Raw genomic sequence first — 115,343 nt, 5'->3', positions numbered from 1 at the left:
GGATTGGGCTGTTTCGTACTGAAATGCTGTTTATGGACCGCGACAGCGCACCTGATGAGCAAGAACAGTTTGAAGCCTACCAGCAGGTCTTACTGGCCGCGGGCGACAAGCCGGTTATCTTTCGCACCATGGATATCGGCGGCGATAAGAACATCCGCTATCTTAATATTCCGCAGGAAGAGAATCCGTTCCTGGGCTATCGCGCGGTGCGGATTTATCCGGAGTTTGCCGGGCTTTTTCGCACTCAGTTGCGCGCGATTTTACGGGCGGCGACCTTCGGCAATGCGCAACTGATGATCCCGATGGTGCACAGCCTCGACCAGATTTTATGGGTAAAAAGCGAACTGCAAAAAGCGTTGGTGGCGCTGAAAGCGGACGGCTTACGTCATGCTCCGACAATCTCATTGGGGATTATGGTTGAAGTCCCTTCGGTGTGTTACATCATCGACCATTTCTGTGATGAGGTGGATTTCTTCAGTATTGGCTCAAATGACATGACCCAGTACTTGTACGCCGTTGATCGCAATAACCCGCGCGTTTCGCCGCTGTACAACCCGATTACGCCGTCGTTCCTGCGCATGTTACAGCAGATTGTTCGCGTGGCGCACGAACGCGGTAAATGGGTGGGTATTTGCGGCGAACTGGGCGGTGAAGGACGTTATTTACCGCTGCTTCTGGGCCTCGGGCTGGACGAGCTGAGCATGAGCAGCCCACGTATTCCGGCGGTAAAAAGCCAGCTTCGTCAACTGGACGGTCGGGCATGTCGTGAGCTCGCCATGCAGGCCTGCGAATGCCGTAGCGCTCAGGAGATAGAAGATCTGCTAAACCAGTTTGCACCGCAGAAAGATGTGCGTCCGCTGCTGGCGCTGGAGAACATCTTTGTCGGCGAATCTCTGAGTAACAAAGAGCAGGTGATCCAGTTCCTGTGCGGCAATCTTGGCGTTAATGGACGGACTGAACATCCGTTTGAACTGGAAGAGGATGTCTGGCAGCGCGAAGAGATCGTCACCACCGCCGTCGGCTTCGGCGTGGCTATTCCGCACACGAAATCCCAGTGGATCCGCCATTCCAGCATCAGCATTGCCCGGCTTCTGCAGCCCGTTGACTGGCAGTCTGATATGGGTGATGTGGAACTGGTGATCATGCTGACGCTGGGTGCTGATGAAGGCATAAACCACGTGAAGGTCTTCTCGCAGCTGGCGCGCAAGCTGGTGAACAAGCAGTTCCGCCAGTCGTTGTTTGCCGCTGAAAATGCTGAGAGCATTCTTGAGCTGCTGGAGGCAGAACTGACGTTTTAAGTTTGACAGCAAGAGTGGATAAGAGGGGCAGAAAGGGAAATTATCAATCAGAGAACGGTAGTTTCCCGGCCCTCAACAACGTCATCTCTTGTTTGCAGAGCAGAACTACCGCCTGGCGACCTTTAACACGGCGGGAGGTCAGGGCTCTTTTCACGGTCCGACGATCCGCACCTGATTCCAGCATCTGAAAACACATCAGGGAGAGTGCACGTCTGTTCTTCATCGTATATTCACTTTATTGAGTAAGCCTGCAGGGTTTAGCTAAAGGCCGTTATTTTACAACGATCCTGGCTGAGATTACGAATCGTACAATAAATGACCGCTGCTGATATAATTTAAGAGCGGCCATGCGCGTAATCAACCTAAGGAGGTGCGCAATGGACAAAGCAGAAGTGAAGTCATTTGGTCTTCCAGACGAAGTTCGTGAGTTCCCTCACGGGCGACTGGAGCTTCTCGATGTGGGAGGTGCAATCGTCGGCCGTGCTGTCCTGGAGCCAGGCTGGCGGTGGTCTACGTCAGTTCAACCTATCGCTGGAACGAAGAGTTGCGAAGCCCCTCATTTTCAGTACCACGTTTCCGGTGTGCTGCGGGTAAAAATGGATGATGGCAGCGAATTTGATTGTAAGCCCGGTGAGCTGTCGCGCATTCCTCCAGGCCATGATGCCTGGGTGGTTGGCGATGAATCCGTGGTGATTGTTGATTTCCAGGGAATGGTCAATTGGGCTAAACACACAGACATCGGCTGTAACGACTCACCATAAAGCAAAGATGCGGCGGCCCTGGCAGGTGTTGATATAATCAACGCGCTGACTGAAAACGCGCGCCGTACTCTCCCGGCGTCAGGCCAAACTGACGCCGGAACAGGCGGCAGAAATAATCACTGTCATGGTATCCACACCGCTGTGCGACTTCGCTAATCGACAGATGGTATTTCTGCAAGATAATGCGCGCCTTCGCCATTCTTACCCACCGCAGATACTCGACGAACCCCATAGTGCCGTGCTGGGCAAACACTTTTGACAGGTGATTGGGTGTGATATTAAAAAACTGCGCCACGCTTTCGCGAGTCAGCGGCTGGGCATAGTTATCTTGTATCCAATTACACATACTATGATAGAGAAATTCAGCGCGTGGGCGCTCTGTGTCTGGGCGGGTATTCACCACGCTACGACACAGATGCAGCAGACTAAGCACCAACGGCTGAATGATATCCTGGGCCAGAGGAGAGCGGCTTAAATGCGTCAATGCGGTGAGCATCGCCTCGCCTTCGCCGCGCTGTGGATGGGGTAACTCAATACGGCGTACCGGACGAAGCAGCGATGCGGTTCGATTATCGTAAAAAGAGAGTCCCAGCCATGCCGGAGAAAAAACCAGGCTCAGCAGCATCACGGGTTTGTCGCCGCCGGGCAGATTGGCCGCTTTCGCCGGGATAAACAGCATGTCGCCTTCTGCCAGGCTATGCTGCTGTTTTTGCAGTTGGTTGCTGTATTCCCCACGTAGCACGATATCAAGGCGCGGAAGATCAATACATAAACTGCCGGTCGGTAACGTGGTGGGCTGGGTTGCGAACCACACGTGCCCCAGACGCTGTGGGTTTAACACCAGGCCACTGAACAGATCGGCGAAAAACTGTTGGTCTGCGGGAAGGCCTGGCTCTTTCATCGCTCTTTCTCTGCGCTATAAGTGCATTAACTGTCTGAACTCTTTCACTTTACTCCGACTAACCGGGATTTCAAATTCCAGATCTTTTAAGCGCAAAATATAGGTATTGTTAAACCAGGGTTCGATCTCGCGGATTTTATTCAGATTCACACAGAACGAGCGGTGGCAGCGGAAGAAATGCGAAGCCGGCAGTTTGCTGCAAAATTCGGTGATGTTCATCGGCATCACGTACGATTCGCGCCGGGTGTAGACAAACGTCATCTTTTCATGGGCTTCTGCGTAGTAGATGTCGTTGATCGGGGTCACGATGATCCGCTCATCTTTGAGCAGGTTGATCGTATCGTTTTCGCGGGCCACCGGACTGGCGGGCGAAGTTCCAGTTTGCTGCTGTTGCCAGGCGGCTTCCAGCTTTTGCAGCATGCTGACAATGCGTGATTCCTGGTACGGCTTCAGAATGTAGTCAAAAGCTTCCAGTTCGAAGGCTTCAACGGCGTGTTCTTTCCACGCGGTAATAAACACAATAAAGGGTTTATGCGCGAACTGGCTGATATTTTGTGCCAGCAATACGCCGTCCAGCGAGGGAATATTAATATCCAGAAAAATGGCGTCAACGCGGTTGTGCTGGAGATATTTCAGCACGTCCAGACCATCGTCAAACGTGCCGACAATCTCCATCTGGCTGTGCTCTTTTATCAGCCAGCTCAGTTCCTGTTGGGCCAGGAATTCATCTTCAACAATGATGACTTTCACGACTTCACTCCTGGTTAAAGCAACAATGTGGCCGGTGCGGCTGCGGGCGAATGCTGATTCGGTACATAAAAGGCAATCTCAGTGCCTGGCTCCAGACGGCGGATATGTAATCCCTCACCGTAGAGCAGCTTAACGCGATGGTGCACATTCAACAGACCAATTTTATTGCCCGGCATTTCATTGGATTCGACCCGTTCAATCACTTTTGGATCGATACCGTGGCCCGTATCCCGCACGGCTATCCGTACCCGGTTACCACACTCCGCCACGCTGATGGTGACCACACCTTTCCCTTTGCAGGGCTGAATCCCATGGACGATAGCGTTTTCTACCAGCGGCTGAATCAGCAGGCTGGGAATATAACAGCTTACCTCTTCATCGATATCATAAATAACCGTTAGTTTGTCGCCAAAACGCGCTTGTTCGATGGCGATGTAATCCTTGATTTGATACAGCTCTTTTTTGATATCGATCTGCTCATCGTCTTTTAATTCGATATTGTAGCGAAGATAACGCGACAAATTAAAAATGAGCTGGCGTGCGGTGTCCGGGTTAAGTCGTACCGAGGATGAAATCGCGTTCAGGGCGTTAAACAGGAAATGAGGATTTATTTTACTTTGTAGTGCGCGTAGCTCTGCCTTATTTGCCATTTCGCGTAGCTGTTCCGCTCGGGAAACTTCAAGCTGAGTCGAGATAATTTGCGACAGACCAATAGCCATTTCCTGCAGCGAGGAGGTTATCTGGTGGGCGTGACAGTAGTAGATTTTTAGCGTACCGGTGACAACACCTTTCTCCCACAGCGGGATCACCAGCATGGAGTGTATTTCCGGTGTGCGATGCGCTTCATCATTGTTTTTAATGATGATTTTTCCGTAATTGATCGCCTGCTGCGTGGTAGGACTGACGAAATCATCGTTATCACGGTAGTTAAGTTCCCCCACGCCAACGTAGGCCAGAACGTGCTGGGTATTGGTAATTGCGACGGCGTCCGCATGGATGTCATGGCGAATAATTTCGCATACCTGGCGGAGCGACTCGCTGTTAACCTGCCGAAAAAGCGGCAAGGTTTTGTTGGCAATATCCAGCGCCAGCTTAGCCTGCTTCGCAGCGCTGGCCTCTTTCTCACCCTCCACGCTTTGCACTAGCATGACGATAAAGCCAATGCAGACGCTGCCCAGGATCATTGGGATACCGATTTTTGAGACAATATCCAGCCCCAGTGCGGTAGAGGGGGCCCAGACGACGACGAGGATCATCGTCAGGGATTCGCACAGCATTCCGCCTAAAATGCCCGCTCGCCAGTGCTGTGCTTTAGGGATCTTACGGTTGATCCACCCGGCAATACAGCCTGCCAGAATACTGGTGATAAAACAGGGCAGGGCGGTGACGCCGCCGATGTCGATAAGATAGCGGTGGGTACCTGCGATGAGGCCCGTAATGATACCGACCCACGGACCAAACAGAATCCCCCCTGACATGACCGCGATAATACGCACGTTAACCAGTGAGCCTTCAACCGGTACGCCGGACCAGGTACTGAACAGGGCAAACATTGAGAAAATCGCGGTAACGGCGAGCAGCTCTTTTGGGGAGTGGGCTGATTTGTGCAACAGTTCGCGGAACAGGCGGATACGAATCAGGAAAAACAGACAGAACAGCATCAGTGCTGCCCGGTCAAATACCGCCAGCAGCATATTGAATATTTCGTGCACGGGTGACTCTTGCGCAAGGGTTAAACCTCTATGATAGGTAACCTGGGCCAGGATGACCAGCACCCACGCAGCCTGTGCCTAATGAGGAAAAACCATAACATTAAAAGGGGATTGTTGCATGATTGTTGTATTTACAATACCTGTCCTGTCAGCGCTGCATTCAAGGTAATGTATTTAACAACAAAATGTTAAATGATGGTAATTTTAAGCGGATTGTGAAAATGAATATTTCCTCATTTTACTATGTTGTTCCTCTTTTTTGTCAGGAAAAAATATTTTGTTTTGCCTCTCGACAGAAGGAAATTATTCAGGCTATTTTCTAAACGTGCCACCATCGTGGCAGCGTCGCTCGGACGGTCCGGGCGCTAACGTTAATCTGAGGATATTATGGCTGACTCCCGCCCTGAACGTCGCTTTACGCGTATTGATCGCCTTCCCCCGTACGTTTTTAACATCACGGCTGAACTGAAGATGGCTGCGCGTCGGCGCGGCGAAGATATTATCGACTTCAGCATGGGGAACCCGGATGGGGCCACGCCTCCTCACATTGTTGAAAAACTGTGTACCGTGGCTCAGCGCCCGGATACGCACGGTTATTCCACCTCTCGCGGTATTCCGCGTCTGCGTCGGGCGATTTCCCGCTGGTACCAGGAACGCTATGACGTTGAGATCGATCCTGAATCCGAAGCCATTGTGACCATCGGTTCCAAAGAGGGACTTGCGCACCTGATGCTGGCAACGCTCGATCACGGTGATACGGTCCTCGTACCCAACCCAAGTTATCCCATCCATATTTATGGCGCGGTGATTGCCGGCGCGCAGGTACGATCTGTGCCGCTGGTCGAAGGCGTCGATTTCTTTAATGAGCTGGAGCGCGCGATTCGCGAAAGCTATCCGAAACCGAAGATGATGATCTTAGGTTTCCCGTCGAACCCGACGGCACAATGCGTTGAGCTGGAGTTCTTCGAAAAAGTTGTGGCTCTGGCTAAACGCTATGACGTGCTGGTGGTTCACGACCTGGCCTACGCTGATATTGTTTATGACGGCTGGAAAGCGCCATCGATAATGCAGGTACCGGGCGCTCGCGATGTCGCAGTTGAATTTTTCACCCTGTCGAAAAGCTACAACATGGCGGGCTGGCGTATCGGTTTTATGGTGGGCAATAAAACGTTGGTAAACGCGCTGGCGCGAATTAAGAGCTATCACGATTACGGAACCTTTACACCGTTACAGGTTGCGGCCATCGCCGCGCTGGAAGGCGATCAGCAGTGCGTGCGAGATATTGCAGAGCAATATAAACGTCGTCGTGATGTGCTGGTCAAAGGGCTGCATGAAGCTGGCTGGATGGTCGAGGTGCCAAAAGCCTCGATGTACGTTTGGGCGAAAATTCCAGAGCAATACGCCGGGATGGGGTCACTTGAGTTTGCCAAGAAACTGCTGAACGAAGCGAAGGTATGCGTTTCACCGGGGATTGGGTTTGGTGATTATGGTGATACGCATGTGCGTTTTGCGTTGATTGAAAACCGTGACCGTACCCGCCAGGCTATTCGCGGTATCAAAGCAATGTTCCGCGCAGATGGCCTGTTACCGACCAGTGCAAAATCGACTTCTGAAAGTACCGACTGACCGAATGTTCCCCCAAAATGCAAACAGGAGCCTTATGGCTCCTGTTTTTTGCTGCGTCTTTTAATTTAGATCATCAGGGCGAAAGTACCGGCCCAAACGATGACCATAAAAGAAATGCCCATAAAGAAATATTTCACTTTTCATCTCTCCGCATACCTTGGGTATGTCTAAATGAACATATGCTTACCTGACAGAGAGCTGATGCACGCATAAACGAAATGGAGAATTCCCCTCGTTTACTTGGCTGCATCACCTCAGAATTCTGAGCTTTAATGCTCCAGACGGCGCTAATGTACGCCTAAAAATGAGGTGAGACAAGAGGCATTTTTTTATTTAATTTTAATAACTTACAAGTGTCGTGATTCGGCGACAGTTTAATTTCTTTCGGTAATAAATTGCTATTGAGCGACGGAATGCTTACTCGGATAGTTCTCATATCGCCATGATGTTAATGCGGTTAATTTTTCGCGGAATTTAATAATGAAAAGGTTAAAAATGACCAGGTTAATGATGTTAGCACTCGCTCTTACGCCGTTGACGTCGATGGCGGCCTCGCCGCTGGCGTTCAATTTCAGCTGCGCAAGTATTGGTGGTGTGAATAGTGATGGTAAAGGCAATGTCTGGATCGATGGCGCGAAGGCGACGGTGAAGGCTTTCAATAAAAACTATTGGGAGGCGACAAGTGGTAAAAATACCGTTTCTATCTCCCGCAAAGATGACGGAAATCCGGACGTATCCTGGACTGGACCTAATCGTAAGCACGGGGTTTGCCTGCCGGAGGATAATATTGATTATTCTCCAGCGAAAAAATCGACCAACGCTGGTCCGTCTTACTCCTGCTCTGCTGTTCAAAAGGGAAGTGCGGAAGATATTATTTGCCAGAGCCCATCGCTCTCTGCAATGGATCTGAAATTGAACGAAATTTTTAAACAGGCACTGGCTAAATCGAAGAATGATCCGATGTTAAAAGCAGAGCAGCGCGGTTGGATCAAAGGACGCAACGAGTGCTGGAAGGAGAAGGATGATGAGCCAGCCTGCATTGCCCGAAGCTATAACGAACGAATGACTGAACTCCACAATAAATGGGGCGTGAAGTAATTCAGCCGTAGAAAAAAAGAAAGGCCTTGCGGCCTTTCTTTTCAGATATACAACGAGGCTTCACCCATCGGGCGCGTTTTGAAGCGACGGTGGATCCAGAGATACTGCTCGGGGGCGCGCATGATCTCTTTTTCGATAATTTTATTCATATAGGCCGCTGCCTGGCACTCATCAGCCGGGTAACCTTCCATTTCAGGCGTGATGAACAGGCGATAACCTGAGTTATCTGCTTTTCTCACCATGGTTACGGTCAGCATCGCTGCACCCGACAAACGCGACAGCACATAAGTACCGTTGGTGGTTGCCACATCTTTGACGGCAAAGAAGGGGGCAAACGAGCTTCCTTTACGACCGTAGTCCTGATCGGGGGCAAACCATACGGCTTCTCCTTTTTTGAGAGCGCCGACAATACCACGCAGATTATTTCTGCCGATCATCGCCTTGTTGGAGCGCATACGACCACGGGTTTGGATCCACTCCATCAACTTATTGTTGTGCGGGCGATAGGTCGCCATCATTGGCTGACAAAGCCCCATTACGCGGCCACCCAACTCAAGCGACATAAAGTGTACGCCGACAACCATCACGCCACGATTTTGCAACTGGGCGCGCTTCAGGTTGTCCAGTCCTTCTACATCAAACCATTTACGCACCCGACGGTCCGGCCAGAACCAGGCCATACCTGTTTCAAGTAGCCCCATGCCGAGTGAACGGAAATTCTCATCGACCAGTTTGTCTCTTTCTTCCTGCGACAAATTTGGGAAACAGAGTTCGAGATTTTTACGTGCAATAGATTCACGGCGTTTTAAAAATGGACGAGCCAGCGTTCCTGTACGGGTACCAAGAAAACACAATACGGGATAGGGAAGCTGTACCAGTAACCAGAGCACTCCAACACCAAACCACGTGAGCCAGTAGCGCGGATGCAAAAACGCGCGTGAAAATTTACATTGGGGGAACATAAGCACCTGTTGTTGATACGAAATAGATGTATCGCGAAGATTCTTTGTCTTTCGCTTTACACTCTGTACTGATCGTTAGGCCGCCATGAACGACATTGGTTCCTGTAAAGAGTGTAAAACTGAGTCAGGACAAAACCACGAGGGGGCATGAATGATCGGACGCACAATGTACACCCGAAAATTAATGTCAGCCAGAAATAATTACTCAAGATTCGTAAATGTTTTTAAGGCGATTAAGAACAAAAATTAACCTATATATAATCCGTTGTTTTTATGCAGATTAAATAAATGTCTGCCCGAGAGAGTAATAGTATGCAGGTGAAGGATTTTTGTAACTAAGATGTTGCTGAAATTGCACGAGGATAGGAATTGTCTTAGAATATAAAGTTAAGGGAGTGTAAGGACTTACGTTAAGTTTACGGCAAACAGGAGGTATCGCTATGCTCTATTTCTGGATCTTTCTCGCTCTGAGCATTTTGTGCGTCAGTTGCTATATCTGGCAGGTTATGGGCGCTGCGGCGTCAATCAGCGCTTTTCTCGGCATGGCCATCCTTACGGCATTAATTTACTTTTTTACTATGCGATTGACCAATGGTAACGAAATGGTAACCGGGTTATTCCTGTTTCTTGCTCCTGCTTGCGGTTTGATTATTCGCTTTATGGTGGGTTACGGTAAGCAATAATTTGGAATGTTACGTTTAGCAATAAATTATCACGTTGAGCTTTTTTATTTATCTGAGTTATTGAAGTGCCAGCATCGCTGGCACTTTTTTGTGAGAGCGAAATGAATTACCGGGCATCCGCCAACTGGAGTGAGGCTTCCTCTTGCTGAGCATTTTTTCGCTGCTGTTCGAGCTCCAGCGCGCCACGATGAGAGAGGTAGCAAAACAGGATGCAGCAGACAATCCCACCCATCAACAGATAGAATCCGCCATGCCATCCCATTTTGTCGACCATTACGCCAAACAGGCTGGTTCCCAGCGACGCGCCAAAAATGTAGCTCATAAATCCGCGTAAACCTACCGCTGACCCCACTGCGAAGCTGGGGACGATTTCCATCGTCTGAACAGAAGCGAGGAACTGTGGAACATAGATCAGGCAACCCACAATGGCGGCAAAAATAGTGACCATCAGCAGGGATTCACTTTTCCAGTAGCCGATCAAACAGACGAAAATCAGCGCCATACAAATCATGGCCAGCGGCATGCGACGGCCTTTAAACAGTTTATCGGTAAGCCAACCCGCCAGTAATGTGGAAGGGATTGCCGCCCATTCAAAAAACAGAAAAGCGATGCTCATTTGCTCTTTCGAAAAATGTTTTTCGGTTAACAGATAAATAGGCAACCAGCTAATCATGCCAAAACGCACCATATAGACGAAGACATCTACCAGTGATACATACCAGGCATTCTTATTACGCAGCACATAGGTGCAGAAGATCTGGAAGGCACTCATATTTTCTGGCGCCTGGACAGTGTGTCGGGAATTTAATACGACTTTTTCTTCCGGCATCATTTGTTCCAGAGCCGGTAAGCCTTCCTGGCGTGGTGAACCTTTCCCGAGCATTAGCACAATAAAAGCGAACAGGACGGCCACACCGGCCGGAACAATATAGCTAGCACTTTGCCAGTGCTCGCTCCCCAAAATGGCAAATGCGGCACCCACGATCGGGGCAACAATACCACCGCCAACATTGTGAGAGATATTCCAGAATGCGCCAACGCGTCCACGTTCTTTACGCGGAAACCAGTTGGCAATGGTAATAAATGAAGGGCCAACGCCCATACCCTGGAACAAACCATTGAAAACGACCAGAGCGGCAAAAATCCAGAATCCGGTACTGAATCCTAAACCGACGTTTACAATGGCGCACAGAATCAGGCCGCATGCCATAAAGACCTTAGGGCTGGCCTTGTCTGCCAGGCTGCTCATAATGCCTTTACTGATCCCATAAGCAATAAGCATGCAGCTGCTGAGTAGACCAATTTGTGTGGCACTGAGATCCAGATGTTCCTTCAGGTATGGTGTTGAGAGCGTGAAGTTATTGCGCACAATATAGTACGCAAGATAGCCAAGAAATACGCTGAGTAATGCCTGAATGCGGTATCGGCCATACGTTTCCTGGACTTTCTCCGCCGGGACTTTATTTGCCGCTGGCCCTGCTTTAAATATTGATAACATATCATCACCTAAATTTATATTGATGTGAGTATCAGGATTTTTCGCAGTGAAGAGTGAAATAGACGGCAGAGAAACTCAAGTTGATGAAATGAGTCACTATTGACACAATTTGTGGATTGCGTGGCTGATTTTGACTCTTTTTAAATAATGGATTTTCAATTCTATTCTTTTACGGACGTTTTTATCATCGGCGTGTGCGGATATTAACAAATTCAGGCTGCATTTTCGGGTATTCTTTACCGATGCCGTCACTTTCCGTTTGGTTATTCTACGAATAACCTTATTCTTCACTCTGGCAGTGATAAACGGGTAAGTTTTGTCTCAATATTATTTTTTGCACATGTTGGTATTTATGAACGGGATCACAAACAGACTTTTGGACCGGGGGCGTTGTTGGGCGATCTCGCTCTGTTTTATGTCGCTGTCGGTGAGTTGTCTGGCGCAGGGTAAAGAGCTGGTAATGGCAACAACCTTTTCACCGGGGGCAACGGCCTGGATTATTCAGCGTTGGCAGACGGAACCGGGGTCGGTGATGATTCGCACATTAAACCGGACCAGCAGTTCACTGGAACAACTGCTTGATACTGCCAATGCGGAGAACGTCGATTTGATTTTGACCTCGTCGCCCATGCTGTTGCAGCATCTTCAGGAGCATCAGAAGCTGGCGCCCTTCGATAATGTGCTGCCGGAAAGCCAGCGGCTGGTGCCGGACTCGATTCGTTCTACCTCCGTGGCTGTTGCGATATCTGGTTTTGGCCTGTTGATTAACCGTTCTGCGCTGGCGGCGCGTCATTTGTCGCCTCCTGCTGACTGGGGGGATTTAACGCATCCTAAATATCAGAACGCTTTGTTAATGAGTAGCCCATCGCGTTCCGATACCAACCATCTGATGGTTGAATCGTTGCTACAGCAAAAAGGGTGGGAAGAGGGCTGGGCGACATTACTGGCGAGTGCTGGAAATTTGGTGACGATTTCATCACGCAGTTTTGGCGTAGCCGACAAAATTAAGAGCGGCCTTGGCGTTGCGGGGCCGGTCATTGATAATTATGCCAACTTGCTGCTTAACGATCCTCACCTGGCATTTACCTATTTTCCACGCTCGGCGGTATCGCCAACCTATGTTGCTGTTCTCAATAACAGCCAGCACCCCAATGAAGCGCGTCGTTTTATCCGCTATTTGTTAAGCCCGGAGGGACAGCGGATCCTTGCGGATGCGAATACGGGGAAATACCCGGTAACGCAGCTCGCATCTGATAATCCCCGCGCCGCTCAGCAGGCCATTTTAATGAACCAGCCTGCGCTTAACTATCGGCTGATCCTTAAGCGGCAACAGTTGGTGCAGCGGATGTTTGATACCGCCATCAGTTTTCGTCTTGCGCAACTAAAGGATGCATGGCGGGCGCTATACAGTGCGGAAGCTCGCCTGAAACGCCCGCTACCCGAAATCAGAGCCTTACTGACCAGCGTTCCGATAGATGCCAAAAGTAGTGAAGATGAAGCCTGGCTTGCGCAGTTTGATAATAAAAGCGTTGCCGAACAGCAGATGATGGAGTGGCAGCTCTGGTTTCTTAAAAATCAGCGTCAGGCGATATCAAAACTGGAAGAATTAAAATGAAAGGTGGATCGATACTGCACCGTCTGCGTCAGCTCAGCATCAGCAGCAGTCTGCGAGGAGCCTTTCTGACGGGTGCATTACTGACGTTGAGCGTAAGCTGCGTCAGTCTGTATTCCTGGCATGAGCAGAGCTCGCAGATACGCTATTCGCTTGATGATTACTTCCCGCGCGTGCATTCCGCTTTTTTGATTGAAGGGAATCTCAACCTGGTTGTGGACCAGCTTAATGAATTCCTGCTGGCTCCCAATACGACTGTAAGGCTGCAACTGCGCAATCAGATAATCTCGCATCTGGATAAAATCGAAGTGCTGAGCAGGGGGTTGCAACCAGCAGAACAGCAGCAACTGGCGGTGATTTTGCAAGACAGCCGGGCGCTGATGGCGGAACTGGATCGGGTGCTCTACAACATGTTCCTAGTACGCGAAAAAGTGAGCGAACTTTCCGCGCGCATTGATTGGCTACATGATGATTTTACTACTGAGCTGAATTCACTGGTGCAGGATTTTACCTGGCAGCAGGGGACGTTGCTGGATCAAATCGAGGCCAAAAATGGTGATGCGGCGCTGTATCTCAAACGTGCCCGAGAGGTGCAAAACGAGCAGCAGCAGGTTTACACCCTGGCAAGAATTGAAAACCAGATCGTTGATGATTTACGCGACAGGCTTAATGAACTGAAATCGGGCAGCGACGACGGAATGCTGGTGGAGAATCACATCCGCTACCTGGAAAATCTGAAGAAAACGGCGGATGAAAATATCCGTACCCTTGATGACTGGCCCAGCACTATCACACTGCGACAAACTATCGATGAGCTGCTGGAAATCGGGATGATGAAAAATAAAATGCCCGATACCATGCGCGATTATGTCGCCGCGCAAAAAGCGCTCGTTGATGCCAGCCATGCCAGAGAGGCCACACTTGGGCGCTTTCGAACACTGCTTGAAGCGCAACTGGGGAGTAGCCATCAGCAAATGCAGACGTTTAATCAACGGCTGGAACAGATTGTTCGTGTCAGCGGTGGACTTATCCTGCTGGCGACGCTGCTGGCGCTACTTCTCGCCTGGGGGCTTAATCACTACTTCATTCGTTCGCGTCTGGTGAAACGTTTTACTGCGCTCAACCAGGCCGTGGTGCAAATTGGTCTTGGCAGAACGGATGCCACTATCCCGGTATATGGACGCGATGAACTGGGGCGTATCGCAGGCTTGCTGCGCCATACTCTGGGCCAGTTGAGCGCGCAAAAAAATCAGCTGGAGCAGGAAGTGACTGAGCGCAAAGAGATTGAATCCGATCTTCGCGCAACGCAGGATGAGCTGATCCAAACCGCAAAACTGGCGGTGGTCGGCCAGACTATGACCACGCTGGCGCACGAGATTAATCAACCGCTGAATGCGCTGTCGATGTACCTGTTTACGGCGGGGAGGGCAATTGAACAGGGGCAATCCGCTCAGGCCAAAAGCACATTAACCAAAGCGGAGGGACTGATTACTCGCATTGATGCCATTATCCGTTCGCTGCGTCAGTTTGCGCGCCGGGCCGAGCCAGGTACGCCTCTGCATCCGGTCGATCTCCGACAAACGTTCAACGCTGCCTGGGAACTGTTGTCCATGCGGCATAAGCCACAGCAGGGTACTCTGACGCTCCCAGACCGTAGCGTGTGGGTGGCTGGTGATGAAGTGCGTATTCAGCAGGTGCTGGTAAACGTCCTGGCAAATGCGCTGGATGCCTGTCCGGTAGTGGCGAAAATAGATGTTCACTGGCAGGCCGAAGGCAGCCGGTTGTGCGTATTTATCAGCGATAACGGCCCCGGCTGGCCTGGGGCATTATTACCATCACTGTTAAAACCGTTTACCACCAGTAAGGATGTTGGCCTCGGTATTGGCTTATCGATTTGTGTATCGTTAATGATGCAAATGAACGGCGAACTGCGCCTGGCGTCAACCCCGGGGCACAATGCCTGCGTCGTTCTGCAATTTAATCTGACGGATGTAAACGATGTTGAGTGATGAATATTCTGTTCTGCTTATTGATGATGATGCCGATGTTCTCGACGCTTACACCCTGTTGCTTGAACAGGAGGGATATCATGTATTCGCATGCAGTAACCCTTTTGATGCCCGAAATTGGTTGCAGGCCGACTGGCCAGGGATTGTCCTGAGCGATGTGTGTATGCCTGGCTGTAATGGAATCGACCTGATGACGTTGTTTCATCAGGATGACAATCAGCTTCCGATCCTGTTGATCACCGGGCATGGCGATGTTCCGATGGCGGTGGACGCGGTGAAGAAAGGGGCGTGGGACTTTCTGCAAAAACCGGTTGATCCTGGCAAACTGCTGGTGTTGGTAGAGGATGCGTTGCGTCAGAGAAAATCTGTGATTGCACGTCGTCACTATTGCCAGCAAAAGCTACAAGTTGAACTGGTCGGCTACAGTGACTGGGTTAATCAGTATCGCCAGCGTTTACGGCAACTGGCGGAAACGGATATTGCCGTCTGGTTTTATGGCGAGCCGGGAACCGGGCGTATGACCGGGGCCCGTTATTTACATCAACTTGGGCGCAGCGCTGAAGGCGCGTTTATTCGCGGTGAATTGACGCCCGGGAACTCTGAACAACTCAATGACCTTATTGCCCAGGCGCAAGGGGGAACGCTGGTTCTGAGCCATATTGAGTGCCTGACGCGTGAACTGCAGCACCATCTGGTGCATTTGCAAAGCCAGGAGCGACGTCCGTTTCGCTTAATTGGCATTGGCGCCACTTCGTTGGTGGAACTGGCGGCAACCAACCAGATTGTGGCCGAACTCTATTACTGTTTTGCGATGACGCAAATTGGTTGCCAGCCGTTGTCTCAGCGCCCGGATGATGTTGAACCGCTGTTTCGCCATTATCTGCAGAAAGCCTGTCTGCGTCTGAACCATCCTGTGCCTGAGATTGACGGGGAATTACTAAAAGGTATGCGGCGTCGCGTGTGGTTAAGCAATGTTCGGGAACTGGCCAATGCCGCCGAGCTTTTTGCCGTTGGGCTATTGCCACTGGCTGAAACCGCGAATCCGCAACTGCATTTGCCTCAACCGACACCGCTCGATCGTCGGGTCGACGAGTACGAGCGGCAGATCATTACTGAAGCGCTAAATATCCATCAGGGGCGTATTAATGAAGTCGCGGAGTATCTACAAATCCCGCGTAAAAAACTCTATTTACGCATGAGAAAATACGGACTGAGCAAAGAACACTATAAGTTTTAGCAGGCGGAATGTGGGGATGAAGAGACGTTGACAGTATTTCGGTGGCGGCGTGAGCGTTCACCGAAATATGTGACGAAATTCCGGGTGATTATTGAGGGGGGGGGCTTACCACATCAGATCATCAGGAATGACAAAATCAGCATACGGATCGTCTTCATCCTTAGCTTCCTGGCTCAGTTCGCAATTAAGCACGATATAGCTTGCATCGCGCTGGGCAATCTTGTCGGCGACGACTGCCGGAATGATGGCGTATTCGCTCTCGCTACCACTTTCAGCCGTCAGACGGGCAATAGCCAGACGGCCCTTGATCAACTGAGACTGAGTCACCTTATCAACATAGACTTTTTTGATCAGATTATTGTCAGTAAAGTTGTAACCAATATCGCCACGGGTAATGGTGATTTTATTCATTTCAATTAGTTGCTTGATCTGCGCTTTATACTCTTTAGACAACGTGGCCTGCTTCTGTTGTTCGCTGAGTTGCTTATCACGCTCGATCTGCGCTTTTTTATTCTCTTCAACCGCTTCTCTGGCTTCACGAGCCTGAACGCGCGATTTTTTCGCCGTTCTCTGCACTTTCGCCATTTTTTTGCTGCTGACCAGACCCGCTTTAAGCATCTGTTCTTGTAGGGTAAGTTTTGTCATTGTCGCTTCTAATCCAAAAAATCATTGTAAGGATTATAACCTTAACGTTCGGTGGGACGCCAGAATGATGGCCGCAGTCACGGCTGTTATCTCGGCTGCTATCACTGTCCTGAGTCTCTCTCCCTTGCTGAATCAGTTGATGATTACCTGATTTTTTTAATAAAAAATAATATGCCGAATAAGTTAATAAGATGGAGCATAGGTTTGCAGATTCACATTAGACAGCGTTTTATTCTGATTGAAGTAATTAAATAGAGTTATCCTGGTAAATATTTAATCTAAAAAACAAACAGTTGCCCATTGCTCAAATTTAAAGAGCCGCTTCTTTACGCCGATAACCATAATGAAAATATGGACAATGGAGGGAAGTGGCATGTGGTGGGTTTATCGAATGCCGATGAAAATGAAGTTAATAATCGCGCTACAACCACTATTACTGGCGTTGTGTTGGTTTGCAGGTTCAGGAATATTGACGCGTATTGAGACAGAACGGCAGATGGAGAATATTGCCCAACTGACAGCGCTCGCACGCAGTGCCGGAAATGTGGTGCATGAACTGCAAAAAGAACGGGGAATGAGTGTCGGATTTCTGGGGGCTGCAGGGACTACGTTCAAAGATGAGTTAAACGCGCAGCGGGCTTTGACCGATCGCGAGATCGAGGTATTCGTGCGCTCGTTGTCCGATACTGCATTACCGGAAGGGGATGTTGCTACCTCTGTCGCTGCGTTTAAGAAAAACATTCTTTCACTCGCCACCATCCGGGAAAATGTCACGCAGTTGGGGCTTCCGGCCGCAGATGTGGTTAAGTTTTACACCAACGTCATTGCTGATGTGCTGAGTTTTGTCGGCAAGTTGGGGCAGTTGACGGATTCTGGCGAAATGGCAAACGCATTTGCCGCCTACTACAATCTGCTGAATTTGAAAGAACAAGCGGGTATTGAACGGGCACTGTTATCAAATATCTTTTCCTCCGGTCATTTCGCCGACGGACAGTTACATCAGCTCAGTGATGTCGTCAGTAAACAGAACGTCTGGCTGGCACAATCGTTGCGCCTGAGCTCGCCGGAACAGGCGGCCATGTTGAAAAATCGCTTACAATCTGCAGAAGCGTCAAAAGCCCTCTCATTTCGTGAAACCGCGTTTAATCATGTCGAGAACGGTGGATTTGGTGTCGCTCCTACTACCTGGTTCAAAGTACAAACTCAGCGTATTGAAGTGATGCGGCAGATAGAAAATGTGACGGCGAATCTTCTGTTGGCGAATGCAGAAAAACTCGCGCAGGATGCACGAAAAAACTGGCAAATATATATGGTCGTCAGCTTGTTAGCGCTACTGGCATCATTGACCTTCGCGGGAGCCATCGCAATCAATATGCATCGCCAATTCAGCGACACGCTGCGCAAGATTGCGGGGATGAATGGCGATCTGACTCAACGTCTGGCGACGCCGGGTAAAGATGAGCTTTCCTCACTTAATCGTGCTTATAACACGATGCTGGAAAGTATTCAGCATATCGTACAGGAGATTAAACAAGGCGCCGTGGTTTTGTCCGATGCCAGCAGCAGTATTACGGTGGGAAATCAGGATTTGGCTCAACGTACAGATGAACAGGCTGCATCAATAGTACAAGCCGTGGCCAGTATGGAGCAGTTATCAACTGCGATTACGCAAACAGCGGATAATGCCCGCGAAGCGGAGCATCTGACAATCAGGTTGGAAAAAGAGGTCCGACAGGCCAGTAACGTTGCCAGTGCGGCGAACCAGAGTATGGGGGATATTCGCGCTTCCAGTGAGAAAATATCGAATATTGTGACCTCAATTGATGATATCTCGTTTCAGACTAACTTACTGGCGCTGAATGCGGCAGTGGAAGCTGCGCGGGCAGGAGAGATGGGCAGGGGGTTTGCGGTTGTGGCCAGTGAAGTGCGGAATCTTTCGCAGCGTTGCGCCAAAGAAGCTAACCAGATCCGCGAGCTGGTTGCGCAGAACATGGTTAAAATTAGTGAGGGCGTTGAGCGGGTCACGGCATCAGCTACCGCGCTGGAAGCGGCAGCGGACAATACCACCAGTATGAAGCAATATATTGCGGATATCGCGCGCGTGGCGACGGAACAGTCGCAAGGGGTAACCCAGATAAACCAGGCTCTGCGACCGATGGAGCAGGTTACGCAGCAAAATGCGGCGCTGGTTTCTCAGGCCGCGAGCGACAGCCAGCGGCTGGACAATCTGTCGGTCACCATGAAGGGGCTGGTCAATCGTTTTGTTGTCTGACATGACGCCGCTGTACCGATCCGGTAAACGCGCCGGATCGGTCAGTTGTCGTCATCTTAGTGTGATGGTATGAAGCAAATATTGGGCGGGTTAAGCAAAGATTCCTGACATAGCAATCTTGTCGCTGGTAAAGTGAACAACCGATACCGAGATGTGGCCAGAAGGGAATTCCGTGTGACTGAACGTATTGATTATGAGACTGAAAAATACAGCTTTACTGAGGCGACTGAGAGTTCCCGCCTTACCGGCCAGTGGGCTGATGTTATTACTGAATGTCGCGAATTGAAGGCGGGACCGCAAGAGCGTCTGCGTATTGCTTTATTGAATGTGGACTACGTGACCAGTTTTGAGTTGCCTTTCCGCCTGTTATTACTCCGTACCCCGCAACTGATTGCCAGCGTGCGTGAAGAGCTGCAGCTTAGTCAGAAAAACGTCATCTTTAACGGCAAACGCTTTGGCTGTGTTTACAGCCTGAAAGCGAGTCTCGGTGGGATACCGGATGAATTTCAGTACCGCCTGTCGCATCGAATCCGGCGCATTAGTCCTGCAGGTTCAAGCGAAGCGCCATATCAGCAGATTGCTAAAACAGTAAAAGCACCACGCGAACGTCTGAAGCTGGCACTTGAATCGGGCCTTGATGTCACTGCGCTGGATGGGCTTTTCTGGTTTGGCAGCCAGCGTATTGCCGCTGATGTGTTGAGGCTGAGAAAAGCAGGGATGCGGATAGCTACCAAGCAGACAATGGTGTCCGACAATCTTACTGCAACAGTGAGGAATGTGCCGTTCTACCGCCTGGCCCAGTGATGAACTGGCTGGTAATTGATTGGATTTAAACAGGATGCATTAATTTCAGAGTGTCCCCTGCAGGAATCGAACCTGCAACTAGCCCTTAGGAGGGGCTCGTTATATCCATTTAACTAAGGGGACGAAGCGGCACGAGTATAGCGTTTTTTACTCACAACGGTAAGTCTCAGGCCGCCCGACTGCTCAAACAGTCACCATTCAGGCCTGTTTTTTCTGGTTTTTCTGCGTTTGCTCATCACGCTTTGCTTGTAACCGGGCTTCTTCCTTGCGTTTGTTGCTCATATCATTGCGGATCTGCGCATGGCTCATCAGCGCGAAAATAAACGTTCCGCCACAGATATTCCCGGCGAGCGTTGGTAGCGCAAAGGGCCAGAAAAAATCACTCCAGTGCAGCGTGCCATTAAAGACCAGATAGAGAATTTCCACCGAGCCAACGACGATATGCGTGGTATCGCCTAACGCAATCAGCCAGGTCATCAGAATAATGACCACAATTTTTGCCGCCCCGGCGGCGGGGAACATCCACACCATCGTGGCAATTAACCAGCCAGAAATGATGGCGTTGGAAAACATCTCCACAGGAGAGTTTTTCATCACATCCATGCCAATCTTGACGAAAGCATCGCGGGTCTCTTCATCAAAAATCGGCATATGTTCAAACGCCCATGCTGCAACCCCGGTGCCAATAATATTACCCAGCAGTACCACGCTCCACAGGCGCATCAACAGGCCAAAATTGCCGAGGGTAGGGTTTTGCATCACCGGCAGTACGGCGGTGACGGTATTTTCGGTAAAGAGTTGTTGGCGGGCCATAATGACAATAATAAAGCCGAAGGTATAACCGAGGTTCTCGAGTAAAAATCCCCCTGGCACACCTTCCAGCTGTACGTGAAAAATCCCTTTAGCCAGTAGCGAGGCGCCCATCGACAGTCCTGCTGCGATGGCTGACCACAGCAGGGCCATTGCGTCGCGCTCCATCTCTTTCTCCCCATCCTGGCGAATATGTTCATGGATCGCCATGGCGCGGGAGGGGAGTCTGTCCTCATCAAGCTCTATCTTTTTCCCTGTTAGTTTTTCATCGCTTTCCACTTCGAGTTCGTCGCTGTGTCGATCAATCTTATCTTTCTTGATGTCATTCATGGCCGAATCCTGAATAAGCACGTATTGCTAAAGCGTAGCGGCTTTTCTCTGAAAATCAGCGGGAGAAAGTCTGAGATAGCAAAAATAGTAACGTTTGTTTTTATCGGGTTAGTTAGAATAGAACCGCCGCGGAGTGCGTATTACCAGGCTATGATCAAATCAGTAAGACAGGGTATATAGACATCATTTGACGTGCTGTTACAATCGCTCACATCTAAACAGGCGGATACGTCATCGTTCCGTCATGGATGGCAATCAGCGATAGCCATAAAACACAGGGAGATACTTATGAAGCTTCGCCTGTCGGCGCTTGCGCTGGGAACCACACTTTTGGTGGGGTGTGCGAGCTCCGGTACTGAACAGCAGGGGCGTTCGGACCCATTTGAAGGGTTCAACCGTACCATGTACAACTTCAACTTTAACGTGTTGGATCCCTATGTTGTTCGACCGGTAGCAGTGGCCTGGCGTGATTATGTTCCGCAGCCGGCGCGTAATGGTTTAAGCAACTTTACGGGGAACCTTGAAGAACCGGCCGTCATGGTCAACTATTTCCTGCAAGGCGATCCTTATCAGGGGATGGTGCACTTTACCCGTTTCTTCCTGAATACCCTGTTAGGTATGGGCGGCTTTATCGATGTGGCAGGTATGGCTAATCCGAAGTTGCAGCGCGTTGAACCACACCGCTTTGGCAGTACGTTAGGCCACTATGACGTGGGTTACGGGCCGTATATGCAGCTTCCGTTCTACGGTAGTTTCACACTGCGTGATGACGGCGGCGATATGGTCGATACCCTGTATCCGGTACTGTCCTGGCTGACCTGGCCGTTGTCGATAGGCAAATGGACGGTTGAAGGGATTGAAACTCGCGCGCAATTGCTCGACTCTGACGGTCTGCTGCGTCAGTCTTCCGATCCTTACATTATGGTGCGTGAAGCTTACTTCCAGCGTCATGACTTTATTGCGAATGGTGGGAAACTCAAACCAGAAGAAAACCCGAACGCGAAAGACATTCAGGACGATTTAAAAGAGATCGATTCTGAGTAAGGAATTGGGCAAATAAAAAGGTGAGCTAAAAAGCTCACCTTTTTTACGTCTGAAGAAAATCAGAATGCGTAGTTGAAGTTTGTACCAAACAGCCAGGCTTTACCTTCAGAGTCGAAAGTATACGGGCCTTCTTTAACGGTCACTTTCTGGCCGTGCATATAAGAAACGCCGACGTCAATGGATGCGTCATCATTGAATGCGTAAGTCGTACCCGCACTCAGCCACAGACGATCCTGGTCCGGAATGGAGATGGAACGCTTGCTTGCTGGAACCGGGCTATCGTCATAAGCAATACCGGTACGGAACGTCCAGCTTTTATCCATATAGTAAGTTGTACCCAATGCAATGCGGTAAGAATCTTTGAAGCCTTCTTCTTTATAGAACAGTGTCTGTCCATTGGAACCTGTGGCTTTCAGCTCCTGGAACTGACTCCAACTGGTATAGGCCATGCTGTAGTGGATAGCCCACTGTGGTGCAATACGGTTATAACCTGACAATTCCCACATTTCAGGCAGGTTAAGTGTCAGAGAACCCGGGACGGTGGCATTGGTCGTTCCCCATGGGAATGTAGTGCCAGCGCCAGGTATGGCGTTCGCTTGGGTACGGATGCCACTCTTATAATCGCCATCAAAATCAATTTTAACTTCAGAACGGTACGTTAAACCATAACGGTTATTTTTATCCAGTTCGTACAAAATCCCGGCGTTCCAGCCGTAGCCCCATTCGTCCCCTTTCAGGCTGGCAATTTTGTTGCTGACCTTCGGTAATGCAGCCGTTTGCTCACCAGAATAACGTTCAATTTTTGCATCAGCATAAACGGCGTTAAAACCGAGACCGAAGCTCCAGCTATCATTCAGACGGTAGGCACCGCTCAGGTTAAGGTTGACCGTTTTAAGGTCGGTCTTACCGCCGTATTCACCAACGATGTAGCTGTCGTTAAATTCGGTAGCCAGACCATAGTTTGAGGTAACGGAAGCACCCCAACCAAACTGTTCGTTGATAGGCATCACGAAGTGAGCATTGGGAACCCACGCCGTAGGCGCGATGTTGTCCGCATCAGTGCTGCGTCCGGTGTATGGCGATTTACCGGAAATATTAACGTCTGGATCGATATACACCGCACCTGCTGAGAAAGTAGGGCGATCGAACATCATAATCAGTGCCGGGTTACGACTGGCGTTTCCTGCATCATCCGCAATTGCGCCTTCACCCGAATATGCCCGGCCAAGGCCAGAGGAAGAAAATTCGTTTAACTGAAAGCCTGCAGACCAGGCCTGTGTGGAGATAATTGCCACTGCGACTGCGAGAGCAGACTTTGTAAACAGGGTTTTCTGGCTCATGACCATAACCTCATAGATTTATTTTTATACAAACAATGTTACATACCGTAACAGGAGCGCGAAGTGTAGGGTCTGAGGTACGACTTAGAAATCAGACCAGTGGCGTGAGTATAGGTCGGACCAGCTGGAATGTTGCAAGTATGTTTATAAATATTTTCAAATTTGATCAGAGAAACGCGATCCAGCTGGCAAAATTGCGGAGGTGCGCACTCACCTGTTTGGGCGATTTTTGTTTTAGATCATTTTTAAGTGTGATTTCGGTCACTTATCGCATTTCGTACAATTAACGACTGGAGAGGCGAATAATGGGAGCGTAAAATATCCCTATCGTTTATCTGGCACCTCAGGTGCGAATACAGAGGAAATCTACAATGAGTAAATGCAGTGCTGATGAAACCCCGGTTTGCTGCTGTATGGATGTTGGCACCATCATGGACAACTCCGATTGCACCGCGTCCTACAGCCGTGTGTTCGCGAATCGCGCAGAGGCAGAAGAAACACTGGCCGCTCTGACTGAAAAGGCACGTGGTGTGGAATCTGAGCCTTGCCAAATCACTTCGACCTTTACTGAAGAGTCAGAAGGTGTGCGTCTGGATATCGACTTTGTTTTTGCCTGTGAAGCTGAAACGCTGATTTTCCAGCTGGGCCTGCGTTAATCCCCCCTCTGCAAAAGCCCTTGCTATCAGATAGCAAGGGCTTTTTCGTAACTGTCAGTGATTATTCACTGTGTCTTAGCTCCCACTTTCTTTTCTCCCCGCTTGGCTAAATGTAAAAAATTGGTTAAGACTATGATCAGGTCAGACCACTTATTTTATTTTTTACAGGGGAGTGTTATGAGTCAGGCTTTACCGCTGGTTACCCGCCAGGGCGACCGTATTGCCATTGTAAGTGGATTGCGTACGCCATTTGCTCGTCAGGCTACCGCGTTTCATGGCATTCCCGCCGTTGATTTAGGAAAAATGGTCGTCGGTGAGCTGCTGGCGCGCAGCGAAATTCCTGCCGATGTGATCGAGCAACTGGTTTTTGGTCAGGTGGTGCAAATGCCTGAAGCACCAAATATTGCTCGTGAGATTGTGCTGGGAACCGGCATGAATGTACATACCGATGCATACAGCGTGAGCAGGGCCTGCGCGACCAGTTTCCAGGCGGTGGCGAATGTCGCGGAAAGCCTGATGGCGGGGTCTATTCGTGCTGGAATTGCGGGGGGTGCGGACTCCTCGTCAGTCTTGCCTATTGGCGTTAGTAAAAAGCTGGCGCGGGTGCTGGTGGATGTCAATAAGGCCCGGACAACCGGTCAACGCCTTAAACTCTTTTCCCGATTGCGCTTACGTGACCTGATGCCTGTGCCGCCGGCCGTCGCCGAGTATTCCACCGGTTTGCGTATGGGGGATACGGCTGAGCAAATGGCCAAAACCTATGGTATTACCCGAGAGCAGCAGGATGCTCTGGCGCACCGCTCTCATCAGCGTGCCGCTCAGGCATGGGCTGAAGGAAAGCTGGCAGATGAGGTAATGACTACCTACGCGCCACCGTTTAAAGATCCTTTTTCAGAAGATAACAACATTCGCGGTAACTCTACGCTGGCCGATTACGCCAAACTACGTCCGGCGTTTGACCGCAAGCACGGCACCGTCACCGCGGCAAACAGTACCCCGCTAACGGACGGCGCTGCCGCCGTGATCATGATGACGGAGTCGCGTGCGAAAGAGTTGGGGCTGGTGCCGCTGGGGTACTTGCGTAGTTTTGCTTTTACCGCCATCGATGTCTGGCAGGACATGCTGCTGGGACCGGCGTGGTCAACACCGCTTGCCCTGGAGAGAGCCGGTCTGACGATGGCAGATTTAACCCTGATCGATATGCATGAAGCCTTTGCCGCGCAAACGCTGGCGAATCTTCAGCTGTTGGGTAGCGAACGTTTTGCCCGCGACGTGCTGGGCAGGAGGCATGCCACTGGCGAGGTTGATGACAGTAAATTTAACGTGCTGGGCGGATCGATTGCCTATGGACACCCCTTTGCTGCCACCGGTGCGCGCATGATCACTCAAACCCTCCATGAGCTGCGTCGTCGTGGCGGCGGTTTTGGTTTAGTGACAGCCTGTGCAGCTGGTGGTCTGGGTGCGGCAATGGTTCTGGAGGCGGAATAATGGAAATGACATCGGCTTTTACACTAAACGTACGTCTGGATAACGTTGCTGTTGTCACCATTGATGTGCCCGGAGAGAAAATGAACACCCTGAAAGCAGAGTTTGCTTCTCAGGTGCGGGCCATTCTGAAACAAATCCGCGATAACAAAGCATTGCGTGGTGTGGTGTTTATTTCGGCTAAACCCGATAACTTCATTGCCGGGGCGGATATCAACATGATTGGTAGCTGTCGCAGCGCGCAGGAAGCCGAAACGCTGGCCCGTCAGGGGCAGCAGATGATGGCGGAAATTAATGCTTTACCGATCCCGGTTATCGCCGCGATTCATGGTGCATGCCTCGGCGGTGGCCTGGAGATGGCGCTGGCGTGCCACAACCGTATTTGTACCGATGATGCTAAAACCGTACTGGGTTTACCGGAAGTACAACTTGGCTTGTTGCCCGGCTCCGGTGGTACGCAGCGGCTGCCGCGCCTGATTGGCGTCAGTACCGCACTGGATATGATCCTCACCGGAAAACAATTACGCGCAAAACAGGCGCTGAAAGTTGGTTTAGTGGATGAAGTTGTACCGCATTCCATTTTGCTGGAAGCGGCCGTTGAACTGGCTAAAAAGGACAGTTCTGCGCAACGAACACTGCCCGTGAGAGAGCGAGTGTTGGCGGGGCCGCTGGGGCGGGCGCTGTTGTTCCGCATGGCCAGTAAAAAGACGGCGCAAAAAACGCAAGGTAACTACCCTGCAACAGAACGTATCCTTGAGGTCATCGAAACCGGGCTAGCGCAAGGCAGCAGTAGTGGTTACGACGCAGAGGCCCGCGCGTTTGGTGAGCTGGCGATGACATCCCAGTCTCAGGCGCTACGGCACATCTTTTTTGCCAACACCGACGTGAAAAAGGATCCGGGAAGCGATGCGAAGCCCGGTCCGCTGGACAGCGTTGGCATTTTGGGCGGCGGTCTGATGGGGGGCGGTATTGCTTATGTGACGGCCTGTAAAGGCGGCTTGCCTGTGCGAATCAAAGATATAAACGCTAAGGGAATCAACCATGCGCTGAAGTATAGCTGGGATCAGCTTGAAACGAAGGTTCGCCGCCGTCATATCAAAGCCAGCGAACGCGATAAACAACTGGCGCTGATTTCGGGATCGATCGACTACCGTGGCTTTGCGCATCGCGATTTGATTATTGAAGCCGTGTTTGAAGATTTGTCGCTAAAACAACGGATGGTGGCAGAAGTTGAGCAAAATTGCGCACCTCATACCGTTTTTGCTTCTAACACCTCATCTTTGCCCATTGGCGATATTGCTGCGAATGCTACCAGGCCTGAACAAGTGATTGGTTTACACTTTTTTAGTCCGGTGGAAAAAATGCCGTTGGTCGAAGTGATCCCACATGCCACGACCTCCGAGCAGACGATTGCAACTACCGTTAAGTTAGCGAAAAAACAGGGCAAAACACCGATAGTGGTCAGAGATAAGGCCGGCTTTTACGTTAACCGCATTTTAGCGCCTTACATTAACGAAGCGATTCGTATGTTGACCGAGGGCGAGCGGGTCGAAACCATAGACGCCGCGCTGGTTAAGTTTGGTTTTCCAGTTGGGCCAATCCAACTTTTGGATGAGGTCGGAATTGATACGGGCACTAAAATTATACCAGTGCTTGAGGCTGCATATGGAGAACGTTTTAGCGCGCCTGCAAATGTTGTTGCTTCAATTTTGAATGACGATCGCAAAGGTAGAAAAAATGGTCGGGGTTTCTATCTTTATGGTGTGAAAGGGCGTAAAAGCAAAAAACAGGTCGACCCTGCAATTTATACGCTTATTGGCGTTCAGGGTCAGGGACGACTTACCGCTACACAGGTAGCAGAGCGGTGCGTCATGTTAATGCTCAATGAAGCTGCTCGTTGTTTCGACGAGAAGATAGTCCGTAGCGCACGTGATGGCGACATCGGCGCTGTATTTGGTATTGGTTTTCCGCCATTCCTCGGCGGCCCGTTCCGGTATATGGATTCACTCGGCGCGGGAGAAGTGGTTGCGACTCTGCAACGGCTGACCACGCAATACGGCTCGCGGTTTGCGCCGTGTGAACAGTTATTGCAGATGGCGGCACACAGTGAAAAATTCTGGAATATTGGGGAAACTGACCTGAATTCATGAGGTCAAAGGTAGGATGAATCCGCACTGAATGTATGGCTCGCGCTCAAAATGTAAACAGAGATTGACTATACTTACGCCGTTGAGGTAAAAAACAGCGTTTCATTCGGTGAATGGATAAGGCACAATGCCGGCCACCATATCGTTAGCACGGCCAATAGGGGCTGTGAATAAAGGTATTGGTGATTCTGGTTAACAAAAGCGGTGCAATATGCAAGTTTTTATCATGCGTCACGGCGACGCGGCCCTCGATGCCGCCAGTGATTCGGTTCGTCCCTTAACCTCCTGTGGTTGTGACGAATCTCGCCTGATGGCGAACTGGCTGAAAGGTCAAAAAGTGGATATCGAACGTGTTCTGGTGAGCCCGTTCCTACGAGCCGAACAAACGCTGGATGTGGTGGGGGAGTGTATGAACCTGCCAACCGGTGTGGATGTTTTGCCGGAGTTGACTCCTTGCGGCGATGTCGGTCTGGTCAGTGCCTATTTACAGGCTCTGGCCAATGAAGGTATCGCCACGGCACTGGTTATCTCTCACTTGCCTTTAGTGGGGTATCTGGTGTCTGAGCTTTGCCCAGGTGAAACACCGCCGATGTTTACCACATCAGCGATTGCCAGCGTAACGCTTGATGAGAGCGGGAAGGGGACTTTTAACTGGCAGATGAGCCCGTGTAACCTGAAAATGGCAAAAGCGATTTAAAAAGGTTGGTATCGGATAAGGCGCAGCCGTCATCCGAAAATGCAAAGAGCCGCAAACGCGGCTCTTTCTGTTTTTCTGCATCACGGAAGTTCGGGCGGTAGCCACTCTTCTACTTCAATTAGCACCAGCAGCGCGGCGTCGCCACCGTACTCTTTCGGTGCCTGATGAAAAGCCATCACGTGCGGATGCTGGGCCAGCCAAAGCGGCGTTTGCTGTTTCAAAATATGTTTTCCGTGGCCATGCATCACGCAGGCGCAAAATACATGCTCACGACGACAGGCGGCAATCAGCGCGCCTAACTCTTGTTTGGCCTGCTGCTGGGTCAGCCCATGCAGATCGAGAAACAGCTCCGGAGAGTAATCGCCACGGCGCATTTTCTTCAGTTCGAAATGGCTGACGTCGGCACGCAAGTATCTTACCGGGCCGTCCGTATTCAGCAGCGGCTGAAACTCATCCGAGAAATAGTGGCTGGCATCAGCCTGCTCCTGTAGCAGTCTTTTAACCGGAACCTCGGCAATTTTTTTACGTGGAGGTCGGTGAACAATGGTGTCCTGTTTAATTTTACGCGTGCCGGTCATCAGCTGGCGAAACAGCGTCTGATCCTCCTCGCTGAGCGATGTTTTCTTTTTCATTCGAGAGTCTCAACTTTTATTTTCCATTAGTTTAACCCGACTCGGCGGGCATCCGATCGCTTAAAACGCAATTTTCGCGCTCAGGCCCTGTGTGAATGCTGATTTATCGCCGTCTTCGTGGCAAACTAGCCGCCGAAATTAATACGAGCATGCCCTGGAGGAATACGTGGATAAAATTTTCGTCGATGAAGCAGTGAGTGAACTGCATACCATTCAGGACATGTTGCGTTGGGCGGTCAGCCGTTTTAGCGCGGCGAACATCTGGTATGGCCATGGCACGGATAACCCATGGGACGAGGCCGTACAACTGGTGCTGCCGTCACTTTATTTGCCGTTGGATATTCCGGAAGACATGCGTACCGCGCGTCTGACCTCGAGTGAGCGTCATCGTATTGTTGAACGCGTGATTCGCCGCGTCAACGAGCGCATTCCGGTTGCTTATCTGACCAACAAAGCCTGGTTTTGCGGGCATGAGTTTTATGTTGATGAACGCGTGCTGGTTCCGCGTTCACCGATTGGCGAGCTTATCAATAACCGCTTTGCGGGCCTTATTAATGAGCAGCCGCAGCATATCCTCGATATGTGTACCGGCAGCGGTTGTATTGCCATTGCCTGCGCGTATGCCTTCCCGGAAGCCGAAGTTGATGCGGTGGATATCTCCACTGACGCGCTGGCGGTGACCGAACACAATATTGAAGAACACGGCCTGATCCATCACGTCACGCCGATCCGTTCCGATCTGTTCCGCGATCTGCTGAAAGTCCAGTATGACCTGATTGTGACCAACCCGCCGTATGTCGATGCGGAAGATATGTCCGATCTGCCAAACGAATATCGTCACGAACCTGAGCTGGGTCTGGCGTCCGGCAGTGATGGGCTGAAACTTACCCGCCGCATCCTGGGGAACGCCCCAGACTACCTGTCAGATAACGGTATTCTGATTTGTGAAGTCGGAAACAGCATGGTACATCTGATAGAGCAATATCCGGATGTACCGTTCACCTGGCTGGAGTTCGACAACGGCGGTGACGGCGTATTCATGCTGACCAAAGAGCAGTTAGTTGCTGCTCGTGAGCACTTCAGCATTTATAAAGACTAATTACACGCGCACATACACAACACTCATAACGGAGCCGTGATGGCAGGAAACACAATTGGGCAACTCTTTCGCGTAACCACTTTCGGCGAATCACACGGGCTGGCGCTCGGTTGTATTGTCGATGGTGTTCCGCCGGGCATTTCTCTGACAGAAGCTGACCTGCAGCACGATCTCGACAGACGGCGTCCAGGCACATCGCGATACACTACGCAGCGTCGTGAGCCGGATCAGGTGAAAATCCTCTCCGGGGTGTTCGAGGGCGTTACCACTGGCACCAGCATTGGCCTGCTGATCGAAAATACCGATCAGCGTTCACAGGATTACGGCGCGATTAAGGACGTTTTTCGTCCAGGACACGCCGACTATACCTATGAGCAGAAATATGGCCTGCGCGACTACCGTGGTGGCGGGCGTTCGTCCGCACGTGAAACAGCGATGCGCGTGGCGGCCGGAGCGATTGCCAAAAAATATCTGGCGGAAAAGTTCGGCGTTGAGATTCGCGGTTGCCTGACGCAGATGGGTGATATTCCGCTGGAGATAAAAGACTGGTCCCAGGTGGAACTTAACCCGTTCTTTTGTCCGGACCCGGATAAACTCGAAGCGCTGGACGAACTGATGCGCGGGCTGAAGAAAGAGGGCGATTCCATCGGGGCGAAGGTGACCGTTGTTGCAAGCGGTGTGCCTGCGGGTCTTGGCGAACCTGTATTCGACCGCCTGGATGCCGACATCGCCCATGCGCTGATGAGCATTAACGCCGTTAAGGGCGTTGAGATTGGCGACGGATTTGACGTTGTTGCGCTGCGTGGCAGCCAGAACCGAGATGAAATCACCAAAGAAGGTTTCCAGAGTAACCATGCGGGCGGCATTCTGGGTGGGATCAGCAGCGGGCAACAAATCATTGCTCATATGGCGCTGAAACCGACGTCCAGTATTACCGTTCCAGGGCGCACCATTAACCGCTTTGGTGAAGAAGTCGAAATGATCACTAAAGGTCGTCACGATCCGTGCGTTGGGATCCGCGCCGTACCGATCGCCGAGGCGATGCTGGCGATCGTATTGATGGATCACCTGCTGCGTCAGCGGGCGCAAAATGCGGACGTGAAGACCGATATTCCACGCTGGTAAGAGATGAAAAAAACGGCACTTGCGGCGCTGGCTCTGTTTGCCAGTACCGCCTGTCTGGCGGCGACGCCCTGGCAGAAAATTACCCATCCGGTTGCGGGCAGCGCGCAGTCTATCGGCGCGTTTTCCAATGGCTGTATTGTTGGCGCAGATACGCTGCCTGTACAGTCAGAACATTATCAGGTGATGCGCACCGATCAGCGTCGTTACTTTGGCCATCCGGATCTGGTGAGGTTTATCCAGCGTCTGAGTAATCAGGCTAATAGTCAGGGGCTGGGCACGGTGTTAATCGGCGATATGGGTATGCCGGCCGGTGGGCGATTCAATGGCGGTCACGCCAGCCACCAGACGGGACTGGATGTGGATATTTTCCTGCAACTGCCGAAAACGCGCTGGACCCAGTCGCAACTGCTGCGGCCGCAGGCGTTAGATCTGGTCTCACAGGACGGCAAACGTGTTGTGCCATCACTGTGGAAACCGGAGATTTTTAGCCTGGTAAGGCTGGCTGCAAAAGATAATGAAGTAACGCGTATTTTCGTGAATCCGGCGATTAAGCAACAACTTTGTCTGGATGCAGGGACCGACAGGGACTGGTTGCGTAAAGTGCGGCCATGGTTCCAGCATCGTGCGCATATGCACGTGCGGTTACGTTGCCCTGCCGACAGCCTTGAGTGTGAAGATCAACCGTTACCGCCACCGGGTGACGGCTGTGGCGCAGAGCTGCAAAGCTGGTTCGAACCTCCAAAACCTGGAACCACCAAGCCTGAGAAGAAGACACCGCCGCCGTTGCCGCCTTCCTGCCAGGCGCTACTGGACGAGCATGTACTCTAATGGATCATTTTGCCTCTCTGTTTATGGTGTCGCCACTGCTGCTAGGTGTGCTGTTTTTTGTGGCGATGCTGGCAGGTTTTATTGATTCTCTGGCCGGAGGCGGTGGTCTACTCACCATCCCGGCATTGATGGCGGCCGGGATGCCACCTGCGCAAGCGCTGGCGACCAATAAGTTGCAGGCCTGTGGGGGATCTATCTCTTCCTCCCTCTATTTTATTCGTCGTGGCGTGGTTAATCTGGCGGATCAGAAGCTCAATATCTTCATGACGTTTGTCGGATCAATGAGCGGGGCGCTATTGGTTCAGCACGTGCAGTCAGATGTTCTGCGCCAGATCCTGCCGGTTCTGGTTATATGTATTGGCCTTTACTTTCTGTTGATGCCGAAAGTGGGGGAAGAGGACCGACAGCGTCGATTGCACGGTTTACCTTTCGCGCTGGTGGCGGGAGGCTGCGTCGGTTTTTACGATGGCTTTTTTGGTCCGGCGGCAGGGTCGTTCTACGCGCTGGCCTTTGTCATGCTGTGCGGATACAACCTGGCGAAATCGACGGCCCACGCCAAAGTATTAAATGCCACATCGAATATCGGTGGGTTGTTGTTGTTTGCCCTCGGCGGCAAAGTGATTTGGGCGACAGGTTTTGTGATGCTCATTGGCCAGTTTATTGGCGCACGGATGGGCTCTCGACTGGTGCTCAGCAAAGGACAAAAACTCATTCGGCCAATGATCGTTATTGTCTCCGCCGTGATGAGCGCCAAGCTACTTTATGATAATCATGGACAGGAGATTCTCCACTGGCTGGGGATGAACTAATGAATAATACGCATCACTACGAACAGTTAATTGAGATTTTTAACGGCTGCTTTGCCGATGAATTTAATACCCGTCTGATTAAAGGCGACGACGAACCGATCTATCTTCCTGCGGATGCGGAATTACCGTATCACCGTATCGTTTTTGCGCATGGTTATTACGCCAGTGCGTTACACGAAATTTCACACTGGTGCATCGCCGGTAAAGCCCGTCGTGAGCTGGTCGATTTTGGTTACTGGTACTGCCCGGACGGACGCGACGCGAAGACACAATGCCAGTTTGAAGATGTGGAAGTGAAGCCGCAGGCGTTTGACTGGTTGTTTTGCATGGCGGCGGGGTACCCGTTTAACGTCAGTTGCGACAACCTCGAAGGGGACTTTGAACCAGACCGCGTGGTATTCCAGCGCCGTGTTCATGCTCAGGTAATGGAGTACCTGGAAAAGGGGATCCCTGAACGTCCGGCGCGTTTTATTAACGCGTTACAGAATTATTATCACACGCCTGAACTTACGGCGGAACAATTCCCGTGGCCCGAAGCGCTCAACTGAAGCTGCTGCCACGTTTACAATGAGGAAAGAAGATGATCGCGGAGTTTGAATCACGCATTCTGGCATTAATCGACGATATGGTAGAGCACGCCAGCGATGATGAGTTGTTTGCCAGTGGCTATTTGCGTGGACACCTGACGCTGGCTGTGGCTGAGTTGGATGCTGGCGAGGACCATTCCGCTGAGGCATTGTACGCCAATGTGACCAGCAGCCTGGAAAAAGCCATCAGCGCAGGCGAACTCTCGCCGCGTGACCAGGCGTTAGTGAAAGAGATGTGGGACACTTTATTTCAAAAGGCAACGCAATAATAATTGCAGTGGATTGTGCCGGATGGCGACGCGAAGGCGTCTTATCCGGCCTACGTGGACGGGGATTGTTGGCCTGATAAGCGTAGCGCCATCAGGCAATGATGAGATGGTATCTTATTTCACCGCTTTACCCTTCAATAACTTCCTTACCCACAGACGATTCGGATTCAGCGCAGCCAGCGTGCTGGCATCCATAGGGATAGGTTCATCGCTCATTTGCGATGCCAGAATTTCTGCACACAGCGGGGCAGTACACAGCCCGCGCGAGCCCAGCGCACCCAACATAAATAAATCGGAATAAACCGGGGCGTTTACGGCGTGCTCTCTGTCTTCGGCAAGAGTGGCATACTGGCTGAGCGTGGCGTCATAATCCGCGACGTTGCCGACCATCGGCATGTGATCGCGCGTGGCGCAGCGCACTCCACAACGTGCGGCATTGCCACTAACGTCTACTTCTTTTGCCCACGCGGCATTCGGGAAACAATCTATTAAGCGCTGACGGTTTTGCTGCTGATCGTCAGCACGATACACCGTTTCTTCACTTCCGCGATGATAGCTGGCACCAATGCAGTGCTGCTGGTTTTGCGGGTTGTGCGGCGTGAGGTAGCCGTCATAGCACAGCACCTGACGCAGCGCTGAAAGCGAAGGCGTAGTAGGAATGTGACTCACCTGACCGCCTACAGAGTACACCGGTAGCGACTGCGTCTGTTCAACGCTGTTAATGCGATGCCCGTTAGCCAGAACTACCGCAGCGTGAGTGGCGGTTGCTCCACTGGCAAACGCCAATTTCCAGTTTTCTGTCTGTCGAGACAGTGAGGCCAGCGTATGTTGATACCGGGTGCGTAATCCCAGCGTTGCGGCATAGTCGAATACGGCGGCGGTTAACTGTGCCGGACATAGCCATCCTCCGGCGGGGTACTGAATCCCGCCGCATCCGGTTTTTACGCCTGTCGTTTGTAAAACCTGCTCTGCGTCAACCCCGACGGCGAGCGCATCGGGCAATTCAAGGGACAACATTTGGTCGATTTTTTGCTGGCTTTTCTCATCCCACGCCAGTTGCGTCACGCCGCACCAGTCATGCGCGAACTCAACGGGGAGGGCGTCATACAGCCGGCGGGCGAAGGTAAACGCGGTGGGGAAAAAGAGATTAATGGCCGCGTCATGTTTGCTCAGTAGCGGATAAAGAGCGCCCTGGCGATTGCCGGATGCACCCCCGGCTGGGTTATCGTCGGCGCAATAGAGCGTGACCTGCCAGCCGCGGCGCAGTAACGCCAACGACAGCAATGCGCTGGCAATCCCCCCGCCAATAATGGCGGCTTCGCGTTTATCTGTTCCGGTACGTGCAAACCAGGGTGCCGAGGAGGGGAGCGCCAGCGTCTTATCCATTACGCCACAAAGCATTTCTCGTTTGCGACCAAAGCCTTTGCATTTTTGCATCGTAAACCCGGCTTCCTGCAATCCCCGACGCACAAAGCCTGCTGAGGTGAAGGTCGCCAGCGTGCCGCCGGGGCGAGCCAGACGGGCCATTGCGTTAAACAGCGTTGGCGTCCACATATCCGGATTTTTTGCCGGCGCGAAACCGTCCAGAAACCAGGCATCCACTTTTTGATTCAGGGAGTCATCGAGCTTGCTGGTCAGTTCATTAATATCACCAAACCACAGATCCAGCGTGACGCGTCCTTCATCAAGGAGCAGGCGATGGCATCCCGCTAACGGCAGCGGCCATTGCTCTTGTAGCGCCGTGGCCCACGGAGCAAGTTCTGGCCAGTGCTGATGGGCTAAGGTCAGATCTTCACGCGTCAGCGGAAATTTTTCAAAACTGATGAAATGTAATCTTTCCAGGGTAGCGTCAGGGTGGGTATCGCGGAATTCGGCAAATGCCTGCCAGAGTGTCAGGAAGTTAAGTCCGGTGCCAAACCCGCTTTCTGCCACCACGAAGAGGGGACGTGAATGCGCAGGGAATCGCTGGGCGAGATGATTCCCGCCGAGAAAGACGTAACGTGTCTCTTCCAGCCCGTTATCATTAGAAAAATAGACATCGTCAAAATCTCGGGAAACAGGTGTACCCTCAGCGTTGAATTCAAGGTTGGCAGGTTGTATAGCGTATTGTTTCACGTAAGTTACTCGTCTGGCAGGCTGTGCCCCGATCTTAGCGATGAGTGCCTGGCTGCGCAAATTTCCACATTAAATGGCTGATCGGACTTGTTCGGCGTACAAGTGTACGCTATTGTGCCACTCGAAACTTTAAAATAGTGCGACTTACAGAGGTATTGAATGAAACGTGCAGTGATTACTGGCTTGGGCATCGTTTCCAGCATCGGTAATAACCAGCAGGAAGTCCTGGCATCTCTGCGTGAAGGACGTTCAGGGATCACTTTCTCTCAGGAGCTGAAGGACTCCGGCATGCGTAGCCACGTTTGGGGCAACGTAAAACTGGATACCACTGGCCTCATTGACCGCAAAGTAGTGCGCTTCATGAGCGACGCATCCATCTATGCATTCCTTTCTATGGAACAGGCTGTGGCTGATGCCGGCCTTGCAGCAGAAGATTACCAGAACAACCCGCGCGTTGGCCTGATTGCAGGTTCCGGCGGCGGCTCCCCGCGTTTTCAGGTGTTTGGTGCTGACGCAATGCGTAGCCCGCGTGGCCTGAAAGCGGTTGGCCCGTATGTGGTCACCAAAGCGATGGCGTCCGGCGTTTCTGCCTGCCTCGCAACGCCGTTCAAAATCCACGGCGTAAACTACTCTATCAGCTCTGCCTGTGCGACATCTGCGCACTGTATCGGCAACGCAGTAGAACAAATTCAGCTGGGCAAACAAGACATCGTTTTCGCTGGCGGCGGCGAAGAGCTGTGCTGGGAAATGGCGTGTGAATTCGACGCCATGGGCGCGCTGTCTACCAAATATAACGACGATCCATCCAAAGCTTCCCGTACCTATGACGCACACCGTGACGGTTTCGTTATTGCTGGCGGCGGCGGTATGGTCGTGGTCGAAGAGCTGGAACACGCTCTGGCACGTGGCGCGCACATCTATGCGGAAATCGTCGGTTATGGCGCAACGTCCGATGGCGCAGACATGGTTGCTCCGTCTGGCGAAGGCGCAGTACGTTGCATGCAGATGGCGATGCACGGCGTAGACACGCCGATCGACTACCTGAACTCCCACGGTACTTCTACTCCGGTAGGCGACGTGAAAGAGCTGGGTGCGATTCGTGAAGTGTTTGGCGACAACAGCCCGGCAATCTCCGCAACCAAAGCCATGACCGGTCACTCACTGGGCGCGGCTGGCGTTCAGGAAGCTATCTACTCTCTGCTGATGCTGGAACACGGCTTTATCGCGCCAAGCATCAACATTGAAGAACTGGACGAGCAGGCGGCAGGTCTGAACATCGTGACCAAACCGACCGAGCAGGCGCTGACGACTGTTATGTCTAACAGCTTCGGTTTTGGCGGCACCAACGCTACGCTGGTTATGCGTAAGCTGTAAGCGTAAGACTGAAAGATTGTGCAAGAGGGGAGCCTGATGGCTCCCTTTTTTATATCGTTGACAACCGCTCTGGTTTACAGGCAGACTCCAGCTTCAACATTATCCTCTTGATAATGCGTAAGCGTTTAACGTTATCCAACGCACCTTAATCCTGATAGTCAGGTAGAGGGGGCGTGGGCATTCCTCGCCTTACTCTGCATTTTGGAGTAACGCATGACAGCTGTAACCCAACAAGAAAAAACACCTTCGGCGAACGTTTCGCTGTTTCGCATCGCTTTTGCGGTTTTCCTGACCTATATGACGGTCGGTTTACCTTTGCCCGTCATTCCTCTGTTTGTGCACCAGGAGCTGGGCTATGGCAATACCATGGTCGGCATCGCCGTCGGCGTACAGTTTCTGGCGACGGTATTAACACGCGGCTACGCCGGGCGGTTAGCCGATCAATATGGTGCCAAACGCTCGGCGCTACAGGGGATGTTTGCCTGTGGGCTGGCGGGTGCGGCGTGGCTTTTAGCCGCGCTATTACCTGTTTCTGTTCCCGTAAAATTTGCGTTGCTAATCGTCGGTCGTTTGATCCTCGGTTTTGGCGAAAGCCAACTGCTCACCGGAACGTTGACCTGGGGGCTGGGGCTGGTCGGCCCAACACGCTCCGGTAAGGTGATGTCATGGAACGGAATGGCGATTTACGGCGCGCTGGCCGCCGGTGCACCGTTGGGCCTGTTGATCCACAGCCACTTTGGCTTCGCGGCGCTGGCGGGAACCACGATGGTATTACCGCTGCTGGCATGGGTATTCAACGGCACCGTGCGTAAAGTGCCTGCACATGCAGGAGAACGCCCTTCGTTATGGAGCGTGGTAGGGCTTATCTGGAAACCGGGCCTGGGCCTGGCGCTGCAGGGCGTTGGCTTTGCGGTGATCGGTACATTTATTTCACTCTATTTTGTCAGCAACGGCTGGACGATGGCGGGGTTCACCCTGACCGCGTTTGGCGGGGCGTTTGTGCTGATGCGCATTCTGTTTGGCTGGATGCCGGACCGGTTTGGCGGCGTGAAGGTTGCCGTTGTCTCTTTGCTGGTGGAAACCGCAGGACTGATTCTGCTGTGGCAGGCCCCAACAGCCTGGGTTGCACTGCTTGGAGCGGCATTAACCGGGGCCGGGTGTTCGCTTATCTTCCCGGCCTTGGGCGTCGAGGTGGTGAAGCGAGTACCCGCGCAGGTTCGCGGTACGGCGCTTGGCGGTTACGCCGCATTTCAGGATATCTCCTACGGCATAAGCGGGCCGGTCGCCGGGGTGCTGGCCACCGCGTACGGTTATCCCTCAGTGTTCCTTGCCGGGGCGATATCCGCCGTGGTGGGGATTATTGTAACGTTGCTTACGCTGCGTAAAGGTTAAGCGACCAGCCAGAAAATGGCTAACGCAATCATCAATGCAACAAACAACAGTCCCGGTCGTGCCGACAGAGATTTAACCGTTTCAATCATCGGCGCGAACGGGCTGTAAATGGGCTGCAGATGACGCGGATCGCTGAGCTCGCGTTCTCGTTCCACGCGACGCAGGAAAATTTGATTGAGCAAGTCCTGCACCTGCACCGTGGTCAGAATCGATTGTGGTTGGATCTGATACGTCTGCTGCGCGTACTCTTTTATTGCTGTCAGCTCATTCGGCTCTAATGGCAACTTCAGCGCAGCCTGGAGCGTTTGTAGCGTCGGGGCGCTTTGCAGGCTGAGCGTCTGGCGCGCCTGCAGCCAGGTGACCAGGTGCGTAAACTGTTTGGCAGGGATCAGCTCACCGCTTTTTACGCCAGACAACTCCAGCATCGACTGCCAGATCATCTTGCCGGATTCCCCGGTAGCCGCCGCCAGTTTAGTCACCAACTGGTTCAGCGTATTGTGCTCTGCGGGGAGCAACGGGCGATCGGTTGCCGGGCGCTGCTGCGGCTGTGGTATCGACAGCTGCCCTTGTTGCAGCAGCGTGAGCACGTTTTTCAACTGCTCAGGCGTGAGCTGGCTGAGCGCCGTTTGCCCATACTGCTGACGGATAAAATCACTCACCGCCTGGCGATTATTTCCCTGGCTCAGTAATTCAGTGAGCTGCGAAAGCACCTGACGATTAACATGATTTTGCTGAGCAACTCCCAGCCGTTGGTTAAGGTTTTGCTCAGCGGCTGGAAAGTGACGTGACTGCAGCGGAGTATCACTTTTGACGCCCAGATCGTGCTTCATTCCGGCCCACACCTCAGCACTTTGCTGCTGGGTGAGTGAAATCAAACGGGTAATTAGTCGTTCCAACACAGTACGTTGTTGCGTGGATAACGGTTGTTCACCCGCAGCGGAAGGGGCATTTTGGCCTTCGCCGGGAGGGCGTGCGGGCGTACCTGAAATGGGCTGCATCATCTCTGTTCCTTAAATCTGTGCTGACCAGGTCTCGCAGTATGCCTGGCGGCGAGATTATGGCACACTTGCCCGGTTAACTCTCGTTCTCAAACAGGTGCGAAAGACGTGAAAATCCTCGTTGATGAAAATATGCCCTATGCCCGCGAACTGTTCAGTCGTTTGGGGGAGGTCAAAGCGGTTCCCGGTCGTCCGATTCCCGTTGCTGAACTGGATGATGCGGATGCTTTAATGGTGCGCTCGGTGACGAAAGTAAATGAATCACTGCTTGGAGGAAAACCGGTTAAATTTGTCGGTACGGCAACCGCTGGCACAGACCATGTGGATGACGCCTGGCTTGCGCAGGCTGGGATCGGTTTTTCCGCCGCGCCCGGTTGTAACGCGATAGCGGTCGTAGAATATGTTTTTTCAGCGTTGCTGATGCTGGCGGAGCGTGACGGGTTTGCGTTACGCGATCGCACCGTAGGCATTGTGGGTGTGGGCAACGTGGGTGGGCGTTTGCAGGCGCGTCTGGAAGCGCTGGGGATCCGCACGCTGCTGTGCGATCCACCGCGAGCCGATCGCGGTGACGAGGGTGATTTCCGCTCGCTGGACGAACTGGTAGAGCAAGCCGATGTGCTGACTTTCCATACGCCACTGTTTAAAGACGGACCCTACAAAACGCTGCACATGGCGGATGATGCGCTGATTAGCCGACTGAAGCCGGGCACTATTCTGATCAATGCCTGCCGTGGGCCGGTCATCGACAATACAGCATTGCTGAACCGGTTGAATGCCGGTCAGTCGCTGAGCGTTGTGCTGGATGTCTGGGAAGGAGAGCCGGATCTCAATGTGGCGTTGCTGGAGAAAGCCGATATCGGCACGGCGCACATTGCCGGGTATACCCTCGAAGGAAAAGCGCGTGGCACCACGCAGGTCTTTGAGGCCTATAGTAAGTTTATTGGTCACGAGCAGCACGTTGCGCTCAGTACCCTGTTACCCGCGCCGGAATTTGGTCGTATCACCCTGCATGGCCCGTTAGATCAGCCAACGCTGAAAAGGCTGGTGCATTTAGTGTATGATGTGCGCCGCGATGATGCGCCGCTGCGTAAAGTCGCTGGAATTCCGGGTGAGTTTGATAAACTGCGTAAAAATTACCTTGAGCGTCGTGAATGGTCGTCTTTATATGTGATGTGTGACGACGCAACGACTGCTGCCTTATTGTGTAAGCTGGGTTTTAACGCTGTTCATCATCCGGCACATTAATGTCTTCTTAATGCTCCCTGTCGAATAATGCGACAGGGACGCTTACGTATTTCTTGGAGTAAATCACCATGTCTGAAGGCTGGAATATTGCCATTCTGGGCGCAACGGGCGCCGTAGGCGAAGCCCTGCTCGATACGCTGGCTGAACGCCAGTTCCCGGTCGGTGAAATTTATGCGCTGGCGCGTAATGAAAGCGCCGGTGAGCATCTGCGTTTTAACGGTAAATCGGTCATAGTGCAGGACGTTGCAGAATTTGACTGGACGCAGGCACAGTTGGCATTTTTTGTTGCGGGCACTGAAGCCACCGCCGCATGGGTAGAAGAAGCAACAAATGCGGGTTGCCTGGTGATTGACAGCAGCGGTCTGTTCGCGCTTGAGCCAGACGTTCCGCTGGTGGTTCCGGACGTTAACCCGTTCGTGCTGGCGGATTACCGTAACCGCAATGTGATTGCGGTACCAAACAGCCTGACAAGCCAGTTGCTGTCAGCGCTGAAACCATTGATTGATGACGGCGGGCTGTCACGGATTACGGTGACCAATATTATTTCGGCTTCCGCTCACGGCAAAAAAGCCGTAGACGCACTGGCCGGACAAAGCGCGAAATTGCTTAACGGCATCCCGATTGACGAAGATGATTTCTTTGGTCGCCAGCTGGCGTTCAATATGCTGCCGCTGCTGCCCGATCGCGAAGGCAGCGTGCGTGAAGAGCGTCGTATTGTTGATGAAGTGCGCAAAATTATGCAGGATGACGGTCTGCTTATCTCAGCCAGCATCGTGCAGTCCCCGGTGTTTTATGGCCATGCGCAGATGGTGAATTTTGAAGCCCTGCGCCCGTTGGCGGCGGAAGAAGCACGTGATGCGTTTTCACGCGGCGAAGATGTGGTGTTGTCGGAAGAGACCGACTTCCCGACTCAGGTTGGCGACGCGTCAGGTACTCCGCACCTTTCTATTGGCTGCGTGCATAACGATTACGGTATGCCGGAGCAAGTTCAGTTCTGGTCTGTGGCAGACAACGTACGCTTTGGCGGCGCGTTAATGGCGGTGAAAATTGCGGAAAAACTGGTGCAGGAGTACCTGTACTAATGTCTGACCAGCAACAGCCGTCAACCCATAAAATTGCGCTGGGCATTGAGTATGACGGCAGCAAATATTATGGCTGGCAGCGCCAGAACGAAGTGCGTAGCGTTCAGGAAAAACTGGAAAAAGCGCTTTCTCAGGTGGCGAACGAACGCATTAATGTTTTTTGTGCAGGTCGCACGGATGCGGGCGTTCATGGCACTGGGCAGGTCGTGCATTTTGAAACCACTGCCCAGCGTAAAGATGCGGCCTGGACACTGGGGGTAAATGCGAATTTACCTGGTGACATCGCCGTGCGCTGGGTGAAAGCTGTACCTGATGATTTTCATGCCAGATTTAGCGCTACGGCTCGCCGTTATCGCTACATCATCTACAATCATCGGTTGCGCCCTGCGGTTTTGGGTAAAGGGGTAACCCATTATTATGAACCGCTGGACGCTGAGCGTATGCATCGTGCAGCCCAGTGTCTGATTGGCGAAAATGATTTTACCTCGTTCCGTGCGGTACAGTGCCAGTCGCGCACACCGTGGCGTAACGTGATGCACATTAACGTCGAACGTTTCGGTGCATATGTGGTGGTGGATATTAAAGCGAATGCCTTTGTACATCATATGGTCAGGAATATTGTCGGCAGCCTGATGGAAGTTGGCGCCAACAACCAGCCGGAGAGCTGGATAGCAGAACTGTTAGCGGCAAAGGACAGAACGCTGGCAGCGGCAACGGCGAAAGCGGAAGGACTGTATCTGGTTGCAGTAGATTACCCGGACCGGTTCGACCTGCCAAAACCGCCTATGGGCCCGCTATTTCTGGCGGACTAATTTGAGTCGTATAAAGGCATAACTATGGACCTGATTTACTTTCTTATTGATTTTATCCTGCACATTGATGTGCACCTGGCGGAGCTGGTCGCGGAATACGGTATCTGGGTATACGCCATTCTGTTTCTGATCCTGTTCTGTGAAACCGGGCTGGTGGTGACACCGTTCCTGCCGGGAGACTCGCTGCTGTTTGTTGCTGGTGCGCTTTCTGCGCTGCCGACCAATGATCTCAATGTTCATCTGATGGTGGCGCTGATGATTGTGGCGGCGATTGTGGGCGATGCAGTGAACTACACGATTGGCCGATTGTTCGGGGAAAAACTTTTCAGTAACCCGAACTCCAAAATTTTCCGTCGCAGCTACCTGGATAAAACCCATGCGTTCTACGAGCGTCATGGCGGTAAGACGATTATCCTGGCGCGTTTCGTGCCTATCGTGCGCACATTTGCGCCGTTTGTTGCCGGTATGGGACATATGTCCTACCGTCACTTTGCGATGTATAACGTCGTAGGTGCATTGCTGTGGGTATTGTTGTTCACCTACGCAGGCTACCTGTTCGGCGATCTGCCGATTGTCCAGGAAAACCTGAAATTACTGATTGTGGCGATTATCGTCCTTTCCGTATTGCCGGGGGTGATTGAAGTAATTCGCCATAAACGTGCTGCGTCACGGGCTGCAAAATAGAAAGTAACTCAGCGGTTCGACCACTTTTTTATCCAAAGTTTCGGGCTGTTATGTTTTAATGTGCAACATTCATGGTCTGTTAGGGGCAAAAATGGCATTATGCGCCCCTTATAACAAAGCTGACTAGGGTTCAGGCAGAAAGGTCACCAATGAGCTGGATTGAACGAATTAAAAGCAACATTACTCCCACCCGCAAGGCAAGCATTCCTGAAGGGGTGTGGACCAAGTGTGATAGCTGCGGTCAGGTTTTATACCGTGCTGAGCTGGAACGTAATCTTGAGGTCTGTCCGAAGTGTGACCATCATATGCGCATGTCGGCGCGCAATCGCCTGCATAGCCTGTTAGATGAAGGTTCTCTTGTGGAACTGGGTAGCGAGCTTGAGCCGAAAGACGTGCTGAAGTTTCGTGACTCCAAAAAATACAAAGACAGACTGGCTTCTGCGCAGAAAGAAACCGGCGAGAAAGATGCGCTGGTGGTGATGAAAGGCACGCTGCATGGTATGCCGGTCGTCGCTGCGGCATTCGAGTTCGCGTTTATGGGCGGCTCCATGGGCTCTGTGGTCGGTGCGCGTTTTGTCCGTGCCGTTGAGCAGGCACTGGAAGACAACTGTCCGCTGATCTGCTTCTCCGCTTCTGGCGGGGCGCGTATGCAGGAAGCGCTGATGTCTCTGATGCAGATGGCAAAAACCTCTGCTGCGCTGGCGAAAATGCAGGAACGCGGTTTACCGTATATTTCTGTACTGACCGACCCAACAATGGGTGGTGTTTCCGCAAGCTTCGCGATGCTGGGCGATCTCAATATTGCAGAACCGAAAGCACTGATCGGCTTCGCGGGTCCGCGTGTTATCGAGCAAACCGTACGTGAGAAACTGCCGCCGGGATTCCAGCGCAGCGAGTTCCTGATTGAAAAAGGCGCTATCGATATGATCGTCCGCCGTCCGGAAATGCGCCTGAAACTGGCAAGCATCCTGGCGAAGCTGATGAATCTTCCTGCGCCGAATCCGGATGAGCCGCGTGAAGGCGAGGTGGTATCTCCGGTACCCGATCAGGAATCAGAAGCCTGATAACTTACTCTATGGATTTCGAGTTGCAGGAAGACGGCAAGAGAGTGAACCCTGATGAGCTTGCACGGGCAAGTGATTCGGGTGAGCGAGAGCAGCCAACACACCTGCAGCTTGAAAGACGACGAGTAAAAAAGGGCAGGGCCAACTGGCGCTGCCTTTTGCTTTAATCTACGTAATAAAATTACAGGCATCATGGACAATAAACGTATTCCTCAAGCCGCGTCGCCCCTGGCGTCGTGGCTTTCTTATCTGGAAAACCTGCACAGTAAAACCATCGATCTTGGCCTTGAACGCGTAAGCCAGGTAGCGCGCAAACTGGGTGTATTGAAACCCGCGCCATTTGTGTTTACGGTGGCTGGAACCAACGGAAAAGGCACGACCTGTCGTACGCTGGAATCTGTGCTGACTGCGGCAGGATATAAAGTTGGGGTATATAGTTCGCCTCATCTGGTGCGCTACACGGAACGCGTACGCGTGCAGGGGGGGGAACTGCCGGAATCAGCCCATACCGCCTCGTTTGCTGAGATTGAAGACGCTCGTGGTGATATTTCCCTGACTTACTTTGAATACGGTACGTTATCGGCACTCTGGCTGTTTAAACAGGCCCAACTGGATGTCGTTATTCTGGAAGTGGGATTAGGCGGCCGCCTTGACGCCACCAATATCGTCGATGCCGATGTCGCTGTAGTCACCAGTATTGCGCTTGACCATACTGACTGGCTGGGCCCGGATCGTGAAAGTATTGGTCGTGAGAAGGCGGGCATTTTCCGTGCAGAGAAACCGGCTATCGTCGGCGAGCCTGAAATGCCTTACACCATCGCGGATGTCGCGCAAGAGTGCGGGGCGATTTTGCAACGCTGCGGCGTAGACTGGCGCTATGCGGTTACTGAGAACGACTGGTCGTTTACGGATGCTCATGGAACGTTGGCGCATTTGCCGTTGCCGCAGGTGCCACAACCTAATGCTGCTACCGCGCTGGCCGCGCTGCGCGCAAGCGGGCTGAACGTTAGCGAGCAGGCGATTCGTGACGGCATCGAACGCGCGATTTTACCGGGGCGCTTCCAGATTGTGAGCGAGTCGCCGCGAGTGATTTTCGATGTGGCCCATAACCCGCATGCGGCAGAGTATCTGACCGGACGTCTGAAAAAGTTAGTGAAAAGCGGGCGTGTACTTGCGGTTATCGGTATGCTACATGATAAAGATATTGCCGGTACGTTAGCCTGGTTAAAAAGCGTGGTTGACGTCTGGTACTGTGCGCCCCTGGAAGGGCCGCGTGGCGCAACGGCAGAACAACTGCTGGAGCACCTGGGCAAAGGCAACGCTTATGACAGCGTGGCGCAGGCATGGTCTGCAGCACTTGCTGAGGCGAAGCCAGAAGATACCGTGTTGGTGTGTGGATCCTTTCACACTGTCGCACATGTCATGGAAGTAATAGACGTGGGGAGAAGCGGTGGCGAGTAAGTTTCAGAATCGATTAGTCGGCACAATTGTGCTAGTCGCGCTCGGGGTAATTGTGCTTCCCGGGCTGCTTGACGGGCAGAAAAAGCATTATCAGGATGAATTTGCAGCGATCCCACTGGTGCCTAAACCCGGTGATCGCGATGAACCAGACATGATGCCTGCAGCAACGCAGGCGCTGCCGACTCAGCCGCCGGAAGGGGCGGCAGAAGAGGTGCGTGCGGGTGATGCTGCCGCGCCATCGTTGGATCCGTCACGTTTGACGACGGCAAACAGCGTGGAATTAGATCCTGTCCCTGCGCCTGTGGAACCACCGAAACCTAAACCGAAACCGCAGCCTGTTGCCGTTGCTCCGACGCCTGCGCCGAAACCGGCCGCTGAAGAAGCGCCAGCCCCAACCGGCAAAGCGTACGTTGTACAGCTCGGTGCACTGAAAAATGCGGATAAGGTCAATGAGATCGTGGGTAAACTTCGTGGCGCGGGCTTCCGGGTATATACTTCCCCGTCAACGCCGGTGCAGGGTAAAATAACCCGCATTCTCGTCGGGCCGGACGCCTCCAAAGATAAGCTAAAGAACTCGCTGGGCGAGCTGCAAAAGATCTCTGGTCTGAGTGGCGTCGTGATGGGGTACACCCCTAATTAAGGGATTGCGCTGTTTACGGCGCAGCTCTGATTCAGGCCGGATACGGTGTTTTTACCGCTATCCGGTAGTGCCCGAAGAGGCATAAAACGGTATGGCGTTGAAGATTTTTTCAGCGCCATTTTTATTTACGCGTGGAAAGGAAATCCCTACGCAAACGTTTTCTTTTTCTGTTAGAATGCGCCCCGAACAGGACGACAGGGCGTAAAATCGTGGGACACATATGGTCTGGATTGATTACGCCATTATCGCGGTGATTGGTTTTTCCTGTCTGGTTAGCCTGATCCGTGGCTTTGTTCGTGAAGCATTATCGTTGGTGACTTGGGGTTGTGCTTTCTTTGTCGCCAGCCATTACTACACTTACCTGTCTGTCTGGTTTACGGGCTTTGAAGACGAACTGGTTCGAAATGGGATTGCTATCGCGATACTGTTCATCGCGACACTTATCGTCGGCGCTATCGTTAACTTTGTGATAGGCCAACTGGTAGAGAAAACAGGACTGTCGGGTACCGACAGGGTGTTGGGGATCTGCTTCGGTGCTTTGCGTGGAGCGTTGATCGTTGCCGCCATACTGTTCTTTCTCGATACCTTTACCGGTCTGTCGAAAAGTGAAGACTGGGGTAAGTCGCAGCTGATTCCGCAGTTCAGTTTCATCATCAGATGGTTCTTTGACTATCTGCAAAGCTCGTCAAGTTTCTTGCCCAAAGTATAAACTTTGGGTCGTTGCTGAACGAGGAAAAGACGTATGTGCGGTATTGTCGGTATCGCCGGTGTTATGCCGGTAAACCAGTCGATTTATGACGCGTTAACGGTGCTCCAGCATCGTGGTCAGGATGCTGCGGGCATCATCACCATTGATGCCAACAACTGCTTCCGCTTGCGTAAAGCAAACGGAATGGTGAGCGATATTTTTGAAGCGCGCCATATGCAGCGTTTGCAGGGCAATATGGGCATCGGTCATGTGCGTTACCCAACGGCTGGCAGCTCCAGCGCCTCCGAAGCTCAACCTTTTTACGTCAACTCACCGTATGGCATCACTCTTGCCCACAATGGCAACCTGACCAACGCGCATGAGTTGCGTAAAAAGCTGTTTGAAGAAAAGCGCCGCCACATCAATACCACTTCAGATTCTGAAATTCTGCTGAATATTTTCGCCAGCGAGCTGGATAACTTCCGCCATTACCCGCTGGAGGCCGACAATATTTTTGCTGCCATTGCGGCTACCAACCGCCAGATTCGCGGCGCCTATGCCTGCGTGGCGATGATTATCGGTCACGGTATGGTTGCCTTCCGCGACCCTAACGGTATCCGTCCGCTGGTAATGGGCAAACGCGATATTGGCGATGGCCGTACCGAGTACATGGTGGCGTCTGAGAGCGTAGCGCTGGACACGTTGGGCTTTGAATTCCTGCGCGACGTAGCTCCTGGCGAAGCGGTGTATATCACCGAAAAAGGCCAGCTGTTTACCCGTCAGTGTGCTGATAACCCGGTGAGCAATCCGTGTCTGTTTGAATACGTATACTTCGCTCGTCCTGACTCCTTTATCGACAAGATTTCCGTCTACAGCGCCCGTGTGAATATGGGGACTAAGCTTGGCGAAAAAATTGCCCGTGAGTGGGAAGATCTGGACATCGACGTAGTAATCCCAATCCCGGAAACCTCCTGCGATATCGCGCTGGAAATTGCCCGTATTCTCGGTAAGCCGTACCGTCAGGGGTTTGTGAAAAACCGCTATGTGGGACGCACCTTTATCATGCCGGGCCAGCAGTTGCGCCGTAAATCAGTGCGCCGTAAGCTGAACGCTAACCGTGCGGAATTCCGTGATAAAAACGTGCTGCTGGTGGATGACTCCATCGTGCGCGGCACCACTTCAGAACAGATTATCGAGATGGCGCGTGAAGCCGGAGCGAAGAAGGTGTATCTGGCCTCTGCCGCCCCGGAAATTCGCTTCCCGAACGTTTATGGCATCGATATGCCTACGGCGACGGAGCTGATTGCGCATGGTCGTGAAGTGGACGAGATTCGCCAGATAATCGGCGCAGATGGTCTGATCTTCCAGGACCTGAACGATCTGATTGAAGCTGTCCGTGCTGAGAATCCGGATATTCAGCAGTTTGAATGTTCAGTGTTTAACGGTGTGTACGTCACCAAAGACGTCGACCAGCAATATCTCGATTTCCTCGACTCCCTGCGTAATGATGATGCTAAAGCGGTATTGCGTCAGAACGAAGCGGAAAACCTTGAAATGCACAACGAAGGTTAATGTTTGCTCGCAAGCAAGGGCGCAACCTGCACCCTTGCTTGCAACTCACCGTAATTTCCTGCAAAGTCGGCCCTGAGCAAGTAAGGGCTATTACACATGAAACGACTCATCATTGGTATTTCTGGCGCAAGCGGGGCAATTTACGGCGTGCGCCTGCTGCAGGTTTTGCGTGACGTTACCGATGTGGAAACCCATCTGGTGATGAGTGCCGCTGCCCGGCAGACGCTGGCACTGGAAACGGACCTCTCTGTGCGCGACGTGCAGGCGCTGGCAAATGTGAATCATGATACGCGCGATATCGCCGCCAGTATCTCCTCCGGCTCTTTTCAGACCGCCGGCATGGTTATCCTGCCGTGTTCAATCAAAACCCTTTCCGGCATTGTCCACAGTTACACCGATGGGTTGCTTACCCGTGCGGCAGATGTGGTGTTGAAAGAACGTCGTCCGCTGGTGCTGTGTGTACGCGAAACGCCGCTGCATCTGGGGCATCTGCGCCTCATGACCCAGGCGGCAGAAATTGGCGCAGTGATTATGCCACCAGTCCCGGCGTTCTATCATCGTCCACAAACGCTCGATGATGTGATTAATCAAACGGTTAATCGCGTGCTTGACCAGTTTGATATTACCCTTCCGCAGGACCTGTTCACCCGCTGGCAAGGGGCGTAAGCCGTTCCATCAGCGTGCAAAGAAACATCCGTTGCCCTGTTTCAGGGCAATTTTGTAACCGCGATCATATCCTCAACATTTAATTCGTTAAAACTCAACGAAACGCTGCGGTTCGACCGTCAGACCTGCTATCTTCAAAATCAGGACATTATTGCAACGTTTTATTAACATATTTAACGTCGAATATCCTCATCGACGCGAAAATGGCATAAGACCTGCATGAAAAAGTCTGCAAACACACAACACAACGTAAAACATAATAAAATTACGCCACTTGAGGGTTATGTATGAAGAAGACGGTTCTTGCTTTGTCTTTGCTGGTAGGACTCTCCGCCACCGCGGCCAGCTACGCAGCACTTCCGCAGACGGTTCGTATTGGTACAGATACAACGTACGCACCTTTTTCCTCTAAAGATGCCAAAGGCGACTTTGTCGGCTTTGATATCGATCTGGGAAATGAGATGTGTAAGCGCATGCAGATCAAATGTACCTGGGTTGCCAGCGACTTTGATGCGCTGATCCCGTCGCTGAAAGCGAAAAAAATTGATGCCATTATCTCCTCGCTTTCTATCACCGAGAAGCGTCAGCAAGAGATTGCATTCTCAGACAAACTTTACGCAGCAGACTCACGGCTGATCGCCGCGAAAGGTTCCCCAATTAAACCGACTCTGGACTCCCTCAAGGGTAAACACGTTGGCGTGCTGCAAGGCTCTACTCAGGAAGCCTATGCCAATGACAACTGGCGTAGCAAAGGCGTGGATGTGGTGGCCTATGCGAACCAGGATCTTATCTATTCTGACCTGACGGCGGGTCGTCTCGACGCAGCGCTGCAGGATGAAGTCGCGGCCAGCGAAGGCTTCCTGAAGCAACCTGCCGGTAAGGACTACGACTTTGCAGGTCCTTCGGTGAAAGATAAAAAATACTTTGGCGACGGAACCGGGATTGGTTTGCGCAAAGATGACACCGAGCTGAAAGCCGCTTTTGATAAAGCGCTGGGTGAACTGCGCAAAGACGGCACCTACGACAAAATGGCGAGCAAATATTTTAATTTTAATGTCTACGGCGATTAATACAGCGGCGTGGGGAATTGACTGCACCATTGCGGGTAACCATTACGGTGCATAATACATTCAGTGCACTGTTTTGGTGCTTTTATCGCTGACTTAATAAGCATGAGTGCATACTTAAGCGCTTTTCATGCAAATAAATACCGCCGGCAGGGTAGAATACTTTGCCTTGTCGGCCTGATTAATGGCACGATAACTGCACCTGGTCCTGTAAAGATCCCCTATAAAAGACAGTCTGTTGAGGATAGTTATGAAAAAACTGGTGTTGTCTCTTTCTCTGGTTCTGGCTTTCTCCAGTGCTACCGCAGCATTTGCAGCCATTCCGCAAAAAATTCGTATCGGTACCGATCCTACTTATGCGCCGTTCGAATCTAAAAATGCACAGGGTGAATTAGTCGGTTTTGATATCGATCTGGCTAAAGAGCTGTGCAAACGTATTAATACGCAATGTACTTTCGTGGAAAACCCGCTGGACGCGCTGATCCCTTCGTTAAAAGCGAAGAAAATCGATGCCATCATGTCCTCGCTTTCCATTACTGAAAAACGTCAGCAGGAAATCGCTTTTACTGACAAGCTTTATGCAGCCGACTCGCGTCTGGTTGTCGCTAAAGATTCAGCTATTCAGCCGACCATTGAGTCGCTGAAAGGTAAACGTGTTGGTGTGCTGCAGGGCACCACCCAGGAAACGTTCGGCAACGAACACTGGGCGCCAAAAGGTATTGAGATTGTCTCTTATCAGGGGCAGGACAATATCTATTCTGACCTGACTGCCGGGCGTATTGACGCCGCGTTCCAGGATGAAGTCGCGGCCAGCGAAGGCTTCCTGAAACAGCCAGTCGGTAAAGATTACAAATTCGGCGGTCCGTCTGTGAAAGACGAGAAGTTGTTCGGCGTGGGTACCGGGATGGGGCTGCGCAAAGACGATAACGAGCTGCGCGAAGCGCTGAACAAAGCCTTTGCCGAAATGCGAGCTGATGGGACTTACGAGAAGCTGGCGAAAAAGTACTTCGATTTTGATGTTTACGGCGGTTAATTACCGCAGGTGCTGATAAAGCCCGTAGATTTTTGATCGACTTATTGCCTGATGGCGGCTGCGCCTTATCAGGCCTACGACGAAAGCTTGTAGGCCTGATAAACGAAGCGCCATCAGGCATAAAGTGACGAGACAAAATATCAAAAGAGGCTTACTACTCCACCACACACGACAGGACAGGCAGCATGTTGTATGGCTTTTCAGGTGTTATTTTACAGGGCGCAATTGTTACGCTGGAGCTGGCACTCAGCTCGGTGGTACTGGCGGTTCTGATAGGTCTTGTCGGCGCGGGAGCTAAGCTGTCGCAAAGCCGGGCAATGGGGCTTATTTTCGAAGGGTACACAACCCTAATCCGCGGCGTGCCCGATCTGGTCTTAATGCTGCTCATCTTCTACGGATTACAAATCGCGCTGAATACCATTACCGATGCCATCGGTATCGGCCAGATTGATATCGATCCGATGGTTGCGGGCATTATCACCCTTGGATTTATCTACGGCGCCTACTTTACCGAAACTTTTCGCGGTGCGTTTATGGCTGTACCAAAAGGCCATATTGAAGCCGCGACGGCGTTTGGCTTTACCAGCTCACAAATATTTCGTCGCATTATGTTCCCGGCGATGATGCGTTATGCCTTACCGGGAATCGGTAATAACTGGCAGGTTATTCTTAAGGCCACGGCACTGGTGTCGCTGCTCGGCCTGGAAGACGTGGTGAAAGCGACCCAGCTTGCCGGGAAGAGTACCTGGGAGCCGTTCTATTTTGCCGTGGTGTGCGGGGTCATCTATCTGGTGTTTACCACTGTTTCTAATGGTGTGCTGCTGTACCTTGAGCGCCGCTATTCCGTGGGTGTGAAGAGGGCTGACCTGTGATCGAGATTATTCAGGAATACTGGAAGTCCCTGCTGTGGACCGACGGATATCGCTACACTGGCGTCGCTATCACCCTGTGGCTTTTGATTTCGTCAGTAGTGATGGGCGGAATACTTGCGCTCTTTTTGGCTATTGGCCGCGTTTCCAGTAATAAATTTATCCAGTTCCCTATCTGGCTGTTCACCTATATTTTTCGTGGCACGCCGCTGTACGTTCAGCTACTGGTGTTTTATTCCGGAATGTATACGCTGGAGATAGTCAAAGGCACGGACTTCCTCAACGCGTTTTTCCGCAGCGGGTTGAATTGCACCGTGCTGGCACTGACGCTGAATACCTGCGCCTATACCACTGAGATTTTCGCCGGGGCTATCCGTTCCGTGCCTCACGGTGAGATTGAGGCTGCTCGCGCATACGGTTTCTCGTCATTCAAACTGTATCGATGCATTATTTTACCTTCCGCGCTGCGTATTGCGCTGCCGGCTTACAGCAATGAAGTCATTTTAATGCTGCACTCCACGGCGCTGGCGTTTACCGCAACGGTACCTGACCTGTTGAAAATCGCCCGCGATATCAACTCGGCAACGTATCAGCCGTTTACCGCCTTCGGTATTGCCGCTGTACTGTATTTGATTATTTCGTATTTCCTGATCAGTCTGTTCCGTAAAGCGGAAAAACGCTGGTTGCAGCATGTATCCTCTAAATGATTCGAGTAACACGATGTCTGAAAATAAATTAAACGTTATCGATTTACATAAGCACTACGGCGAACATGAAGTGCTGAAAGGGGTGTCGCTGCAGGCCAACGCGGGTGATGTTATCAGTATTATTGGCTCGTCAGGTTCCGGTAAAAGTACCTTCCTGCGCTGCATTAACTTTCTTGAGAAACCAAGCGCCGGGTCGATTGTAGTCAGTGGTCAGAACATTGGTCTGGTGCGCGACAAAGACGGTCAGCTCAAGGTTGCGGACAAAAATCAGCTGCGCCTGCTGCGCACGCGTCTGACAATGGTCTTTCAGCACTTTAATCTGTGGAGCCACATGACGGTGCTGGAAAACGTCATGGAAGCGCCGATCCAGGTGTTGGGGCTGAGCAAACAGGAAGCCCGCGACCGTGCGGTGAAGTATCTGGCTAAAGTGGGCATTGATGAGCGCGCGCAGGGCAAATATCCGGTGCATCTGTCCGGTGGTCAGCAGCAGCGTGTTTCCATTGCCCGTGCGCTGGCGATGGAGCCGGAAGTGTTGCTGTTTGATGAACCCACGTCGGCACTAGATCCTGAGCTGGTGGGTGAAGTGCTGCGCATTATGCAACAGCTGGCCGAAGAGGGGAAAACCATGGTGGTGGTGACTCACGAAATGGGGTTTGCCCGTCATGTTTCCACGCACGTGATTTTCCTGCATCAGGGGAAAATTGAGGAAGAGGGCGACCCGGAGCAGGTATTCGGTAATCCGCAAAGTCCACGTTTGCAGCAGTTCCTCAAAGGTTCGTTGAAGTAAATCACCTGCCCGGAGGCGTTACGTTTTCCGGGCTTACAATTTTAGCGCGTCGCGCTCCAGCCGAAACACCCAGTCGTCGTAGGCGATGCCATCAATCTCATACGCCTTTTCCAGTACCTGGGTACGCACAAACCCCGTTTTTTCCAGAATACGAACAGAACCCTTATTCTCCGCGAGTGCGTAAGCGTTTATCGCCGTGACGTCCGTGCGCTCGAAAGCGTACTGGCACACTGCCGTCACGGCTTCGCTGGCAATCCCTTTCCCCTGAGCTTCAGGCAAAATGGCGTAGCCGAGGTCGGCCTCGTGTGGGTATAAATGGCTGATTTGCAAACCAATATCACCGAGAGGCGTTGATTTGTTATGCTCGCGGATGACAAAAGTATGCTGTGCAGCCAGACGTCTGGCGAATAACAGCCGCGTGTCTTTCGCTGGGGCAATATCACCCATATAGCGCATGACTTCCGGGCATTCACGTAATCTCTGGAAAAATGACCAGTCAGAAAATTTAAATAAGGAGAGGGTAAGTCGGGGAGTCGAAATTATCGCCATAACGTCGCCATTGCGGAAATCTGGCCTATAACCTTACCACCACAACAGCGACCGTGAATAGAGCTACGGGATTATCGGATCACATCTGCCAGCGCTTCTTCTAAATCGTACCAGCGAAATGCAAAACCGGACGCTTCCAGGCGTTTGGGTAATGCGCGTTGACCACCAAGGACCAGTACTGAAGATTCCCCCATCAGCAGCCGCATAGCGGTGGCGGGAATGCGCAGAATGGCAGGGCGGTTTAGAGCGTGTCCCAGCGCGTGGGCAAACTGCTCATTGTGCACCGGGTATGGCGAAACCATATTGAAGGGACCGCGTAGATCATTATTCAGCAGCCAGATAATTCCGTTGACCATATCATCAACATGGATCCAGGCCATATACTGTCGTCCGTTACCGATTGGGCCGCCTAAGCCAAGACGAAATGGCGGGACCATTTTCGCCAGAATACCGCCAGCAGAGGCTAGTACCACGCCGGTACGCAGCATACACACGCGGGTTTTGTCGCTTTGCGCAGTGCTGGCAATTTGCTCCCAGCGGGCGCAGAGCTTATGGGTAAATTCGTTATGCGGTGGCTCTTCTTCCGTAACCACAACTTCTCCCAAATCGCCGTAGTAACCGATAGCGGAACCGGAGATTAACACTGAGGGCGGCGTCTCGCTGGCATTGATTAAATCGACCAGTTTCTGCGTAATGCCCCAACGGCTCTGGCACAGGCGTTCCTTTTGCTGTGCGCTCCAGCGCTTATCTGCAATAGGTTCTCCGGCAAGGTTAATCACGGCATCAATGTCATTGAGATGCTGCCGCTCTTCCAGTCCTTTCCATAACGTGACCCGAGAGTCGAGAATCTGACGAGCCTTATCAGGGGTACGTGTCACTACAATTATCTGATGCCCCAGTTCCAGCAGGCAGGGGATCAGATGACGTCCAATCAGGCCAGTACCGCCGGTAATCAGAATCTGCATGTCGCCTCCCGGGTTACGTTTTAGCGCTGCCAGCTCAGCGTCATAGAAACTGAGTCGGCGTAACGCAATGCGTGAAGTTTATCTATCTCCACTTCAGCATAAGTGACCCAGTGATGTTCGCGTGCGATATCGAGCACATCTTGAGTTAATTTTTCTAATAATGAGAAGCGGTTACCCTCCACGTGGGCAATGATGCTTTTGGTGATTGTGCGATAATTCAGCGCGTCGTTGATATCTTCGCTGGTACGGGCTTTGTCTGCCGGATAGTGAATGGCAATGTTGATGACGATATCCTGGCGGTTAAGGATCTCCTCTTCTTTGATGCCGATAAAAGTGCGCAGACGAAGGTTTTTTATACGAATAATAGCGTCAGGTTGTGACATTGCAGGTTTCCTCCATGTATGAACCTTTGCATGATACACGAGAACCGAATTGCGTCATCGCTTCTCGCTTTGTGCGTGCTGCATGGCGCGTTCAGTCGCGGGACGCGTACGGATGCGTTCGTGCCAGTTATTGACCGCCGGATAGTTGTCGAGGTCGATGCGCTGACGCTGATGGGCGTGGATCCACGGCCAGCTGGCAATGTCGGCAATGCTGTAGTGATCGCCTCCCAGCCAGGGTGACGATTCCAGACGTTTATTCATCACGTTGTACAGGCGCTGGGTTTCAACCTGGTATCTTTCAATGGCGTAAGGGATCGTTTGCGGAGCGTAATGACTGAAATGATGATTCTGCCCCAGCATAGGACCCAGACCGCTGACCTGCCAGAACAGCCACTGCAGCGTGGTGTGGCGTTCGCGTAATTCACCGCTGAGCAGCTTACCGCTCTTTTCCGCCAGATAGAGTAAAATTTCTCCGGACTCAAACAAGCTGATGGGCCTTCCGCCGTCCACCGGGGCATGATCGATAATGGCCGGGATTTTATTGTTCGGCGAGATCTGCAGAAAATCGGGGTGAAACTGGCTACCTTTGCTGATATCGATATGAATCAGACGGTATTGCAGCTGCGCCTCTTCAAGAAACAACGTGATTTTGTGACCGTTTGGCGATGGCGTGTAATAGAGATCGATCATTTTCAGCATCCGTTTTGTCATGAACCGGGTCATAACAAGTATAGAGCCTGTTGGCGTGCTTGAGTTTTCATCAAGTGACAGCGAGAGAAAGACTCTATATTTTGAAGGCAAGCTAATACACTTCAGAGGACATTATGAGCAAACCTGCAATTACGCTGTGGTCAGATGCCAATTTTTTCTCCCCTTACGTGCTGTCTGTTTATGTCGCTCTGCAAGAGAAAGGGCTGCCTTTTACGCTGAAAACTGTTGATCTCAACAGTGGCGAACATTTGCAACCTTCATGGCAAGGTTACGCCTTGACGCGCCGCGTGCCGGTTCTTGAGATCGATGGTTTTGAACTGAGCGAATCATCAGCGATTACGGAATTCCTGGAAGAGAGCTTCGCGCCGCCACAGTGGGAGCGTATCTATCCGCACGATGTGCAAAAACGCGCGCGGGCGCGCCAGGTTCAGGCGTGGATCCGCAGCGATTTAATGCCTATCCGTGAAGAACGCTCAACGGATGTCGTTTTTGCTGGCGTGAAGAAAGGACCGTTAAGCGAAGCGGGAAAAGCCAGTGCGGAAAAATTGTTCGCTACTGCCGGCAGTTTACTGAGCCACGGTAAGCAGAATTTATTTGGCGAATGGTGTATCGCTGACTGTGATTTAGCGCTAATGCTTAATCGCCTGGTCCTGAATGGCGATGAGGTTCCGGAAGCGCTTGCGGAATACGCCACCTTCCAGTGGCAGCGCGCTTCAGTACAGCGTTTTATCGCGCTTTCAGCGAAGCGTTCCTGCTGAAAAACGGGCCGTAATCCAGTATCATTACAAGGTACTTTTCAGCGAGGAGTGAGTGATGAAACTGATGTTCGCATCGGACATTCATGGTTCGTTGCCAGCCACGGAACGCGTACTCGAACGGTTTGCTGCAAGCGGTGCGCAATGGCTGGTGATATTGGGTGATGTTTTAAACCACGGGCCGCGTAATGCGCTTCCAGAAGGCTATGCACCTGCGCAGGTTGCAGAACGGCTGAATGAACAGGCATCGCGAATTATTGCGGTGCGTGGTAATTGCGACAGCGAAGTGGATCAGATGCTCTTGCATTTTCCGATGACTGCGCCGTGGCAGCAAATTCTGACAGAAAACCTGCGGCTCTTTTTGACGCACGGACATCTTTTTGGCCCGCAAAATATTCCGGCGCTCAATGCGGGCGATGTTCTGGTTTATGGGCATACTCATCTGCCGGTTGCTGAGCTGCGCGAGGATATCTATTATTTCAATCCCGGCTCGGTAAGCATCCCTAAAGGGGGTTTTGCGGCAAGTTACGGGATCCTGGATGATAATGTTCTCAGCGTAATGGCACTCAATGATCAAAGTGTTATTGCACAGGTCGAGATTAATCCGTAATTTACCCCACAAACATAAACGCGCCGTAAGAGCGCCAGAAAAAAGAAGGTTTCCTGATGGTGGAACAGCGTCGTTTGGCAAGTACTGAATGGGTGGATATTGTGAATGAAGACAACGAAGTCATTGCACAGTCCAGCCGGGAACAAATGCGGGCGCAACGCTTACGCCATCGTGCAACGTATATCGTTGTGCATGATGGTATGGGCAAAATTCTGGTTCAACGTCGCACTGAGACAAAAGATTTTTTGCCCGGTATGCTGGATGCCACCGCAGGCGGTGTGGTTCAGGCTGACGAGCAGATGCTGGAATCAGCGCGTCGTGAAGCAGAAGAGGAACTGGGGATTGCGGGCGTGCCGTTTGCCGAGCATGGTCAGTTTTACTTTGAAGACCAGAACTGTCGCGTATGGGGCGGGCTGTTTAGCTGTGTTTCCCACGGACCGTTCGCGCTGCAGGAAGAAGAAATTAGCGAAGTTTGCTGGCTGACGCCGGAAGAAATTACCGCGCGCTGCGACGAATTTACACCGGACTCCCTGAAAGCCCTGGCGCTGTGGATGACCCGCAACGCCAAGAATGAAGGTGCGAAAGCCGAAAAGCAGGAAGAAGCTGAGTAACCTCTGTTCATCCGGCCTACTGCGTCGAGAAATCGAGTAGGCCGGACGCGCGCTTTTTAATGGTAACCCATTATCTGCGCACCAATCACCACCACGCTGGACATAATAAACAGCAGCCCCAACAGCGTAGCACCTACCTTCAGCCAGTTACGAAAATCCACCCGACAAACACCTAACGTAGCCATCAGAGATGCCGATGTCGGATAGATAATATGGCTGAATCCGTCGCCAAACTGGAAGGCCAGCACGGTAACCTGACGGTTGACGCCAACCAGATCGCCCAGCGGCGCTAACAGCGGCATGGTCAATGCTGCCTGACCGGAGCCGGAGGTGACGAAGAAATTAAACACCGCCTGGAACAACAGCATAAACCACGCCGCTATGGCGTTATCCAGCCCGCTAATGCCGTTGGCAATACTGTGCAGCAGAGTGTTTAACACGCTGGCTTCACCCGCCTCTCCATTACCGACCAGCAGTAAAATGCCCTTGGCAAAACCAACCAGCAGGGCAGGGGCAATCATCATTCGTGCTCCCTCAGTGAATGAGGAGGCCATGATGTTGACCGTCATGCCGTTGAGCCGAAACACGACGCCGATAATGCCAATCACCAGGCCCATCGTGAAGAACTGACTGGCGATCTCAGGAATAAACCATGCGTGGACGATAACGCCCCAAATGACCCACACGATCACGCCCGTCAACACCATCAGTACCAGCCAGTCACCGAGCGTGAAGCGTCGTTCCACGACCTCGTCCTGCTGCTCGCGAAAGAAGCGGTCGGATTCATGTACCCGGGACAAAAGCGGATTCTTTTTGATGCGTGCCGCATAGGCCAGCGTGAAGGTTAGTCCTATTAGCGTAGCGACCACCCAGACCACGATGCGCAGACCGGAACCAGAGAGCACTGGCACCCCCGCAATACCTTGCGCGACCACCACGCAAAATGGGTTCATCCATGAGCTGGCGAAACCAATCTGAGTCGCGATATAGGTAACCAGAACGGTGGTGATACTGTCGTAACCTAGCCGGACCATCAGCGGCGCGATGATAATGGCAAAGGCAACCGCCTCTTCCCCCATGCCAAACACCGCGCCGCCTAAGGAGAAGAGAATAAACAGCACTGGGATAAAGAGGACCTCGTTGCCCCGCGTATGGCGGATGAGCGCCAGGATGCCGTTATCAATGGTGCCGGTACGCATAACGATGCCAAATGCGCCGCCAATGACCAGCATAAACATAATGATGCCGACCGCAGTGCCGAATTTCGAGCCGGAGGTTAAGCCTTCGAACGGAAAATTCATCAGGCCTGGGCGCTCATCTCCGGTGGTAAAGAACTTAACCGGGTGATACTGCTCTTCACCGGCTTCATTGGTCAGAATGCGGAAAGAGTGGGGATCAACGACTTTACGGGTTTTGGTTTGTCCATCAACCTGATATTGCACTTCCTGGCTGTCGAACATCCCGACGGGAACAACCCATGTCGCCAGACTGGTTAAAATGGCGACGAAAAAAATAATCACCAGCGTGTCGGGCATCGCCCATTTTTTGGCTGGCTGTGATTCTGTTACTGCTGACATGAAAGACTATCCCTGTTGCAATGCAAAAGAGGGTAAGTATGCGAACAGAAGAATAGTTATTCATTGATGCAGCGCATTCAGGCAAATATTTCAGATTATGCCAAAGGGGAAACAGACATAAAAAAACCGGAAATATCAGCTATTTCCGGTTTGATAAGTAGATATGTTGCCGGATAAGAGATCCGGCACACTCGGCAGATTACTGCTGCTGCTGGGAAGACTGGATCGCGGTCAGTGCGATGGTATAGACGATATCGTCTACCAGCGCGCCACGAGACAGGTCGTTCACCGGCTTGCGCATACCCTGCAGCATCGGCCCGATGGAGATCAGGTCGGCAGAACGCTGTACCGCTTTGTAGGTGGTGTTACCGGTGTTCAGATCCGGGAAGATGAACACGGTAGCGCGACCTGCAACCGGAGAGTTCGGCGCTTTGGATTTCGCAACGTCAGCCATAACGGCGGCGTCGTACTGCAGCGGTCCGTCGATCATCAGGTCAGGACGTTTTTCCTGCGCCAGACGAGTCGCTTCACGAACTTTCTCTACGTCGCTACCTGCACCAGAGGTACCGGTGGAGTAGGAGAGCATCGCAACGCGCGGTTCGATACCGAAGGCAATCGCGGATTCAGCGGACTGAATAGCGATTTCTGCCAGCTGTTCTGCGGTTGGATCCGGGTTGATCGCGCAGTCGCCGTAAACGTAAACCTGATCCGGCAGCAGCATGAAGAACACAGAAGACACCAGGGAACTACCCGGTGCAGTTTTGATCAGCTGCAGCGGTGGACGAATGGTGTTCGCAGTAGTGTGAACGGCACCGGAAACCAGACCGTCAACGTCGTCCTGTTCCAGCATCAGGGTACCGAGAACGACGTTGTCTTCCAGCTGTTCGCGGGCAACGGTTTCGGTCATGCCTTTGTTCTTACGCAGTTCGACCAGACGAGCAACGTAGCTTTCGCGAACCACATCTGGATCAACGATTTCTACGCCAGCGCCAAGTTCAACGCCCTGAGAGGCCGCAACGCGGGTGATCTCATCCGGGTTACCCAGCAGTACGCAGGTTGCGATACCACGTTCAGCACAGATGGCTGCCGCTTTAACGGTACGCGGTTCGTCGCCTTCCGGCAGAACAACGCGTTTGCCCGCTTTACGTGCCAGCTCGGTCAACTGATAACGGAACGCTGGTGGAGACAGACGACGGCTGCGCTCAGATGTTGCGGTCAGAGATTCAATCCAGTCAGCGTTGATGAAGTTAGCAACGTATTCCTGAACTTTTTCGATACGCTCGTGATCGTCAACCGGAACTTCCAGGTTGAAGCTCTGCAGGCTCAGAGAGGTCTGCCAGGTGTTGGTGTTTACCATGAATACCGGCAGGCCGGTTTCGAATGCACGTTCGCACAGTTTGGTAATGCGCGCGTCCATTTCGTAGCCGCCGGTCAGCAGCAGGGCGCCAATTTCTACGCCGTTCATCGCTGCCAGGCATGCAGCAACCAGCACGTCCGGACGGTCAGCGGAGGTCACCAGCAGGGAACCTGCGCGGAAGTGTTCCAGCATGTGCGGAATGCTGCGTGCGCAGAAAGTCACAGACTTCACGCGACGGGTATTGATATCGCCTTCGTTTACGATGGTGGCGTTCAGGTGACGCGCCATATCGATTGCACGGGTAGCGATCAGATCGAAGCTCCATGGCACCGCGCCCAGAACCGGCAGCGGGCTGGATTCTTGCAGTTTAGCCGGATCAACTTTGATCACTTTCGCTTTGGAAGAGTCGTCGAAAATCTCGGACAGATCCGGGCGAGTACGGCCCTGCTCATCAACCGGTGCGTTCAGTTTGTTAACGATTACGCCGGTGATGTTGGTGTTTTTCGCGCCACCGAAGCTGCTGCGAGTCAGTTCAATACGCTCGTTCAGTTGTTCCGGGGTATCGGTGCCCTGAGACATAACGAAGACGATTTCTGCATTCAGCGTTTTCGCGATTTCGTAGTTCAGAGACTGCGCGAACTGATGTTTACGGGTTGGGACCAGGCCTTCAACCAGGACAACTTCAGCGTCTTTAGTGTTCGCGTGGTAGTTCGCGATGATCTCTTCCATCAGCACATCTTTCTGATTGCTGGACAGCAGAGATTCAACGTGGCTCATCTTCAGCGGCTCAGCGGCTGGCAGAGAAGAGTTAGCACGGACGATGCTGGTAGTCTGGTCTGGCGCATCGCCACCGGCACGCGGTTGAGCGATCGGCTTGAAGACGCTCAGACGAACGCCTTTGCGTTCCATTGCGCGGATCACGCCAAGGCTGACGCTGGTCAGACCGACGCTGGTTCCGGTAGGGATCAGCATAATAATACGGGACACGGTTTATCCTCTTTCGTTACCGCCCGTTTCAGGCGGGTTACAAAACAGCACCGCCAGCTAGGCTGGCGGTGTGAAATCAGGCGGTCAGACGGCTCGCGTCTTGCGCGATAACCAGTTCTTCGTTGGTTGGGATAACCAACGCAGGACGGGTACCTTCTTTGTTGATGAAACCAGATTTGCCGAAACGCGCGGCCAGGTTACGTTCGTGGTCTACTTCAAAGCCCAGAACGCCCAGTTTGCCCAGAGACAGTTCACGAACCATCGCGGCGTTTTCACCGATACCACCGGTGAAGACAACGGCATCCAGACGACCATCCATCAGCGCAGTGTAAGAACCGATGTATTTCGCCAGACGGTGGCAGTAAACGTCCATTGCACGTTTAGCGTCTTCTTTAGTCGCGTAGTTATCTTCAACATAGCGGCAGTCGCTGGTGACTTCGGTCAGACCCAGCAGGCCGGACTCTTTGGTCAGCATTTTGTTGATCTGGTCAACGCTCATGCCCAGGGTGTCGTGCAGGTGGAAGATGATCGCCGGGTCGATGTCACCGGAACGCGTACCCATCACCAGACCTTCCAGTGGGGTCAGACCCATGGAGGTATCAACACATTTACCGTTACGGATAGCAGATACAGAACCGCCGTTGCCCAGGTGGCAAGTGATGATGTTCAGCTCATCAACCGGTTTGTTCAGCACTTTAGCCGCTTCCTGAGTAACGAAGAAGTGGCTGGTACCGTGCGCGCCGTAACGACGAACGCCATGTTCTTTGTACAGGCTGTACGGCAGGGCGTAGAGGTAAGATTCTTCCGGCATAGTCTGATGGAACGCGGTGTCGAATACGGCCACGTTTTTGTCTTTCAGATTCGGGAAGGATTTCAGCGCTTCAGCGATACCGATCAGGTGTGCAGGGTTGTGCAGCGGTGCAAAAGAGGCTGCATCTTTGATACCCTGAATAACGGAATCGTCGATAACTACAGAGCCGGTGTATTTTTCGCCGCCGTGAACAACACGGTGACCAATCGCAGTCAGCTGAGCAGACAGTTCTGGTTTTTGTGCCAGAATAGTATTAACGATAAAATTCAGCGCTTCACTGTGAGCGGCGCCTGCACCTAAAGCCGCTTCTTGTTTACCGCCATCCATTTTCCATTTGATACGTGCTTCTGGGAGATGGAAACATTCGGCTAAACCAGAAAGGTATTCTTCACCGTTTACTGCATCGATGATGGCAAATTTCAGTGAGGAGCTACCGCAGTTCAGAACCAGTACTAACTTACTCGACATGGAAGTACCTATTTATGATACGTGGCTAAAAAAACGTCAGGGAGTCATAGAGCGTAGCGCATGATGACACCGACGTTTATGATTAACATCATGCGCCATGGTCTTTTTGGGCACGATGGAATAAATACCTTTGAGTCTATGTCATTTTGCGTATTTTTCAGCCAATGGCATACTATGTGTCAATTTGACGACTCAATGATTTTGGACTAAAGGCCTTACAGGCCGGCACAGGATACCTGAATGTGGGTATCAAAGACAAAATGTTTTGAACGATGTCCCTTGTAGTTGTTGTTTTGCACAAATTTTTTAATTTTTATATGTGAAGTTGAGGTAACCGCCATGTCGACACCGGATAATCGTTCCGTCAATTTTTTTAGCTTGTTTCGCCGGGGGCAGCACTACGCGAAGACGTGGCCAATGGAAAAGCGCCTCGCGCCCGTGTTTGTAGAGAACCGCGTGATCCGTATGACACGTTACGCAATCCGTTTTATGCCGCCTATCGCCGTCTTCACCTTATGCTGGCAAATTGCGCTAGGGGGACAGTTGGGACCGGCCGTGGCGACCGCGCTGTTTGCGCTCAGCCTGCCGATGCAAGGCATGTGGTGGCTGGGTAAACGTTCCGTAACGCCGCTGCCGCCTTCAATACTCAACTGGTTCTACGAAGTTCGGGGTAAATTGCAAGAAGCCGGGCAGGCGCTCTCTCCGGTAGAAGGAAAGCCGGATTACCAGGCGCTGGCTGACACGCTTAAGCGCGCCTTCAAACAACTGGATAAAACTTTCCTTGATGATTTGTAATTGACCCCTGATTACGCATATAAAAGAAGGCACAAGATGCCTTCTTTTTTTTCATCGCAGTAGTAGTGATACAGGAGTCCCAAATGGAAATGACCAACGCTCAACGTCTGATTTTGTCGAATCAGTACAAAATGATGACTATGCTCGACCCAACTAACGCCGAGCGTTATCGTCGTTTGCAGACGATTATTGAACGCGGTTACGGCTTGCAGATGCGTGAGCTGGATCGTGAGTTTGGTGAACTGACGGAAGAAACCTGTCGTACGATTATCGATATTATGGAGATGTATCACGCATTACATGTGTCCTGGACTAATCTTAAGGATGCACAGGCTATTGATGAGCGCCGCGTGACTTTCCTCGGTTTTGACGCCGCAACGGAAGCCCGTTTCCTCGGATACGTTCGCTTTATGGTGAATGTGGAAGGTCGCTATACCCACTTTGATGCGGGTACGCATGGCTTCAACGCCCAGACCCCGATGTGGGAAAAATATCAGCGTATGTTGAACGTCTGGCACTCTTGCCCGCGCCAGTATCACCTGAGCGCGAATGAAATTAACCAAATCATTAATGCCTGAGGGGGCGAGCGTGCAGTGCAAAGGTTTTCTGTTTGATCTGGATGGAACGCTGGTCGATTCCTTACCCGCAGTAGAGCGTGCGTGGTGCAACTGGGCCGATCGTTTTGGCCTCGATCACGCCGAGGTGCTCGGCTTTATTCATGGCAAGCAGGCCATTACCTCCCTGCGACACTTTATGGTGGGCAAATCTGAGGCAGAGATCGCCGCGGAGTTTACCCGTCTGGAGCAGATCGAAGCGACGGAAACCGCCGGGATCACTGCGTTGCCTGGGGCTGTTGATTTACTCAACCATCTCAATAAAGCGGGTATTCCATGGGCGATTGTGACCTCCGGCTCTATGCCGGTCGCACGGGCGCGCCATCGTGTTGCTGGGCTTCCTGCTCCTGAAGTGTTTGTCACCGCCGAGCGGGTAAAAAGAGGGAAACCAGAGCCAGACGCGTATCTGTTAGGCGCTCAGCTTCTGGGCCTGGCACCGCAGGAATGTGCCGTGGTGGAAGATGCCCCCGCCGGGGTGCTTTCAGGACTGGCAGCTGGGTGTCATGTCATCGCGGTCAACGCGCCAGCGGATACGCCGCGTCTGAACGAGGTTGATTTTTCGCTGACCAGTCTGGAACATATTTCTGTGACCAAACAACCCAACGGAAATGTGGTCGTTATAAGAAATACCTGATCATGATTTAGCCCCAGATTGTTGGGGCTTTTTTATGGCAGAATCAGTCCATCCCTCTCATTTAACAAGGATATGTTGTGAACGGTGAATTGATATGGGTTCTCTCATTGCTGGCGATTGCCGTCGTCTTGTTTGCAACTGGCAGAGTGCGTATGGACGCGATCGCTTTGCTGGTCATTATTGCCTTTGTTCTGAGTGGAACATTGAGCATCACAGAGGCTTTTTCCGGGTTCAGCGATCCTAACGTTATTTTGATAGCGGCTTTATTCATTATCGGTGACGGTCTCGTGCGTACCGGTGTGGCGACAGTAATGGGCGCCTGGCTGGTGAAGGTCGCCGGTAGCAGTGAAGTCAAAATGCTGGTGTTGCTGATGATAACCGTAGCTGGACTCGGTGCATTCATGAGTTCGACCGGTGTGGTCGCCATCTTTATTCCGGTTGTCTTAAGTGTTTCCATGCGCATGGAAATTTCCCCTTCACGCCTGATGATGCCGCTAAGTTTTGCCGGCTTGATAAGCGGCATGATGACGCTGGTGGCAACGCCGCCAAACCTGGTCGTCAACAGTGAGCTGTTACGTGAAGGACTTAATGGTTTTAGCTTTTTTAGCGTAACCCCACTGGGATTGGTGGTGTTGGTACTTGGCATAATTTATATGCTGGTGATGCGTTTTATGCTGAAGGGTGAAGACTCCGGGCAGCCGGGCGACGGCTGGAAGCGCCGGACTTTTCGCGATCTGATTAAAGAATATCGCCTGACCGGGCGCGCGCGTCGCCTGGCGATTCGCCCGGGTTCTCCTATGATAGGCCAGCGTCTGGACGACCTGAAACTGCGTGAGCGCTACGGGGCAAACGTGATTGGCGTGGAGCGCTGGCGTCGCTTTCGTCGCGTGATCGTTGACGTAAACGGGGTTTCTGAGTTTCGTGCTCGTGACGTATTGCTGATTGATATGTCTGCGGCCGATGTCGACCTGCGTGAATTTTGCGCTGAGCAACTGTTGGAACCGATGGTGCTGCGTGGAGAATACTTCTCCGAGCAGGCGCTTGATGTGGGCATGGCCGAAATCTCTCTGATCCCTGAGTCGGAATTGATCGGCAAAACGGTACGGGAAATCGCTTTTCGTACGCGTTACGGGCTGAATGTCGTTGGGCTGAAGCGCGATGGTACGGCGCTGGCCGGGGCGGTGGTTGATGAGCCGCTGTTGATGGGCGATATCATTTTAGTGGTGGGCAACTGGAAGCTGATCACGCTGCTTGGACAAAAAGGGCGCGATTTTGTGGTGCTAAATATGCCTGTGGAAGTCAGTGAAGCTTCTCCGGCGCACAGCCAGGCGCCGCATGCGATTTTCTGTCTGGTACTGATGGTCGCGTTAATGCTCACCGATGAAATCCCTAATACGGTTGCCGCGATTATCGCTTGTTTGCTGATGGGAAAATTCCGCTGCATCGATGCCGAAAGCGCCTACAAAGCCATTCACTGGCCAAGCATTATTTTGATTGTCGGGATGATGCCTTTTGCGCTGGCGTTACAGAAAACGGGCGGCGTCGATCTGGTGGTGAAAGGGCTAATGGACGTTGGTGGTGGGTACGGCCCGTATATGATGCTGGGCTGCCTGTTCGTGCTGTGCGCGACCATTGGGTTATTTATCTCTAACACCGCGACGGCGGTACTGATGGCGCCGATTGCGCTGGCGGCGGCAAAGTCGATGGGCGTTTCGCCGTATCCGTTTGCGATGGTGATTGCGATGGCGGCTTCCGCAGCCTTTATGACGCCAGTGTCTTCACCGGTAAACACACTGGTGCTCGGGCCGGGTAACTACACCTTTAGCGACTTCGTGAAGATTGGCGTACCGTTTACGGTGATTGTCATGGCAGTGTGCGTGGTGATGATCCCGATGCTGTTCCCGTTTTGACCGCCGCAGTAAACGCCTGATGGCGCTGCGCTTATCAGGCCTACGGATATCACGTTACCTGTAGGCCGGATAAGGCGTTAGCCGCCATCCGGCAAAATCGTTTAAAGCGGTGAATCCTGGCTGATTTCATCTAATGAAAGGTGAAAGCTTGGGACAAACACGTCCATAAAGTAGTCCATCTCTTCGCTGCGTCGTGACTCCAGCGTTTTTTCCAGACGTGTTTTCGCCAGCAGAAATTCGTTGTTACCGGCGGAGAGTTCTTCCAGGCACTTCAGATACGCGCACAGGGCATCGGCCTGTTTAACAATCGATCTTTCTTCTTCACTCAAGGCATGTTCATCAATGAGCGGTGCAAAAATATCGCGCAACTCATCGGGAACCATATCGACCAGTTTTTGCTGGGCAATTTTCTCTATCGCTTTATATTCCTGAGCAATCTGCGAGTTGAAATATTTCACTGGGGTAGGGAGATCGCCGGTTAACACCTCTGACGCATCGTGGTACATCGCCAGCAGGGCAATACGCTCAGCATTTACCTGACCACCAAATTTACGGTTTTTGATCGCGGCCAGCGCATGAGAAACCATGGCAACCTGCAGACTGTGTTCGGACACGTTTTCGGTGCGCACGTTGCGCATCAGCGGCCAGCGGTTAATGAGTTTCAGACGGGAGAGGTGGGCAAAAAAGTGGCTCTGCTTCATAACGACCCTTACTCAGTGACTTCAGTAACGGTATTTTGCGCAGAGAGTGCTACCGGATGCAAACCCGGTAGCACTTTGCGTGGTTACAGCTGGCGATACCCTGACAGGAAACGCTCAAATTTACTCAACGACATTTCGATATCATCAATTCGCGGCAGCGTAACGATGCGGAAATGATCCGGCCATGGCCAGTTGAATGCCGTCCCCTGAACCAGCAGTACTTTTTCCTGCAACAGGAAGTCGAGCACCATCTTCTGGTCGTCATGAATATTGAAGCGCTTGGCGTCAATTTTCGGGAACATATACAGTGCACCGCGCGGTTTTACGCAAGAGACGCCAGGGATATCATTGAGCAGTTCCCAGGCGCGGTTACGTTGCTCATACAGACGTCCGCCAGGCATGATGAATTCGCTGATGCTCTGATATCCGCCCAGCGCGGTCTGAATGGCATGTTGTGCAGGGACGTTCGCACACAGGCGCATAGAAGCCAGCATCTCAAGGCCTTCGATATACCCTTTGGCATGTTTCTTCGGTCCGTTCAGTACCATCCAGCCCTGACGGAAACCGGCAACACGATAGGTTTTTGACAGGCCGTTAAAGGTAATAGTCAGCAGATCCGGGGCCATTGCCGCTATCGAGTGGTGCTCGGCGTCATCGTAGAGAATTTTGTCGTAAATCTCATCTGCAAAGATGATGAGGTTGTTCTGGCGAGCAATCTCAACAATCTCCATCAGCAGCTCTTTAGAATAAACAGCGCCGGTTGGGTTGTTGGGGTTGATGATGACGATCCCACGCGTGCGCGGCGTAATTTTGGCGCGGACATCATCCAGGTCCGGGAACCAGTCTGACGATTCATCACACAGGTAGTGCACGGCATTACCACCAGAGAGCGAAACCGCCGCCGTCCACAGTGGATAATCAGGTGCAGGAACCAGCATTTCGTCCCCACTGTTCAGCAATGCCTGCATGGCCTGCACAATCAATTCGGATACGCCGTTACCGATATAGATATCTTCTACGGTTACATCGCGCATCCCGCGGGCCTGGTAATGCTGCATGATTGCTTTGCGGGCTGAATAAAGGCCTTTGGAATCGCAATATCCTTGCGCAGTTGGCAAATTGCGGATCACATCCACTAAAATTTCATCTGGTGCTTCAAACCCGAAAGGCGCAGGGTTGCCGATGTTCAGTTTCAGAACTTTGTTGCCTTCTTCTTCCAGGCGCTTTGCTTCCTTCAGAACCGGGCCGCGAATGTCATAACAGACGTTTTCTAATTTGCTGGATTTTTCAATGGGGGACATGAACGTTGACCTTTTTAGCTGTGAATGCCACTCCCTGCCGTGGAAGTCAGCCCAGCACAATGTACTCCCACGACGGTGAGTTTTGAAGGGTCTTTAGTAGAAGATTTTGGAAAGCAGGAGGACGATAATTAACTTTTAATAACTAAATTATGCAATTATTACAGTGTAATAATCTGGATTATTGTGTTTTTATGGTTTATGTTTTGCTTTGTTGGCTTTAGTATGGTGATTTGTCTGGTCGAAAAAAGTTACCCCTATAAAACAAAATGCAGTCGATATCTGTGTGATACGGCGCGATTCGAAAATACTGAGGTTTCATCAACGAATTCTGTTATCGGTCTGATCCCTACGTGATGCGGTGTGAATCCATTGTTAAGCATAATTAATGAATTGAGAGATTCTTAATTAATTATTATTTATTATTTAAACGACATCAAATTGAGTGGGCTAATAATACGAAAACCGTTGTACTGACATAACACCAATTCGCCCGGAATTATTCGCAATAACACTTATAAATATAGTGGTTTTAGGTTAAGATAACTCCTATGAAATGGTTTGTAGTACGAGTTTTACGATAATTCAAATGTTTGTTGGTTGTTCATAACATACTGAAAAGTTAGTTTTTAATGTGTAAATTATTGTTCGTTAACTATTTTTTAAATTTACAAAATTTACATGTTTTCCATTAGTCAGAATCATACGTCAGCTAAAAATACGGCTCTTTCTCGTTGCTATATTCCGATGAATATCACGGGTTTTAAAATAGCTCAGAAAGAGAATTGTTTCGTTTGTTAAACCAAATACATCCTTATTTTCACTTGGTTACACTAAGCGAAACTGAAGGGAGGCACATTACAAATGGAGTTGTTTGATTCTGAATGCACAGCATTAACCCGGTATGACCCGCGAGTAAGTGAAAAACTATGATAAATGCAAATCGTCCGATAATTAACCTCGACCTCGATCTGCTGAGAACCTTTGTTGCTGTTGCCGACCTAAATACCTTCGCGGCTGCGGCAGCTGCGGTATGTCGAACTCAGTCTGCGGTAAGTCAGCAAATGCAGCGCCTTGAGCAACTTGTGGGGAAAGAGTTGTTCGCGCGTCATGGACGCAACAAACTGCTGACCGAACATGGTATCCAGCTGTTGGGTTACGCCAGGAAAATACTGCGATTTAATGATGAGGCATGCTCATCATTGATGTTTAACAATCTTCAGGGGGTGTTAACTATCGGTGCTTCTGATGAATCCGCCGACACCATACTCCCATTTCTGCTTAACCGCATTAGTTCGGTTTATCCGAAACTTGCGCTTGATGTAAGAGTGAAACGCAATGCTTACATGGTGGAGATGCTTAAGTCGCAAGAAGTGGATTTAGTGGTCACCACGAATCGCCCTGACGATTTTGAATGCCTGAATTTGCGGACTTCACCGACGCACTGGTATTGCGCAGCCGAATATATCCTGCAAAAAGGCGAACCGGTGCCGTTAGTTCTGCTGGACGATCCCAGCCCGTTTCGCGATATCGTGCTGGCGACGTTGAATGCCGCACAGATCCCGTGGCGTCTGGCTTATGTCGCTTCAACATTGCCTGCGGTCCGCGCGGCGGTAAAAGCAGGGCTTGGCGTCACTGCGCGTCCTGTAGAAATGATGAGCCCGGATTTACGCGTACTGGGTGCGGCGGACGGATTGCCACCTCTGCCTGATACCGAGTATCTGTTGTGCAGCGATCCGGCCACGCAAAATGAATTAGCTCAGGCTATCTTTAAGTCGATGCAGACATATCAAAATCCTTGGCAATACAATCAGTTTACCCCTGAAGGGGGAGATGACTCGCTGATTGTTGAAGGCGACTTTGAGTAAAGCGTCACAAAAAAACGTTTAAAAATGTAAGTGTAAAAAAGAGCCACTGATGATGAAAAAACATCCAGCGGCTCTTTTTTTATGCAAATATTACTGCTTTCTGTTCATTCATATACTAAAACTTAACAAAATCAGCAGGTAAAAAAACAGACTGACAATAGGGTGAAAAATAATCAGCCGCGTTGCTAAATGTTTCCATGTTAAAAAACTAGAGAAATTGTTGCTGTTTTTTATGGTGAATTAACAAAAGCGTGTCACAGATCAAGAAAATACTCCCATTTAGGGGGAGGCATCTGGGTGAATTCCTGTCAAAATAGACGTGTATTATCTTTTTTACTTCACTACGGACACGATTCAACAACATTAAAAATGACCGATGATGCAATCGAAATGGGTCTAAAGAGCACTTTATGTTAATGAAGTTGGAGTAGTGTAAAATAATGTGAGGAAACTTTTGTTAAAGTTGACAAAAGGTTATAGAAAGGAGTAAAAAACCCCATCAATTAGCTGTATAAAATGATTTTTCACAGTGATTGTAAGGTTTTTTTTATTCCTCCCCATGAATCGATGTGGCGTTCATCTGCCGAAAAGAGCAGAGAATTTGGCGCTACTTTTGATGAGTAAGCAATGAGTATGTCAACATCCACTGAAATCATCGCTCATCACTGGGCATTCGCTATCTTTCTTATCGTTGCCATTGGCCTGTGCTGCCTGATGCTCGTCGGCGGCTGGTTTTTAGGGGGTCGCGCACGCGCGAGATCTAAAAACGTGCCGTTTGAATCAGGTATCGACTCGGTCGGCACCGCCCGCCTGCGCCTGTCTGCCAAGTTTTATCTGGTAGCCATGTTCTTCGTTATCTTCGACGTTGAAGCGCTGTATCTGTTCGCATGGTCAACTTCTATCCGTGAAAGCGGTTGGATTGGCTTTGTGGAAGCTGCAATTTTTATTTTTGTGTTACTGGCAGGTCTGGTTTATCTGGTGCGTATTGGCGCGCTGGACTGGACGCCCGCGCGTTCACGCCGCGAGCGTATGAACCCGGAAACGAACAGTATCGCTAATCGTCAACGCTAACCGCGAGGCATTAAGATGGATTATACGCTCACCCGCATAGATCCTAACGGTGAGAACGACCGTTACCCCCTGCAAAAACAGGAGATCGTAACCGACCCCCTGGAACAAGAAGTTAACAAAAACGTGTTCATGGGCAAACTGCATGACATGGTTAACTGGGGCCGTAAAAACTCAATTTGGCCATATAACTTTGGCCTTTCCTGCTGCTACGTTGAGATGGTGACCTCGTTTACCGCCGTGCACGATGTGGCCCGTTTTGGTGCGGAAGTACTGCGTGCATCGCCGCGTCAGGCTGATCTGATGGTCGTAGCCGGAACCTGCTTTACCAAAATGGCGCCAGTTATTCAGCGCCTCTACGATCAGATGCTGGAACCGAAATGGGTTATTTCCATGGGCGCATGCGCCAACTCCGGCGGGATGTACGACATCTATTCTGTGGTGCAGGGCGTTGATAAATTTATTCCGGTCGATGTGTACATCCCGGGATGTCCGCCGCGCCCAGAAGCGTATATGCAGGCTCTGATGCTGCTGCAAGATTCCATTGGCAAAGAACGCCGTCCGCTCTCCTGGGTGGTTGGCGATCAGGGCGTTTATCGCGCCAATATGCAGTCAGAACGCGAGCGTAAACGCGGCGAACGTATTGCTGTAACGAATCTTCGTACACCAGACGAGATTTAATTTGCGCCTGTCGGCAGCAGCACTTCCTTCGCTTATCACTACATAAATAGCGCGAAGCACTGCCGACCACCACGGACCATTTGCAATGGTGAACAATATGACCGACTTAACCGCGCAAGACGCCGCATGGCAAACACGGGATCACCTTGATGACCCGGTCATTGGCGAACTGCGCAACCGTTTTGGGCCGGATGCCTTTACCGTTCAGGCGACTCGCACCGGGGTACCCGTTGTTTGGGTCAAGCGTGAACAACTACTGGAAGTTGGCGATTTCTTAAAGAGACTGCCGAAACCTTACGTCATGCTGTTTGACTTACACGGCATGGACGAACGTCTGCGTACGCACCGCGAAGGGTTACCCGCCGCGGATTTTTCCGTTTTCTATCACCTGATCTCCATTGAACGCAATCGCGATATCATGCTCAAGGTGGCTTTGTCTGAAAACGATCTGCGCGTACCGACTTTCACCAAACTGTTCCCGAACGCCAACTGGTATGAGCGTGAAACCTGGGAAATGTTTGGCATCGACATCGAAGGTCACCCGCACCTGACGCGTCTGCTGATGCCGCATACCTGGGAAGGCCATCCGCTGCGTAAAGACTACCCGGCGCGTGCGACTGAATTCGACCCGTTTGAGCTGACTAAAGCCAAACAGGATCTGGAAATGGAAGCGCTGACCTTCAAACCAGAAGATTGGGGCATGAAGCGTAGCACCGAAAATGAGGACTTCATGTTCCTCAACCTCGGTCCTAACCACCCATCTTCCCACGGTGCGTTCCGTATTGTGCTGCAGCTTGATGGCGAAGAAATCGTCGACTGCGTACCTGACATCGGCTACCACCACCGTGGCGCTGAAAAGATGGGCGAACGTCAGTCCTGGCACAGCTACATTCCGTACACCGACCGTATCGAGTACCTCGGCGGCTGCGTTAACGAAATGCCTTACGTACTGGCGGTTGAGAAACTGGCAGGCATCACCACGCCGGATCGCGTCAACGTGATTCGTGTCATGCTGTCTGAACTGTTCCGTATCAACAGTCATCTGCTGTACATCTCCACGTTCATTCAGGACGTCGGCGCGATGACCCCGGTATTCTTCGCCTTTACCGACCGTCAGAAAATCTACGACGTCGTGGAAGCGATCACCGGTTTCCGTATGCACCCGGCCTGGTTCCGTATCGGCGGTGTGGCACACGATCTGCCGCGCGGTTGGGACAAACTGCTGCGTGATTTCCTCGACTGGATGCCAAAACGTCTGGATTCTTACGAGAAAGCCGCGCTGCGTAACACCATCCTGAAAGGCCGTTCGCAGGGTGTTGCCGCTTACGGTAAGAAAGAAGCGCTGGACTGGGGTTGTACCGGTGCTGCGCTGCGTGCGACCGGTATTGATTTCGACGTGCGTAAAGCGCGTCCGTACTCTGGCTATGAAAACTTTGACTTTGAGGTCCCGGTTGGCGGCGGTGTGTCCGACTGCTATACCCGCGTGATGCTGAAAGTTGAAGAGCTGCGCCAGAGTCTGCGCATCCTTGAGCAGTGCCTCAATAACATGCCGGAAGGCCCGTTCAAAGCGGATCACCCGCTGACGACGCCGCCACCGAAAGAGCGCACGCTGCAACATATCGAAACCCTTATCACCCACTTCCTGCAGGTTTCGTGGGGTCCGGTTATGCCGGCAAACGAATCCTTCCAGATGGTGGAAGCGACCAAGGGTATCAACAGTTACTACCTGACCAGCGATGGCAGCACCATGAGTTACCGTACCCGTATCCGTACCCCGAGCTATGCGCACCTGCAGCAGATCCCGGTAGCGGTACGTGGCAGCCTGGTGTCCGACCTGATCGTCCATCTGGGTAGTATCGATTTTGTTATGTCAGATGTGGACCGCTAATTATGCACGAGAATCAACAACCACAAACCGAGGCTTTTGAGCTGAGTGCGGCTGAGCGTGAAGCGATTGAGCACGAGAAGCACCACTACGAAGACCCGCGTGCGGCGTCCATTGAAGCGCTGAAAATCGTTCAGAAACAGCGTGGCTGGGTGCCGGATGGGGCGATCTATGCGATCGCTGATGTGCTGGGTATTCCGGCAAGCGACGTAGAAGGTGTTGCTACGTTTTATAGCCAGATCTTCCGCCAGCCGGTAGGTCGCCACGTGATCCGCTATTGCGACAGCGTGGTGTGCCATATCAACGGCTACCAGGGGATCCAGGCCGCGCTTGAGAAAAAACTCAACATCAAGCCGGGGCAGACGACTTTTGATGGTCGCTTTACGCTGCTGCCGACCTGTTGCCTGGGGAACTGCGACAAAGGGCCAAACATGATGATCGATGAGGATACTCATGCTCATCTGACCCCGGAAGGCATTCCTGAACTGCTGGAGCGGTATAAATGAAAGACATTATCCGTACTCCCGAAACCCATCCGCTGACCTGGCGTCTGCGTGATGACAAACAGCCAGTCTGGCTGGACGAATACCGTAGCAAGAACGGCTACGAAGGTGCGCGTAAGGCCCTGACCGGGCTGTCACCGGACGAAATCGTTAATCAGGTAAAAGACGCTGGCCTGAAAGGGCGCGGCGGCGCGGGCTTTTCCACCGGTCTGAAGTGGAGCCTGATGCCGAAAGACGAATCCATGAACATCCGTTACCTGCTGTGTAACGCCGATGAAATGGAGCCGGGCACCTATAAAGACCGTCTGCTGATGGAACAGCTGCCGCACCTGCTGGTGGAAGGCATGCTGATTTCCGCGTTTGCGCTGAAAGCGTACCGTGGTTACATCTTCCTGCGCGGTGAATATATCGAAGCAGCCGTGCATCTGCGTCGCGCGATCGCCGAAGCGACCGAAGCCGGTCTGCTTGGCAAAAACATTATGGGCACCGGTTTCGACTTCGAACTGTTTGTCCACACTGGGGCAGGGCGTTACATCTGCGGTGAAGAAACCGCGCTGATCAACTCCCTCGAAGGTCGCCGTGCTAACCCACGCTCCAAGCCGCCGTTCCCGGCAAGCTCTGGCGCATGGGGTAAGCCGACCTGCGTAAACAACGTCGAAACCCTGTGTAACGTACCGGCTATCCTCGCGAACGGCGTGGAGTGGTACCAGAACATTTCGAAGAGCAAAGACGCGGGCACCAAGCTGATGGGCTTCTCCGGTCGTGTGAAGAACCCTGGCCTGTGGGAACTGCCTTTCGGTACCACCGCGCGTGAGATCCTCGAAGATTACGCGGGTGGCATGCGCGATGGCCTGAAGTTCAAAGCCTGGCAACCTGGCGGCGCGGGGACTGACTTCCTGACCGAAGCACACCTCGATCTGCCGATGGAATTCGAAAGCATTGGTAAAGCAGGTAGCCGTCTGGGCACCGCGCTGGCAATGGCTGTCGATCACGAGATTGGCATGGTTCCTCTGGTGCGTAACCTCGAAGAGTTCTTTGCCCGCGAGTCCTGTGGCTGGTGTACGCCGTGCCGTGATGGTCTGCCGTGGAGTGTGAAAATTCTGCGCGCGCTTGAGCGTGGCGAAGGCCAGCCTGGGGATATCGAGACACTTGAGCAACTGTGTCGTTTCCTCGGCCCGGGTAAAACCTTCTGTGCACACGCACCGGGTGCAGTGGAACCGCTGCAGAGCGCCATTAAATATTTCCGCGAAGAATTCGAAGCTGGCATCAAGCAGACCTTCAGCAATACCCACGCTATTGGTGGTATTCAGCCGAACCTGCTGAAAGAGCGCTGGTGATCACAGGGTTAGCCCTGTGTCGCGATAAGAAATTCGATTAACGCTCGGTTACGACCGAGCCAACTGGAAGCATGCTGACTATGGCTACGATTCATGTAGACGGCAAAGAATATGAGGTCAACGGAGCGGACAACCTGCTGGAAGCTTGTCTGTCTCTTGGCCTTGATATTCCGTACTTTTGCTGGCACCCGGCGCTGGGAAGCGTCGGTGCTTGCCGCCAGTGTGCGGTGAAGCAATATCAGAACGCGGAAGACACGCGTGGTCGCCTGGTGATGTCTTGTATGACACCGGCCACCGAAGGCACCTTTATTTCTATTGATGACGAAGAAGCGAAGCAGTTCCGCGAAAGCGTCGTGGAGTGGTTGATGACTAACCACCCGCACGACTGTCCGGTCTGTGAAGAGGGCGGCAACTGCCACCTGCAGGATATGACCGTCATGACCGGTCACAGCTTCCGTCGCTACCGCTTCACGAAGCGTACTCACCGTAACCAGGACCTGGGGCCGTTCATCTCTCACGAAATGAACCGCTGCATCGCCTGCTATCGCTGTGTACGTTACTACAAAGATTACGCCGATGGTGCGGATCTGGGCGTGTATGGCGCACATGACAACGTCTACTTCGGTCGTCCGGAAGACGGTACGCTCGAAAGCGAATTCTCTGGCAACCTGGTTGAAATTTGTCCAACCGGCGTCTTCACCGATAAAACGCACTCCGAGCGTTATAACCGTAAATGGGACATGCAGTTTGCGCCGAGCATTTGCCAGCAGTGTTCCATCGGCTGTAACACCAGCCCGGGCGAGCGCTACGGTGAACTGCGTCGTATCGAAAACCGTTATAACGGTACCGTTAACCACTACTTCCTCTGCGACCGTGGTCGTTTCGGCTATGGTTACGTGAACCTGAAAGACCGTCCGCGTCAGCCGGTACAGCGTCGTGGTGATGACCTGATCACGCTGAACGCCGAGCAGGCGATGCAGGGCGCGGCAGATATTCTGCGTCAGTCGAAGAAAGTGATTGGTATCGGCTCCCCGCGCGCCAGCGTTGAAAGTAACTTCGCGCTGCGTGAACTGGTCGGTGCGGATAACTTCTATACCGGTATCGCTCAGGGCGAACTGGATCGTCTGCAACTGGCGTTGAGCGTACTGCGTGACGGCGGGATTCATACTCCGGCACTGCGCGAAATCGAATCTTATGATGCGGTTCTGGTGCTGGGCGAAGATGTCACCCAGACCGGCGCACGCGTTGCGCTGGCGGTGCGTCAGGCGGTGAAAGGTAAAGCGCGTGAAATGGCGGCGGCACAGAAAGTGGCTGACTGGCAGATCGCAGCAATCCTTAATATCGGCCAGCGTGCTAAGCATCCGCTATTCGTTACCAACGTCGATAACACCCGTCTGGACGATATCGCCGCTTGGACCTATCGTGCACCGGTTGAAGATCAGGCGCGTTTAGGTTTCGCTATCGCCCACGCGCTGGATAACAACGCGCCGGCGGTTGACGGTATCGACCGTGACCTGCAGAACAAAATTGACGTTATCGTTCAGGCACTAGCCGGGGCGAAGAAACCACTGATTATTTCCGGCACCAACGCCGGTAGCGCCGAAGTGATTCAGGCGGCTGCCAACGTGGCGAAGGCGCTGAAAGGCCGTGGCGCAGACGTTGGCATCACCATGATTGCTCGCTCGGTTAACAGCATGGGCCTCGGCATGATTGGCGGTGGTTCCCTTGACGATGCGCTGACCGAGCTGGAAACAGGCCGCGCTGACGCTGTTGTGGTGCTGGAAAATGACCTGCATCGCCATGCTTCAGCCGCTCGCGTTGATGCCGCGCTGGCGAAAGCGCCGCTGGTACTGGTCGTTGACCATCAGCGTACGGCAATTATGGAAAACGCCCATCTGGTGCTTTCCGCTGCAAGCTTCGCCGAAAGCGATGGTACGGTGATTAACAACGAAGGCCGCGCCCAGCGTTTCTTCCAGGTTTATGACCCATCCTACTACGACAGCAACACCGTAATGCTGGAAAGCTGGCGCTGGCTGCACTCGCTGCACAGCACCGTGCAGAGCCGTGAAGTGGACTGGACGCAGCTCGACCACGTTATCGACGCAGTCGTTGAGAAGTTGCCGCAGCTGGCGGGCATTAAAGATGCCGCGCCGGACGCAAGCTTCCGTATCCGTGGACAGAAGCTGGCGCGTGAACCGCACCGCTACAGTGGGCGTACCGCAATGCGCGCCAACATCAGCGTACACGAACCGCGTCAACCGCAGGACAAAGACACTATGTTCGCTTTCTCTATGGAAGGGAACAACCAGCCGTCTGCACCGCGTTCACAAATTCCGTTTGCCTGGGCTCCGGGCTGGAACTCCCCACAGGCGTGGAACAAGTTCCAGGATGAAGTGGGCGGTAAACTGCGTCATGGCGATCCGGGCGTGCGCCTGATCGAAGCTTCTGCGGATGGTATGGATTACTTCACTACCGTTCCGGCGAGCTTCCAGGCTCAGGATGGTCAGTGGCGTATCGCGCCTTACTATCACCTGTTTGGCAGTGACGAAATGTCCCAGCGTGCGCCGGTCTTCCAGACCCGTATGCCGCAGCCGTACATCAAACTCAACCCGGCTGATGCCGCGAAGTTGGGTGTTAATGCCGGTACGCGCGTTTCTTTCAGCTACGATGGCAACACGGTTACGCTGCCGGTTGAAATCGCTGAAGGATTAACGGCAGGGCAGGTTGGTTTACCGATGGGCATGCCTGGCATCGCACCGGTTCTGGCAGGTGCGCGTCTTGAGGATCTGCAGGAGGCACAACAATGAGTTGGATTACACCCGATCTGATTGAGATCCTGCTGAGCATTCTCAAAGCGGTGGTGATCCTGCTGGTGGTGGTCACCTGCGGGGCATTCATGAGCTTTGGCGAACGTCGTCTACTGGGTCTGTTCCAGAACCGTTACGGACCGAACCGTGTTGGCTGGGGCGGTTCGCTGCAGCTGGTTGCGGACATGATCAAGATGTTCTTTAAAGAAGACTGGATCCCGAAATTCTCGGATCGCGTCATCTTTACCCTGGCACCGATGATCGCCTTCACCTCGCTGCTGCTGGCTTTCGCCATCGTGCCGGTGAGTCCGAACTGGGTGGTTGCTGACCTGAACATCGGGATCCTGTTCTTCCTGATGATGGCGGGCCTCGCGGTATACGCGGTGCTGTTCGCCGGCTGGTCCAGTAACAACAAATACTCCCTGCTCGGTGCGATGCGTGCGTCTGCGCAGACCCTAAGCTACGAAGTGTTCCTCGGACTTTCCCTGATGGGCGTGGTGGCGCAGGCCGGTTCATTTAACATGACCGACATCGTCAACAACCAGGCTGATATCTGGAACGTTATTCCGCAGTTCTTTGGTTTTGTCACCTTTGCCATCGCGGGCGTGGCGGTGTGTCACCGTCACCCGTTTGACCAGCCAGAAGCCGAGCAGGAACTGGCCGACGGTTACCACATTGAATATTCCGGTATGAAATTCGGTCTGTTCTTCGTGGGTGAATACATCGGTATCGTCACCATTTCTGCACTGATGGTTACCCTGTTCTTCGGTGGCTGGCATGGCCCGTTCTTACCGCCATTCGTCTGGTTCGCGCTGAAAACCGCGTTCTTCATGATGATGTTCATTTTGATTCGTGCGTCGTTACCGCGTCCTCGTTATGACCAGGTAATGTCCTTCGGCTGGAAAGTCTGTCTGCCGCTGACGCTCGTCAACTTGCTGGTAACTGCGGCTGTCATTCTCTGGCAGGCGCAATAAGGGACACAAAGACCATGACCTTAAAAGAATTGTTCGTAGGTTTCGGCACCCAGGTACGCAGTATCTGGATGATCGGCCTGCATGCGTTCGCGAAACGCGAAACGCAGATGTACCCGGAAGAGCCGGTCTATCTACCGCCCCGTTTTCGTGGTCGTATCGTTCTGACTCGTGATCCAGACGGTGAAGAGCGCTGCGTTGCCTGTAACCTGTGTGCGGTAGCGTGTCCGGTAGGTTGTATCTCTTTGCAAAAAGCAGAGACCAAAGATGGCCGCTGGTATCCGGAGTTTTTCCGCATTAACTTCTCACGCTGCATTTTCTGCGGCCTGTGCGAAGAAGCCTGTCCGACAACGGCTATTCAGCTGACTCCAGATTTCGAGCTGGGTGAGTACAAGCGCCAGGACCTGGTTTACGAGAAAGAGGATCTGCTGATCTCCGGTCCGGGCAAATACCCGGAATATAACTTCTACCGGATGGCAGGTATGGCAATCGACGGCAAAGATAAGGGCGAAGCAGAGAACGAAGCCAAGCCTATCGACGTCAAGAGCCTGTTACCGTAAGGAGAGGGGCAATGGAGTTCGCTTTTTATATCTGTGGCCTGATAGCCATTCTCGCAACCTTGCGGGTGATCACCCACACCAATCCGGTACACGCGCTGCTGTATCTGATTATTTCGCTGCTGGCGATTTCCGGGGTGTTCTTCTCGTTAGGCGCTTACTTCGCCGGTGCGCTGGAAATTATCGTCTACGCGGGCGCTATCATGGTGCTGTTCGTATTCGTGGTAATGATGCTCAACCTCGGTGGTTCTGAAATTGAACAGGAACGCCAGTGGCTGAAACCTCAGGTGTGGATTGGTCCGGCGATTCTGTCGGCCATCATGCTGGTGGTCATTGTTTACGCCATTCTGGGCGTAAACGATCAGGGCATCGACGGGACGCCAATTAGCGCGAAAGCAGTCGGTATTTCCCTGTTCGGACCGTATGTACTGGCGGTCGAACTGGCTTCGATGCTGCTGCTGGCGGGCCTGGTTGTGGCCTTCCACGTGGGGCGCGAAGAGCGTTCAGGTGAAGTGCTGAGCAATCGCACTGATGACCGCGCGAAAAGAAAAACGGAGGAGCACGCATGATCCCCTTACAACATGGACTGATCCTCGCTGCGATTTTATTCGTCCTGGGTTTGACCGGTCTGGTTATCCGTCGCAATCTGCTGTTTATGCTGATCGGGCTGGAAATCATGATTAACGCCTCCGCGCTGGCCTTTGTGGTCGCCGGAAGCTACTGGGGCCAGACCGATGGTCAGGTGATGTACATTCTCGCCATCAGCCTTGCGGCTGCGGAAGCGAGCATTGGACTTGCGCTGTTGCTGCAACTTCATCGCCGTCGCCAGAACCTGAACATCGATTCAGTAAGTGAGATGCGTGGATGAACATGCTTGCCTTAACCATTATTCTGCCATTTATTGGCTTTGTATTACTGGCGTTTTCCCGTGGTCGTTGGTCAGAAAATCTGTCCGCTACCGTGGGTGTCGGGTCGATTGGTCTGGCCGCGCTGGTGACTGCGTTTGTTGGCGTTGATTTCTTTGCCAATGGCCAGCAGGCTTACAGCCAGCCGCTGTGGACCTGGATGTCAGTCGGCGACTTCAACATCGGTTTTAACCTGGTGCTGGATGGCCTGTCGCTGACCATGCTCTCCGTGGTGACCGGCGTTGGTTTCCTGATCCACATGTTCGCCTCCTGGTATATGCGCGGAGAAGAGGGCTATTCTCGTTTCTTCGCCTACACCAACCTGTTTATCGCCAGCATGGTGGTTCTGGTGCTGGCGGATAACCTGCTGCTGATGTACCTCGGCTGGGAAGGCGTGGGCCTGTGCTCCTATCTGCTGATTGGTTTCTACTATACCGATCCGAAGAATGGCGCTGCGGCAATGAAAGCCTTTGTGGTAACCCGTGTTGGTGACGTATTCCTGGCGTTCGCGCTGTTCATCCTCTACAACGAGCTGGGCACGCTGAACTTCCGCGAAATGGTGGAACTGGCGCCTGCGCACTTTGCAGATGGTAACAACATGCTGATGTGGGCAACCCTGATGCTGCTGGGCGGTGCGGTCGGTAAATCTGCGCAGTTGCCGTTGCAAACATGGCTTGCTGATGCGATGGCCGGCCCGACGCCTGTCTCTGCGCTTATCCACGCTGCGACGATGGTTACCGCCGGTGTCTACCTGATTGCACGTACGCACGGCCTGTTCCTGATGACCCCAGAAATCCTGCACCTGGTGGGGATTATCGGTGCCATCACTCTGGTGCTGGCGGGTTTTGCTGCGCTGGTACAGACCGACATCAAACGCGTTCTTGCGTACTCCACCATGAGCCAGATTGGTTATATGTTCCTGGCTCTCGGTGTACAGGCGTGGGATGCGGCGATTTTCCACCTGATGACGCACGCCTTCTTTAAAGCGCTGCTGTTCCTGGCATCCGGCTCGGTTATCCTGGCTTGCCACCACGAACAGAACATCTTCAAGATGGGCGGACTGCGTAAGTCAATTCCGCTGGTGTATCTCTGCTTCCTGATCGGTGGCGCGGCGCTGTCGGCTCTGCCGCTGATTACCGCTGGCTTCTTCAGTAAGGATGAGATTCTGGCCGGTGCAATGGCGAATGGTCATATTAATCTGATGGTTGCAGGTCTGGTCGGTGCGTTCATGACCTCTCTGTACACCTTCCGTATGATTTTCATCGTGTTCCACGGTAAAGAACAAATTCACGCTCATGCAGGGAAGGGGATTACCCATCATCTGCCGCTGATTGTGCTGATGATCCTGTCCACCTTCGTTGGCGCGCTGATTGTGCCACCGCTGCAGGGTGTACTGCCTGCGACGACCGAGCTTGAGCATGGTCGCGTTATGACGCTGGAAATTACCTCCGGTATCGTAGCGATTGCGGGCATCCTGATCGCAGCATGGCTGTGGCTGGGTAAACGCCAGCTTGTGACATCGATTGCCAACAGTGCGCCGGGCCGCCTGCTGGGTACCTGGTGGTATAACGCCTGGGGCTTCGACTGGCTGTACGACAAAGTGTTCGTCAAGCCGTTCCTGGGTGTTGCCTGGTTGCTGAAACGCGATCCGCTCAACTCAATGATGAACATTCCGGCGATCCTTTCCCGCTTTGCAGGTAAAGGCCTGCTGTTGAGCGAGAACGGTTATCTGCGCTGGTATGTGGCATCAATGAGCATCGGCGCCGTCGTTGTGCTGGCACTGTTGATGGTACTGCGTTGAGTTTGAGGATTGTGGGGTTGATGTCGGATGGCGCTCGCGCTTATCCGACCTACGGGAATCTGTAGGCCCGGTAAGCGTTCGCGCCACCGGGCAAAAAAAGCCGCAATCCGAAGTGAATTTTCTGTTTGAGAATTCGTTGAAAATCAGGTCCTGATGGGACTTTAACAAGGAATAAAGATCGCCATGTTACTACCCTGGCTAATATTAATTCCCTTTATCGGTGGCTTCCTGTGCTGGCAGACCGAACGCTTTGGCGTGAAGGTGCCGCGCTGGATCGCGCTGATTACCATGGGATTGACGCTGGCGCTTGGCCTGCAACTGTGGTTGCAGGGCGGCTATTCACTGACGCAATCCGCTGGCATTCCGCAGTGGCAGTCTGAGTTTGTCCTGCCGTGGATCCCACGTTTTGGCATCTCTATTCATCTGGCTATCGACGGTCTGTCGCTGCTGATGGTAGTGCTGACCGGTCTGCTCGGTGTTCTGGCGGTACTTTGCTCCTGGAATGAAATCGAAAAATACCAGGGCTTCTTCCATCTGAACCTGATGTGGATCTTAGGCGGCGTGATCGGCGTGTTCCTTGCCATCGACATGTTCCTGTTCTTCTTCTTCTGGGAAATGATGCTGGTGCCGATGTACTTCCTGATCGCGTTGTGGGGGCATAAAGCCTCTGACGGTAAAACGCGTATCACGGCGGCGACCAAGTTCTTCATTTATACCCAGGCGAGTGGTCTGGTGATGTTGATTGCCATCCTGGCGCTGGTGTTTGTGCACTATAAAGCGACCGGTGTGTGGACCTTCAACTATGAAGAGCTGCTGAATACCCCGATGTCCCACGGTGTGGAATATCTGCTGATGCTGGGCTTCTTCATCGCCTTCGCGGTGAAAATGCCGGTGGTTCCGCTGCACGGCTGGTTGCCGGATGCACACTCCCAGGCGCCGACCGCAGGTTCCGTTGATCTGGCGGGGATTTTGCTGAAAACCGCGGCTTACGGTCTGCTGCGCTTCTCCCTGCCGCTGTTCCCGAACGCGTCGGCGGAGTTTGCACCTATCGCAATGTGGCTGGGTGTTATCGGTATCTTCTACGGCGCGTGGATGGCCTTTAATCAGTACGATATCAAACGCCTGATTGCTTACACCTCCGTATCGCACATGGGCTTCGTACTGATTGCTATCTACACCGGCAGCCAGCTGGCTTACCAGGGTGCGGTTATTCAGATGATCGCGCACGGTCTGTCCGCAGCCGGTCTGTTCATTCTGTGTGGTCAGCTGTACGAACGTCTGCACACGCGTGATATGCGTATGATGGGCGGCCTGTGGGGCAAAATGAAATGGTTGCCTGCGCTGTCAATGTTCTTCGCCGTGTGTACGCTGGGTATGCCGGGTACAGGTAACTTCGTTGGCGAATTTATGATTCTGTTCGGCAGCTACCAGGTGGTTCCGGTCATTACCGTGATCTCGACCTTTGGTCTGGTGTTTGCCTCTGTTTACTCGCTGGCGATGTTGCATCGCGCTTACTTCGGTAAAGCGAAGAGCCAGATTGCCAGTGTTGAACTGCCAGGGATGTCGCTGCGTGAGCTGTTTATCATCCTGTTGCTGGTCGTGCTTCTGGTACTGCTTGGCTTCTATCCGCAGCCGATTCTGGATACCTCGCATTCTGCGATGAGCAACATCCAGCAGTGGTTTGTTAATTCCGTTACTACTACAAGGCCGTAAATCGCCATGACAATAACTCCACAACACCTGATTGCGCTGCTACCGCTGCTGATCGTCGGCTTGACGGTGGTGGTTGTGATGCTCTCCATTGCGTGGCGACGCAATCACTTCCTCAATGCCACGTTATCGGTCATTGGGCTTAACGCCGCGCTGGTTTCGCTCTGGTTTGTTGGCCAGGCGGGCGCCATGGACGTTACCCCGCTGATGCGGGTTGACGGTTTCGCCATGCTCTACACCGGACTGGTGCTGCTGGCCAGTCTTGCCACCTGTACCTTTGCTTACCCGTGGCTGGAAGGCTACGACGACAACCGGGAAGAGTTCTACCTGTTGGTGCTGATTGCCGCACTCGGCGGTATTCTGCTGGCTAACGCTAACCATCTGGCGGCGCTGTTCCTTGGTATTGAGCTGATCTCTCTGCCGCTGTTTGGTCTGGTTGGCTATGCGTTCCGTCAGAAACGTTCGCTGGAAGCCAGTATCAAATACACCATTCTGTCTGCCGCAGCGTCTTCCTTCCTGCTGTTCGGTATGGCGCTGGTGTACGCGCAGTCTGGCAATCTGTCGTTTGTTGCGCTCGGTAAGAGCCTCGGCGACGGCATGCTGCACGAACCGCTGCTGCTGGCGGGCTTCGGTCTGATGATTGTTGGCCTCGGCTTTAAACTTTCGCTGGTTCCGTTCCACCTGTGGACGCCAGACGTTTACCAGGGCGCTCCGGCTCCGGTTTCCACCTTCCTGGCGACGGCGAGCAAAATCGCTATCTTCGGCGTGGTGATGCGTCTGTTCCTGTACGCACCGGTAGGGGATAGCGAAGCGGTACGTATCGTACTGGGCGTGATTGCCTTTGCTTCCATCATCTTCGGTAACCTGATGGCGCTGAGCCAGACCAATATTAAACGTCTGCTCGGTTACTCTTCTATCTCTCATCTCGGCTACCTGCTGGTGGCGCTGATTGCTCTGCAGAGCGGTGAGATGTCGATGGAAGCGGTTGGCGTTTACCTGGCCGGTTACCTGTTCAGCAGCCTCGGCGCGTTCGGTGTGGTCAGCCTGATGTCCAGCCCGTACCGTGGCCCGGATGCGGACTCCCTGTTCTCCTACCGTGGTCTGTTCTGGCATCGTCCGATCCTCGCGGCAGTGATGACGGTAATGATGCTGTCTCTGGCCGGTATCCCGATGACGCTGGGCTTTATCGGTAAGTTCTACGTACTGGCAGTCGGTGTGCAGGCTAACCTGTGGTGGCTGGTTGCCGCTGTGGTGGTCGGTTCGGCGATTGGTTTGTACTACTACCTGCGTGTTGCCGTGAGCCTGTACCTGAGCGCACCGCAACAGCTGAACCGCGATGCGCCGTCTAACTGGCAGTACAGCGCGGGCGGTATCGTAGTGCTGATTTCTGCACTGCTGGTACTGGTGCTGGGTATTTACCCGCAACCGCTGATCAGCATTGTGCAGTTAGCGACTCCGCTGATGTAAGGCTACATGCAGTAACGAAAAAACCCGCCTCGGCGGGTTTTTTTATGCGTGAAATACGGGTCAGTTCAATAGCTGACGGCTTACCAGCGGACCGCTGATGCCTTTTGCTGTGCGATCCATCACTTCCTGGATCACTGAAGAAAGCTCATTGACTTCGAATTTGGCCACGTAGCCATCCGCTTTTACTCGGCGAACGTGATCTTCGTTCGCACTACCGGAAAGCGAAGAGTGGATAACGACCGGGATTTTCTTCAGGCGTTCGTCGGTTTTTATTTTGCGGGTAAGCGTAAAACCGTCCATCTCCGGCATTTCGAGATCGGTGAGTACCAGGGCGATCTTCTCGCTAATAGGCTTGCCCTCCGCCAGTGCTTCTGCGGAAAGCTGCTGTATTTTTTCCCACGCATCCTGGCCCGTTACATGCATCAGATGCGGGATTTCCATGGCGTTAAGCCCTTTTTCCAGCATTGCACGGGCCACTTTTGAATCATCTGCCACAATCGCCACCGCACCCGGCGTGATGTTGAATTTATTGGTTTTCAGATCGGTTGCGCGCAGGTCGTGGTTCGCCGGTACGATGTCGTACAAGATCTGCTCAACGTCGAGCACCAGCGCCAGGTTGTTGGTCTCTTTGTTGTCGTCCAGGCAAGCGATACTGGTGATATAGCGACCATTGACGGCTTTCTCGGCGGTATGCACCTGTTGCCAGTCCAGGCGCATAATGTTTTCCACTGACTCCACCGCAAACGCCTGGACGCTGCGGGCATATTCTGTGATCAACAGGATGTTGAGTCCGGTCTCTGGTTTACAGCCCGCGACGGCGGGCAGGTCAATCACCGGGATCACCTGATCGCGAATATTAACCATACCCAGCAGCGGGGCTTTCATACCAGCCGGACGCGTAAAGGTCGGCATCGGCACGATTTCACGCAGCTTGAATACGTTGATGCCAAATAGCTCTGATTTCTGCTCCTCAACAGATTTGCCGAGGCGAAATAGCAGTAGTTCAAAACGGTTAGACAGGGTTAGGTTTGTCCTGTCATCAATATCTTTCTGGAAATTGTTCATCCTGTCCTCAGTGTGAAAGCCAGCCTTTCCACTGTTATCGGCACTGAGGCGGAAAAATAAAGCGTTAAACGCTGAAAATGGCGAAATCGTGTGCCAGTTCCGTGTCTGGAAAAATCGCTTTGCACTCTTCAAGCAAACGCTGACAGCCTTTTTCATCATAGCGTGAGCTAACGTGGGTCATGATCAGGCGTCCCACTCCGGCATCCAGCGCCAGCTGTGCGGCTTGTCGGGTTGAGCTGTGCCCGCGACTGTTCGCTTTCTCCTCCATTGAGGCATCCAGCGTGGTTTCGTGTACCATGACATCTACACCTCGAGCCAGTTCAATGGCGGACGCGCAGGGTCCTGTGTCACCGAAAATAGCGACTGATTTTCCCCTGGTGGCCGGGGCGAGGAAGTCGGCGCCGTGGATCGTACGTCCATCCTCCAGCACGATAGTTTTCCCGGCTTTAAAATCCTGAAACCACGGGCCCGCTTTAACACCTGCCGCCTTCAGGGCGCTAGCGTCAAGCGCACCGGGTTTGTCATGCTCTTGAATGCGAAAACCGTAGCACTCCAGCGGATGCGCCAGCGGGTACGCCGTGACTTTACGCAGGCCGTCATCGACAATCTCACCTGCGGTGATTTCCACAATTTCCATCGGATAATCGGTCCAGGAGCCGCTCAGACGTAATGCGGTTTCGGTAAACTCTCGCAACCCTTTTGGCCCGTAAAGCGTCAGAGGCTGGACATTGCCGGCCATTGAGCGACTGCACAGTAGTCCCGGTAAACCAAACAGGTGATCGCCGTGCAGATGGCTGATAAAAATACGATCGAGTTTTCCTGGATTGAAAGGGGTGGTCAGCATCTGATGCTGTGTCCCTTCACCGCAATCAAAAAGCCACAGCCCCGCCTGAGTCGGGTGTTGCAGATTCAGTAAAATTGCCGTTACATTGCGTGAGCGAGTGGGGACTCCCGCTGACGTGCCTAAAAATAGTAATTCCATCTTCGCGTTACACTTTTCGCCATCAATAAGGCAGGGTGTTCAGGTTATCACAACATAGGGGCAGACAATGATTCACTGGCAAGATCTCCACCATGCAAAGCTGAGTACCCAACAACTGTACGCACTACTTCAGTTGCGATGCGCGGTGTTTGTAGTTGAGCAACAGTGTCCGTACCAGGATGTGGATGGCGATGACCTGGTTGGAGAGAATCGCCATATTCTGGGCTGGCATAACGATGAGCTGGTGGCGTATGCGAGGATTCTGAAAAGCGATGACGAGCTGGAGCCGGTGGTGATTGGTCGGGTGATTGTAAGCGAAGCGCTGCGTGGTGAAAAACTGGGGCAACAGCTGATGGCCCAGACGCTGGCATCCTGCGCGCAACACTGGCCACACAAGGCGTTATATCTGGGCGCGCAGGCGCATCTGCAATCGTTCTATGCGCGCTTTGGCTTTGTTCCGGTAACGGATATCTATGACGAAGACGGTATTCCACACGTCGGAATGGCGCGGGAAGCACATCAGGCGTAAACAGGCACAAACAGTCCAGGTTGTCTATAGTTAGCGGGTACGTCAATTGAAAGGGAGAATAAAATGTCTTTTCATTCTTATGAATCACGTATCGATGATGATCTGGAATTATTGAGTGAAACGCTGGAAGAGGTGCTGCGTTCTTCTGGCGACCCAGCAGATCAAAAATACCTTGAGTTAAAAGCGCGGGCAGAGCGGGCGTTAGAAGAGGTGAGAAATCGCGTCAGCCATGCTTCTGATAGCTACTATTACCGAGCGAAAAAAGCTGTTTGTCGGGCGGATGATTATGTGCACGAAAAACCCTGGCGCGGGATCGGCGTTGGCGCCACAGTCGGTTTAGTGATGGGATTATTGTTAGCACGGCGATAAATTCCGTTCTGTCATCGCATTTGTACGTACTCCCTAACTGGGGGTACTGCTTTTTCTGCTCAGTACCCCGTATAATGTGAGGTTTTTAACAGGGAGAGGTCCGCGTGCATTCAATCACTACTGCGCTGGAAAGTCTGATGCGTCATTTATCGCAAGAGATGCCAGCAGCACCTGGAATTCGTATTTACGATATACCTTTCCCACTGAATGATGCGTTTGACGCTTTAGGATGGCTGGCCAGTCAACCCGTCTGGCCCCAGTTTTACTGGCAGCAGCGTAACGGCGACGAAGAGGCCGCCGTATTAGGGGCCGTCGCCGCATTTTCCTCGCTGGAATCGGCCCAGCAATTTTTACACCAGCATGATAATCATCCCGACCTGCGCATCTGGGGCCTGAATGCCTTTGAGCCACAGCGTGGCAATTTGCTGCTGCCGCGGCTGGAGTGGCGACGTTGCGCCGGAGTGGCGAGCTTACGCTTACATCTCTATAGCGACGTGTCGCTACGTGAAGACGCTGCACATGCGATTGCCTTTATCTCATCGCTTGCTCCTGTAAAACCGCTTCCTGCATTGCGCTTGAATTTGACGGGAGAACAGAACTGGCCGGATAAAGCTGGCTGGACAAATCTGATAAAACTCGCCACGCAAACAATCGCAGGAGAAGACCTCGATAAGGTTGTGCTGGCACGGGCGACCGACTTACAGTTTTCTCAGTCGGTTAATGCCGCGGCCGTGATGGCTTCCAGCCGTCGCTTAAACCTGAACTGCTACCATTTCTTTATGGCATTCTCTGCCGACTCCGCTTTCCTTGGCTCTTCCCCTGAGCGTCTGTATCGGCGGCGAGACACGGCGCTGCGCACCGAGGCGCTGGCCGGAACAGTGGCCAATCATCCAGAGGATCATCGGGCCTGGCAGTTGGGTGAATGGCTAATGAAAGATGATAAAAACCAGCGTGAGAATATGCTGGTGGTTGAAGATATTTGCCAGCGCCTGCAAGGCTGTACGCAAACTCTCGACGTGCTGCCGCCACAGGTGCTCAGGCTGCGTAAAGTGCAGCACCTGCGCCGTTGCATCTGGACGGAACTGAATCAGGCCGACGATACGCTTTGCCTGATGCAACTCCAGCCCACGGCGGCTGTCGCCGGTATTCCGCGAGAGCTGGCGCGTGAATTCATCCAACAAAATGAACCCTTTGAACGTGAGTGGTATGCCGGTTCTGCGGGTTATCTTTCACGGCACCAAAGTGAGTTTTGCGTGTCACTACGTTCGGCGAAAATTAGCGCAAACGTGGTGCGCCTGTATGCCGGGGCAGGGATCGTACGTGGTTCAGATCCTGAGCAGGAATGGCAAGAAATAGACAACAAAGCGGCGGGTTTACGTACTTTATTACAGATGGAAGCCTAATGAGTCACACATTACCGACTCATATCAAAAATCCATTTATTCGATTCTTTATACTGTGTCGCAATATTGATACCGGACAATCTCATGTCAGTAAGCGCATTTAACCGACGCTGGGCGGCGGTCATTCTGGAAGCACTCACTCGCCACGGCGTCAGGCATGTCTGCATTGCCCCTGGCTCTCGTTCTACACCGTTGACGCTGGCGGCAGCGGAAAACCCCGCATTCATCCATCACACCCATTTTGACGAGCGTGGTCTTGGGCATCTGGCCTTAGGTCTGGCAAAAGTTAGCCGTCAGCCTGTCGCCGTGATTGTGACGTCCGGTACCGCGGTGGCGAATTTATATCCCGCGTTGATTGAAGCGGGCCTGACCGGTGAAAAACTAATTTTACTTACGGCAGACCGACCGCCAGAGCTTATCGACTGTGGTGCGAACCAGGCGATTCGTCAGGCCGGAATGTTTGCCTCGCATCCATCGCAAACGCTCTCTTTACCGCGTCCGACTCAGGACATTCCGGCAAGCTGGCTGGTGTCCACTATTGATAATGCGTTAGCAACCCTGCATAGCGGGGCGGTTCATATCAATTGCCCGTTTGCGGAACCGCTGTATGGCGATATGGACGAAACGGGGATTGCCTGGCAACAGCGCCTCGGCGACTGGTGGCAGGACGATAAACCCTGGCTGCGAGAAGCGCGTCGGCTGGAAAGCGACAAACAGCGCGACTGGTTTTTCTGGCGACAAAAACGCGGCGTAGTCATTGCGGGCCGCATGAGCGCTGAAGAAGGTAAGAAGGTTGCGCAGTGGGCGCAGACGTTAGGCTGGCCGCTGATTGGTGATGTTCTGTCGCAAACCGGACAACCGCTGCCGTGCGCCGACCTGTGGCTGGGAAATGCGAAAGCGGTAGCTGAGTTACAGCAGGCGCAGATTGTGGTGCAACTTGGCAGCAGCCTGACCGGAAAACGACTCCTGCAATGGCAGGCCAGCTGCGATCCGCAGGAATACTGGATTGTCGATAATATCGAAGGCCGCCTCGATCCGGCTCACCATCGTGGCCGCAGGCTGGTGGCGAAAGTTGGCGACTGGCTGGAGCTGCATCCGGCGGAGAAACGTCAGCCCTGGTACGTGGAAATCCCTCGTCTGGCACAACTGGCCTGGCAGGCGGTAGAAGCCCGTCGTGAGGCGTTTGGTGAAGCGCAATTAGCCCACCGTATTCGCGAATACTTGCCGGAGCAGGGGCAGCTGTTCGTGGGTAACAGTCTGGTGGTACGCCTGATTGATGCGCTGTCGCAGCTTCCGGCTGGTTACCCGGTCTATAGCAACCGTGGCGCGAGCGGTATTGACGGCCTGCTGTCAACGGCTGCAGGTGTACAGCGTGCCAGCGCGAAATCGACGCTGGCGATTGTTGGCGATTTATCTGCATTGTATGACCTGAATGCGCTGGCGTTATTGCGCCAGGTTTCTGCACCGTTTGTCCTGATAGTGGTCAACAATAACGGCGGACAGATTTTTTCTCTGCTGCCGACGCCAGCCAGCGAACGCGAACGGTTCTATCTGATGCCGCAGAACGTACATTTCGAGCATGCTGCCGCCATGTTTAACCTTAAATACCAGCGCCCGGAAAACTGGGAGCAGCTGGAGAGCGCGTTGACTAACGCCTGGCGTACTCCTGCGGCCACGGTGATTGAGCTGGTGGTGAATGAAACTGACGGGGCGCAAACCTTGCAGCAACTGCTGGCGAAGGTAAGTCATCTATGATCCTGCATGCGCAGGCGAAAGAGGGCCAGACGGGATTTCCCTGGCTGGTTTTCCTGCACGGTTTCTCTGGCGATTGTCGGGAATGGCAGACGGTCGGCGAAGCGTTTCAGGATTATTCGCGGCTATACATCGATCTGCCGGGACACGGTGGCTCTGCTGACATCAGCGTGAGCGGATTCGATGACGTAAACGTTTTGCTGCGTAACACTCTGCTTAGTTACAACATACACAACTACTGGCTGGTGGGATACTCTCTTGGTGGCAGAGTCGCGATGATGGCGGCCTGTCAGGAGATGCCTGGGCTTTGTGGTCTGGTGGTTGAAGGTGGACATCCAGGCTTGCAAGGCGAAGAGGCGCGCGTTCAGCGTCGTCTCTCGGATGGCCGCTGGGCTGCGCGTTTTCGCGCAGAGCCGCTACGTGAGGTGTTTAATGACTGGTATCTACAGCCCGTTTTTTCCTCGCTGAACACGGCACAAAGAGAGGCGCTGGTCGCTCTGCGTAGCCAGAATAATGGGCAAACGCTGGCGGCAATGCTGGAGGCCACCTCGCTTGCCGTACAACCTGATTTACGTGCGCAACTCACGACGCGCACATTTCCGTTTTATTATTTATGTGGTGAACGTGACGATAAATTCCGCGCTCTGGCGGCGGAAATATCAGTACCAAACCATGTGATTCGTAATGCCGGACACAACGCGCATCGGGACAACCCCGCGGGTGTAGTGGACTGTCTGGCTCAGATTCTGCGTCGCTGACTATAGGACATTTTATGATCTATCCTGATGAAACAATGCTTTACGCACCGGTAGAATGGCACGATTGCTCTGAAGGCTATACCGACATTCTTTACGAGAAATCCACCGACGGTATCGCAAAAATCACCATTAATCGTCCGCAGGTACGCAATGCCTTCCGTCCGGTCACCGTGAAAGAGATGATCCAGGCGCTGGCGGATGCTCGCTATGATGACAACATCGGCGTGATTATTCTGACCGGTGCGGGCGATAAAGCGTTCTGTGCAGGCGGCGATCAGAAGGTACGTGGCGACTACGGCGGATACCAGGATGACTCCGGTGTGCATCACCTGAACGTACTGGACTTCCAGCGTCAGATTCGTACCTGTCCGAAACCGGTAGTAGCGATGGTTGCAGGTTTCTCCATTGGCGGCGGTCATGTGCTGCACATGATGTGTGACCTGACCATTGCGGCTGAAAACGCCATCTTCGGTCAGACCGGTCCAAAAGTCGGTTCCTTCGACGGCGGTTGGGGCGCTTCCTATATGGCGCGCATCGTCGGTCAGAAAAAAGCGCGTGAAATCTGGTTCCTGTGCCGTCAGTACGATGCGAAACAGGCGCTGGATATGGGGCTGGTCAACACCGTGGTTCCGCTGGCGGATCTGGAAAAAGAGACAGTACGCTGGTGTCGCGAAATGCTGCAAAACAGCCCAATGGCGCTGCGCTGCCTGAAAGCTGCACTGAACGCCGACTGTGATGGTCAGGCAGGTCTGCAGGAGCTGGCAGGTAACGCCACTATGCTGTTCTACATGACGGAAGAAGGTCAGGAAGGCCGTAACGCCTTTAACCAGAAACGTCAGCCTGATTTCAGCAAATTCAAACGGAATCCGTAATGCGTAGCGCGCAGGTATACCGCTGGCAGATCCCCATGGACGCGGGGGTGATTCTGCGCGACAGGCGGTTAAAAACGCGTGACGGGTTATACGTATGTCTTCGTGACGGTGAGCGTGAAGGGTGGGGAGAAATCTCCCCGCTGCCGGGCTTCAGTCAGGAAAGCTGGGAAGAAGCGCAAACCGAGTTGCTGGCTTGGGTGAAAGGCTGGCTGCAAGGGGATGCCTCCTTACCGCAACTGCCTTCAGTCGCCTTTGGCGTAAGCTGTGCGCTGGCCGAACTGGCTGGCGTATTGCCACAGGACGCAGACTATCGTGCTGCACCGCTGTGTACGGGCGATCCTGACGATCTGGTACTGCAACTGGCGGACATGCCGGGCGAAAAAGTGGCGAAGATTAAGGTCGGTCTGTATGAAGCGGTTCGCGACGGCATGGTAGCCAATCTGTTACTTGAGGCGATCCCGGAGCTGCATTTGCGACTTGACGCCAACCGGGCCTGGACGCCGTTGAAAGCTCAGCAGTTCGCGAAATACGTTAATCCGGAGTATCGCGGACGCATTGCCTTCCTCGAAGAACCGTGCAAAACCCGTGATGATTCTCGTGCCTTCGCGCGTGAAACCGGCATTGCCATCGCCTGGGATGAAAGTCTGCGTGAAGCGGATTTCACCTTCGAAGCCGAAGAGGGCGTCAAGGCTGTGGTTATCAAACCTACGCTGACCGGCAGTCTCGATAAAGTCCGTGAACAGGTGGCAGCGGCGCATGCGCTTGGTCTTACTGCCGTTATCAGTTCGTCAATCGAGTCGAGTCTGGGCTTAACCCAGCTGGCGCGAATTGCCGCCTGGTTGACGCCGCAAACCATCCCGGGTCTGGATACCCTGAGCCTGATGCAGTGCCAGCAGGTACGCACCTGGCCCGGTAGCGCGTTGCCGTGTATCGACGTTGATGCGCTGGAACGTCTGCTATGACCCAGCAGGAAAGGCCCGATAGCGTGAGCTTATCGGGCCTGATACAACCCAGTGACTGGCCGTGGCGTCACTGGCGACAGGTTCGTGCGAAGGCGCCAGCCTTACGCCTCAACGATGAGGCATTAAGCTGGAGCGAGCTCTGCGCGCGCATCGACCATCTGGCCAGCGGTTTTGCCGCTCAGGGCGTGGAAGAAGGCGATGGCGTCCTGCTTCGCGCCTGGAATCATCCGCGCGCTTTGCTGGCCTGGCTCGCGCTGCTGCAGTGTGGGGCGCGGGTTTTACCTGTGAACCCACAGTTGCCTCAGTCGCTGCTTGATGCGCTGGTCCCGGACTTAACGCTACGTTTTGCGCTGGATCTGGAGGCTGCTATCGCACTCCCGGAACTCAGTCCGTTACAGATGAAGTCGTTGCCAGGCTATCACGCCGCTGCATGGTTGCCCGAGCGTTTGAGCACGATGACGTTAACCTCAGGTTCTACCGGATTACCAAAGGCGGCGGTGCATACCTGTCAGGCGCATCTGGCAAGCGCGCAGGGCGTACTGTCATTAATGCCGTTTGGTGCTGAGGATGACTGGCTGCTCTCACTGCCGCTGTTTCATGTTTCCGGGCAGGGCATTTTGTGGCGATGGTTGTTCGCCGGGGCGCGAATGACCGTGCGCGACAAACAGCCGCTGGATCAAATGCTGGCTGGATGCACTCACGCTTCACTGGTGCCCACGCAACTGTGGCGCTTACTTGTTAATAACACGCCAGTCACGCTAAAAGCGGTGCTGCTGGGCGGTGCGGCAATTCCTGTTGAGTTGACGGAACAGGCGCGTGAACAGGGGATTCGTTGCTGGTGCGGTTACGGATTGACGGAGTTTGCTTCTACGGTTTGTGCGAAAGAGGCAGATGGCCTGGCGGATGTGGGCTCTGCTTTACCGGGGCGGGAAGTCAGGATCGTTAATGACGAAGTTTGGCTACGAGCCGCCAGCATGGCGCAAGGTTACTGGCGTAACGGACAGCTTATGCCTTTAGTGAACGCGGAAGGCTGGTTTGCAACCCGCGATCGCGGCGTGTTGAAGGACGGCAAGTTAACCATTGTCGGTCGTATGGACAATCTGTTCTTTAGCGGCGGGGAAGGCATACAGCCGGAAGAGGTGGAACGCGTGATTGCCGCACATCCACATGTTCTGCAGGCCTTTATTGTGCCGATAGAAGACAAAGAATTTGGCCATCGCCCGGTGGCGGTCGTTCAGTATGACGCTAATGCTGGAGAAACTAATCTGGCAGAGTGGGTAAAAGATAAGCTGGCACGCTTTCAGCAACCGGTATGTTGGTTGACATTGCCACCCGAGCTTAAAGCCGGAGGGATTAAAATCTCGCGTCGTGCGTTGTCGGATTGGGTAAGTGCTTCATCATTAACATTAAGAAAGCATTAATTACATTTCTCATTTTTGTCATTCCGCAGCTATTGTCCTTTTGTTTATCTGCTGAAGTGTAACCTATTGTGAAATTTTTTAACAAAAGGTGCGCTATGGAATGGCATGTGAAGAAGTCTTGCTGTCACAAGAAAGCAGAGAGGCTCTATATCGTACTTTGCGATAGTGGTGGTTCGCTTAAGATGCTCGCTGAGGCGCAATCTTTCGAGCGGGTTAAACCTGGCGATCTTCTTTCACCGCTGAAAGATGCGCAGTATTGTGTTAATCGCGATGTATCCCGCGTGATTAAAATAATCGATGCCAGACAGTACATATGTGACGAATGGGAGCGCCTGTTACGACTGTCGGCAGATAAATGAGCTCAGCGCCGGTGCTTGTCTGCAGGCAGAAAAATCGTCATTAAACCCGCCATGATGCACAGTACCCCAACCAGCGCCTTTACTGAAAATGTTCCCTGCCAGCCGGGCAGAATCATTGATGCAACCCAAACCAGCACATAGCTCAGGCTGAGCAGGGCATAAGCTTTGCTCAGCGCGAGCTGGTGCAGGGCTTTATGCCAGCAAATAACCGACAGCAAATAGCCTGCCAGCCCGGCAGATAAAGCAAACGCTCCAATACTGAGAGATAATACGGCGGAGATGAACTCCAGCAGCTGCATCATTGGCGGCAGATTATCCATTGCGAAGCCGAGGCTCAACTGGGCTGCAGAGGTGATAATAACGCTACATAATCCCCAAAAGATGCCCATTACACTGCGCTCCCAAGAATAAAGATGCCGGTAATGATCAGCCCAACCCCCAGCCAGTGGCGTGTAGTGACGGGTTCGCGCCAGATTTTCCACGCGGCCAGCGTCACCCATACAAAGTTAAGACTCAGCATGGGGTAGGCGATACCGACAGGAATGTTCTGCAGTACCGCCAGCCATAGCAGCATGGCCAGACCGAGGCTTGCCAGAGCAAGCCCAATCCATTGCGTGACGTGGCGTTTTCGCGCACGAACGGACACCGGTCGGGTCGCCTGCTTCTGGCATAGCTGGCCGCAGACGCTGAGCAGGCTGGCGAGAACTAAGGCTATCCAGATCATTTTGGCCGATACTGAATCAGGACCAGTCGCCCCTGATTATCAATGTAATCAGCGGGAGGGAGAGCGAGATGATTAATATCTTCATCCTTATCAATCGTGAGCACGAGCGTAATATTTCCTTGCTGACGATGTTGCGCTAACCAGTCGGCAAAGTCTTCCCGACTAACAAAGCGCCCCTGAGCATCCGGGTAGTTGAGGCCATATTTTAACTCTCCCGTTTGGCCGTACATCATGATGTCGTCACGCTTCAGGCTCCAGGCCAGCCCTGCGGCAACGCCAACGTTGTCGGTGAGAATGTAACGGCTCGACTCCAGCGACTCTTTAGTCATCTCGACAAAAAACTGCGGCTGTTTAGACTCCATCACCCGGTCAGGGACTGAGAAACCAAACAACAGCGCGAGTCCCAGCGGGCACAGCGCGGCGAATTTCCAGTTCTTCTCGCGGTTATTTAGCGTATACCAACCGAACAGTGCCCAGGTGATAAAAATGCCCCACGCGCAAAACACCTTATACGTTTCGATATGCGACCAGACTGGCGTCTTTAACGGACCCAATGTGGAAACAATAAATGTGGCGACAATGCCGGTCACGCCGAACAGCACGTTGATCCAGCCATTCACACGCAGTGCGGCGGAGCCTTTTTCCGCGGCCTGCAGGCCGAAACGCGCCGTTAATATCGCCAGCGGGGCGAAGCAAGAAAGAATATAGGTTGGCAGTTTTCCTTTGGCGATGCTGAAAAACAGGATTGGCATGACAATCCAGCTTAACAGGTACAGCGCGCTGCGCGGAACATCCCGCTCACGCCAGCCCGTACGCAGCGCGCCGGGGAGCAGCCCGAGCCATGGTAATGCGCCAGCCACGAATACCGGAATGTAGTACCAGATGGGAGCCTTGTGTTGGGCATCATCCTGTGCGAAGCGTTGAATATGTTCAACCCAGAAGAAGTAATGCCAGAAATCCGGCTCACGCTGGGCAATCGCTATTCCCCACGGCAGCACAATCACGACGCAGCCGATAACCGCCAGCAGACCGTAGAGCATGAGATCTTTCCAGCGCTTTTGCGCGAAAACCCACGGCAGTACGCTGAGCACAGGAACGGCAAGCGCCAGGAAGCCCTTGGTCATCACGCCCATACCGCAGGTTAACCCTAACAGCAAAAAAGCGATGATTTTGCGCGTTCTGGTGGTGGCCTGCATGCCTTCCCAAAAACAGCACATGCCCGCCATCAGCCAAAGCGCAATTATGGGATCAAGTACCGCGTAGGTACCGATGCTGTAAACTGAAAAGAACGTTAAAAAGATAGCAGAAGAGAGTACGGCGGTACGCTTATCCTGCCATAACCGCATGGCAAGCCAGGCTACCAGTAGCGCCGTCAGCAAGGTGGCAAAAATAGCCCCCGCTCTGACGCCAAAATTATTAGCACCAAATAGCCATTGTCCGATGCTGTTTAACCAATATCCGGCAATCGGTTTTTCGAAGTAACGGAGTCCTAAAAAGTGCGGCACGATCCAGTCGCCGGACGTCAGCATTTCCCGACTGATTTCGGCATAGCGCGTTTCATCAGGCTGCCAGAGCAGGCGACTGTTGATAGGGAGAATAAAATACAGCGCAATAAACGCGATACAGGCCAGAGTGTAGCGGGCAGCAGGTTTCATTGTGTCGCACTCACCGGTTGTTGGCAGCCGAGCCATCCCTCTCTGCCCGGTATTTTTCCCCGCACGATCTGCCCTGTTGGCAGCGTGCTGATATCGTCTGGTAACAGCTCGCCAAGCGGGCAAAATGTCATCCCCATGTCGGCGGCGCGAGTAAGCAGCTCGTCAAAATTCTGATGAAAGGCGATGCCTTCAACTTCCGCATGAATGGTGTACACCGGTGTTCCTCTGCTCATCTGGATGTGGGAGATAATATAAGCGTTGAAGTCCACCGCCTGGACCTCCTGACCAACCACTTCATCCCATGTTGGTAACGTGACGGGAATTTGCGGCGTACCTGTTTTCCCGGACGCCAGTACAGGACGAAATAAAGACGTTCCCCGACAGTCGCTGTTATAGCGTAAATGGAACGTTTCTTTTGCCTCGACGACGCGGTTGTCGGCACGCCATCCGGCAACCGCAGAACAGGTAACCGGTTGTCCGATGATGGCTTCAAGGGCGGTAATGCCTCGTGAAATATCATCAATCAGCTGTTTATCATTCCAGTTTCCGCTTCGCGCTTGCCAGGCATGGTGATCCCAGGCATGCAAACCGGTTTCATGAATCAGGGCGGTTTGCGCAATGATCGCCGCATTGGCCTGGCCAATCTCTTTTCCCGGCCATGCGGTTCCCGCGAGCAATATATCCCATCCGTAGAGCGATGCTGCGTTTGAGCGCAGCATCTTCCACAGAAATTGTGGCTTCACAAGACGCCAGAGATGGCGCCCCATGTTGTCAGGTCCAACGCTAAAGAAAAAACTTGCCCGAACGTTATGCCGGTTCAATGTCTCCAACAGGCGGGGCACACCTTCGCGCGTCCCCCGGAAAGTATCGACATCAATGCGCAAGCCTACTTTGGTCATGATGTGTGTTCCGTGATATCCACACTGCGTAAGAAGAAGTCCAGCGTCTCTTCTACCGTTTCCTGCATCTCAATGGTGGGCTCCCAGTTCAGGCAGCGTTTTGCATTACGAATGTTGGGCTTACGATGCTCAACGTCCTGATAACCTTTACCATAGTAGCTGCTGCTTTCGACGTCACGGAAACCGGCAAACGGTGGGAAGTGGTTACGCAATGGATGTTTTTCAAAACAGGTAAGCAGCATTTCTGCCAGTTCCTGAATACTGGCCTCATTCTCCGGGTTACCGATGTTGATAATTTCGCCATCGCAGCGTCCGCCTTCGTTTTCAATGATGCGGTACAGGGCTTCGATACCATCGCGAATATCAGTAAAGCAGCGTTTTTGCTTACCGCCTTCAATCAGCTTAATCGGTGAACCTTCCACCAGATTGAGGATCAGTTGGGTAATGGCGCGTGAGCTGCCGATACGCGCGGCGTTAAGGCTGTCCAGACGCGGTCCCATCCAGTTAAACGGACGGAACAGGGTGAAGCGCAATCCCTCTTTTTCGCCGTATGCCCAAATTACGCGGTCCAGCAACTGCTTGGAAACGGAGTAGATCCAGCGTGGTTTATTGACCGGACCGACGATCAGGTTCGAGCTGTCTTCATCAAAAACTTTGTCGGTACACATGCCGTAGACTTCGGAGGTTGACGGGAAAATGATGCGCTTACGGTATTTCACGCAGTAGCGAATGATTTTCAGGTTCTCTTCAAAATCGAGCTCAAACACGCGCAGCGGGTTGCGGGTATATTCGATTGGCGTGGCGATCGCTACCAGCGGCAGCACGACGTCGCATTTTTTCACATGATATTCAATCCATTCGGAGTGAATGCTGATATCGCCTTCGACGAAATGGAATCGTGGATGCTGCAGAAAACGACTAATGGCGTCGCTGCCAATGTCGAGTCCATACACTTCGTAATTGTCTTCTTGCAACAGGCGTTCGGTCAGATGGTTACCAATGAAGCCATTGACGCCAAGGATCAGCACGCGAGTACGGCGTTTAGCGGTAGTAACTGACTGGCTGTTCAGGCGAGAACCTGGTACCAGGCCCAGAACCTGCGCCAGCTGTGACCCCTGCATGGCAATACCATCGCCAGCTTGCCCGGTAATAATCTCCAGTGCGCCATCAGCGCATGCGATCAGCAAAGGAGAAACGGAGATGACGGTTCCTGGCCGGGCTGCGCGGTCATTTTTGCAAACACGTGACGACCAGACGGTGAATTTTTGCGTACCAACATAGCTAAATGCGCCCGGCCATGGATCGCTGACGGCGCGTACCTGGTTATGCAACTCTGCGGCTGGTTTGTTCCAGTTGAGGAAGCTATCTTCCGGCGTACGGCGACCAAAACAGGTCGCCTCTGCTTCCTGTTGGGGGTGTTCTGCATAATCTCCCGTTTTAATCGCGGGCAGCGCCTCTTCGAGTAACTGACGCGCTGCCTGGCACAATTTATGGTGCAGCGTTAACGCCACATCATCGGGCGAAATAGCAACCCGCTGCTGGGCAACAATGGCACCGGCATCCGCGCGTTTGACCATCCGGTGAAGCGTGACGCCGGTTTCGGTTTCACCATTGACCAGTACCCAGTTCAGCGGTGCGCGGCCACGGTATTTGGGCAGTAGCGAGCCGTGCAGATTAAATGCACCCTTAGGGGCAATGCTGAGGATCTCATCACTCAGTAAATGGCGATAGTAGAACGAGAAGATAACATCAGGTGCCAGTTGGCTAATGCGCTCAATCCACAGGGGATGATTAACCTCGTCCGGGGCGTAAACCGGAATACCGGCGCTGGCCGCGAGGCGGGAAACAGATCCAAAAAACGCCTTTTCACCCGGATTGTCGGTGTGCGTAAAAATGGCAGCGATTTCATAACCTGCATCCAACAAGGCCTGGACACCCTGACATCCCATATCGTGATAGGCAAATACGACGGCTTTCATGCGCGGTTTTCCTCGGTTGACTGCGTGGTTTGTGGGCGGATAACGTGTTGAACAAAATAGCGGGGGCGGGCGCGGACATCGTTATAGATGCGACCGATATATTCGCCGAGTAAACCCATGCCAATAAACTGTGCGCCGATAAAGGTAAACAGGACGGCAAACAGCATGAATACCCCTTCCGCGGCCCACTGTGGGCCGAGCGTCAGGCGCAGAACAACAAGCAAGACTGATAAGGTAAAGCCCGTGGCGGCGATCACGCTGCCCAACAGACTCAGCATGCGAAGCGGTGTTGTGGTAAGGCAAGTCACCAGGTCATACATCAGGTTGATCAGACGCATGAAGCTGTATTTGGAATCACCAAATTCGCGCTCTGCATGATGTACCGGGATCTCCGTAGCGCGACGGGCAAAAATGTTGGCCAGAATAGGGATAAAGGTGCTGCGCTCCTGGCAATGCAGCATGGCATCGACGATGTGACGGCGATAGGCGCGTAGCATGCAACCGTAGTCACCCATCGCTTTTCCGGTGGTGCGCTGAATCAGATGGTTGATCATGCGTGAGGCGGTCTTACGAAATACGCTGTCCTGACGATTCTGACGTACCGTTCCCACCACATCGAAGCCTTCATCTGCGGTGGCAACCAGCCGTGGGATCTCCTCCGGCGGGTTCTGCAAATCGGCATCCAGTGTGATGATCAAGTCCCCGGTGACATGGCTGAAACCGGCCATAATCGCCGAGTGTTGCCCGTAATTGCGATTCAGCAAAATAGAAACAATATGGCTGTTTGGTGCCTGAGAGGCGTCCATCATCAACTGAGCGGAATTGTCACTGCTGCCGTCGTCGATTAGCAGAATTTCATAGTCTTTACCCAATTTCTCGCAGGCGGCGCTGGTGCGTCTGATTAACTCTGGCAGGCTTTCCTGTTCATTAAAAACGGGAATGACCACCGAGACTTTTTTGATTGGTGCTGCTTCAAACATGGTTATTGTCCTGCAATCTCGCGAAGTGCCGTAATGACCCGCTGGGTATCCGCTTCGGTCATGTCTGGGAATAACGGCAGCGAGCAGATGCGCGCGCTGTTCCATTCAGTATTTGGGAGCGAAAGGGTAGTGAAGCGTTCGCGATAATATTTTTGCGTATGGGCTGCACGAAAATGCAGACCGGTGCCGATATCTTTAGTCTTCAGCGCTTCCATCAGGGCATCTCTGCTCAGCCCGCAGCGGGTTTCGTCAACACGAATGATGAATAAGTGCCAGGCATGAACGTGCGGCCACCGGGGCAGGTCCAGCGGTTGAAATGGCGTATCAGCCAGCGCCTGCTGATATTGCTGGGCAATTTGCGCCCGGCGTGAATTCAGTTGCTCCAGCTTATTCAGCTGTACCAACGCAATAGCGGCATTGATATCCGTCAGGTTGTATTTGTATCCTGGCGCAAGCACTTCGGCCTGCGGTGCCCGGCCATAGGTTTGTCGATCAAAAGCATCAACGCCCAGACCGTGAAACTTCAGGCTGCGAAGCCGCTGGGCAAGCTGGCTGTCGTCGGTAACAATCAGTCCACCTTCTGCGCAGGTGATATTTTTGATGGCGTGAAATGAGAAGATTGCCGTGCCGCGCGCGCCGACATGGCGGCCTTTATACTGCGTTCCTACGGCATGGGCTGCATCTTCTATGACCGGAATACCATACCGCTCGCCAATGGCATAAATCGCGTCAAGATCGACGGGGGCGCCTGCGTAATGTACTGGAACAATGGCTTTAGTTCGTGGGGTAATAGCGGCTTCAATTTGCTCAGGTGTGACCATAAGTGTATCGCGGTCGACGTCGACCATGACTGGCGTCGCACCCAGCAGGACAATCATGTTGAGGGTGGAAACCCACGTCATTGACGGCGTAATGACCTCATCGCCTGCACCTATGCCCAACGCCATCAGTGTGATGTGCATACCTGCCGTGGCAGAGCAGACGGCGACAGCGTGTTGATTTCCTGTGAGCTGACAGAAGGCTTCTTCCAACTGTTGGTTCTTCGGGCCAGTGGTTATCCATCCAGAGTCCAGCACCGCTTTTACAGCGGCAAGCTCTTCAGCACCCATTGCCGGGCGAGAGAAAGGCAAAAAGTCAGACATCATTATTCCTTCAAGCCATTTAACGCTACCGAAGTTTTATTTTTGGGACTAAACAGGGGCGTCGTTAATTATTTCATCAGGCTACAAAGGTTAATGGCCGAAGGTTAATTTATCCTTAAGGGTTTAAGGTTTGGGATATAATAATAAATACAGTAGTGATTGGTTTATTTATTTGAATATAAAAGATTTTTAGTCATTTTGGCGGTATTGCTCTCTGTTGCTGAATGCTGAGAGCAATACCGCTAATGTGATCATTGTTTATATTACGTTTAAACTCGGGGGACTTACAGTAACCCTTTCAAGGTTAACGTTTTACGTGTGGCGATATTTAAGTCGTAGGTGCCGAGATCTTCCGCTTTAACCCAGGCGAACGCCTGGAACTCTTCGTTAATGTTCACTTCACGATTAGCTGCCACACAATCGAAGATGAGATAAATCATATAAATCTCTTCCTGGCTGCCATCCGCGTATGTTTTGGTACGAATATCGTCACTGAAAGTCCATGGCGTAATTTCTGATAACACCAGCTGCTCGCCCAGCTCCTCTCTCACTTCCCGGCGCAAAGCTTCTTCGATGCGCTCACCCGGCTCAACGCCACCGCCAGACAGCGCCCACTGACCGGGAAACACGCCGCGGTCGTCAGCCATTTTGCAGAGTAAATAGCAGCCATCGTTTTGAATTAATGGGCAAACAATTGTTCTTTGGCGCATAGGTCAAGTCCTTGCAGGGGCGGGTATTAAGAATTCCATCATCCACCTATCTTACCTTTTGCTGGCTGGAGAAAAAACGCTTCATCGACGATTAAGTCCGTACGGGCGAGGAAAAATTGATTGTTGTTGAAAATGGCGTTCAGGGATGCGAACGATAGATTACATACAAAAATTTAACCTTATCTAATCTCATTAAGTAGTATTTAGTTACAATATGGTCTTGCATCGCTTTTTTAGCTCATTGATTCCTCGTCATCTGACAGTACAATTCACCGGTTTTGGGGCTATGTTTTGATTCTTGCAGGAAAGGATAGAAAATGAAAAAAAGTTTACTGTTGGGTTTTGCCGGAATACTGTTCGTTTCTGCTTCGGCAAACGCGATTAGCATCAACGGTCAGGCTGGCGAAGACTACACCAACCTTGGATTCGGTATGGGTACTGAGACCACCGGTCTGGCCGTCAGCGGCAACTGGATGCATAATGATGACGACGGCGATGTTGCTGGGCTGGGCCTGGGGCTGAATATCCCGCTGGGTCCACTGTTGGCGACCGTTGGTGGTAAAGGTGTATATACCAATCCAAACGATGGCGATGAAGGTTATGCTGCGGCTGTCGGTGGTGGTTTACAGTGGCCGATCGGCGACAGCATTCGTCTGTTTGGTGAGTACTATTACTCTCCTGATTCGCTTTCCAGCGGTATCGACAGCTATGAAGAAGCAAATGCTGGTGCACGTTTGACTATTATGCGTCCGCTGAGCATCGAAGCCGGTTATCGTTACCTGAACCTGGCAGGTAAAGACGGTAACCGTGATAACGCAATTGCTGATGGCCCGTACGTTGGGGTTAACGCCAGCTTCTAACATTTCTGGCGCGGCGTTCAGTCGCGCCTTCCCCCCTCCATGCGTTATAGTGTTTTCATCATAAAAGCAGGAGAACACGATGTTAAACGTGGAGATGCTATCCACCGGGGATGAAGTGTTGCACGGACAAATCGTCGACACCAATGCCGCCTGGCTGGCCGATTTTTTCTTTAATCAGGGTTTACCGCTAACACGCCGCAACACGGTAGGTGACAATCTTAACGATTTAGTCGCCGTTTTGCGTGAGCGTAGCGAACACGCCGATATACTGATCGTTAATGGCGGTTTGGGGCCAACCAGCGATGATTTGAGCGCGCTGGCAGCGGCAACGGCAAAAGGCGAAGGGCTGGTGTTGCATGACGCATGGCTCGCCGAGATGGAGCGATATTTCCGCGATCGTGGCCGCGTGATGGCGCCGAGCAACCGCAAACAGGCTGAACTTCCCGCCAGCGCGGAGTTTATCAATAATCCGGTGGGTACCGCGTGTGGGTTCGCCCTGAAGCTTAACCGCTGCCTGATGTTCTTTACACCGGGTGTACCGTCAGAATTCAAAGTCATGGTTGAGCATGAGATTCTGCCGCGTTTGCGTGAGCGTTTCTCTTTGGCTCAGCCCCCGTTATGCCTGCGATTAACCACCTTTGGCCGTTCTGAAAGCGAGCTGGCACAAAGCCTGGATCCACTAACTTTGCCACCGGGTGTAACAATGGGATATCGCTCCTCAATGCCGATTATTGAGCTGAAGCTGACCGGGCCGGATTCCCAACGTGAAGCGATGCTGGCGCTGTGGCCAGAAGTTAAGCGAGTTGCCGGACAGAATATGATTTTCGAAGGTACGGAAGGCTTGCCCGCACAAATTGCCCGCACGTTACAGGAACGGCAATACAGCCTGACGCTGAGCGAACAATTTACCGGTGGTCTGGTCGCGTTGCAGCTTTCTCGCGCTAATGCTCCGTTGTTGGCGAGTGAAGTTGTTCCGCCCCAGGAAGAAACGCTGGCGCAAACGGCGCATTGGGTAACCGAGCGACGTAGCAAACATTATGCCGGGCTGGCTTTGGCGATATCAGCTTTCGAAAACGAACATATTAACTTTGCGCTGGCCACCCCCAATGGGACATATGGTTTGCGCGTTCGGCTGAACGCTAATCGCTACAGCTTGTCGATTCGTCAGGAAGTGTGCGCAATGATGGCGCTAAATATGCTGCGCCGTTGGCTTAACAATCAGGATCTTGCCAGCGAGCACGGCTGGATCGAAGTGGTTGAGTCGCTCACGATTTAATTATTAACAGGGAAGGTTACAAACCTTCCCAATCTGACTCATTCTGTGACATCGTCAGGCAATAGCCCAGTAATTAACCGAACCAAATCACGATCAATTCCATTTTCCAGCATCATGCGCGCGATACGTAAGGCTTCTTCTTGTGTACCTTTCTGTACTCCTTGCGCTAATCCTTGTTGTATCCCTTGTTGTAGCCCATTGTGGTGACCTTCTTGTTTTAGCCTCTCTGCGATTGTCATCAACCTCTCCTTATGATGGGGGGAACGTTCGGCAACTTCATGGATAAATTCGCTGACGTGAGAAACGTCACCGTACCGTAGCAGGTAATTAAATAGCGTTTGTAGCTGGCTGTCATTAGCAGTGCTTGTAACTAATGGTGCTTGTAACTGATAGAGAAGATGGCGTGACGGTATCCACTTTTAATATGCGCTGCATGCGGGAAATGGGGTCTTTGCGTGGATGAATCAGAGATAAATATGTCCGACTGCAACGTATTCAATCAAGCGGAACGGGCTACGCAAAAAATGCCCGGTAGCAAATACCACCGGGCAACAGGTTTAACCCAACGCTTTGGCAAGCAGGGTGATAGGATGTTCGCAACGCTTACTGGTAGACATCTCAATCTGCCATTTACAGGTTTCGCAGTCGGTGACGACGATATCAGCGCCGCTTTCTTCAATTTGGCGGAATAACGGTGCGCCAATAGACTGTGAAGTCGGATAGTTTTCCTTTTTAAAGCCGTAAGTCCCGGCAATCCCACAACACTGAGAATCCAGCACCGTCAGCTCCAGCCCCGGAATTTGTCGCAGTAGCTCCAGCGTGTAAAGCGTCCAGCCCATTTTCTCCATATGACATGGTGTGTGATAGACCACCTTCAGTGGCAGCGTTTTCAGCGGCAGCGTTTTACCTTCATCCAGCTTGCGCCACAGCCAGCGGGTTGCCAGTTCAATGTGTTCTCGCAGGCCTGAGTTGTCGACATCCAGCACTTCCGGATATTCATCACGTAGCGCAAAGGTACAGGTTGATGAGGTGGCGATCACCGGAATGCCTTTGCCATCAATCGCTTCCCGGAGTGAGGCCACGTTGCTGACCGCCTGCTTACGCGCTTTATCTGTAAATCCGTTAGCAATCAGCGGCACGCCACAGCATTTCTCTTTACTCAGCAGTTGCACGCCGGTTCCCATCGCATTCAACACCTTGATCAGGTCTTTGCCAAGCTGGGGATGGTTGTAATTCACAAAACAGCCGTGGAAAAAGGCGACCTGATCCTGATACTGCGCCTGCTGTGCGGCAATGCTGCGATACCAGCGGCGGAAGGTGCCAAAGGAGTACTTCGGCAGCGTACGGCGATGATCGATTTTTAGCGCGTAATCCAGCAACTGACGTACCGGTTTTAGTGAGGTGGCGGTATTCACTATTGGGGCGAAGGGGGTGGAAACGCTCCCCATTAAATCGGTATGGCTTAAGACGAAGTTACGCAGCGATGGGCGCGTCGTGTCGTATTTGGCGCGCGCGCGCTGGATGATATCGCCGATTTTCACGTCTGACGGACAGGCCACTTCGCAGCGTTTACAGTTGATGCAGTATTTCAGCGCATCGTCATATAGCGCGCCATCTTTCAGGCGCAGACGTTCACCGTCCGGGCCGGCCTGCTTAGGGCCCGGGTAGCTCGGGTTGACGCGGCTTACCGGGCAGGCGGTGGTGCACACCGTACATTTGATACAACTTTCAAAACGTGTGTCGCTCATTGCTGTCCTCCTGCACGTTTCGCAATATGATGTGCGGCATGTAAGGCGCTGACTGCGCACACGCCGCCTCCGCAACCCTGGGCGATAGGGTCGAATCCGCCGAGGACGGAACCGATGGCGTACATGTTCTCTATTGTTTTTCCCGCCAGTGATGGGCGCAATGTGGCATCGGTTGTGACGCCAAACAGTTGCCACGGTTGTGGGTCGAAAACGTCACGCTGATACCACTCGGCGCGGGTAGCTGTTTGCTGTACATCCAGTCCCAGGATTGGTTCGTGGATTGCCTCACGCGTGGCGACCAGCCCGCTGCTGAAAAAACTGCCGCTGGCGAGCACGGCGAAACGTGGCCGCAAGGGGATATCGGCATGATTTCGGGTCCAGATTTCGCTGACCACGCCGTCCTGACAGGTGATTTTCTTCACTTCATCACCCGGCATCCACACACCGCCCTGGCGCACAAACTGGCGCTGCAATTTGTTGTGTAAACGCATGCCCAGTACCGAAGGAGGTAGGGTCGGTAACAGTGTCAGCGAGCAGGGGAGGCGCTCGTTAAGCCACTGCCAGAGTCGCTCATCTGCCAGACCAAAGCAGGCCGGCATGATTATCATGTCGCAGGTTTTTGCCATTGGCAGCAATGCGTCATAGAGCAGCGACCATTTATCTTCGTTATCCAGCAGGCGCGCAATATTAACGGCGCGAAACTCAGTTGGGTTATCACGCAGGACATCCAGTTCCGGCAGTTCGATTTCAGCCGTCTCGACGCTGAGATTACGTTGGCGTAATGACGCCGCGGCGAGATGCGCCTGAAAATCCAGTAACCCGCTAATCCCTACAACGCATATACGCTGCGCGGACAGCGGCCAGACCGGCACTTCCGGGGAACTTAACCAGGTTGAGCGCAGGGTGCCCAGCGGGGTAACACGTTGATGTGCCTGATGCACGTTGCCTTGCAAATGCGTTCCGCATTCTTCCAGTAAATTTTGCGCCTGCTGGGCCAGTTCCAGAACGTTCTGCGTTCCGATGGTGCTATACGGATGTGCGGGTGCCTGAGTGCGCAGCGCATTCAAACCCGCTTCTATATCCGTCACCGGTTGACCATCGGGTAAGCTGCTGAGCAAATCCAGTGAGCCGGAGGAAAAATGCAGGGCGCTTTGGCCGCGGGTAACAATCGTGCAGCGCAGTCCGCTTTTTTGCAGTTGCAGGCCGCATAGCAGTCCAGCGAGGCCGCCGCCGATAATGACGGTATCAAATTTCATCCTGGTGCTCCTTTTCCAGACCACACAACCCTTGATAAACCCAGCGAGTGAATTCGCTTTCGCGCAGTGCATCTCCCCAGGCGATAGGCTGCACACCTTTCCAGCGTTCGTTGAGGAAGTCGGAAAGCTGAGTAATGGATTGTGCTGCGGTAGTGACATTAAAACGTTGCAGCAAACCTGCAGCGCGACAGGCACACAATTCGCCCTGGCAGGTCCCCATTCCGACGCGGGTACGGCGACGTAAATCGAGCAGACTGTTGACGGTTAGATTCTCGACGGCGTATTGCACTTCGCCTGCGGTGACCGCTTCGCATTCACAGACCAGGCTGCGATGTTGACGGCCTTCGCTCAGCCACGCTGGGGTACGATCCCCATGGCGATAGACTGCCGAACCGCGTAGCGGCGCAGGTAACGAAATAACGCGTTTAAGCGTATGCTCGGTAGATTCCTGTGAGCCAGGCAACGCGGTGTCTGCGGTTGTGCAAGGCTGGGTATTGCCCAGCTTACGGCAAACAGCATCGGTAGCCCATTCCGCCATCAGGCGGTAAGTCATCAGTTTGCCGCCGGTAATGGTGATAAACCCTTCCAGTCCGTCACGCTCTGCGTGATCGAACAGCACAATCCCACGGCTGACGTTACGACCGGTGGGATCGTCATCGCTGGCCACCAGCGGACGCACGCCGGAGTAGGCGCGTAAAATGCGCGTTTTCGCCATAATCGGCGCCAGTTTCTCGCCTTCACGCAGCAGAATGTCGACTTCTTCTGCGGTGACACGGTTGCTGTCGATATCATCGTAATCAATGTGCTGCGAGGTGGTACCGATCAATGAGATGGTATCGCCTGGCACCAGAATATCGGCGTCAGACGGTTTACGGCAGCGGTTGATGACATGCTGGTTAATGCGATGATCCATAATCAGCAACGAACCTTTGGCCGGGAACATACGGATGCTCAGATCGGCATATTCCGCAATGCGTTGACCCCAAATCCCGGCGGCGTTAACGACAACCGGTGCATGCAGGGACTGCATTTCGCCCGTCAGATGATTGCGCACGTTAACGCCGCAAACCGTCGCGCCTTCGCGAATCAGTCCTGTCACTTCATGCGCCGTTAAGATAACCGCGCCATGCTCACGCGCATCCAGCATGTTGGCGGCGGTTAAGCGGAAAGGATCAACCGTGCCGTCCGGCACTTTTACCGCACCAATCAGCTGTGGATTCACGGAAGGTTCGATGATACGTGCCTGCTGAGGGTCAATCGCTTCTGCGCGAATCCCTGCTTCTTCACAGGCGCGAATAAAGGTCGCCTGAAAGGAGAGCTCATCCTCCGGCAGGGTAATAAACAGACCGTCCGTTGGCTCAACGCAATGGCGGGCGATACGTTTCAGAATTTGGTTTTCGCTGATGCACTCACGGGCAGATTCAGCATCGGTGACGGCGTAGCGTGCACCGCTGTGCAGCAGGCCGTGGTTGCGCCCGGTCGCACCTGTGGCGATATCGTGGCGTTCCACTAAGATGACGCGCAACCCGCGCAGCGCACAATCGCGTGCGATCCCTGCACCTGTTGCTCCTCCACCAATGATAATCACGTCACTTGTTTGCGAGTCGCGAGTTTTCATTGTTTTTCCTCACAGTTCGTTTTTTATCATTTAGCCACATAAAAAACATGGATTGTTTGATTTCGCGCATAATCGCTCATTATTCGAAAATGAAACGTGATTTCGTGCGCCTTTATGAACATTTGTCATAAATCTGTAACAATATGTGCTGCGTTTCACATTTTTGTTATGTATCTTTCCTTAACATCGCGGCCACACTGGGAGCGGTAGGGTAGTAATGACGAACTGCAGTGTTTACTTCGAATGAAAGACGGCCACGGAGGCTACACTATGTTGAGCATTTTTAAACCAGCGTCACACACGGCGCGTTTGCCTGCAGCGGAGATCGACCCGACATATCGTCGATTACGTTGGCAGATTTTTCTGGGGATTTTCTTTGGTTATGCCGCGTACTATCTGGTACGTAAGAACTTTGCCCTTGCGATGCCGTATCTGGTTGAGCAGGGGTTCTCGCGTGGCGATCTGGGTTTTGCGTTGTCCGGTATCTCCATTGCTTACGGATTTTCGAAATTCATCATGGGGTCCGTTTCGGATCGCTCGAATCCGCGCGTTTTCCTGCCTGCGGGTCTGATACTGGCTGCGGCAGTGATGTTGTTTATGGGCTTTGTACCGTGGGCGACATCGAGCATTGCGATTATGTTTGTGCTGCTGTTCCTCTGCGGATGGTTCCAGGGGATGGGATGGCCGCCGTGTGGTCGTACCATGGTGCACTGGTGGTCGCAGAAAGAGCGTGGCGGCATCGTTTCCGTTTGGAACTGTGCGCATAACGTGGGTGGCGGTCTGCCTCCTCTGTTGTTCCTGCTGGGTATGGCCTGGTTCAATGACTGGAAAGCGGCGCTGTACATGCCTGCTTTCGGTGCGATCGTTGTCGCGCTGTTTGCTTTTGCTTTGATGCGTGATACGCCACAGTCCTGTGGTCTGCCGCCAATCGAAGAGTACAAGAACGATTATCCGGACGATTACAACGAGAAAGCGGAAGAAGAGCTGACTGCGAAGCAGATCTTCATGCAGTACGTACTGCCGAACAAACTGTTGTGGTACATCGCTATCGCCAACGTGTTTGTTTATCTGCTGCGCTACGGCATCCTGGACTGGTCGCCGACTTACCTGAAAGAAGTGAAGCATTTTGCACTGGATAAATCATCCTGGGCCTACTTCCTGTATGAATATGCGGGTATTCCGGGCACGCTGCTGTGTGGCTGGATGTCGGATAAAGTCTTCCGTGGAAACCGTGGCGCGACCGGCGTGTTCTTTATGACGCTGGTGACGATTGCGACCATCGTTTACTGGATGAACCCGGCAGGCAACCCGAACGTAGATATGGCTTGTATGATTATCATCGGCTTCCTGATCTACGGCCCGGTCATGTTGATTGGTCTGCATGCGCTGGAACTGGCACCGAAAAAAGCGGCAGGTACGGCGGCTGGCTTTACTGGTCTGTTCGGTTATCTCGGCGGTTCTGTGGCTGCGAGCGCCATTGTCGGCTACACCGTTGACTTCTTCGGTTGGGACGGCGGCTTTATGGTGATGATTGGCGGTAGTGTGCTGGCGGTTATTCTGCTGGTAGTCGTCATGATTGGCGAAAAACGCCATCACGAAGAGATCCAGCTCAAGCGTAACGGGGGCTAATAGATGAAAACCACATTGAAAAGTCTCAGCGTGGCGCTGATGCTGGCAGGTATGGTTGTGAGCAGCGCGGCGGTTGCCGCAGATAAAGTCGTGATTGCGCACCGTGGCGCCAGCGGTTATCTACCGGAGCATACGTTACCTGCGAAAGCGATGGCCTATGCTCAGGGAGCGGATTACCTGGAACAGGATTTGGTGATGACTAAGGACGACCATCTGGTTGTCCTGCATGACCACTATCTTGACCGCGTCACCGATGTTGCCGAGCGTTTCCCGGATCGCGCGCGTAAAGATGGGCGTTACTACGCTATCGACTTTACGCTGGATGAGATCAAGTCGCTGAAGTTTACTGAAGGCTTTGATATCGAAAATGGCAAAAAGGTCCAGACCTACCCGGGGCGTTTCCCGATGGGTAAATCTGATTTCCGTGTGCACACTTTCGAAGAAGAAATTGAGTTCGTTCAGGGATTAAATCATTCAACCGGTAAAAACATCGGCATTTACCCGGAAATGAAAGCGCCGTGGTTCCATCATCAGGAAGGGAAGGACATTGCGGCTAAGACGCTGGAAGTACTGAAAAAGTACGGGTACACCGACAAGAACGACAAGGTCTATCTGCAGTGTTTTGATGTCGCAGAGTTAAAGCGCATTAAGAATGAACTGGAACCGAAGATGGGGATGGATCTCAATCTGGTACAGTTGATTGCGTACACTGACTGGAATGAAACTCAGGAGAAAAAGCCAGACGGCAGTTGGGTTAATTACAACTACGACTGGATGTTTAAACCGGGTGCCATGAAGCAGGTTGCGCAGTATGCGGACGGCATTGGGCCGGACTACCACATGCTGATTGATGAGAAGTCGAAGAAGGGCAATATCTCGTTAACAGGCATGGTGCAGGACGCACATCAGAATAAGATGGTGGTGCATCCTTATACCGTTCGCGCCGATCAACTGCCGGATTACACCACTGACGTAAACCAGCTGTATGACATTCTTTATAACAAAGCGGGCGTTGACGGGCTGTTCACCGACTTCCCCGACAAAGCAGTGAAATTCCTGAATAAAGAGTAATGGCATAAGGCCTGTGATGCACCTCCGGTCACAGGCCTTATTGGAC

At 52.6% G+C, this 115,343-nt stretch carries 108 protein-coding genes and 1 tRNA gene (1 of these 109 cut by a window edge); 72 read left to right on the top strand and 37 right to left on the bottom strand.

The window, feature by feature from the left end; genetic code table 11:
* Nucleotides 1-1,298, top strand: partial view of a phosphoenolpyruvate--protein phosphotransferase gene (ptsP, locus tag WC1_RS08045; protein ID WP_016150723.1) — the 3' portion only. 1,198 nt of this gene lie to the left of the window's left edge; 1,298 of the gene's 2,496 nt are visible here — the last part of the coding sequence; its start codon lies beyond the left edge, outside the window; the stop codon is at nucleotides 1,296-1,298.
* A gap of 43 nt (nucleotides 1,299-1,341) precedes the next feature.
* On the opposite strand, the gene WC1_RS23890 is transcribed toward ptsP, so the two are convergent.
* Nucleotides 1,342-1,521 carry a hypothetical protein gene (locus WC1_RS23890; protein WP_071524306.1) on the bottom strand — a complete coding sequence of 60 codons (180 nt, stop codon included), beginning with the start codon at nucleotides 1,519-1,521 and terminating at the stop codon, nucleotides 1,342-1,344.
* A 154-nt stretch (nucleotides 1,522-1,675) separates the two neighbouring features.
* Here WC1_RS23890 and WC1_RS08050 point away from each other — a divergent pair, with 154 nt between their 5' ends.
* Complete coding sequence (locus WC1_RS08050; RefSeq protein ID WP_003028244.1) at nucleotides 1,676-2,059, top strand: cupin domain-containing protein; 384 nt, start codon at nucleotides 1,676-1,678, stop codon at nucleotides 2,057-2,059.
* A gap of 37 nt (nucleotides 2,060-2,096) precedes the next feature.
* On the opposite strand, the gene WC1_RS08055 is transcribed toward WC1_RS08050, so the two are convergent.
* Genes WC1_RS08055 through WC1_RS08065 form a run of 3 tightly spaced genes read right to left on the bottom strand, consistent with a single transcriptional unit; the run spans nucleotide 2,097 to nucleotide 5,422 of the window.
* The gene (locus WC1_RS08055; protein ID WP_016150722.1) at nucleotides 2,097-2,960 is read right to left on the bottom strand and encodes an AraC family transcriptional regulator; all 864 of its coding nucleotides are present in this window, start codon (nucleotides 2,958-2,960) and stop codon (nucleotides 2,097-2,099) included.
* 15 nt (nucleotides 2,961-2,975) lie between these two features.
* Entirely contained in the window at nucleotides 2,976-3,710 is a 735-nt protein-coding gene (ypdB, locus tag WC1_RS08060) for a two-component system response regulator YpdB (protein ID WP_016150721.1), read from the bottom strand.
* A 14-nt stretch (nucleotides 3,711-3,724) separates the two neighbouring features.
* Entirely contained in the window at nucleotides 3,725-5,422 is a 1,698-nt protein-coding gene (locus WC1_RS08065) for a sensor histidine kinase (RefSeq protein WP_003028239.1), read from the bottom strand.
* A gap of 387 nt (nucleotides 5,423-5,809) precedes the next feature.
* Here WC1_RS08065 and alaC point away from each other — a divergent pair, with 387 nt between their 5' ends.
* Nucleotides 5,810-7,048, top strand: coding sequence for an alanine transaminase (gene alaC / locus WC1_RS08070; RefSeq protein ID WP_003028236.1), 1,239 nt, complete (start codon nucleotides 5,810-5,812; stop codon nucleotides 7,046-7,048).
* 65 nt (nucleotides 7,049-7,113) lie between these two features.
* Here the strand turns inward: alaC and ypdK are convergent, their stop codons facing one another.
* Nucleotides 7,114-7,185, bottom strand: coding sequence for a membrane protein YpdK (gene ypdK, locus WC1_RS24755; protein WP_010723117.1), 72 nt, complete (start codon nucleotides 7,183-7,185; stop codon nucleotides 7,114-7,116).
* A gap of 343 nt (nucleotides 7,186-7,528) precedes the next feature.
* Between ypdK and WC1_RS08075 the strand changes: the two genes are divergently transcribed.
* A complete protein-coding gene (locus WC1_RS08075) occupies nucleotides 7,529-8,146 on the top strand; it encodes a lysozyme inhibitor LprI family protein (protein ID WP_032948015.1) in 618 nt (205 codons plus the stop codon).
* A 41-nt stretch (nucleotides 8,147-8,187) separates the two neighbouring features.
* Here WC1_RS08075 and lpxP read toward each other — a convergent pair whose 3' ends face one another.
* On the bottom strand, nucleotides 8,188-9,108 hold the full coding sequence (lpxP, locus tag WC1_RS08080) for a kdo(2)-lipid IV(A) palmitoleoyltransferase (protein ID WP_003845019.1): 921 nt from the start codon (nucleotides 9,106-9,108) through the stop codon (nucleotides 8,188-8,190).
* Between the two features lie 440 nt (nucleotides 9,109-9,548).
* On the opposite strand from lpxP, the gene WC1_RS08085 reads away from it, so the two are divergent.
* Nucleotides 9,549-9,791 (top strand): YfdY family protein, encoded by a 243-nt coding sequence (locus WC1_RS08085; RefSeq protein WP_003028231.1) that lies wholly within the window; start codon nucleotides 9,549-9,551, stop codon nucleotides 9,789-9,791.
* Nucleotides 9,792-9,897: 106 nt separating this feature from the next.
* Here the strand turns inward: WC1_RS08085 and pgtP are convergent, their stop codons facing one another.
* On the bottom strand, nucleotides 9,898-11,289 hold the full coding sequence (gene pgtP, locus WC1_RS08090; RefSeq protein WP_003839270.1) for a phosphoglycerate transporter PgtP: 1,392 nt from the start codon (nucleotides 11,287-11,289) through the stop codon (nucleotides 9,898-9,900).
* A gap of 415 nt (nucleotides 11,290-11,704) precedes the next feature.
* Between pgtP and pgtC the strand changes: the two genes are divergently transcribed.
* Genes pgtC through pgtA form a run of 3 tightly spaced genes read left to right on the top strand, consistent with a single transcriptional unit; the run spans nucleotide 11,705 to nucleotide 16,147 of the window.
* Nucleotides 11,705-12,904: a phosphoglycerate transport regulator PgtC gene (gene pgtC, locus WC1_RS08095; RefSeq protein ID WP_103790837.1), complete on the top strand. Its 1,200-nt coding sequence runs from the start codon at nucleotides 11,705-11,707 to the stop codon at nucleotides 12,902-12,904.
* An 11-nt stretch (nucleotides 12,905-12,915) separates the two neighbouring features.
* Nucleotides 12,916-14,910, top strand: coding sequence for a two-component system sensor histidine kinase PgtB (gene pgtB / locus WC1_RS08100; protein ID WP_175542046.1), 1,995 nt, complete (start codon nucleotides 12,916-12,918; stop codon nucleotides 14,908-14,910).
* On the top strand, nucleotides 14,900-16,147 hold the full coding sequence (gene pgtA, locus WC1_RS08105; protein WP_016150717.1) for a two-component system response regulator PgtA: 1,248 nt from the start codon (nucleotides 14,900-14,902) through the stop codon (nucleotides 16,145-16,147). Before pgtB ends, pgtA begins: the two co-directional genes overlap by 11 nt.
* Nucleotides 16,148-16,252: 105 nt before the next feature.
* Here pgtA and WC1_RS08110 read toward each other — a convergent pair whose 3' ends face one another.
* Nucleotides 16,253-16,792, bottom strand: coding sequence for a DUF2058 domain-containing protein (locus WC1_RS08110; protein WP_003839289.1), 540 nt, complete (start codon nucleotides 16,790-16,792; stop codon nucleotides 16,253-16,255).
* A 373-nt stretch (nucleotides 16,793-17,165) separates the two neighbouring features.
* Between WC1_RS08110 and WC1_RS08115 the strand changes: the two genes are divergently transcribed.
* Both WC1_RS08115 and WC1_RS08120 read left to right on the top strand, forming a co-directional pair.
* Nucleotides 17,166-19,064 carry a methyl-accepting chemotaxis protein gene (locus tag WC1_RS08115; RefSeq protein WP_016150716.1) on the top strand — a complete coding sequence of 633 codons (1,899 nt, stop codon included), beginning with the start codon at nucleotides 17,166-17,168 and terminating at the stop codon, nucleotides 19,062-19,064.
* Between the two features lie 174 nt (nucleotides 19,065-19,238).
* Nucleotides 19,239-19,868 (top strand): ECs1377 family protein, encoded by a 630-nt coding sequence (locus WC1_RS08120; RefSeq protein ID WP_003028217.1) that lies wholly within the window; start codon nucleotides 19,239-19,241, stop codon nucleotides 19,866-19,868.
* Nucleotides 19,869-19,919: 51 nt separating this feature from the next.
* Here WC1_RS08120 and WC1_RS08125 read toward each other — a convergent pair.
* A tRNA-Arg gene (locus WC1_RS08125) sits at nucleotides 19,920-19,991 on the bottom strand.
* A 75-nt stretch (nucleotides 19,992-20,066) separates the two neighbouring features.
* Nucleotides 20,067-21,008, bottom strand: a complete 942-nt coding sequence (locus WC1_RS08130; RefSeq protein WP_003839292.1) for a formate/nitrite transporter family protein — start codon at nucleotides 21,006-21,008, stop codon at nucleotides 20,067-20,069.
* A gap of 288 nt (nucleotides 21,009-21,296) precedes the next feature.
* On the opposite strand from WC1_RS08130, the gene mlaA reads away from it, so the two are divergent.
* The gene (gene mlaA, locus WC1_RS08135) at nucleotides 21,297-22,052 is read left to right on the top strand and encodes a phospholipid-binding lipoprotein MlaA (protein ID WP_003028190.1); all 756 of its coding nucleotides are present in this window, start codon (nucleotides 21,297-21,299) and stop codon (nucleotides 22,050-22,052) included.
* A 59-nt stretch (nucleotides 22,053-22,111) separates the two neighbouring features.
* Here the strand turns inward: mlaA and fadL are convergent, their stop codons facing one another.
* Nucleotides 22,112-23,392: a long-chain fatty acid transporter FadL gene (fadL, locus tag WC1_RS08140; RefSeq protein ID WP_003845058.1), complete on the bottom strand. Its 1,281-nt coding sequence runs from the start codon at nucleotides 23,390-23,392 to the stop codon at nucleotides 22,112-22,114.
* Nucleotides 23,393-23,763: 371 nt separating this feature from the next.
* On the opposite strand from fadL, the gene WC1_RS08145 reads away from it, so the two are divergent.
* From WC1_RS08145 to sixA, 4 genes are all read left to right on the top strand, one after another.
* On the top strand, nucleotides 23,764-24,048 hold the full coding sequence (locus WC1_RS08145) for a YfcZ/YiiS family protein (RefSeq protein ID WP_003834838.1): 285 nt from the start codon (nucleotides 23,764-23,766) through the stop codon (nucleotides 24,046-24,048).
* A gap of 177 nt (nucleotides 24,049-24,225) precedes the next feature.
* Nucleotides 24,226-25,536, top strand: a complete 1,311-nt coding sequence (gene fadI / locus WC1_RS08150) for an acetyl-CoA C-acyltransferase FadI (RefSeq protein ID WP_016150715.1) — start codon at nucleotides 24,226-24,228, stop codon at nucleotides 25,534-25,536.
* A complete protein-coding gene (fadJ, locus tag WC1_RS08155; RefSeq protein WP_016150714.1) occupies nucleotides 25,536-27,683 on the top strand; it encodes a fatty acid oxidation complex subunit alpha FadJ in 2,148 nt (715 codons plus the stop codon). Before fadI ends, fadJ begins: the two co-directional genes overlap by 1 nt.
* A gap of 208 nt (nucleotides 27,684-27,891) precedes the next feature.
* Complete coding sequence (sixA, locus tag WC1_RS08160) at nucleotides 27,892-28,377, top strand: phosphohistidine phosphatase SixA (RefSeq protein ID WP_003028179.1); 486 nt, start codon at nucleotides 27,892-27,894, stop codon at nucleotides 28,375-28,377.
* 80 nt (nucleotides 28,378-28,457) lie between these two features.
* Here the strand turns inward: sixA and smrB are convergent, their stop codons facing one another.
* Nucleotides 28,458-29,009 carry an endonuclease SmrB gene (gene smrB / locus WC1_RS08165; RefSeq protein ID WP_003839296.1) on the bottom strand — a complete coding sequence of 184 codons (552 nt, stop codon included), beginning with the start codon at nucleotides 29,007-29,009 and terminating at the stop codon, nucleotides 28,458-28,460.
* A 166-nt stretch (nucleotides 29,010-29,175) separates the two neighbouring features.
* Between smrB and prmB the strand changes: the two genes are divergently transcribed.
* The 6 genes from prmB to WC1_RS08195 are packed head-to-tail and all read left to right on the top strand — an operon-like array spanning nucleotide 29,176 to nucleotide 33,726.
* Nucleotides 29,176-30,108, top strand: a complete 933-nt coding sequence (prmB, locus tag WC1_RS08170; RefSeq protein WP_003028173.1) for a 50S ribosomal protein L3 N(5)-glutamine methyltransferase — start codon at nucleotides 29,176-29,178, stop codon at nucleotides 30,106-30,108.
* 39 nt (nucleotides 30,109-30,147) lie between these two features.
* A complete protein-coding gene (gene aroC, locus WC1_RS08175; RefSeq protein WP_003028170.1) occupies nucleotides 30,148-31,233 on the top strand; it encodes a chorismate synthase in 1,086 nt (361 codons plus the stop codon).
* A 3-nt stretch (nucleotides 31,234-31,236) separates the two neighbouring features.
* The gene (gene mepA, locus WC1_RS08180) at nucleotides 31,237-32,061 is read left to right on the top strand and encodes a penicillin-insensitive murein endopeptidase (RefSeq protein ID WP_003028168.1); all 825 of its coding nucleotides are present in this window, start codon (nucleotides 31,237-31,239) and stop codon (nucleotides 32,059-32,061) included.
* Complete coding sequence (locus tag WC1_RS08185) at nucleotides 32,061-32,870, top strand: sulfite exporter TauE/SafE family protein (RefSeq protein WP_003028167.1); 810 nt, start codon at nucleotides 32,061-32,063, stop codon at nucleotides 32,868-32,870. Before mepA ends, WC1_RS08185 begins: the two co-directional genes overlap by 1 nt.
* On the top strand, nucleotides 32,870-33,418 hold the full coding sequence (locus WC1_RS08190; protein WP_003834819.1) for an elongation factor P hydroxylase: 549 nt from the start codon (nucleotides 32,870-32,872) through the stop codon (nucleotides 33,416-33,418). The genes WC1_RS08185 and WC1_RS08190 overlap by 1 nt, the downstream gene beginning before the upstream one ends.
* A 32-nt stretch (nucleotides 33,419-33,450) precedes the next feature.
* Nucleotides 33,451-33,726 carry a YfcL family protein gene (locus tag WC1_RS08195; protein WP_003028163.1) on the top strand — a complete coding sequence of 92 codons (276 nt, stop codon included), beginning with the start codon at nucleotides 33,451-33,453 and terminating at the stop codon, nucleotides 33,724-33,726.
* Nucleotides 33,727-33,840: 114 nt separating this feature from the next.
* Here the strand turns inward: WC1_RS08195 and mnmC are convergent, their stop codons facing one another.
* A complete protein-coding gene (mnmC, locus tag WC1_RS08200) occupies nucleotides 33,841-35,841 on the bottom strand; it encodes a bifunctional tRNA (5-methylaminomethyl-2-thiouridine)(34)-methyltransferase MnmC2/FAD-dependent 5-carboxymethylaminomethyl-2-thiouridine(34) oxidoreductase MnmC1 (RefSeq protein WP_016150713.1) in 2,001 nt (666 codons plus the stop codon).
* Between the two features lie 159 nt (nucleotides 35,842-36,000).
* Here mnmC and fabB point away from each other — a divergent pair, with 159 nt between their 5' ends.
* Complete coding sequence (gene fabB / locus WC1_RS08205) at nucleotides 36,001-37,215, top strand: beta-ketoacyl-ACP synthase I (RefSeq protein WP_003834815.1); 1,215 nt, start codon at nucleotides 36,001-36,003, stop codon at nucleotides 37,213-37,215.
* Nucleotides 37,216-37,428: 213 nt separating this feature from the next.
* Nucleotides 37,429-38,607 carry an MFS transporter gene (locus tag WC1_RS08210; protein ID WP_016150712.1) on the top strand — a complete coding sequence of 393 codons (1,179 nt, stop codon included), beginning with the start codon at nucleotides 37,429-37,431 and terminating at the stop codon, nucleotides 38,605-38,607.
* Here WC1_RS08210 and flk read toward each other — a convergent pair.
* On the bottom strand, nucleotides 38,604-39,605 hold the full coding sequence (gene flk / locus WC1_RS08215) for a flagella biosynthesis regulator Flk (RefSeq protein ID WP_003845068.1): 1,002 nt from the start codon (nucleotides 39,603-39,605) through the stop codon (nucleotides 38,604-38,606). The two genes, WC1_RS08210 and flk, sit on opposite strands and share 4 nt — an antisense overlap.
* 108 nt (nucleotides 39,606-39,713) lie before the next feature.
* On the opposite strand from flk, the gene pdxB reads away from it, so the two are divergent.
* The 15 genes from pdxB (at nucleotide 39,714) to hisP (ending at nucleotide 53,982) form a co-directional block, all read left to right on the top strand.
* Complete coding sequence (gene pdxB / locus WC1_RS08220) at nucleotides 39,714-40,850, top strand: 4-phosphoerythronate dehydrogenase PdxB (RefSeq protein ID WP_016150711.1); 1,137 nt, start codon at nucleotides 39,714-39,716, stop codon at nucleotides 40,848-40,850.
* A gap of 68 nt (nucleotides 40,851-40,918) precedes the next feature.
* Nucleotides 40,919-41,932, top strand: coding sequence for an aspartate-semialdehyde dehydrogenase (locus tag WC1_RS08225; protein ID WP_003839313.1), 1,014 nt, complete (start codon nucleotides 40,919-40,921; stop codon nucleotides 41,930-41,932).
* Nucleotides 41,932-42,744 carry a tRNA pseudouridine(38-40) synthase TruA gene (gene truA, locus WC1_RS08230; RefSeq protein WP_003028142.1) on the top strand — a complete coding sequence of 271 codons (813 nt, stop codon included), beginning with the start codon at nucleotides 41,932-41,934 and terminating at the stop codon, nucleotides 42,742-42,744. The genes WC1_RS08225 and truA overlap by 1 nt, the downstream gene beginning before the upstream one ends.
* 24 nt (nucleotides 42,745-42,768) lie before the next feature.
* Nucleotides 42,769-43,428 (top strand): DedA family protein, encoded by a 660-nt coding sequence (locus WC1_RS08235; protein ID WP_003028140.1) that lies wholly within the window; start codon nucleotides 42,769-42,771, stop codon nucleotides 43,426-43,428.
* A gap of 149 nt (nucleotides 43,429-43,577) precedes the next feature.
* On the top strand, nucleotides 43,578-44,492 hold the full coding sequence (gene accD / locus WC1_RS08240) for an acetyl-CoA carboxylase, carboxyltransferase subunit beta (RefSeq protein ID WP_003839317.1): 915 nt from the start codon (nucleotides 43,578-43,580) through the stop codon (nucleotides 44,490-44,492).
* A gap of 192 nt (nucleotides 44,493-44,684) precedes the next feature.
* Nucleotides 44,685-45,953, top strand: coding sequence for a bifunctional tetrahydrofolate synthase/dihydrofolate synthase (gene folC, locus WC1_RS08245; protein ID WP_003839318.1), 1,269 nt, complete (start codon nucleotides 44,685-44,687; stop codon nucleotides 45,951-45,953).
* Nucleotides 45,943-46,593 (top strand): cell division protein DedD, encoded by a 651-nt coding sequence (dedD, locus tag WC1_RS08250; protein ID WP_016150710.1) that lies wholly within the window; start codon nucleotides 45,943-45,945, stop codon nucleotides 46,591-46,593. The genes folC and dedD overlap by 11 nt, the downstream gene beginning before the upstream one ends.
* 220 nt (nucleotides 46,594-46,813) lie before the next feature.
* Complete coding sequence (cvpA, locus tag WC1_RS08255) at nucleotides 46,814-47,302, top strand: colicin V production protein (protein ID WP_003028129.1); 489 nt, start codon at nucleotides 46,814-46,816, stop codon at nucleotides 47,300-47,302.
* A 33-nt stretch (nucleotides 47,303-47,335) separates the two neighbouring features.
* On the top strand, nucleotides 47,336-48,853 hold the full coding sequence (gene purF, locus WC1_RS08260) for an amidophosphoribosyltransferase (protein WP_003028127.1): 1,518 nt from the start codon (nucleotides 47,336-47,338) through the stop codon (nucleotides 48,851-48,853).
* A 96-nt stretch (nucleotides 48,854-48,949) separates the two neighbouring features.
* On the top strand, nucleotides 48,950-49,519 hold the full coding sequence (locus WC1_RS08265) for a UbiX family flavin prenyltransferase (RefSeq protein ID WP_003028125.1): 570 nt from the start codon (nucleotides 48,950-48,952) through the stop codon (nucleotides 49,517-49,519).
* A gap of 287 nt (nucleotides 49,520-49,806) precedes the next feature.
* Nucleotides 49,807-50,589 carry a lysine/arginine/ornithine ABC transporter substrate-binding protein ArgT gene (argT, locus tag WC1_RS08270; RefSeq protein WP_003028123.1) on the top strand — a complete coding sequence of 261 codons (783 nt, stop codon included), beginning with the start codon at nucleotides 49,807-49,809 and terminating at the stop codon, nucleotides 50,587-50,589.
* Nucleotides 50,590-50,836: 247 nt separating this feature from the next.
* Nucleotides 50,837-51,619 carry a histidine ABC transporter substrate-binding protein HisJ gene (gene hisJ, locus WC1_RS08275; RefSeq protein ID WP_003028120.1) on the top strand — a complete coding sequence of 261 codons (783 nt, stop codon included), beginning with the start codon at nucleotides 50,837-50,839 and terminating at the stop codon, nucleotides 51,617-51,619.
* Nucleotides 51,620-51,804: 185 nt separating this feature from the next.
* Entirely contained in the window at nucleotides 51,805-52,491 is a 687-nt protein-coding gene (locus tag WC1_RS08280; protein ID WP_016150709.1) for a histidine ABC transporter permease HisQ, read from the top strand.
* Nucleotides 52,488-53,195, top strand: coding sequence for a histidine ABC transporter permease HisM (hisM, locus tag WC1_RS08285; protein WP_003839329.1), 708 nt, complete (start codon nucleotides 52,488-52,490; stop codon nucleotides 53,193-53,195). The genes WC1_RS08280 and hisM overlap by 4 nt, the downstream gene beginning before the upstream one ends.
* Before the next feature lie 13 nt (nucleotides 53,196-53,208).
* Nucleotides 53,209-53,982, top strand: coding sequence for a histidine ABC transporter ATP-binding protein HisP (gene hisP / locus WC1_RS08290; RefSeq protein ID WP_003028114.1), 774 nt, complete (start codon nucleotides 53,209-53,211; stop codon nucleotides 53,980-53,982).
* A gap of 33 nt (nucleotides 53,983-54,015) precedes the next feature.
* Here the strand turns inward: hisP and WC1_RS08295 are convergent, their stop codons facing one another.
* The 4 genes from WC1_RS08295 to yfcG form a co-directional block, all read right to left on the bottom strand.
* Nucleotides 54,016-54,531 carry a GNAT family N-acetyltransferase gene (locus WC1_RS08295; RefSeq protein WP_016150708.1) on the bottom strand — a complete coding sequence of 172 codons (516 nt, stop codon included), beginning with the start codon at nucleotides 54,529-54,531 and terminating at the stop codon, nucleotides 54,016-54,018.
* A gap of 71 nt (nucleotides 54,532-54,602) precedes the next feature.
* A complete protein-coding gene (locus tag WC1_RS08300; protein WP_016150707.1) occupies nucleotides 54,603-55,496 on the bottom strand; it encodes a TIGR01777 family oxidoreductase in 894 nt (297 codons plus the stop codon).
* A gap of 20 nt (nucleotides 55,497-55,516) precedes the next feature.
* Nucleotides 55,517-55,879: a dihydroneopterin triphosphate 2'-epimerase gene (gene folX, locus WC1_RS08305; RefSeq protein ID WP_003028107.1), complete on the bottom strand. Its 363-nt coding sequence runs from the start codon at nucleotides 55,877-55,879 to the stop codon at nucleotides 55,517-55,519.
* Nucleotides 55,880-55,933: 54 nt separating this feature from the next.
* Nucleotides 55,934-56,569: a GSH-dependent disulfide bond oxidoreductase gene (gene yfcG / locus WC1_RS08310; RefSeq protein ID WP_016150706.1), complete on the bottom strand. Its 636-nt coding sequence runs from the start codon at nucleotides 56,567-56,569 to the stop codon at nucleotides 55,934-55,936.
* 134 nt (nucleotides 56,570-56,703) lie between these two features.
* Between yfcG and yfcF the strand changes: the two genes are divergently transcribed.
* Genes yfcF through yfcD form a run of 3 tightly spaced genes read left to right on the top strand, consistent with a single transcriptional unit; the run spans nucleotide 56,704 to nucleotide 58,566 of the window.
* The gene (gene yfcF, locus WC1_RS08315) at nucleotides 56,704-57,348 is read left to right on the top strand and encodes a glutathione transferase (RefSeq protein ID WP_003839339.1); all 645 of its coding nucleotides are present in this window, start codon (nucleotides 56,704-56,706) and stop codon (nucleotides 57,346-57,348) included.
* A gap of 55 nt (nucleotides 57,349-57,403) precedes the next feature.
* On the top strand, nucleotides 57,404-57,955 hold the full coding sequence (yfcE, locus tag WC1_RS08320) for a phosphodiesterase (RefSeq protein WP_016150705.1): 552 nt from the start codon (nucleotides 57,404-57,406) through the stop codon (nucleotides 57,953-57,955).
* A gap of 56 nt (nucleotides 57,956-58,011) precedes the next feature.
* Entirely contained in the window at nucleotides 58,012-58,566 is a 555-nt protein-coding gene (yfcD, locus tag WC1_RS08325) for an NUDIX hydrolase YfcD (protein ID WP_003839343.1), read from the top strand.
* A gap of 56 nt (nucleotides 58,567-58,622) precedes the next feature.
* Here the strand turns inward: yfcD and yfcC are convergent, their stop codons facing one another.
* From yfcC to ackA, 3 genes are all read right to left on the bottom strand, one after another.
* Nucleotides 58,623-60,143: a putative basic amino acid antiporter YfcC gene (yfcC, locus tag WC1_RS08330; RefSeq protein ID WP_016150704.1), complete on the bottom strand. Its 1,521-nt coding sequence runs from the start codon at nucleotides 60,141-60,143 to the stop codon at nucleotides 58,623-58,625.
* Between the two features lie 199 nt (nucleotides 60,144-60,342).
* Nucleotides 60,343-62,487, bottom strand: coding sequence for a phosphate acetyltransferase (pta, locus tag WC1_RS08335; RefSeq protein ID WP_003028094.1), 2,145 nt, complete (start codon nucleotides 62,485-62,487; stop codon nucleotides 60,343-60,345).
* A 76-nt stretch (nucleotides 62,488-62,563) separates the two neighbouring features.
* On the bottom strand, nucleotides 62,564-63,766 hold the full coding sequence (gene ackA / locus WC1_RS08340) for an acetate kinase (RefSeq protein WP_003839347.1): 1,203 nt from the start codon (nucleotides 63,764-63,766) through the stop codon (nucleotides 62,564-62,566).
* Between the two features lie 339 nt (nucleotides 63,767-64,105).
* Here ackA and yfbV point away from each other — a divergent pair, with 339 nt between their 5' ends.
* The 4 genes from yfbV (at nucleotide 64,106) to WC1_RS08360 (ending at nucleotide 67,719) form a co-directional block, all read left to right on the top strand.
* A complete protein-coding gene (gene yfbV, locus WC1_RS08345; RefSeq protein ID WP_003028087.1) occupies nucleotides 64,106-64,561 on the top strand; it encodes a terminus macrodomain insulation protein YfbV in 456 nt (151 codons plus the stop codon).
* A gap of 83 nt (nucleotides 64,562-64,644) precedes the next feature.
* A complete protein-coding gene (locus WC1_RS08350) occupies nucleotides 64,645-65,139 on the top strand; it encodes a YfbU family protein (RefSeq protein ID WP_003028086.1) in 495 nt (164 codons plus the stop codon).
* Nucleotides 65,132-65,809 carry a sugar phosphatase gene (locus WC1_RS08355; RefSeq protein ID WP_085951580.1) on the top strand — a complete coding sequence of 226 codons (678 nt, stop codon included), beginning with the start codon at nucleotides 65,132-65,134 and terminating at the stop codon, nucleotides 65,807-65,809. Before WC1_RS08350 ends, WC1_RS08355 begins: the two co-directional genes overlap by 8 nt.
* A 77-nt stretch (nucleotides 65,810-65,886) precedes the next feature.
* A complete protein-coding gene (locus WC1_RS08360; protein WP_003845084.1) occupies nucleotides 65,887-67,719 on the top strand; it encodes an SLC13 family permease in 1,833 nt (610 codons plus the stop codon).
* A 101-nt stretch (nucleotides 67,720-67,820) separates the two neighbouring features.
* Here the strand turns inward: WC1_RS08360 and yfbR are convergent, their stop codons facing one another.
* Both yfbR and alaA read right to left on the bottom strand, forming a co-directional pair.
* Entirely contained in the window at nucleotides 67,821-68,420 is a 600-nt protein-coding gene (gene yfbR / locus WC1_RS08365) for a 5'-deoxynucleotidase (protein ID WP_016150702.1), read from the bottom strand.
* 83 nt (nucleotides 68,421-68,503) lie between these two features.
* Complete coding sequence (gene alaA, locus WC1_RS08370; protein WP_016150701.1) at nucleotides 68,504-69,721, bottom strand: alanine transaminase AlaA; 1,218 nt, start codon at nucleotides 69,719-69,721, stop codon at nucleotides 68,504-68,506.
* 926 nt (nucleotides 69,722-70,647) lie between these two features.
* Between alaA and lrhA the strand changes: the two genes are divergently transcribed.
* The 14 genes from lrhA to nuoN all read left to right on the top strand — a co-directional run bounded on the left by lrhA (nucleotide 70,648) and on the right by nuoN (nucleotide 87,278).
* Nucleotides 70,648-71,586 carry a transcriptional regulator LrhA gene (lrhA, locus tag WC1_RS08375; protein ID WP_003028079.1) on the top strand — a complete coding sequence of 313 codons (939 nt, stop codon included), beginning with the start codon at nucleotides 70,648-70,650 and terminating at the stop codon, nucleotides 71,584-71,586.
* Between the two features lie 627 nt (nucleotides 71,587-72,213).
* Nucleotides 72,214-72,657, top strand: coding sequence for an NADH-quinone oxidoreductase subunit NuoA (gene nuoA, locus WC1_RS08380; protein WP_003028077.1), 444 nt, complete (start codon nucleotides 72,214-72,216; stop codon nucleotides 72,655-72,657).
* 15 nt (nucleotides 72,658-72,672) lie between these two features.
* On the top strand, nucleotides 72,673-73,335 hold the full coding sequence (gene nuoB / locus WC1_RS08385) for an NADH-quinone oxidoreductase subunit NuoB (RefSeq protein WP_003028075.1): 663 nt from the start codon (nucleotides 72,673-72,675) through the stop codon (nucleotides 73,333-73,335).
* An 85-nt stretch (nucleotides 73,336-73,420) separates the two neighbouring features.
* Nucleotides 73,421-75,223: an NADH-quinone oxidoreductase subunit C/D gene (nuoC, locus tag WC1_RS08390; RefSeq protein WP_003028072.1), complete on the top strand. Its 1,803-nt coding sequence runs from the start codon at nucleotides 73,421-73,423 to the stop codon at nucleotides 75,221-75,223.
* A gap of 2 nt (nucleotides 75,224-75,225) precedes the next feature.
* Complete coding sequence (gene nuoE, locus WC1_RS08395) at nucleotides 75,226-75,726, top strand: NADH-quinone oxidoreductase subunit NuoE (protein WP_003028069.1); 501 nt, start codon at nucleotides 75,226-75,228, stop codon at nucleotides 75,724-75,726.
* Nucleotides 75,723-77,060: an NADH-quinone oxidoreductase subunit NuoF gene (gene nuoF, locus WC1_RS08400; protein ID WP_003839356.1), complete on the top strand. Its 1,338-nt coding sequence runs from the start codon at nucleotides 75,723-75,725 to the stop codon at nucleotides 77,058-77,060. Before nuoE ends, nuoF begins: the two co-directional genes overlap by 4 nt.
* An 80-nt stretch (nucleotides 77,061-77,140) precedes the next feature.
* Entirely contained in the window at nucleotides 77,141-79,867 is a 2,727-nt protein-coding gene (gene nuoG / locus WC1_RS08405) for an NADH-quinone oxidoreductase subunit NuoG (RefSeq protein ID WP_003839358.1), read from the top strand.
* Entirely contained in the window at nucleotides 79,864-80,841 is a 978-nt protein-coding gene (nuoH, locus tag WC1_RS08410; protein ID WP_003028063.1) for an NADH-quinone oxidoreductase subunit NuoH, read from the top strand. The genes nuoG and nuoH overlap by 4 nt, the downstream gene beginning before the upstream one ends.
* Before the next feature lie 14 nt (nucleotides 80,842-80,855).
* Entirely contained in the window at nucleotides 80,856-81,398 is a 543-nt protein-coding gene (gene nuoI, locus WC1_RS08415) for an NADH-quinone oxidoreductase subunit NuoI (RefSeq protein WP_003028062.1), read from the top strand.
* 11 nt (nucleotides 81,399-81,409) lie between these two features.
* Nucleotides 81,410-81,964, top strand: a complete 555-nt coding sequence (nuoJ, locus tag WC1_RS08420) for an NADH-quinone oxidoreductase subunit J (protein ID WP_003028059.1) — start codon at nucleotides 81,410-81,412, stop codon at nucleotides 81,962-81,964.
* On the top strand, nucleotides 81,961-82,263 hold the full coding sequence (gene nuoK / locus WC1_RS08425; protein ID WP_000612644.1) for an NADH-quinone oxidoreductase subunit NuoK: 303 nt from the start codon (nucleotides 81,961-81,963) through the stop codon (nucleotides 82,261-82,263). Before nuoJ ends, nuoK begins: the two co-directional genes overlap by 4 nt.
* Nucleotides 82,260-84,101 (top strand): NADH-quinone oxidoreductase subunit L, encoded by a 1,842-nt coding sequence (gene nuoL, locus WC1_RS08430; protein WP_003027695.1) that lies wholly within the window; start codon nucleotides 82,260-82,262, stop codon nucleotides 84,099-84,101. The genes nuoK and nuoL overlap by 4 nt, the downstream gene beginning before the upstream one ends.
* A 183-nt stretch (nucleotides 84,102-84,284) precedes the next feature.
* Nucleotides 84,285-85,814: an NADH-quinone oxidoreductase subunit M gene (nuoM, locus tag WC1_RS08435; protein WP_003027692.1), complete on the top strand. Its 1,530-nt coding sequence runs from the start codon at nucleotides 84,285-84,287 to the stop codon at nucleotides 85,812-85,814.
* A gap of 6 nt (nucleotides 85,815-85,820) precedes the next feature.
* On the top strand, nucleotides 85,821-87,278 hold the full coding sequence (gene nuoN, locus WC1_RS08440) for an NADH-quinone oxidoreductase subunit NuoN (RefSeq protein ID WP_003027689.1): 1,458 nt from the start codon (nucleotides 85,821-85,823) through the stop codon (nucleotides 87,276-87,278).
* A 60-nt stretch (nucleotides 87,279-87,338) separates the two neighbouring features.
* Here nuoN and WC1_RS08445 read toward each other — a convergent pair whose 3' ends face one another.
* Together WC1_RS08445 and rbn are read right to left on the bottom strand one after the other, a co-directional pair.
* Entirely contained in the window at nucleotides 87,339-88,343 is a 1,005-nt protein-coding gene (locus WC1_RS08445; RefSeq protein WP_003839364.1) for a chemotaxis protein, read from the bottom strand.
* Between the two features lie 64 nt (nucleotides 88,344-88,407).
* The gene (gene rbn, locus WC1_RS08450) at nucleotides 88,408-89,325 is read right to left on the bottom strand and encodes a ribonuclease BN (protein WP_016150699.1); all 918 of its coding nucleotides are present in this window, start codon (nucleotides 89,323-89,325) and stop codon (nucleotides 88,408-88,410) included.
* Between the two features lie 67 nt (nucleotides 89,326-89,392).
* Here rbn and WC1_RS08455 point away from each other — a divergent pair, with 67 nt between their 5' ends.
* The 9 genes from WC1_RS08455 (at nucleotide 89,393) to pmrD (ending at nucleotide 97,750) form a co-directional block, all read left to right on the top strand.
* Complete coding sequence (locus WC1_RS08455) at nucleotides 89,393-89,854, top strand: GNAT family N-acetyltransferase (RefSeq protein ID WP_003027684.1); 462 nt, start codon at nucleotides 89,393-89,395, stop codon at nucleotides 89,852-89,854.
* Between the two features lie 63 nt (nucleotides 89,855-89,917).
* Complete coding sequence (gene elaB / locus WC1_RS08460) at nucleotides 89,918-90,223, top strand: stress response protein ElaB (protein ID WP_003027683.1); 306 nt, start codon at nucleotides 89,918-89,920, stop codon at nucleotides 90,221-90,223.
* 104 nt (nucleotides 90,224-90,327) lie between these two features.
* Nucleotides 90,328-91,626, top strand: coding sequence for an isochorismate synthase MenF (gene menF, locus WC1_RS08465; RefSeq protein WP_016150698.1), 1,299 nt, complete (start codon nucleotides 90,328-90,330; stop codon nucleotides 91,624-91,626).
* A gap of 84 nt (nucleotides 91,627-91,710) precedes the next feature.
* Nucleotides 91,711-93,381, top strand: a complete 1,671-nt coding sequence (menD, locus tag WC1_RS08470) for a 2-succinyl-5-enolpyruvyl-6-hydroxy-3-cyclohexene-1-carboxylic-acid synthase (RefSeq protein WP_016150697.1) — start codon at nucleotides 91,711-91,713, stop codon at nucleotides 93,379-93,381.
* A complete protein-coding gene (menH, locus tag WC1_RS08475; RefSeq protein WP_016150696.1) occupies nucleotides 93,378-94,136 on the top strand; it encodes a 2-succinyl-6-hydroxy-2,4-cyclohexadiene-1-carboxylate synthase in 759 nt (252 codons plus the stop codon). Before menD ends, menH begins: the two co-directional genes overlap by 4 nt.
* A gap of 14 nt (nucleotides 94,137-94,150) precedes the next feature.
* Nucleotides 94,151-95,008 carry a 1,4-dihydroxy-2-naphthoyl-CoA synthase gene (gene menB / locus WC1_RS08480; RefSeq protein ID WP_003027671.1) on the top strand — a complete coding sequence of 286 codons (858 nt, stop codon included), beginning with the start codon at nucleotides 94,151-94,153 and terminating at the stop codon, nucleotides 95,006-95,008.
* Nucleotides 95,008-95,970, top strand: coding sequence for an o-succinylbenzoate synthase (gene menC, locus WC1_RS08485; protein ID WP_003027669.1), 963 nt, complete (start codon nucleotides 95,008-95,010; stop codon nucleotides 95,968-95,970). The genes menB and menC overlap by 1 nt, the downstream gene beginning before the upstream one ends.
* The gene (gene menE, locus WC1_RS08490; RefSeq protein WP_016150695.1) at nucleotides 95,967-97,391 is read left to right on the top strand and encodes an o-succinylbenzoate--CoA ligase; all 1,425 of its coding nucleotides are present in this window, start codon (nucleotides 95,967-95,969) and stop codon (nucleotides 97,389-97,391) included. Before menC ends, menE begins: the two co-directional genes overlap by 4 nt.
* 95 nt (nucleotides 97,392-97,486) lie before the next feature.
* Nucleotides 97,487-97,750: a signal transduction protein PmrD gene (gene pmrD, locus WC1_RS08495; protein ID WP_003839377.1), complete on the top strand. Its 264-nt coding sequence runs from the start codon at nucleotides 97,487-97,489 to the stop codon at nucleotides 97,748-97,750.
* A 2-nt stretch (nucleotides 97,751-97,752) separates the two neighbouring features.
* Here pmrD and arnF read toward each other — a convergent pair whose 3' ends face one another.
* From arnF to nudI, 8 genes are all read right to left on the bottom strand, one after another.
* Nucleotides 97,753-98,139, bottom strand: a complete 387-nt coding sequence (arnF, locus tag WC1_RS08500) for a 4-amino-4-deoxy-L-arabinose-phosphoundecaprenol flippase subunit ArnF (protein ID WP_003845102.1) — start codon at nucleotides 98,137-98,139, stop codon at nucleotides 97,753-97,755.
* Nucleotides 98,139-98,474, bottom strand: a complete 336-nt coding sequence (arnE, locus tag WC1_RS08505) for a 4-amino-4-deoxy-L-arabinose-phosphoundecaprenol flippase subunit ArnE (protein WP_003027661.1) — start codon at nucleotides 98,472-98,474, stop codon at nucleotides 98,139-98,141. Before arnE ends, arnF begins: the two co-directional genes overlap by 1 nt.
* Nucleotides 98,471-100,129 (bottom strand): lipid IV(A) 4-amino-4-deoxy-L-arabinosyltransferase, encoded by a 1,659-nt coding sequence (arnT, locus tag WC1_RS08510; protein ID WP_016150694.1) that lies wholly within the window; start codon nucleotides 100,127-100,129, stop codon nucleotides 98,471-98,473. Before arnT ends, arnE begins: the two co-directional genes overlap by 4 nt.
* Nucleotides 100,126-101,028, bottom strand: coding sequence for a 4-deoxy-4-formamido-L-arabinose-phosphoundecaprenol deformylase (arnD, locus tag WC1_RS08515; RefSeq protein ID WP_016150693.1), 903 nt, complete (start codon nucleotides 101,026-101,028; stop codon nucleotides 100,126-100,128). The genes arnT and arnD overlap by 4 nt, the downstream gene beginning before the upstream one ends.
* On the bottom strand, nucleotides 101,025-103,007 hold the full coding sequence (arnA, locus tag WC1_RS08520; protein WP_016150692.1) for a bifunctional UDP-4-amino-4-deoxy-L-arabinose formyltransferase/UDP-glucuronic acid oxidase ArnA: 1,983 nt from the start codon (nucleotides 103,005-103,007) through the stop codon (nucleotides 101,025-101,027). The genes arnD and arnA overlap by 4 nt, the downstream gene beginning before the upstream one ends.
* Nucleotides 103,004-103,987, bottom strand: a complete 984-nt coding sequence (gene arnC / locus WC1_RS08525) for an undecaprenyl-phosphate 4-deoxy-4-formamido-L-arabinose transferase (RefSeq protein ID WP_016150691.1) — start codon at nucleotides 103,985-103,987, stop codon at nucleotides 103,004-103,006. The genes arnA and arnC overlap by 4 nt, the downstream gene beginning before the upstream one ends.
* 2 nt (nucleotides 103,988-103,989) lie before the next feature.
* Entirely contained in the window at nucleotides 103,990-105,129 is a 1,140-nt protein-coding gene (gene arnB, locus WC1_RS08530; protein ID WP_016150690.1) for a UDP-4-amino-4-deoxy-L-arabinose aminotransferase, read from the bottom strand.
* A gap of 284 nt (nucleotides 105,130-105,413) precedes the next feature.
* Nucleotides 105,414-105,839 carry a nucleoside triphosphatase NudI gene (gene nudI, locus WC1_RS08535; RefSeq protein ID WP_003027643.1) on the bottom strand — a complete coding sequence of 142 codons (426 nt, stop codon included), beginning with the start codon at nucleotides 105,837-105,839 and terminating at the stop codon, nucleotides 105,414-105,416.
* A gap of 317 nt (nucleotides 105,840-106,156) precedes the next feature.
* Here nudI and WC1_RS08540 point away from each other — a divergent pair, with 317 nt between their 5' ends.
* Together WC1_RS08540 and WC1_RS08545 are read left to right on the top strand one after the other, a co-directional pair.
* Entirely contained in the window at nucleotides 106,157-106,699 is a 543-nt protein-coding gene (locus WC1_RS08540) for a YfaZ family protein (RefSeq protein WP_016150689.1), read from the top strand.
* Nucleotides 106,700-106,778: 79 nt separating this feature from the next.
* A complete protein-coding gene (locus tag WC1_RS08545) occupies nucleotides 106,779-107,975 on the top strand; it encodes a nicotinamide mononucleotide deamidase-related protein YfaY (protein WP_016150688.1) in 1,197 nt (398 codons plus the stop codon).
* Nucleotides 107,976-108,013: 38 nt separating this feature from the next.
* On the opposite strand, the gene WC1_RS24505 is transcribed toward WC1_RS08545, so the two are convergent.
* From WC1_RS24505 to glpA, 4 genes are all read right to left on the bottom strand, one after another.
* A complete protein-coding gene (locus tag WC1_RS24505; RefSeq protein WP_016150687.1) occupies nucleotides 108,014-108,214 on the bottom strand; it encodes an RpnC/YadD family protein in 201 nt (66 codons plus the stop codon).
* 318 nt (nucleotides 108,215-108,532) lie between these two features.
* Nucleotides 108,533-109,723 carry an anaerobic glycerol-3-phosphate dehydrogenase subunit GlpC gene (gene glpC / locus WC1_RS08550; RefSeq protein ID WP_003027620.1) on the bottom strand — a complete coding sequence of 397 codons (1,191 nt, stop codon included), beginning with the start codon at nucleotides 109,721-109,723 and terminating at the stop codon, nucleotides 108,533-108,535.
* The gene (gene glpB, locus WC1_RS08555) at nucleotides 109,720-110,979 is read right to left on the bottom strand and encodes a glycerol-3-phosphate dehydrogenase subunit GlpB (protein WP_016150686.1); all 1,260 of its coding nucleotides are present in this window, start codon (nucleotides 110,977-110,979) and stop codon (nucleotides 109,720-109,722) included. The genes glpC and glpB overlap by 4 nt, the downstream gene beginning before the upstream one ends.
* A complete protein-coding gene (glpA, locus tag WC1_RS08560) occupies nucleotides 110,969-112,597 on the bottom strand; it encodes an anaerobic glycerol-3-phosphate dehydrogenase subunit A (RefSeq protein ID WP_003845117.1) in 1,629 nt (542 codons plus the stop codon). The genes glpB and glpA overlap by 11 nt, the downstream gene beginning before the upstream one ends.
* A gap of 270 nt (nucleotides 112,598-112,867) precedes the next feature.
* Between glpA and glpT the strand changes: the two genes are divergently transcribed.
* Together glpT and glpQ are read left to right on the top strand one after the other, a co-directional pair.
* On the top strand, nucleotides 112,868-114,226 hold the full coding sequence (gene glpT / locus WC1_RS08565) for a glycerol-3-phosphate transporter (protein ID WP_003845119.1): 1,359 nt from the start codon (nucleotides 112,868-112,870) through the stop codon (nucleotides 114,224-114,226).
* Nucleotides 114,227-114,229: 3 nt separating this feature from the next.
* A complete protein-coding gene (gene glpQ / locus WC1_RS08570; RefSeq protein ID WP_003839410.1) occupies nucleotides 114,230-115,297 on the top strand; it encodes a glycerophosphodiester phosphodiesterase in 1,068 nt (355 codons plus the stop codon).
* The last annotated feature ends 46 nt before the right edge of the window (nucleotides 115,298-115,343 follow it).

It is taken from the genome of Citrobacter sp. KTE30 (assembly GCF_000398825.1).
Taxonomy (GTDB): domain Bacteria; phylum Pseudomonadota; class Gammaproteobacteria; order Enterobacterales; family Enterobacteriaceae; genus Citrobacter; species Citrobacter freundii.
The sequence above is the reverse complement of the archived record's forward strand: the minus strand, read 5'-3'. Positions and strand labels throughout refer to the sequence as shown.

Bases quoted from the DNA above. Each gene is read 5' to 3' on its own strand.
- WC1_RS23890 (WP_071524306.1), bottom strand. From the start codon at position 1,521: ATGAAGAACAGACGTGCACTCTCCCTGATGTGTTTTCAGATGCTGGAA.
- WC1_RS08050 (WP_003028244.1), top strand. From the start codon at position 1,676: ATGGACAAAGCAGAAGTGAAGTCATTTGGTCTTCCAGACGAAGTTCGT.
- WC1_RS08055 (WP_016150722.1), bottom strand. From the start codon at position 2,960: ATGAAAGAGCCAGGCCTTCCCGCAGACCAACAGTTTTTCGCCGATCTG.
- alaC (WP_003028236.1), top strand. From the start codon at position 5,810: ATGGCTGACTCCCGCCCTGAACGTCGCTTTACGCGTATTGATCGCCTT.
- WC1_RS08075 (WP_032948015.1), top strand. From the start codon at position 7,529: ATGAAAAGGTTAAAAATGACCAGGTTAATGATGTTAGCACTCGCTCTT.
- lpxP (WP_003845019.1), bottom strand. From the start codon at position 9,108: ATGTTCCCCCAATGTAAATTTTCACGCGCGTTTTTGCATCCGCGCTAC.
- WC1_RS08085 (WP_003028231.1), top strand. From the start codon at position 9,549: ATGCTCTATTTCTGGATCTTTCTCGCTCTGAGCATTTTGTGCGTCAGT.
- pgtP (WP_003839270.1), bottom strand. From the start codon at position 11,289: ATGTTATCAATATTTAAAGCAGGGCCAGCGGCAAATAAAGTCCCGGCG.
- pgtC (WP_103790837.1), top strand. From the start codon at position 11,705: ATGTCGCTGTCGGTGAGTTGTCTGGCGCAGGGTAAAGAGCTGGTAATG.
- pgtA (WP_016150717.1), top strand. From the start codon at position 14,900: ATGTTGAGTGATGAATATTCTGTTCTGCTTATTGATGATGATGCCGAT.
- WC1_RS08110 (WP_003839289.1), bottom strand. From the start codon at position 16,792: ATGACAAAACTTACCCTACAAGAACAGATGCTTAAAGCGGGTCTGGTC.
- WC1_RS08115 (WP_016150716.1), top strand. From the start codon at position 17,166: ATGTGGTGGGTTTATCGAATGCCGATGAAAATGAAGTTAATAATCGCG.
- WC1_RS08130 (WP_003839292.1), bottom strand. From the start codon at position 21,008: ATGAATGACATCAAGAAAGATAAGATTGATCGACACAGCGACGAACTC.
- mlaA (WP_003028190.1), top strand. From the start codon at position 21,297: ATGAAGCTTCGCCTGTCGGCGCTTGCGCTGGGAACCACACTTTTGGTG.
- fadL (WP_003845058.1), bottom strand. From the start codon at position 23,392: ATGAGCCAGAAAACCCTGTTTACAAAGTCTGCTCTCGCAGTCGCAGTG.
- WC1_RS08145 (WP_003834838.1), top strand. From the start codon at position 23,764: ATGAGTAAATGCAGTGCTGATGAAACCCCGGTTTGCTGCTGTATGGAT.
- fadI (WP_016150715.1), top strand. From the start codon at position 24,226: ATGAGTCAGGCTTTACCGCTGGTTACCCGCCAGGGCGACCGTATTGCC.
- fadJ (WP_016150714.1), top strand. From the start codon at position 25,536: ATGGAAATGACATCGGCTTTTACACTAAACGTACGTCTGGATAACGTT.
- sixA (WP_003028179.1), top strand. From the start codon at position 27,892: ATGCAAGTTTTTATCATGCGTCACGGCGACGCGGCCCTCGATGCCGCC.
- smrB (WP_003839296.1), bottom strand. From the start codon at position 29,009: ATGAAAAAGAAAACATCGCTCAGCGAGGAGGATCAGACGCTGTTTCGC.
- aroC (WP_003028170.1), top strand. From the start codon at position 30,148: ATGGCAGGAAACACAATTGGGCAACTCTTTCGCGTAACCACTTTCGGC.
- mepA (WP_003028168.1), top strand. From the start codon at position 31,237: ATGAAAAAAACGGCACTTGCGGCGCTGGCTCTGTTTGCCAGTACCGCC.
- WC1_RS08185 (WP_003028167.1), top strand. From the start codon at position 32,061: ATGGATCATTTTGCCTCTCTGTTTATGGTGTCGCCACTGCTGCTAGGT.
- WC1_RS08190 (WP_003834819.1), top strand. From the start codon at position 32,870: ATGAATAATACGCATCACTACGAACAGTTAATTGAGATTTTTAACGGC.
- WC1_RS08195 (WP_003028163.1), top strand. From the start codon at position 33,451: ATGATCGCGGAGTTTGAATCACGCATTCTGGCATTAATCGACGATATG.
- fabB (WP_003834815.1), top strand. From the start codon at position 36,001: ATGAAACGTGCAGTGATTACTGGCTTGGGCATCGTTTCCAGCATCGGT.
- WC1_RS08210 (WP_016150712.1), top strand. From the start codon at position 37,429: ATGACAGCTGTAACCCAACAAGAAAAAACACCTTCGGCGAACGTTTCG.
- flk (WP_003845068.1), bottom strand. From the start codon at position 39,605: ATGCAGCCCATTTCAGGTACGCCCGCACGCCCTCCCGGCGAAGGCCAA.
- WC1_RS08225 (WP_003839313.1), top strand. From the start codon at position 40,919: ATGTCTGAAGGCTGGAATATTGCCATTCTGGGCGCAACGGGCGCCGTA.
- truA (WP_003028142.1), top strand. From the start codon at position 41,932: ATGTCTGACCAGCAACAGCCGTCAACCCATAAAATTGCGCTGGGCATT.
- WC1_RS08235 (WP_003028140.1), top strand. From the start codon at position 42,769: ATGGACCTGATTTACTTTCTTATTGATTTTATCCTGCACATTGATGTG.
- accD (WP_003839317.1), top strand. From the start codon at position 43,578: ATGAGCTGGATTGAACGAATTAAAAGCAACATTACTCCCACCCGCAAG.
- folC (WP_003839318.1), top strand. From the start codon at position 44,685: ATGGACAATAAACGTATTCCTCAAGCCGCGTCGCCCCTGGCGTCGTGG.
- cvpA (WP_003028129.1), top strand. From the start codon at position 46,814: ATGGTCTGGATTGATTACGCCATTATCGCGGTGATTGGTTTTTCCTGT.
- purF (WP_003028127.1), top strand. From the start codon at position 47,336: ATGTGCGGTATTGTCGGTATCGCCGGTGTTATGCCGGTAAACCAGTCG.
- WC1_RS08265 (WP_003028125.1), top strand. From the start codon at position 48,950: ATGAAACGACTCATCATTGGTATTTCTGGCGCAAGCGGGGCAATTTAC.
- argT (WP_003028123.1), top strand. From the start codon at position 49,807: ATGAAGAAGACGGTTCTTGCTTTGTCTTTGCTGGTAGGACTCTCCGCC.
- hisJ (WP_003028120.1), top strand. From the start codon at position 50,837: ATGAAAAAACTGGTGTTGTCTCTTTCTCTGGTTCTGGCTTTCTCCAGT.
- WC1_RS08280 (WP_016150709.1), top strand. From the start codon at position 51,805: ATGTTGTATGGCTTTTCAGGTGTTATTTTACAGGGCGCAATTGTTACG.
- hisP (WP_003028114.1), top strand. From the start codon at position 53,209: ATGTCTGAAAATAAATTAAACGTTATCGATTTACATAAGCACTACGGC.
- WC1_RS08295 (WP_016150708.1), bottom strand. From the start codon at position 54,531: ATGGCGATAATTTCGACTCCCCGACTTACCCTCTCCTTATTTAAATTT.
- WC1_RS08300 (WP_016150707.1), bottom strand. From the start codon at position 55,496: ATGCAGATTCTGATTACCGGCGGTACTGGCCTGATTGGACGTCATCTG.
- folX (WP_003028107.1), bottom strand. From the start codon at position 55,879: ATGTCACAACCTGACGCTATTATTCGTATAAAAAACCTTCGTCTGCGC.
- yfcG (WP_016150706.1), bottom strand. From the start codon at position 56,569: ATGATCGATCTCTATTACACGCCATCGCCAAACGGTCACAAAATCACG.
- yfcF (WP_003839339.1), top strand. From the start codon at position 56,704: ATGAGCAAACCTGCAATTACGCTGTGGTCAGATGCCAATTTTTTCTCC.
- yfcE (WP_016150705.1), top strand. From the start codon at position 57,404: ATGAAACTGATGTTCGCATCGGACATTCATGGTTCGTTGCCAGCCACG.
- yfcD (WP_003839343.1), top strand. From the start codon at position 58,012: ATGGTGGAACAGCGTCGTTTGGCAAGTACTGAATGGGTGGATATTGTG.
- yfcC (WP_016150704.1), bottom strand. From the start codon at position 60,143: ATGTCAGCAGTAACAGAATCACAGCCAGCCAAAAAATGGGCGATGCCC.
- ackA (WP_003839347.1), bottom strand. From the start codon at position 63,766: ATGTCGAGTAAGTTAGTACTGGTTCTGAACTGCGGTAGCTCCTCACTG.
- yfbV (WP_003028087.1), top strand. From the start codon at position 64,106: ATGTCGACACCGGATAATCGTTCCGTCAATTTTTTTAGCTTGTTTCGC.
- WC1_RS08350 (WP_003028086.1), top strand. From the start codon at position 64,645: ATGGAAATGACCAACGCTCAACGTCTGATTTTGTCGAATCAGTACAAA.
- WC1_RS08355 (WP_085951580.1), top strand. From the start codon at position 65,132: ATGCCTGAGGGGGCGAGCGTGCAGTGCAAAGGTTTTCTGTTTGATCTG.
- yfbR (WP_016150702.1), bottom strand. From the start codon at position 68,420: ATGAAGCAGAGCCACTTTTTTGCCCACCTCTCCCGTCTGAAACTCATT.
- alaA (WP_016150701.1), bottom strand. From the start codon at position 69,721: ATGTCCCCCATTGAAAAATCCAGCAAATTAGAAAACGTCTGTTATGAC.
- lrhA (WP_003028079.1), top strand. From the start codon at position 70,648: ATGATAAATGCAAATCGTCCGATAATTAACCTCGACCTCGATCTGCTG.
- nuoA (WP_003028077.1), top strand. From the start codon at position 72,214: ATGAGTATGTCAACATCCACTGAAATCATCGCTCATCACTGGGCATTC.
- nuoB (WP_003028075.1), top strand. From the start codon at position 72,673: ATGGATTATACGCTCACCCGCATAGATCCTAACGGTGAGAACGACCGT.
- nuoC (WP_003028072.1), top strand. From the start codon at position 73,421: ATGGTGAACAATATGACCGACTTAACCGCGCAAGACGCCGCATGGCAA.
- nuoE (WP_003028069.1), top strand. From the start codon at position 75,226: ATGCACGAGAATCAACAACCACAAACCGAGGCTTTTGAGCTGAGTGCG.
- nuoF (WP_003839356.1), top strand. From the start codon at position 75,723: ATGAAAGACATTATCCGTACTCCCGAAACCCATCCGCTGACCTGGCGT.
- nuoG (WP_003839358.1), top strand. From the start codon at position 77,141: ATGGCTACGATTCATGTAGACGGCAAAGAATATGAGGTCAACGGAGCG.
- nuoH (WP_003028063.1), top strand. From the start codon at position 79,864: ATGAGTTGGATTACACCCGATCTGATTGAGATCCTGCTGAGCATTCTC.
- nuoI (WP_003028062.1), top strand. From the start codon at position 80,856: ATGACCTTAAAAGAATTGTTCGTAGGTTTCGGCACCCAGGTACGCAGT.
- nuoJ (WP_003028059.1), top strand. From the start codon at position 81,410: ATGGAGTTCGCTTTTTATATCTGTGGCCTGATAGCCATTCTCGCAACC.
- nuoK (WP_000612644.1), top strand. From the start codon at position 81,961: ATGATCCCCTTACAACATGGACTGATCCTCGCTGCGATTTTATTCGTC.
- nuoL (WP_003027695.1), top strand. From the start codon at position 82,260: ATGAACATGCTTGCCTTAACCATTATTCTGCCATTTATTGGCTTTGTA.
- nuoM (WP_003027692.1), top strand. From the start codon at position 84,285: ATGTTACTACCCTGGCTAATATTAATTCCCTTTATCGGTGGCTTCCTG.
- nuoN (WP_003027689.1), top strand. From the start codon at position 85,821: ATGACAATAACTCCACAACACCTGATTGCGCTGCTACCGCTGCTGATC.
- WC1_RS08445 (WP_003839364.1), bottom strand. From the start codon at position 88,343: ATGAACAATTTCCAGAAAGATATTGATGACAGGACAAACCTAACCCTG.
- rbn (WP_016150699.1), bottom strand. From the start codon at position 89,325: ATGGAATTACTATTTTTAGGCACGTCAGCGGGAGTCCCCACTCGCTCA.
- WC1_RS08455 (WP_003027684.1), top strand. From the start codon at position 89,393: ATGATTCACTGGCAAGATCTCCACCATGCAAAGCTGAGTACCCAACAA.
- elaB (WP_003027683.1), top strand. From the start codon at position 89,918: ATGTCTTTTCATTCTTATGAATCACGTATCGATGATGATCTGGAATTA.
- menD (WP_016150697.1), top strand. From the start codon at position 91,711: ATGTCAGTAAGCGCATTTAACCGACGCTGGGCGGCGGTCATTCTGGAA.
- menH (WP_016150696.1), top strand. From the start codon at position 93,378: ATGATCCTGCATGCGCAGGCGAAAGAGGGCCAGACGGGATTTCCCTGG.
- menB (WP_003027671.1), top strand. From the start codon at position 94,151: ATGATCTATCCTGATGAAACAATGCTTTACGCACCGGTAGAATGGCAC.
- menC (WP_003027669.1), top strand. From the start codon at position 95,008: ATGCGTAGCGCGCAGGTATACCGCTGGCAGATCCCCATGGACGCGGGG.
- menE (WP_016150695.1), top strand. From the start codon at position 95,967: ATGACCCAGCAGGAAAGGCCCGATAGCGTGAGCTTATCGGGCCTGATA.
- pmrD (WP_003839377.1), top strand. From the start codon at position 97,487: ATGGAATGGCATGTGAAGAAGTCTTGCTGTCACAAGAAAGCAGAGAGG.
- arnF (WP_003845102.1), bottom strand. From the start codon at position 98,139: ATGGGCATCTTTTGGGGATTATGTAGCGTTATTATCACCTCTGCAGCC.
- arnE (WP_003027661.1), bottom strand. From the start codon at position 98,474: ATGATCTGGATAGCCTTAGTTCTCGCCAGCCTGCTCAGCGTCTGCGGC.
- arnT (WP_016150694.1), bottom strand. From the start codon at position 100,129: ATGAAACCTGCTGCCCGCTACACTCTGGCCTGTATCGCGTTTATTGCG.
- arnD (WP_016150693.1), bottom strand. From the start codon at position 101,028: ATGACCAAAGTAGGCTTGCGCATTGATGTCGATACTTTCCGGGGGACG.
- arnA (WP_016150692.1), bottom strand. From the start codon at position 103,007: ATGAAAGCCGTCGTATTTGCCTATCACGATATGGGATGTCAGGGTGTC.
- arnC (WP_016150691.1), bottom strand. From the start codon at position 103,987: ATGTTTGAAGCAGCACCAATCAAAAAAGTCTCGGTGGTCATTCCCGTT.
- arnB (WP_016150690.1), bottom strand. From the start codon at position 105,129: ATGTCTGACTTTTTGCCTTTCTCTCGCCCGGCAATGGGTGCTGAAGAG.
- nudI (WP_003027643.1), bottom strand. From the start codon at position 105,839: ATGCGCCAAAGAACAATTGTTTGCCCATTAATTCAAAACGATGGCTGC.
- WC1_RS08540 (WP_016150689.1), top strand. From the start codon at position 106,157: ATGAAAAAAAGTTTACTGTTGGGTTTTGCCGGAATACTGTTCGTTTCT.
- WC1_RS08545 (WP_016150688.1), top strand. From the start codon at position 106,779: ATGTTAAACGTGGAGATGCTATCCACCGGGGATGAAGTGTTGCACGGA.
- WC1_RS24505 (WP_016150687.1), bottom strand. From the start codon at position 108,214: ATGACAATCGCAGAGAGGCTAAAACAAGAAGGTCACCACAATGGGCTA.
- glpC (WP_003027620.1), bottom strand. From the start codon at position 109,723: ATGAGCGACACACGTTTTGAAAGTTGTATCAAATGTACGGTGTGCACC.
- glpB (WP_016150686.1), bottom strand. From the start codon at position 110,979: ATGAAATTTGATACCGTCATTATCGGCGGCGGCCTCGCTGGACTGCTA.
- glpA (WP_003845117.1), bottom strand. From the start codon at position 112,597: ATGAAAACTCGCGACTCGCAAACAAGTGACGTGATTATCATTGGTGGA.
- glpT (WP_003845119.1), top strand. From the start codon at position 112,868: ATGTTGAGCATTTTTAAACCAGCGTCACACACGGCGCGTTTGCCTGCA.
- glpQ (WP_003839410.1), top strand. From the start codon at position 114,230: ATGAAAACCACATTGAAAAGTCTCAGCGTGGCGCTGATGCTGGCAGGT.